The organism is Fluoribacter gormanii, from assembly GCF_900156395.1.
Classification (GTDB): Bacteria; Pseudomonadota; Gammaproteobacteria; order Legionellales; family Legionellaceae; genus Legionella; species Legionella gormanii.
Window position 1 is genome coordinate 1 of sequence record NZ_FTNL01000019.1, and the last position, 92,219, is coordinate 92,219.

Below are 92,219 nucleotides of genomic sequence, written 5' to 3' on the forward strand. Positions count from 1 at the left end.
GGATTCACCAAAAAATACAACGTGGATCGATTGGTATACTATGAAGCTTGTGGGAGTATCATTGTAGCCATTGAACGAGAAAAACAAATCAAGGGTTGGTCACGACAAAAGAAGCATGATTTGATTAATGCATTGAACCCAGAGTGAAATGATTTGTATCAATCGATTCTTTAAAAATTGCTCCACCTGACAGGAGATCCCTCACCCTCGCTGCGCTCGGGTTCGGGATGACGTGGGGAGTTACCAAGAAAGTACTAACTTGAGCATCAGCTGGTAATTCCGCGATCTGTTCTTTCCAAAGCAGTTTGATTTCTTATTTAACCCTTTTATTTTTATTAATATTTAATCTTAGGGAAGTGCTCCAGAGTTGGCGATTGCTATTGCATATTTTGGTTAGAGCCATTATTTTTAGATAAGTTTGTTAAAATAATTACGAAAAGGATATTTAATGATTATAAGTAACATGAAGCGTGGTTCATTCGACGTGCCAAAATTTCCAAGATTAAGCCTGCTGAGCCTACTCTGTGTTACTTCGGTTTCTATCGCAGGAACATCTGGAATTAAGGAATTATCCTCTGCAAACTGGTCTGGTTTTTACGTGGGTATAAACGGAGGTTATTCCTGGTCAAATGCCCGTACTCAAGTGGTACCTCTTCCTGAGCCAGCCGAACTCCCACCCGGGGATGGTACTATTAAACCTTCATCTATGTCGTTATCCATGTCAGGTGGAACAGTAGGAGGACAAGTAGGGTATAACTTGCAATTACGTGCTTATCCACAAGTGTATCTTGGTTTAGAAACCGATATGAACTGGAACTCATTAAAAGGCTCATCCACGGAAAATGCAGTGGGCAATGCGGTGGAGCATTTAGAAGTATTTAATAATGCACTCTCAACCCAACATAAATTGACATGGTTTGGCACCTTACGTGGACGCATCGGTTATTCACCAACTGCCCAGGTATTACTATATGGGACCGGTGGATTGGCCTATGGTTCAGTAAAAGAACAGGCGAATGTTAATTTTATTTCTGGTGGATATGGTGATGAGCAATATCCTTTTTCTAAAACTTTAACACGAGCCGGGTGGACTGCGGGTGGAGGGGCTGAATGGGTTCTCAAGCAAAATTGGTCAATGAAATTAGAGTACTTATATTATGATCTTGGCTCAACATCCGGGATTGCCGATCCAATTATTCCTAATCCTCCATTCCAGATTAAATATATATGGACTAATCCAGCGCAAGTTATTCGCTTCGGTCTTAATTATCATTTTTCATGATCTTAAATTTTGCAAGCCAAAGAACAGTTTGAGTAGCCACCGTGTGTAAGGAAAGTAGATTGAGTCAGTATATAACCCAATCCACGTTGCTTGCTTATTCTAAAACAGATACTGCAGACCGAGCGCGAGAGTATAGTTTTTATTGGATAAACCAGCGGCGTTACGTTCATAGCCGTTTTCGCCGGTGTCATTGTCGATGATTTCAGTATCGGCGCGTCCATTAGAATAATGATTGTAGGAAGCCTCAACAAAAACTTTCGCATTGGGTGTAAAAAAATAGCCGGAGTTTATCGTTGCAGCATAATATCTGAAGTTATCTCCATGTTCTTCGAACGTTATGTTGCGGGCATAATGCTCGTCATGATCTTGAGCTGTCACCCAATTACTAAATTTTAAAAGCGCATTAAACTCAAAATTATGGATAAAATATTTCCCAGCTAAACCCACATAAGGAGTTCTAAATTTTTGTTGATAGCCAATTCCAGCTTCAGAGCTAGGAAAACAACCGATATCGCTTCCATTGTTGTATTGATAACAGCCGCCAGTCGCTCGCCAACTAAAAGAATCCCATTGATAACCCGCAGCCAAGCCGAGTTGATAATTTTGTTTTTGCATCAGCCAAGCTCTTAAACTCAAATCAAACTCATTGGCATAATTAAGATGTGTATTTTCATGGTGTGACCAATGAGTCCAAGATTCTTGATTTGGATTGAACCAATCATAATCATCCATAGCAGCCTTATTTTTTGCTACAGTTGACCAACCTCGCCCATTAATTCCCAGCCAGGATAAGAGTTCATAATTTAATTCGCCGTTTATTATTGCCGCATCTTTTATGCGCCAATCGAGCTGGCTTAGCTTAGTATTTGTTCGGGGATAATAAACATATTCGTGAGCCTTGCCAGAGAGAATTCCTACGGAAGTACTTAATGACAAGCCATCCAAACTGTAATCAGCAGCATAGGTATCGAGTGAATAGGTAAGAGATAAGGAGCTAAGAGCCAACATAACTATTTTGTTTTTCATATTTTTTCCTAGTTAGGGCCGGCAATCCGTGCAGCAAAGTGACCATCAAAAAATCAATCGAAATTATTGTGGCTCACAATGACCTTGTCAAGAACAGCATTGAAAAACATTACTCATTAGTAACCGGTAACCCAATAACTTGAATATGAAATAAGGCATCGGCATAGCCATATAGTTACTGAATGGGCATGCTTGGGTGAAGTAATAATGAACCTATTTTTCATTTGAAAATAATAAGTTACTGTGGGAGGATATCCGACGAAGCAGGTCGGATCATATTATAAAGAGGGTTATATGCAAGAACGATTTTTTAAGGAAGCCAGCTCTGACTTTTCAATTTCACTCCCATCTCTGAGTGTGGAAGATTTACACCATTTACAGACGTTATGTGATCAAGATGTTGATATAAATACACTGCTTATTCAAAAAATGCCTAAAACAGATTTGCATGTTCACGCTGAGGCTGGCTTTTTGATTAATATTGAATTAGCTAAAATTATAGCAGAGCGTAATAATATCCCTTTTCCATATGACTTGGTCGATGAACAAACCCAACAATGGAAATTTACTGGTTCAGATGATCTGGATCAATTTATCAAAGACTTTCGACGTATTTCGAATCTTTTGAAAACACCACAAGATATCGAAGATATCACTTATGCATTTTATAAATATTGTTATGAGCATCATGTCATCTTCGCTTTGCCAGGAATATCCTGGATTCAATGTAAAGAACACATCACTTTTGTTGAGTTTAACCAAGCCTATAATCGCGGCATCGCGCGAGGCATCAAAGAATTTGGTGATGTCACCACATTAAGATTACGTTATTATCAAGAGCGGCACATCGATCCAAAAGATTTTCAGAGCATATGGGCTAATATTCAACAATATCCCAATCCGATGGTAACAACCCTAGGCCTTGCAGGCGCTGAGGATGGGTTCCCTCTAGAGCGTTTTTTTAATTTTTTTGATGAGCTCAATCATTATAGGCAGCAAGAAGGTAATCCTTGGTATTTTATCACCGCCCATATTGAGCCAGAGGCACAGGAACATACCATGGAAATTGCAAAAAAATATCTTGACCGATTTGCCCATGGAAGAAATGTTGCCAATTATCCCGAACTCGAAAAAAAACTTAAATTTGACGGTATGACACTTGAGCTATGCCCTTTAAGTGATGTTGCATTTTTCCCAAAAACGATACCCAATTTACAAGCCCATACTCAATTTCAAACTTTATTTAAAGATGAAATGATCTCTTTAAACTCTGACGACCCCGCATTTTGTGGTGCAATTGATGAGGTATATCAGGCTGTTTTTAAAGAACTCAACTGCGATATGGCCCTTTTATTTCGATGCACTTATAACGGTTTATTTGCAGTAGCACCCAGTAAATTAGAAGCAATGCATCTTTTCGCACCCGAAACTTATCAGGCCCACATGTTGCTCCTCAAACACAACATGTTGAAGCTAAAATTTTTTGAACTATATTTTCATTTATTACAAGAGATTAGAACAATAAATGATGAATACCGCGAACTAAAAAAGCATATTTTGCAAATTAGCTTACACACACCCTTAAGTGAATTAAATCGTCTCGCATCACATCTTTTAGAAATTGGAAAAGAAACAAGTATCACATCGTTAATAGATATTAAACAGGAACTTATCAGAACGACTAAAGTATTAGAAACAGACACGCTGCAAGCCATAGAAAAATTTGAACACAATTATCCTCTCTCACAAGAGCAAAGCATCAACTGTCTTGAACTATAATGCAAGACAGCCTCGTAATATAACAATCAACCCTGTGGTTAGGGCTTCTCTTTCACCCAGGCTACACTAATAGCTTGAATTCAATGTAGCCTGGGTGCAGTCCAAAAAACGAACATAATATTGCTTAAAAAAACTCCTCATTTAATTATTTCTTAATTTTATTCCAATATAATGGTGAGTTATTATTACTCATTTTGATTATTTTTTATCAAGACAACCATGAAAAGAAAATATCCATTGAACGAGCATGAACAGCACTATTACAAAGAAGTTGGCAAAAAAATTGTTTGCGTAGAAGATGAAGAAGAACAAAGAAAAATCGATAAATTTATGGAGCGACACTCCACCACTCCTCCAGGTACATCGCGTGAATCAGGTTATTCATCCTATATGTTTCATGGAAGCAACGTTGAAGTAAATACTTCCATGGTAAAAAAACAAAAGATGGGTAAAGATCACTTCCTCATCTCAAGAGCTTCCAAGGCCCCCACCCTACCTGTTTCTTGTTTGGCTTCAACAGAGCATGTAATCGCCATGCAGGATAAAGTTGCAAACTTCAAATCAGAATCCGAACCAAAATCAAAAGAGAATGTGATGTATCTCATCGAATTATCTTGTAATGCAAAAAGAGTGAATGTTCGAGATGAAAAAAAGGCGATTTTAAGTCTCATTCAACAATATGATAATACTTTAAATAAGGATAATGTCACGATTACCTATAACAAGGCAAAGGCTGTTTTTACAATTAGAACGAGTACACAAGTTGCAGATATTCAATTGCTTGTTCGCGCCTTAACGAGCGAAAAAAAATATAAAATCGTTGATTGTGCTTTTGAAGATATCGGTTTAAATCAAGGAATCTGTCTGGTTAAGAGGGATGCATCCAATCCAATTCATGCCTTGGTTAATATTGCAGATTCTGACTTTGAAAAGGGATTTCTTGAACGAGATGCCGGCACAACATCAGGACGCCATACAGCCGCTTATCAAGATTGTAATTGGACATTTAATTTCTTTACCAGTTTGGAAGATATGCGCAGGAAAACGGAATATCCTGCCAGTGCCCTTGCTATAAAAATTATTAATGCAATCTAATCTGTTCTTTGCAATCTTCTTCAATGACACCAGCTCGTTCCAAGCGGGATTGGCTATTTTTCTGTTCTGTGCAGTAGCAGGATTAACGAAATGGAACGAGCCGTGCAAAAAAATCGTTAAATTCTTACTGTACTCAACTTCCATCACCAACAATCTGTATAATTTATAAACAATTAAACAAATTTACTATCATGAAATGACTCACTCAAAAACCGATAAATACCAAATAACTGAACAAAATGTTGCGGAAAATATAAGAAAAATAGCCAAGATAGCGCAGGTGGGCGTGGCTACCGTGAACAGCAGTGACGCCCCCATAGTTCAGAACTTTGGAGATAACCAGAGTATGTGTTTTGGAGCTGCATCGCTTAGTAAACCCGTCTTTGCTTATCTTGTCTTAAAGCTTGTTGAAGCTGGAACACTAACTCTCGATATGAGAGGGCTTAATGATATTTTGTCCTTTAAAGACTTTTGCGATCAACATGGTTTTAAATGGAAAAATGATATCAATGAAGAAGATATAGCACGCATTAATGCCTTCACCCCCGCCATGATCCTCTCTCATAAAACCGGATTTGATTTAAATAACTGGAGCAATGAGGTGAATCATCAATTTGAACCAGGCCAAGAGTATTATAGATATTCAGGGCTACCCTTGTTTTACTTACAAAAAGTGATTGAAAAACTTCATGAGCCCCAACTCGTTTTAATGCCAGACAACACTGTGTCTCTCGAACAGAATAAGCTGTATGTATCAATTATTCCTCCAAATCTAAGATATACAATCATTGATAGTAACGGGCTAGATGTATCCGGCATCATGGACTTAAAAACACTAAACTGTGAATTACAGATACTTACTGACATCCATGAACTTTACCCATACCAATCCAAAATAATCGAAGAAATCGCAAGACGAGGACATACTGCAAATCTTGAAATACTTGCTAAGAACTATGTGTTCAAACCATTAAATATGAACCAGAGCAGCTTTGGGGGCACGCCATGTGCAGCGAATAGTTTAAGTACCACTGCCGAAGATTATGCACGGTTCGTGCAAGCCTGGATGTGTGATGAAAAATTACAATATGCCTTTAAACCTCAGATTCGCATGACTCAGGATCCATGGGCAAAAGAGACAGTATCTGATGCAAAAGCGTTGAACTATGTGGCCGAATGTTTAGGATTTCAACTCGAAATCGATGACCAAGGTAAACCTCTAACAGCGTTCAAAACCGGTGATATGGGACCATGGCGAGGCTGGGTTGCTATTAATTTAAGTGATAATTTAAATGAGAGAAGAGCAACGGTTTATTTTGCAAAAGGCCCAGAACCTGATGGAAATGGACATATTCTTGCTGAAACATTAATTAAACCTTACTTTAAGTTAGAACACGGACTTAAGTGGTTTAAAGAGAAATATGGTTTTGCTACGGGTTTAGAAGAGGACTGGGGCGCCTTGCAAAAAGAGCGATGTAATCGAGGGATGCTCTATCAAAAGCAATCGCCTAAGCTGCCAAAGCCAGGAGAGGAAATCGCTGAGTCTCTTGATAGTACTCAAAAAATGTTCCAGCAATTGAATATTCATCACCTATCACCCAGAGCTGAATTAAAGCCGAGTAAATCTCAGGAGCAAGAGCCAGGATCGAAGCAACCTCTTCACGAAACTGAAGGAATACTGGTGGAAGAAGCACAAGAAGATCATATATTTAATCCAACACCATTTCCTCGTTCTTATGATCCTTAAAAAATAAGCAATGCGCTCAATGAATCAGGATTGAGCGAACAAGAAGTTTAATCTGAGGATTCCTAAGCCCCCACAAGTATCAATTGAATCCGTCGTACTAGCCGTTGATCCCGCACCTTCCAAAGGCGATGCAGGCAATTATCTGGGAATATGGTTGCCCAAAGAAAATGGGGAACTGCCTAATCCTTTTAACAATAAAGATTTGACGAAACCCGTATCACCACTGTGTGGTATTCTGGGTTCATGAGATAGTGGTGGTCCTGCATGGACACCAACAAAGAATGTTTGGGCCATCGCTGGAGTCAATTCAAATGGCAGTGGTAATGCAACCTATGGGGACTTTTCCTGGTTTCCTCGCGTGAGCCGGGTAACGAAATGGATTAAAGGTATAATGCCAACAGCACGTTTTATAAACTAATACCGGCTCATTCAAAGTACAATAGAACATGTTCCAATCATCGATGCCAGGTTGTGCCAGTTCGAACCTTACCGCAATTACCGTTAACACAGCCTTTATTAACGCTCGTATGATGGCAAGTACCTCCATAACATGCTGTATAACTTTTATGATATCCCCACGCCGCAAAAGAGCTGGATACGAAACCGCTCATAATGAAGATCATTAAAATCTTTTGAATATTTTTTGCTAGCATTTGTCACTCCTTCAGTTATATTCCCAATTATGGTCATTAAAAGCACATCTATGGAGTTAGTATAGTTTAGATTGGCACATTTTGATGATTGATGAATCTGTTACAGAAGTCGTATGTGATATCATTGTTAAAATTCCACTCACATTTTGAAATTTATGCGACATTTTTTTCAAGAAGTGCGCCAACTACCTGGCAAAGAAAAGCTTAATGTACATGCTTTGCTGATAACAAAACTTTCCCTCTATAAAGCAGAGGAACCACAAGATAAGCTCTTTATCCGCTCAATAATCCCTGAGTTAAAAAGTTTATTTCATAATCATACACAATCGTTTATAACCCTGGCCTTCACTTTAAAACACCATTTAAAGCAACACCCGAATATCTCAGAACCACTTAAATTTTTTATTAATCATGTGATTGAAATAACAAAAGATTCTGATTTTAAAAATTACTTTAAAAAAACAAAAATCAGTGCTGAGGATCTTGAATGTCGAATAGCTCGTATTTTTGAATCCAACATCGCAACAATAATGTTGCAAAATCCCAGCAAAACAACATGGGCTTGTATCGATAAAGTAAGTAACCACATCATTCAATTCATAGAATCAAACTATAATGAAAAAATCTTCGACACTTTTCTTGAAAATATAGGTCCCGATCCAATAGAACCACAGAACCCCAAACTTGCTTTGGCTTTCGGACGCTACGCAAAGACTCCAAGCCTAAAGGAAATTATTGAAACGCTTAAAGAGCGACGGAATTTTGCCAGAATCATGTTAATTCATTTTATGTTTATGCGTGATGTTTATTGCCATTTTGAACGCCCCTTAAAATCTCAAAATCACATCAAAAGCTTTGGATATGAAGGAAGTTTGAGACAATTTATTTTAGAAAACAAACAGGCGGATATTGGCACTTTTTTCTGGAGATACTCCTCATTTCCTTTATATCACGACAGAGGTAGAGGTGAATTTAAATTTTATGTTTCCCAAAGACTAGGCATCTGTATCGCCCCAGAGGATCGAAGAAAGTTCCCCTTATTTGAAACTACATGGAATCCTGATTGTATTTGTCAGGAAGCAGATCTTGATTCAAAGTACACGCAATCTCTTATTCATCGTGGCATTCCCTATGTTGCCGGCCCTTCCGGAATGACTTCATTGTTAAGTGCCAGTATGTTATTTATGGGACAATTTAAAAGCCTGGAAGAACATTACCATTATATTTTAGCGATTATGTCATTTATTGTAGGTGGAGGACTGCATAGTATTCATGAAACACTCGCTGTTATTCATGAACGCTTAGGCTTACTACCCTCCTATAAAGCGGATGGATGCCATGCAGGAAACTATAACGATTTCTTCAAATTATTTCGATACGATGAAGTAATATCTCAAAATATTAATCGTGCTTGGGGGGCTACAATTAGTTGGATGCTTGAAACATATCCCGAGCTTATACCCATTCAAGATTACCCGGAACCCAATGAAGCAAGCTTCTTAGAAAAATTAAACCCTTTATTCTTTTGTTGTTCCTAAATAAAGCACAAAGTCAAGAACAATAGGATTTCGCTTCTTACCGCCATCCAATATGGATTAGATTATTTTTTTAATAACGCGCACAATAACAAAAGGATGGCTATTGTTTAATAAACAAACAATATGCTGGGGATTGTATTATACTTATAAAAAAGCTGTTGATTACGCCAGGGAAACAACACCTATTATTTTATGATGACTATAAATAATAACAATTTGATTTAAAATTAATTTGGAGAATAATGTGTCAAAATGGGAAGAGTTACTTAAATCGTTATCCTTAAATCCTAAAAAGCTTGAGCCGCGCGATATAAGCAAAATAGAGCTATGGTATTTACAGAACGTTAGTAAACAGCCTCTTTATGAAAATTCTACTACAGCTGATAAAAAGTTAACTCCTCTAAAGCAAGAAATTTCGCATTTTCTTGATACAGTCGCTGACATTTCAGTCACTAAGTGTTCTGAGAAATTTGATCATTTAGGAGGTATGAATGCAATACAATACGCCAGTAAGAAAGGATATGACCTTTACCTGAATAAGATTTTAGAACAAGATAGGAATGCAGTTAATCTTGTAACAAGTGGCCAATTATCCCCTTTGCACCTTGCGGCACTTTATGGCCATCATTTTGCCGCAGAAGTTTTACTTGAGCACGGCGCCAAGTCTAACTCACTGACTCGATTACAACAAACTCCAGCTCATTTAGCTCTGACCATGCCTCCATCAACCTTAGCTAAAGATAGGCAATGTCTCATGGAAAGAAAGCAAGCCATTTTTTATGACCTCCTGGTTAATAACCCCAAAAATATCATTGCAACGGATGATAGTGATAATACATTAGCACATGTTGCGGCAGAGAATGGATTTACTACCATCGTTGAAGATTTGCTTGACTATCCAGGCCTGCTGAGGATGAAAAATACATCTACTCATACACCACTCCATTCAGCAATTTTAAATAACCAAAGCGGATGTATAGAAATTCTAAAGAAAGAAGAGGCGTTATTAGCTATACCTGATAAAAATGGACGCTTGCCCATCCATTACGCCGCCATGTATGGCCAAGCCTCTATGCTGGAACCGCTTGCGAAGGATCCTTATCTCAATTGTCAAGATCTTAATTTAAAAACCCCTTTAATGTTAGCCGCAGAACTAGGACATACTGATAAGGTTAAACTACTCATTCAAAAAGGTGCGAATGTAATATTGGAGGATCAGTATGGAAAAGACGTTCTTCATTATGCCTTGATGTCATTAAATACTGAGTTGGTTACGTGGCTCATTGCTAATGCTGAAGGACTCAATGTAAATCAACAAGATAAATCTGGACGAACAGCACTAATGAACCTGTTGCAGGAGACAGAACCTGATGATCCAAACCTTCATCTAGTTGAGATACTAGCTCATGTTCTAATTGATGCCGGTGCCCAATCAGAGCTAACGGATAAAATGGGTAAATCATTACAAGACTATCTTGATGGTAAATTTACTCGGTCTTCCATGAATACTCTCGCCTAATTTACCGTGTAGGTGCCCTATGATAAAGAAAGCCCAGTTGTTTAAAAAAGAATATGAGGATGAGACATATATAGATCATATTAATAGCGATATAGAAAAATTAAATCGTTTAATTGATATATATAACATAGCTCCCCATACCCAGAAAGCAGAGGCATTATTACAGGTGCGCCAACAATTACTCAAAATCGATGCGAATGTTGGAGGTGAGCTAGCTGTTGTAATAATAGCTACAAACTTTCCTTATACTAAATTTTATCAAGAGTTGACCAAGGAAATTCGGGATGAGCTGACTGTTTTAGGTTGTCCTGGTTTTAGTGCGAAGCAAATTAATCAATGGGACATAGAAAATTGTAAAAAAGGCGAAAGCATCCCTTCCGCAGTATTATTCGAGAAAGAAAACCAGCCAGACTTTTTAGCGCAAGTTTTTGGTGCGCAAACTTCAACAGCCATAGTCAAAACCACTCGTTTATTGAAAGAGATCGATCCGAGAATCGTTGCTGAAAATACAACGGAAAATTATTATCAACTTTCCAGATTAAAACAATCGATTCGCGAATTGATTGCCTCTGAAACCATTTCTACCACAGATAGAGCAACATTAATCGACCTAATTGCCAGGGTAAACAACCGGTTATCGAATATAGTAGAGAATAATCCTCAATTACGCTCTAAAGTTTACCCTCCACAAGATACGAATTTGGCACAAAATATCGACAATCTAACTTATGAGACAGCACAAAAAATTGCAACGATCCTCTCACATCCGGAAGAATTTGATGCCGATGCATTTCATCAAAAATTTGACCCTGTACTCCCTGGATTAGAAAAATATCAAATTAAATTTTTAGGTGGTGAGAATGCCCAAAATTATTTACTTACTGATAATGAAACAGGCCAGCGCCAAGTTTTAAAAATCACCCCCAACAAAGGAAATTACAGGAAAGCTTATGAGCGCCTTAAAGAAACTGCGGTAAGTGACGGTTTAGCAGAAGTATATGCATCTCAGCAAGCAATACAGAAGCGATCCGGTGGTTACATGTACAGTCTGGAGCTTACTGAATTCTGTGCTAAAGGTGATGTGTTATCTCACGGTATGAAAGTACAAGCAAAAATTGCACTCATTGAAAAGGATATTGCGGGTACCATTGAAGAAGCTGACCAGATAGAACTACAAAAATTATATGATGAGTTCACAGAAAATGATGAACTTTCAGTTGAACAGAAACAACAAATTCTAGCGCAGTTAAAAGAAACTCAGATTTTAAATACAGTCAATATTTATAGCCAGATGACTGATATTTTTTTAAATTTTCAAGCGAATAATAGTTTTTTCCCGGATGCAAAACCCACGAATTTTTTAGTTACTGAATTTGATCAAGTTCTTATCGCTGATACAAAATCGTTCTTAAATACTGAAAATGGAAACGTCGATCCGCGTAAAATACACCAAGAAGGCTATTTACAATATACATTGGGATTCCGCTCCCTACAATTTGAACATGGGGATCATGGAGAATTATTCTCAGCAGAGAAAGAACACTCCTATCTTATGGGTCTCAGTTTATATTGTTATATGACTGGCACGGATCTTAATCAAATTCCCAAAGAAGCCAAGGATCATCCTGATTTCCTAAACTTTGATGGCGAGGTATTTCAATCACCCAAAGGTCAAAAACTTAAAGCACTCATTCAAGGTTTAACTCATCATGATGCAGATCAACGCCTTAGTATGCAGCAGGCAAAAGATGCATTACACGCTATCGCACATGATATTAAAGTAGAAAAGTCTCCCTTTAAATCCAAAACTGAAGCCTACTTTTTTGCTTTGTACAACTTAATGGAACTTGCAAAAACATCAAACGATGAACATATCGAGCAAGCCATTAAAGAAATGAAAATTCTAATTGAAAATCATGAACAAGATCCCAGGAAGGCTGCAACTATTTTAACTTCTCTCGCATCACAACTTGAAGATGAGGGACAACAAACACTGCTTCGCGATATTGCTTCAACCATTCAAACTAGTGCCTATCAACAAACTCTACAAGAAAAATATGACAGCCCTTTGGCAAGGCGTTTTGAATCAGAAATGCAAATCGCCTTACTCAAGAGCCCGACAGATAAGATGATGGAATCCGTTGGCCATGTATCTCAAGCCTTACTAAACGTTTTTGAGCAAATGGAACAGCAGGGCTATAGAGATATACTGGAAGAATTTGCAGAACATTTAACAAGTGGGCAAGAACAGACCGGCTTTGGCTCCCAGCCAGAATCAATTTCACTTGATCAAGTGAGACAAATTTTACAAAGAAATGATCCTAATGAATTAAATCAAATCATGTTCATCCAATTTCTTTTTGCTCAAAAGTGGATGCGACAGCTACCTGAATCGATTCTACCTCCTAATAAAAATGAACCTACAGGAAAAATGCTTGAATTAGTTAAAGAATATAATAATGGAGAATATAGAGATAATCCCCAGGCATTTTTTAATGAATTTGATGGTATGAAATTGAAATTTATTTCTGATATACAAATGTATGGTTCCGAATTATTCACGGCTGATCCAACAAGAGGACGGCAAGGAAGTCTGCCCAGGACATTTTCGAGTCAAATGGGGCTAATGCGGCTTGGGCAGAATCAGGAAGGTTTGGACGTAGATCGCTCCAGTTGGACACCTGATGTAAAGTATCAGGAGGCCAATTTAGATTCTCCGTTTACTCGCGATTTGATTGAGAATGATGCGGTCTATGCAGCAGGACCATCAGGCATGACCAGTTTATTTATGGGCATTATGGAAAACTATGGGAATTTTACAAGTGTTGAAGCAAAGCAAAATTACTTGTCCGCTGTGTCTGCCTATATGGTAAGCGGAGGACTGCATAGTTTGCATGAAGTACTTGGGCCAGCCCAATATGCCCTGGATCTGATTCCAGGTTATCAGGTATCACCGCCAAGTAAAGACGAAGTTGCTAATCCACCTAATTTTCATCAGTTTTACCAACAACAAATGAATTTAGATCCTCAATTTGAAGAACGATACCAGCGAGGATGGGAAAAAATGATGGCGGCCTATGCGAAACAAAAAGATCAATTTGTCCATGCACCAGTCGCTAGTATGTCTGCGGTTGAACAAAGAGTGTTGACAAGTAAACCTTCAGAAAATCCCTATGCAAGTTTACCGGAAGATAAAATTCGCACGATGTTGCAAAAAAAACCAGAACTCAATCCTGTTCCTGTGCAACCGGACTTGGTAAATAAGGAAGAAGAGAAATATAAAGGAAGTAAAGAGAGTTATATTAAACAAAATTTAATGAAAATTAGCGTTCATTATATGAAAGGTGATGATCAAAAATTGGAAGAAGCAATTAATCTCTTGCTAAAAACTGTATGCAAAACAAGAACCAATATTCTTCAATCTTATTCTACATCAACCACCTCAGCTATAAATTTAGCTAATGAAATATGTAAAGATGAACAGTTGAGAAAAGTTTTTGGCATCCAAGGTGATAATCCGATTGATTGGAAAAAGGAACTAAACGCCAAGATGGAAGCAGCCTGCAATGACGAAACCATTGTTGTGCCCGACTTTTCAGAAAGCCTCAAAAGTAAAAACTTATAAGGTATTGAACTCTGTAGATTAAACACCTTTTAAATCTTCAGCCTACATCAGATATTTCGCTGCCCAAAAATCTAAAATTCACTGGAGATTATGGATTCAAAATACTCCTAACCGGTTTATATAGTGCAATTTAACACTCATTGAGCATCATCATGCTCGGTGATAAAATGCGCATGAAGATTAAAAAATGAATTTTAAAATCTAAGTTAAATTAAATAGTTAGGAAAACTCATGGGCAACTCCATAAAAAAATTCTTTAAAACAGTTAGTCAAAGAGCGCGAAATGAAAAAGAGCTAGAGAAACAATTAAAAGCTATAGAAAACCAGGCGCGGGAACTCCTTAAAAAGCACAAGACACTTGATCTATTCTATGAGTATTCTTATACGGCACATACTCCTCTCGAAGCCGCAATAAACTCAGCCTCTGTCGAGGTATTCCAATTACTAATAAGACTTGGAGCCAGCCCGTTTTTCAAACCGAAAGCGGATATGCCTTCTGCCCTGGAACTTCTCGCAAATGACTATTTTTCTGTATTTTCTATTAAGGAGAAGACACTCTTTGAATGGCTAATGCAAAATAAAAAGAGTCCTGTGTTCACCTGGGAAAAACTCTCTGAAAATAAAAAGCTGTTTGAAGAATTTAGAAAAACCAACTTAATTCCTAAAAAGCGGTATTTAAATGAACTCCCCATACATGTAGCAATTAAATCTGGGCGAATAGAATTGGTTCGGGATGTGCTAATCGCTGCGGGCGGCATTCAACAAGCAGGTGATATCAGCCGAATAAGTGTTCTTACCCCAGCCATCCAGGCAGTTCTTGATGGCAAAGAAAACTCTTTGGTTATATTAAAATACTTACTGAGTCAAGGAGCAAATCCGCAAATACCGGATACATACAATTTACCTGCAATCATGCAAGCAGTATCAGCTCAGGTTTTATATTGCCCTAATGCAAAAGAAGAAGCAGTATTAGAGATTGTAAAAGCACTGCTCGAATACGGCGCTACTCTTAATGTAACGAATCCGAATAATGGTCACGTCCCTTTAATGTCCGCGATGGGTATGGGTTATAAAACTCTATTTTATTTCTTATTAGACAAAGCAGATGCAACGACATTAAACCATCGGGCCAGTCTTTCACCCTATTATTTAATCTTTCAGTTATTTGATGATAACAAATTAAGACAAGTAGATATTTTAAAACTCTTATCCGACCTCAAAGAGAAAGGTTTGGAATTTAATAAAACCATTGATCGCGATTTATATGCTGATCCTTTCAGCAGCGTTTCATATAGCAGCAAAAGAGAGGTATCGGTAAAAGGGATGACCGTGTTGCATTTCTACATCGATCAAATGACTCGTTTAATGGACGACCCATTTCAATCAATAGATAAATATTTTGAAATAATTCACGCTTTAATTGCACATGGAGCAGATCCTCAGGCGAAAGCAACTTTTATTCTGACTGAAGAGGTAAGGGATGAGTCTGCTTACAATAAGACCAAAAAAGTCCAAACCAATCTCGAACTTACCGCCTCTGAGTATGCCAGGAAAATCGCACATAAAATAATAAGTCGGTATGATTCTGATATGGATGGTCATTTGATTAAGACCTATCAAGATGAGAATGAATTTTTACAGCATATTAGCTATTACTCCAAAGAAGAACAAACAAGACGACACAAAAAATTTCACAACTTTAGAAATCTGGAACGTGTTTTATCTGGAGAAAAACCGTTACCGTATGCAGGTCTACCTGATGTAGAAAAAATGAAAAAACCCAAGCCAGTAACAGATCGTCACTATGCTATGATGCCTTTGCTCGATATGCAGTTGGATGATGACTCTACAAAGACACTTGAACAAAAACTAATTGAGGCCAAAAAAGAACAAAATCAAGCGTATTGGAAGGTAATTAAACTATCTATTGTAGACTACGTCAAAGAAGCTGAATCTTTGCATGACTTTTTAACCAGGGTAGAACAATTTAAACAACCATTACAACTTCATTACAATATAACAACCAACAAAAACGGAGAAGTAATTAGCTATGGTTCAACGATGTATCGTTTCTTTCACTTTTTTGATCCCTATAAATTTCCAAACTCCTGGGAGACACTAAGAACATTTGGCAAAGATACCTACGGAGTTGATATCAATACCCAATACCAGCAAAGCCCTGCGTGTCAAATTTAATATGGAACAATACACAATGAATTATCAAATCGCTGAAAAATACCTCACTGTAATTAAAAAATCACTTACTGGTTCTTTAGACACCTCTCATCCAGACCACTGGCAGTTTAATATTGCTTCTGCCAAAGCCTTTAGAGCATTTATGACGAATGGCCAAGTTAGAACGCTCATTGGTCCTAAACGATTAGATAATATCGAGCAATCAATTAAACATATAACGAGCAACCATGTTGTTGGTGATATTGTTGAAGCCGGCTGCTGGCGTGGCGGTGCTTTATTGTATTTAAAAGCCTGTCTGACTGTTTATGGTGATCCCGATTCAATACCCAGAAATGTTTGGGGTGCTGATTTATTTCCCGAATCAAGCACACTCGTGACTTCTTATTCCAAATTAATTCGCCTAAAAATGTTATTAAAAATCAGGAGTCTATTACCTAAAAAAGCACAACAGCGTTTAGCGCATTCTGTGATGGAAGCCTTTCCTAATGAACATTATGACCAGGCTACTTTAAGTAAGATTTTTGCTCTCGCCAATTCATTGGCCTACATTAAAAGAGAGTCCTTAATTTCAACCTCTCATCATGATCTTCTTGAAGCGTTCAAACGATATGCTCTATATGATGATTCAATAAAATTAATGCCAGGCTGGTTTAAAGATACCTTGCCGCAAATGCAAGAGCAAATCGAACATATTGCCCTTTTGCGGATTGACGCTGATTTTTATCAATCAACGTTGGATGTACTTAATGCCTTATACCCAAAGCTATCACAAAATGGTATTTGCATTATTGATGATTACGGTGGCTTTACTGAATGTCAAAGGGCTGTAGATGAGTATCGTAAACAACATCAAATTACTGAGCCCCTGGAATCAGTTGACGGCACTTGTTATTACTGGATCGTGAAGAATCGCATCCAACAATGAAGTTAATACCTGGCCAGGTCCAAGCTCAACAAAGTCCAAATAGCCTAAAGCCAAACAATATTCTATGCTTTGATGCCAAAATACAGGGCTCACTAACTGTTGACTGAGTCGTTTAGACATCTCGGTGAAACAATCAACATGAGCCCGTGCCGTGGCATTTAATACGACGGGATAGCGCGGTTGATGCAACTTAAATTCCTTGAGAAAGGCATAAAAAGATTCAGCAGCCGCATGCATCAAGGGCGAATGAAATGCGCCACTCACCTTTAAGGGAATAAAGCGTCCTTCAGCAAAAAAACTCGAACTGGCAGCTATCGATTCCTTTGTTCCAGAAATCACGGTCTGCATTGGAGAATTATAATTAGCAATTACCAAATTCAGTCGGTTTTCTTTGATAATCTCCTCAACTTTAGCCGCACTTATTCCCACAATTGCCGCCATGCCCCCCTCTTTAGCATCATTCATCAATTCTGCACGCCGTTTAACGAGGTTTAATCCCGTAGCAAAATCAAAAACTCCAGCCACATACAGTGCTGCATATTCACCTAAACTATGTCCTAATACCATATCCACTTTTAAATTGTCTTTTCTTTCAAGCCAAGCCATGCTCGAAATACAATAAATGAGCGGTTGAGTGTATTGCGTTTGATTTATTACCTCACTGAATACTGCTTGTTCAATGTCATATCCGAGGATCTGATTCGCTTCAGCAACCATATCAGGAAACAATTTAAATAACTCTTTTCCCATTCCTTTAAATTGTGATCCTTGGCCTGGAAATAATAATACACTCATAACTCACCTAAAATTTAATAAACCTTTTGTTTTTCTAGTACGGAACTGAATAAAATCATTGCGCTCTTCAATATTTAGATAAATATTCATTTTTTTCACTTCCGCAAAACTTTGCCCCAGATCATGATGATAACGATGACCTGGATACACCAGCACTTCATTTGGAATCACTTTTTTAAGATAATTAAGGGAATCAAACATCATTCCGGCGTCCCCTCCTTTGCTATGGCAAAACCCACAACCCTCGTTAAACAAAGTATCACCTGTAAATAAAGCATTATCTATTTGATAGCAAAGACCGCCAAAAGTATGGCCTGGTGTTTGATGAATAATGATGCTGGGAATATGTTCGAGATTAAGGAGATTTTGAAAAGGGTAAATCGCTTTGAGGTTATGACACTGGAATCCATAATACTCTATTTCAGAACTACTCATATAAACAGGACATTGATAATATTTAGCAAAATAATTCGCCAAATGCGAGTGATCCAGATGATGATGGGTCAATAAAATAGCAATCACCCTCAACTCATTGCGTGTTACAAAATCCTGAAATGTTCTTTTTTCCCATGAGGGATCGATAAAAATACAGGTTTTATTCTCAGTATCGACAACAACTGGACAATAGTTTATAAATTTGAATCGCTGGGTTTTAATGACTTCGATGTACATCATGAACTCGTATAAAATTAAAATCAGGGTGATACCCCATTTGATAATGGTACTTATCAAAACAAATCATCTGATTTTTTTTGACTTCTAAAACAATAGGTTTTGCAGTAACGAACTGAGATACTACATCCTCCTCCGCGTGCAAGGTAAACACTGGGTTTTTATCAAAATAAAGAACAGGAGACACCAGCAGCTCACCGGTGATTTTATGTGATTCAAACAAACTAAAATAATACGATAGGTGTGCTTCATCTCTGAGTTTCTGTAAAACCATACGATTTCGCACACACCAAGATTCCAGTTGCTTTGTTCCCCCAAATAGTAGAAGCTCATCAGCAGACAATTTGAATTGAACCTTTAAAATAGGATTTTCCTGACAACGTTCAAGCAAGGCACCACTTTCCCATAACATAAAACGTGCATCTCTTTCCGCACAAAGCGTGACATACGAAGTTGCTGCATCGAGGTAGTCAACATAGTGCCCCTTAGTACCTTCCACTGCTTGCAAATCACCAACGATTATTTGCTTCTCCAAACACAATGCGGCTTCAAATGTTCTGAGCTCAAAATGAGTCTTTTCCAAAATCTTAATCATCACGAACCCCAATCGCCTTCTCCATATTTTGGCTACGCATCTGAATATTCCATATTCCACCGGTTACCATTTGATATTCATCTTTTAACAAGGGCTTAATTTTAAAATGTGCTTTTTCCAATTCATGCCAAGGCAATGCGGGGAAAAAATGATGCTCCACGTGATAACCAAAATTTAAAAATAAATAATGTTGTAGCCAGCGTGGAAACCAGGTGCTCCGCGTCGTTTGTGCGTGCTCTTTTAATGTAGGTCGATGTTGCGTCGGCTCCAAACCTAAATGCTGCGGAGTAGACAACGTTTCCCAGAGGACTCCATAAATCAAAATTGCAGGAGCGAGATTTTTAAAAGTTAAAAAGCTTGGGAAACACCATTTTAAAAGCACATAGGCAAAACACAAGAAGAGTACAGAGAACAAACATTGTCGGAACATCACTCGCGATAGCTTTTTTTGTTTTAGCAGTTTAAGCGGATAAGTCCAATAAACCAGATGTAAGAAAAATACATTTAAGGGAATAAACGTTCTCCAGCCTACATGAAAAATCCAGGGTAGTTTCTTACTTATTTTTGCCTGTTTCAATAATTCAAATACCGGATCTTTATCAATATGCCCAGTCCATTTATGGTGCTCTTCATGAATAATTTTCCATGGATAAAACGGCATACAACAAAAAATACTCATGTAATGACCAAGAGCCACATTGAACCAGGCTTTACTCGATAAGGTATTATGGCCGCACTCATGAAGTAAAATAAAATTATGCAGAAATAAAATCGCCAAGCACAGCTCTCCCAGGCAATAGAACAGCAAGCTGTTTTTTCCCAGCAAAATAACCGCAGCATAAAGCAACACGATATCAGCAATTAGAAAGCTGAGACTCTTGGTAAGTCGACGCTTAAAATTCAGTGATTTTCTCACTTCAGTGTATTCTTCATTACTTAACATAAAAGTTCTTCCTTTTTCTTTGCAACAGAATGAATGAGTTGTGATATAGAAACATTTTCAAGTAATACCGTGGGTGAAATGTTAATTTTTAACTCGCATTTAATTTGTTCGGCCAAATGGATTGCTGCCAATGAATCAAAACCATAATGAACCAGTGATTGATTTAAATCCAAGGATGTTGCTGCACAATGTACATGTCTTGCAAGTAGTGTCAATAACTCATCTGAATTTGCAGTTTGTGCTGGCATCAACTCCCTTTCTTTTTGAGCGTCCACCGCTTTTTGTACCAAAGGATGAGGACGAGGTCGTTTTTTTAATTGTGCCACAAAAATCGATTGATCGACTTCAGTTGGCGTCGCAGACACATCCACTGCAAAACCGATATCTTGCAGTAGTTTTTGCCAGGTTTCTGGATTGAGTAATGCGCTGGCAGGAATACGATATTCATCTTTATTGGTATGCCATTGCTTAAATAAGCCAAAGGTAAATGCCAGAAATAAACTATTTGCAGTGGCCTCATTAATAATCAATACTCCATCATCACGAAGCAATGGCATAATATTCAGTAAGCATTGACGAATATCATCTGCTGTATGCAATACATTACTTGCAATAATGAGATCAAATTGTTTACTCATCACAGGCTTGTTAATATCTAAAATGCAGGTGTCCACCGCAGCATACTGAGCGAAGTTTTCTTTAGCCCGCACGACAAATTGAGGATTAATATCACTAAAGGTGTAATGAATCTTATCGGCACATTGGGTGAGTATTGCTTCAGTTGTAGCCCCAGTACCGCCTCCCAATTCAAGAATATCAACTCGGGAGGGAGAGGCAGCACTCATGTCCTTAACTAAGGACGCAATGGTTTGATTGTAATAATGGGCCAAAAGATTCTTTTGATAAATAGCACGCACTAAATCATCTCGCCCAAAAGGAAACATCACCTGCTGAATGGTTTTTTGCCCTGTAACTACCTCAGTAAAATGCCTTGCACACACCTGCAGTAATTGAACAAACGATTTGATTTGCGGGTACTTTCTTATTAATTCCAGTTGATCGCGCAGCAATTCAGCATGCGATTTAATTTGGTATGGATTCTGAGGCAGATAGTTTCGTTCAAAATCTTTTAACATATTAATTAATGCTAAATAGTACTGTTCATAATCTTTATGTACTCCCGCCCCTAAATTATTCTGACTCCAAGCTACCCCTTGAGTTAGCAAGTAATGTTTCATTAAATGAAAGCAAAAATACTCTAACTCAGATAATCCTTGATTAAAAAGAAGCAAATCTTCGGTTGCTTGAGTTGGTGAATCCGTACAAATGGGCATCATTGTTTTTACTGATTCTGAGACATTGAAAAAACTCAGATTAGGCTGGGGCAAACAAGCTGCTAATTGCAAGGAATAATGACCTTGTTCTGCAGTAATCGGAGCAATACCCGACGCGATCATCAATTGATTTGCGGCCTCATCCTCTTGCTGCCAAAATCCCCAGTGAACCAGTTTCGTTTTCTCGGACTGCAAGGCTTGAATTAAGGCATCAGCATAATAACAGGTTGCAGAGTAAGCCCCTCTGTTTTTATTTTGCGTATAAACCTGCACAGAAGAGGTAATGATAACTTGTTTCACCTCACTGCGATGACATGCCTTGATTAAATGATAAGTACCCAATACCTTTACACTCATCTGCGACACATAGTCTTCATAGCTTAATGACGTTACCGGAGATTCAGCATAACAAGCGCCTAAATGATAAAGACAATCGATTGTTCCAAAGCGTTGAATCACATCTGCAAGCAAAGTTTCCACTTCATCCGCAACAGTACAATCCATTGTCCGCCAATGGATTATTCCTTCCGTCCGTGATTGGGTAGAACGACTGGCAATAATGAGTGCGCGGGGATTACGTTCAGTAAACTTAGGTACTAAATGCCTGCCTACTTGCCCATCACCACCAATAAGCACAATGACTTCATCAGTAGATCCGGAATCATTTAAAGAACCATTCACTGCTTTAAGCTGGCGGTGCCATACCCCATCATGCGCTAAAACCAAAGGATAAGCCTGACCTTGATTTGACAGAGTAAGAGCCTGAGCACTAATCCTAGTGTTCGCAAGATCAATGCATTCAATCAACCAAAATGGATGTTCCTTTTTTAACGATTGGGCTAAACCATGCAGGCTTGCTGCATAGGGATTGATCGTCGATTGATTTAATCCATACGCATTATTGCTGAACACATAAAGCGCTAGCGATTTTTCGCGATAAGCCAGTTCTTCCAGTTTTTTAACTAAATGTAAAAAGCCAGCCATCCCCATGCGTTGGGAGTTGACCAGAGTCGCCGCATTTATCGGTTCATCACACATCCCGGCAAAATAATAAATCAACTCACAAGAGTGTTCTTGCAGCCATTGCATACCGTAGGCTACGGAATCATGCTCCTCGACAAAGATAAAGCAAACCATCCCTTGATAGGATGTTTGCTGTAATGCGTTTTTTACTGATTGTTCCTGCGTTCGCATCAAAAAAATAGCCAGGTACTGATATCGGTTCAAATCAAAAAATTCGACACTTCTTTTCCGCCAAATTTGCTCGTAACCTTCAATCTCTTTATTGATCGGTTTGAATTTCGCTGGCTCAGCAAACCAACAATAATGCGTTGCAAAAGGATAAACAGGTAATACCAGTGGAGTGGCATCGATTCCCTCATAAATATGTTGCCAATCAATAAGTTTCCCGTCCTGATAGGCAAGAGCAAGCCTACTTAAATACTCCTTCAATTGATGAGGGATATGCTGCAAATCAAGGAGCTTCTGTTCACCTGCGAAATTATTTTGTAACGAATTAGATGATTTAGCATCCTGTTTTAATTGCTCGCGCAAATCATCAAGGTCTTCCACAATGAATAGCTTGCGGCACGCAAAATCAGCACGTCCTACATTTAAGGAATAACTTAATTGGGTCATGCACAAGCTATTGGGTACAGAACTTAAATAATCCAGCAGTTGCTCTGAGATTCTTACCAGTGCCTCATTGGTCTTGGCTGATAATTTAATCGGCGCATAAGGTAATTTCGGTAATTGATACGAGAACGTCTCATGACGCGTCAAAATACAATGACCATTACTGCCACCAAAACCAAAACTATTAATCGCAATCGTTGCTAATCTTGCAGGCTCAGCTTGTTTTGCAATATGAAATGGGCTTTCTGCAAGTCGAATGAACGGATTGACTTCCTGAAAATTGGCCTGCGGTGGAATTATTTGATGTTTTAACATCAACAAGCCTTTAATCACCCCCGCAAGTCCTGCAACAGGCTCGGTATGACCTATATTACTTTTTACCGACCCGATATAAAGCGGTTTTAAACGTTGTGCAAATAACTCGTGCAAGACCGAGAATTCAATGGGATCCCCTAACCGGGTTGCGGTCGCATGTGCTTCAAAATAATCGATTTCCTCAACTGATATCCCATTCTTATACACTTGCGATAACAATTGTTTTTGGGCCACTGGATTCGGAGCAGTTAATGATTGTGATTGGCCTCCATGATTGACTTGAATCGCTTTTATGATCGCTTCAATACGTAACTTTTGAGCTGCAGCCAAAGTATCTCCAACCAACCACAGTCCCGCTAAACCTTCGCCTTTAACATAGCCATCCGCTTGAGCATCAAAAGGACGGCAACAATTCGTTGGCGAGAGAACATTTAATTGCGTCGTCAATTCAAGTGTTTTTATATCGCAAAGCAAACTCACACCCAGGACCAGTGCGGACTCACACTCACCTTGCTTAATGGCAGCAACGGCGCGATTCAAGGCGGTAAAACTACTCGAACAGGCAGTATCAACGGTTTCACTGGGGCCATGGAAATCAAAAAAATGTGAAATTCGGTTTGCAGCAAAAGTCTTGGCACACCCGGTAATTTGGTAAAGGCTGTTTATCGGACTTCGATCCAATAGACGTGCATAATCATCAAATTGAATCGCAACAAATACCCCGATATTTTTTCCTTTCAATGTGGATGGTGAAACGCCTGCATGCTCGAATATATGCCAGGAAAGCTCTAACAGCTTGCGCTGCTGGGGATCCATATATTTTGCTTGTTCCAAACCCAGCTCAAAGAAGGCATAATCAAAATCCGCATGATGGTCAATAAATCCCATCTTACGTGATTCATCGCCCTCATTTTTAAAACGCATCTTTAAAGGCATCTGAGTACAATCGTGACCTGCCAATAAAGCCTGCCAGTATTCCTCTGGGGTAGGACATTGAGGAAAAGAACAATAATAACCACAAATAGCTACATCTGCTGAGCTCGAATCCAAATGCTTGGATAAAGAATCAGGAATACTCTTGTTATTTTCCTGCAAATATTCGTGTAGTTTTATTACAGTATGAAATTCAAAAAATTGATTGGGAGTAATGTGTATTTGATAATGTGTGACGATTGCTTCGGCTAATTCACTCAGTGTTAATGAATTAAATCCCAATTGATAAAAAGTGTTCTCTTCTTTAATTTGCGGAGCAGGAACTCCTATGATGGATTCGATTAATTCATATAAGGAATACTCTTTATTAAACGTCTTGCGTTCAGGCAATTTCTTAAGCGGAACATTAAAGCATTCCTGAGTTAAGTACTTATGAAATTGTTTAGGATCCCCCTGAAATGGAATATACTCGCCTGCTGCTACAGTAAGTAACTGGCGGCAAATACCCCTCAAGTCATCGGCCTTTAACGGCTCTAAACCCTGAGTGTTTTTACTCCATGTTAACCAATTTAATTGATCCGGGGATTGCGATACTTCCGTCATCACAAAAGGCAAGTAGACACACACATGTTCCTGACAATAATCAGTACATGCAATCAAAGACGCATTATAAACCGCATAATCATCTTGGGTACTAAATCCAGCTAACGCAGATAAAGAAGAAATGCTGATTAATTTTTGGGGATGGTTTTGTTGAATAAATTGGCTCAAGTGATGGTGTAATTTATTCCGTTGCGCCGCTTCATTTTTGCTTTTTCCAGGCATCACTCCTAAACAATTAATGATGACATCATAAGAAAAAGAAGAAGGATACTGATTAGAAAAATCATGTTGGATGTACTGAATTTCGCCTTTTAACGCAGCAAGCATCTGCTGCCGTTTCGCATCAAGAGTACTGCGTCCAATAACATCAAATCGATAAATTCCAGCAGCAATTAATGTGAGACAAAATTGGTATCCGATAGCGCCCAAACCACCCAATACGACAACACGAAGTTCAGGATGGAGTCGTCGCGATTGAATCGGTGTGGTTACTAAATTTAAACTAATGGCTTGGCGCGTCGTATCATAAGCCACCAGGCGATGATCGAGCTGTTGCACTTCGTTACTTACGATGTTCACGACCTCAGAGGCAGACAAACTGGATAAATGAGGAATCAAAATATTCTTCTGATAATGTTTTACTTGATTCGGCAAAGACATCATCAATGCATGCGACTTCATCCATTGAGTCCGACTTTGATGGATCAATATAAATTGCACCTCAGGATTCACTGCAATACATTGGGTTAACAAGGCAATAAACTGCTCTGAAGGATTGCTTGCTTGCGCAAAAACAATTGCTGCTTTTTTTAATCGTGTTTCCGCGGTAGCTCGTTTGAAATATATTTGTTGAGCGCCATTATCCAGTTGATAGAGTTCTTCAAAAATTGAAACGGGCTCCAAGGTACAGGGTACCATGTCCATTCGATAACAATGATGCGTCGCTATTTCTGAGTGCGACAACCAATAATTTTGTTTGTTGTATTGGGTTTTTGGCCGTGCACATAAATTGTGTGACCAGTTTTGTAAAATTAAATGCGCATTACTGCCACCTGCACCAAAACTACTAAGTCCAGCAAAATGAAGTGTTTGTTGTGGCAGATAATGCGTAATTATTTCAATTGGTACCTCATCAATATTTAATCCTGGGTTTAATGGCAATGCATTGATCGAAGGCGCTAATGCCTGCGCTTGAAATTGGGCAACCAATTTCACAATACCGGCCATGCCGGCAGCCGCTTCCAAATGCCCAAAATTACTTTTTATCGAACCCACATACAATGGCTTTTGCAGTGAACGTGAACCAAATACCTCCTTTAATGCAGCAAGTTCAATAGGATCACCTAAAGAAGTTCCTGTCCCATGTGCCTCGATGTAATCGATTTGCCCCGGTTCAAGCCGCGCTTTGGTTAAGGCGTCTTGTATCACTTTTGCTTGGGCCGTGGTATTAGGAACAGTAAATCCACTACCCATCCCCCCATGATTTAATGCCAAACCCTTAATCAGTGCATAGATCGAATCACCGTCAGCAAGCGCTTTTTTTGCCTTCTTCAAAAGGAGAACTACAACGCCCTCGCCAGGAACATAGCCATCCGCGTGTTCATGAAATGGAGCGCTTTTGCCTGTAGGTGATAAGAATTTATTTTGTACCAAGGACGCTAATTTATAAGGATGTGAACAGAGGTTCACCCCCCCGACCAACATCGCATCCACTTCATCATTTGTTAAATAACGACAAGCTAATTCAATGGCAGTAAGCGAGGAGGAACACATGGAATCTAGTGAAAAACTAGGCCCCGTCAAATTCAACGCATAGGAAACACGATTTGCAATACTGGCTCCTGAAGATTGTGGACATTTAACTTCAGCATCCTGTTGATATTGCTCCACCCCATAGTTTTGATACAGATGAAACATGGAGGCCGCAACCACGCCAAAATTTTTCTCTTGTGGCTGAGCATAACCTGCGTCTTCCAAACAATGCCAGGCATTCGCTAAAAACAATCGCTCTTGAGGATCAATTAATGCTGCATCACGAGGCGAGATATTAAAAAATAAAGGATCAAAACCGGTAATATCGTCTAAATACCCGCCCCAGAGATAGGGAGTATAATGCCAATTTCGCTGTATCGCTTTAATGGAATTTTTGCCAGCAGCTAAATTATTCCAAAGTTCCTCCAGATTGGTTGCGTCGGGTAATTGAAATGAAATTCCAATAATCGCAATGTCTTGTTCGTTAACGTCAGGTACCTCAAGCTGGGTATGAAATTTATCGAGTGGGAATTCTTGTGATTTTAATAACCGATCTTTGAGCAACGAGGGATTAGCAATGACAACATGGGGTACATTTGCAGCAAATGCACGCTCCAACAATGCAAAAGCATGTGATGCTTCTAAAGGCAAGGTTCCATATTCCTCTTGCAGTTTTTGTAATTGATATGGATTGATTCCCATCCCGCCTTCTGACCAATAAGGCCAGCTGATGCTAATGAATCGAGAAGTATGCGTTCCTGCAAGGCGTAATTGTTCTTGTTCGCAAGCATAAGCATTTAAAGCGGCATTGGCTGCAGCATAGATGCTTTGTCCAAGATTACCAATCTCGGCGGATAAAGAAGAATAAATACAATAAAAATCAAGCGATTTATGTTGTAGCGCCTGATGAATTGCCGTTAAACCACCTAATTTGGAACGTAGCGTTTTTTCAATATCATCGGGGCTAATATTCATCAACAACCGATCATGCTTTTCACCAGCCAAATAAAACAAACCATCAATAGGGAAATCATGTGTCGCGAAAAAATGAGTTACTGCATCCGCATCGCATACATCCAAGGGATAATAGGTTACATTCTCATCGGATACGATCTTTTTGCTTCGCCCAACGACATGGATCTTGGCTTGATATTGCGTGCGTAGATAACTGGTGAGCAAACGGCCTAATCCTCCATGACCACCAACAATCAAATAGTTGCCTCCTGTTTTAAAACTTGAACAAGGCATCGATTGATTCAATTTTAATTTGATGTAACTTGCGGCATAAAACGTATCTTGATGCAGGTAAACACATCCTTCTCTGCTCGGCAAACTTTTAGCATTCTCGTTAACACATTCATCACTTATAAAAATCGAGAATTGATGCTGAGGATACTCTTTAGCAAGACACGAAAAAAAAGCAGAGATAGAATGAATTAAACGTGTTTGTTTCGGTGACAAACCAATAACAATGGGAGGTAATTGACCTTGTACTCCACGTAAAAGCTTAGCAAATGTATTTACTAAACGATGCAAAACCGTGTACAAATCAAGTGTCGTTTGATGATAACTACCATCGTAAATAATCCAATCTTTGGCTTGCTCTTGATAAAGCCCCAAGACTTGGTCATATTTTGAGTCATTAATTATCAATATCTGCTTATTATCTAAACCATCTTTTATTTTGGTTTTTGTAGGAATATAAAGTGCATAATCAGCATTTTTTAATTGTTTCGGTTCCTGTTCGAGAGGCCCTACTGCGCCAATTTCGCGAGGCAAAGAACTATGCGAATTAAGATATGCCGTTAATTTTTCCAGCGTATTTTGTTCAAACAATAAAGTCGGATACAGTTCTAAATCAAATTGTTGCTCCAGTACATCAACTAAAGCGATTAAGCTACTGGAATCAAAACCTAAATCAAAAAAAGAAACATGCGGCTCTAAAAAATCAGGAGCATCCTGTAAATGATTTCTAATCAAGGCTTCAATTTTTTTCTGAGTATCACCATGAACGGTTGGTAACACATTCACCGATTGCGCCACTTCCTGCTGCCCAAATTGCTGACGCTGAAATCGCTTATTTGTTAATCCTTCAAGAGACACGGCTAAATCGCCTGCGGGTGTAAATAATTGAATACGGCACTTGATTAACGACTCATGATGCGTTGGCATTACTTCCGCCTTGACCATCAATGTTGCAGTCGTTACCCGCGCAAAGACACTCACCTTATCAATTCCCAAAGGTAAATAACCTATGTCGGGGCCTGCATGCGCTACTTCATCAAAATGCAATGCAGCTATGGCAAAAGTAGCCCCATCCAATAAAGCAGGATGTAAATAAAAAGACGATAAATAAGCTTGTGCTTTGCTGCCTAAAGATAACTCCATGGCGATTTGGGGGGCATTGATGCCTGTAGTGCCGCTAACCTGCATAAATTCACCATGCTCAATAAATGAAGCACGTGCCAGACTATATATGGTGCGCATTGAATGGATTTGTTCGTTTTCTTTGGGCAGGTGAATCAATTTGGGTACATCGGGTCTTTTGAATTCTACGATGGATTTGAAATGGACGATTCTCTTATCCTGTTCCTGATGATAGATTTCTATGGTATGACGTAGAGGATCATAAGCAACAATCAAAACAATCGTCTCACCCGCTTGTACTTTAGCAGCATGAGGATAAGTCACTTGGGTGAGTTCAAAAAATTCGGACTGCAAACAGCGCGCAATGAGATCCAAATAGGCAATACCCGGTAGTACACGTATCCCATCAATTCGGTGATCCGCAACCAGATAATTATCCGCATTTAATTTAATTTTAAATTCGTTCAACATCAAAAAATTCATCCATTATTCCGGAATACATTTCTTCCCGCGGTAAAACGGCAAGCTTTATTGATTGTGGCTCTGGCATCCTACTTGAAAGAATGACATGCGCATTTGTTCCCCCAAAACCAAAAGCACTCACACCAAAATAATGAGTACGAGCCGCATCTAGGAATTTTGGTTCATCGAGCAAACACAAGGGAGAACTAACAAAATCATAACGAGGATTTGGCGTTATTTTTTCAGGCTGCGGTAACAAACAATGATGGTAACTGCATAAAGCGGTCTTAATAAAACCGGCCATGCCTGCGGCACTTAAAGTGTGACCAATATTTGCTTTCACACCACCAACAACACATTTTTTATTGGATGAATGTCCAAAAACATGAGTTAATGCCTGTAACTCCATAGGATCACCCAATTCTGTGCCGGTAGCGTGCATTTCGACATAGCCCAAATGTTCTGCTGTCAAACAAGCATTGTTTAATGCTTTTTGAATCACTTTTTGCTGAGCTTTAGGATTTGGAGTCGTATATCCCATAGTATTTCCATCATTATTGACCGCGATGCCTTCAATAACACAATAGATCTTATTTCCATCAGCGATTGCGTGTTCCAAAGGTTTTAAAACCACAAAACCACCGCCTTCACTGAGGACAATGCCATTAGCACGAACATCAAAAGGACGGCACTTAAAATCAGGTGATAATGCTTTTGCCGCATCCATCAAGGCAAAAGGTCGAGTATTGACTAATCCATCAATACCACCGACCAAGGCCAGTTCAATATCCCCTGCTCTCAGCGCAGCAACTGCATGATGCAAAGCAACCAAGGAGGAAGAGCAGGCCGTATCAACAACTTCTGCCGTACCACTTAAATCAAAAAAATGATTGATATGGGCCGCAATAAAATTTTGCCCCTGACCAATAATGGTAAACTGGTTAATCTCTTGTTGCGCACTAAAATCCGCACGAGTGCCGACGAATACCCCCGCATTCATCCCTTTAATTGTTTCCTTGGTAAAACCGGCATCAAAAATTGCCTGCTGACTTAATGCCAGTGCACGCATAACCAATGGATTAATTTGCTGTTGATGCTTGTCAGAAAACCCAAAATCAAACGTCGTTGCAAATGCATGCTCATCAATAAATCCGCCCTGAAAAGCAGCATATTCAATTCGGTCGACGCGCTCTTTAGGAATGGGGGTAATCGAAATTTTAGCGTGCAGCAAATTATCCCAAAATTGCTGCACATTATTGGCACCAGGGAACTGGCATCCAATACCAATCACTGCAATTTTTTTTGTATTGTTTGGTTGTTCTGAGACCATAACCGGTTTGCTCAATGTCTCTGGTACGAATCCATTGATTTGCTGGATATGAGACGCTAAGCGAGCAAGCGTATTGTGTTCAAAAACCACTTCAGCAGCAAGCATTAAGCCCATTACTGCTTCGATCCTTTTTAATAAAGCCATTAATAGAACCGAATCAACCCCATATTCGGCAAAACCCCTATCCAAATTGATCTCATCTTCAGTGACACCGACCACCTCCATAAGGATCCGCTTTAACGTGTCCAATGCATTGCTTTGAATCGACTCACTCTGCTCTGGCAAAAGGGTATTTACAGAAAGCTCATTTTTACTTGGCATAATGACTGAAGAAGTCGTTGCACCAGCTAATATCGTTGCCAGTAAAGCCAGTGCCTCATTGGTTTTATAGCTTCCAAGTTGGCTTCGTTGATAGCTGCTACTTTGCTCCGCATTTTTACTAAACTCACTCCATGCAGGCCATGCAATACTCAATACTTTTCCAGGATGAACTTCGGCAAAGGCGTTTAAATAATGATTACTTAAAGCATAACCCACTACCCCCATCGCAAGCTCGGGGAGAACAGCAGATACCGAAGAAAAAAGAACTAATCGTTCGAATCCATAAGAGTTAACTATGGGCCATAACGCATCAAGCCCTGCTTTTTTAGGATGAAGCATTTGGGCGAACTCATTTTTGGTAAGCTCAGTGAGTGACTTGGTTTGTTTTGGGGTGACGCCTGCACAATGGAAAACCCAACCCAACCGATCTTGTCCATTTATGACAATCTTTAAAAAAGCAGCAAATAATTCCTCTTGAGCTAAATCACCAATATAGTAATAAACCGCACAACCTTGTTTTTTTAATTGATGAATCAATTGAATGGTTTTTCCTGCTTTACAAGGTGAATGCAGATAATGCGCCCATAAAGTTTCTTGGGGTAATGGGGTGATGCCCGTTAAAATTAATTTACGTACGCCACGCGCAACGAGCCACTTTGCAACCTCTGCACCGATACCACTGGTGCCGCCAGTAATTAAGTAGACTTTTTCCGCTGCAATTGAAACTGAAGTTGATTTTTTACACTCACGCTCTTGGAGTACTTGGGTTAATCGTTTTCCTTGTGTATAACGAATCTTATGATACTCAGGATTTAATTGACTTAACTCGTGTTGAATGAGTTCGTAAGTAAGCAACTGTGGCTCCATTTCTAATGTAGCCGTTTTTAAACCTATAGTTTGTCCATTCATGCACCGTAGAAAATAAGCGACCACATCCAAATTAGGTGATTGTCTTTCATTAATCTGAAGTAGGGTTCCTTTTTTGGCGACAAGAGCAACGTGTTGTAAAAAATTCAAATGCTCAATTAGCTCTAACTCATCATTGCAACAATCAAGCAGTATAAAATCATCATGCAACAACTCAACGATTTGTTGTGGCGTTACTGAGCTTCCCTCTTGGGCTAAGTTCCATCCGTTTTGTGATGTATAAATGATGTGAATTGCATTTTGAGGCAGAAGTTTTTTTATCTCTTTCTCATTACATTTAGTGCTTAATACTATCCATTGATAGGATGCGGGCGGCATATGAAGTGTATTATCCATGGATAGTTCTTGTTGCTGCCATACATACTCATAGAACCGTTCTGAAACGATGCGTTCCTCAACATCATGAGCATAGCGCCTGTTTTGAAATACAGTTCGCGGCAATGGGTTAACTTGTGGTTTAATAACATGTTCAAAACTTTGTAATATCACATGCGCATTACTACCACCCGCACCAAAGCTTGACACACCAGCATAATAACAATGGTCTTTTGGATGCACAGACCAACTCGCTTGGGTTTGACATAAAATTAATGATTTTGGCAATTGAATATTAGGATTCAAAGTGCTTGCATGCAGACTTGCATAAAGCTTTTTTTGTTGCATTTGTGCAATTACTTTGACAACACCCGCAAGCCCTGCTGCAGCCTCCATATGTCCATAATTTGATTTCAATGAACCAATAAAACAAGGCGTATCAGGTTCGGAAAATACTTTATTTAAACCATTAATTTCAATCGGATCCCCTAATTGGGTTCCAGTACCATGACACTCCACATAACTGATGTCTTCGGGTTTTAATCCTGCGTTTGCGATTGCCTTTTTAATGACTTCTGCTTGGGCATTTGCGTTAGGAACGGTATAACCTGAACTGGTACCATTATGAGCGATGCTACTGCCCTTAATCACGGCGTGAATACGGTCCCCATCCTTTATTGCTGCGTGTAAGGGTTTAATTAAAATACTCACCACCCCTTCACTGGGAACATAGCCATCAGCGTGTTCTCCAAAACTGGCACAATGTCCCTGAAGCGATAACATGTTCCGATGTAAGAGTTCTTGATATTTATAATCATGACTAATGAGATTAACTCCTCCCACCAAAGCCATGGAGGCATCATTAGCGGCAATGGCTTGCATTGCCAAATGTAGGGCGGTTAATGACGAGGAACACATGCTGTCAAGCGTAAGACTCGGCCCCGTAAAATTAAGCACACTGGAAATTCGATTGGCAATACTCGCAGCAGTTGAATTTGCTAAAACTGTTTTTTGTTCTTTTAAACTTTTTTCAAAACCCGTTAATTGATGAAAATTATTCATGGCCCCTATGAACACAGCAACGGATTGAGATTGGGTACCAAGACGAATTCCCGCATCCTCGAAGCAATGCCAAGCGTTTTGCAACATCATTCGTTCTTGCGGACACATAATCAATGCATCATTTGGTGCAATATTAAAAAATAACGCATCAAAATCATTGGCATTTTCGAGCAAGGCACCAAAACCATAACTCCGATTATCAATGGCCTGGATGCAATTTTTGTCGTTCTCCAAGACCTCGATGAATGAGGGGAAATCCGAGGCCTGGGGGAAGTTCACTGCCATGCCAATAATTGCCATATCCGCTGCCGAAGAAATTGGGTGCAGCGCGCGTTCTGATTTTGGCTCTTCGACTCTTTGGGGAAGATGGTCGCTAAAATGTTCTATTAATTCATCAAACGTTGTATGTTCAAATAAAAGCGTTTTAGGTTGGCTGCCAAAATGAACTTCCAAATCAAAAATAATGTCCATAGCCAATAAAGAATCTAAGCCCAACTTACTGAATTGGCCCACATTCTTTAGTTCCTCAGCAGTCATATTTAAGCGATGGGAAAAAATAGAATAGATTAATTCTTGAGTCGATTCTTTTTTCGTATCAACTCTTGCATTATCTACATCAGTAGATAGACCACTGGGTGCAGGCGCTAGGTCTGCTGCTGTATATTGCATCTGCTCATTTACACCTACGTCCCGCGGCTTGTCCACGGGATCCAGGAATATCGCAGCATCGTTGGATCCCGCGGACAAGCCGCGGGACGTAGCATAAGAACAAGGACTCACAGTATATTTGACAACATGCGCCGTTAATTCTTCAATCACCACACACAACGCTCCATCTTCATCAAATATTTGAATATGAAAACTAAGCGAACCTACTTTTTGCGTACACACTAAAGCATGGTTTGTTATTTTTTTGAGAAGCCCAACTCTTTTAGCGCGCACCGGTAAAGAAAGGGGTTGTTGTTGATACAAGGTAAAATAGCCAACGGTTTGTAAGGCTGCATCGAGAAGGTAAGGATTAAACAAAAACTCGCTGAAATCCCCATCAAATTGAATATGCGCAAAAACTCGATCGTCAGTGGCAAACAGTTGCTTGATGTTTTTTAAATCAGGACCATATTGAATCCCTGCTTGTTCAAAACAGCGATAAAATTCAGTGCAGTCAATTGCATTGGAAATACGTTTAAATTCATGCAAATTAAAAGGAGCTAATTCCTTTTCAGGTTCTGCACATTCGGCTCTAAAAAACGAATCTCCATCATGAAGCAATTCAATAGCGCTGTGCGTTTTATTTATATTAATCTTCATTAATGGATTAAGAGCAGGCAACGCTTTGAGCCAATGCACATTCACACAATGAAACGGTAGGTCTTTAAGGAAATACTGAGCCAAAGCAAGACTCACTACTCCTGGTAAAATGGCCTTATGATTCACCTGATGCTGACTGAAATAAGTCTGCTCGGCTGATAATGTGTATTCTTGGGGGTTCTGCCAATAACAATGAATTTTTTTAAAAGGGTAGACTGGAAACTTTGGCCGATTCTGATTTTCATATTGTTGAATCACCACATGGGCATTGGTACCCGAAAATCCAAATGAACTGACTGCGGCAAGCGATTTATTTTTAGGCCATGGGCTTAATTTCTTGACCGGATAAAAGGAGGTGCTGGCAAAATCAATCTGCGGATTTTCACGTTCACAATGAAGTGTTGCTGGAATTTTTTTGAAATAACTGCATAAAACACTTTTGATAAAACCACAAATTCCCGCAGCATGGACTGTATGACCAATATTGGATTTGATGCTTCCTAAACCACAGGATTGTTCAGACCTCGCTTCCTGGGTTGCAAATAATCGCTGCAACGCATGTACTTCAATAGGGTCCCCCAGCTCTGTACCTGTTCCATGGGTTTCAATATAAGCAAGATCATTAGTGGATAAACCATATGAAGTATAGATCTGTTGCATCAGTTCTGTTTGAGCCAAACCATTAGGAGCAGTAATTCCATTTGATTGTCCATCTTGATTCACACCACTGGCTTTGATCACGGCATAAATTGGATCGTTATCTTTAAGTGCCTGCGCTAAAGGTTTTAAATAAACACAGCCCACCGCTTCGCCCGGGATAAACCCATTGGCTTTATCACTAAATGTTTGACATGCATGATCCGGAGAGAGCATTTTGGCATGATGTGCCTGCTGGAGGAAATTATCACTGCTCATAATGAATACGCCACCAGCCAGAGCACTCGTGCATTCGCCATTTTTAATCGCCTGGCAGGCTTGATGGATGGCAACCAAAGAAGAAGAGCACGCTGTATCCAGAGTAATTGCCGGTCCCGTTAAATTAAAGGTATAGGAAACGCGTCCAGCAATGACTGAGGGAGCATTTCCCCAAAAACTTTGAGCTATAGGTTTTTGTTGACTATGGGTCAAATAATTATTTTGGCTTGCCCCCACAAAAACCCCGCAAAATTTATCGGGAAGTTCCATTGGCGAGTAACCTGCATCCATTAAAGCAGCAGCAGCTGTTTGCAAAAATAATCGCTGTTGCGGATCCATCGCCTGTGCTTCAATTTTTGGTACGTGAAAGTAGTCAGGATCAAAAGCAAAAACATCAGCCAACCATCCAGCATAATTGGGTTCACGTACATAGTGTACTCCCCGCTTTTCCAAGGAGGTAATTGCATTAAATCCATCACATAAGGAATTCCATAACTCTTCCACTGTTTCCGCTTGTGGAAATTGCCCCCCCATACCGATTACAGCAATATCCAAAGGCTCTTTAAGCGATTTATTTTTTGTTGCTGTAGATTGTGTCAGCCCCACTCCTTCCATAATGATTTGCCAATTTCCCTGCGCATCAAAAATTGTAGCGTCTTGGTCTTTAGCATATAAAAAAGCACTGGGTTGATTCGACATATGAAATAAAACGCGTTTTATTGTCTTGGGTAGTCCGGGACGGGGATTTTGAGCAAAACAAGGGTCGTTAAGGTAAATCAAAGAATGCAACATACTGCCTAAAACCGCAGGATAACTGGCTTTTGGACTTAAGGTTGCAGAAAATGAATCCTCAATATCATTATATTGTGCGATCACTCGATAACAAGCACCCAAGTGGTGTAATGAATCGTCCTGATAAAAATTATTCTTTACTAAAGGATCAGGATTATTCCATATTCTGGCCATTTCATTGGGTGACTCGAATTGATAAGTAGTCTGTAATACCAATTCTTTAGTGCCATCATCATGTGCTTGCTCAATGAAACAGTAATGATTGTCTGGATCGATTTCCAGATACAAAGTAATTGCTTGTTCTTTTTCAGCAATTAATAATTTTTTTAATTCAACCTCGGTTAATTGCACGATTTGTGCTGAAGCTAAAGGCCTCAAGGCTGAGTAAATCATCATCAGCAAATTATCGAGCGGGAACACATAATGACCATCAATCTGATGTGCTAACCAGTACAGATTACTTTGAGGACTGTACGTATATTTACGCCGTTGCCTAATCATTAATTAATTCTCCTGCAAATAAATCTACAGGCAGGCTTTGAGTAACGATAGGCTCTTTCTCCTTTAACTGAGAATGAACAAAGTCCACCAAACGCTGCAAAGTAGGATAATCAAAAATGACTGCAGTGCGTAATGATAAATTAAATGCTTTATTAATATTGGTTACCAAACTAACACCGGTAATTGAATCAAGCCCAATTTCTGCCAAAGGGCGGTTCAATTCAAGAACCTGTTCTTTAGGTAAGTGAAGTGCTGCACGAATAAAATCAGCAACTTGCCGCCTAATCATCCCATCTCCCCCATGAGGAGATGGGACCCAAAGAGCGGATGAGGGGGAATCCTGAACCTCTTTACCAAGATGGTTCATGTCACAACAAAACACCTTTTGCGCTTTTTCTTGCTCCCGCAAATGCTGTTCTGATACTACAAAACCGGCTGCAGTTAATTTTTGCAACCAAAGATCCTGGCTTAGTAAAGGAGAAGCATTTAATCGCTCAGCACTACTCGCCTGCCACCAGCCATCAAATAAACCAAAAATAAAGTTCAAATACGCTTGTTCTTGCACTGCCTCATTAAGTAAAAATATCCCTTGCGGCTTAAGAATACGTTGCAATTCTTTAAGTGTATGCTCTAAATCATCTGCCAAGTGAACTACGTTCGACGCAAGCACTACATCAAAAGAATCATCAGCCAACTCTGCTAAATGATTCATATCTAAGTGTTCACAGTGCAGATTAAACCGTACCTGTTCTTGTAATTTTTTACCTTGATTCAGGAAAAACGAAGAAACATCCGTATAGTAATAATCGAGTTGCTCATAATCATTAAGTACATCCATCAGCGTTTCTGTTGTTGCACCTACTCCAGCGCCTAACTCCAGAATTTTTACGCGTTGTCTGCTGTTCTTCAGATATTCATCAGTATATTGCGCAATATGTTGGTTACACATTTTTGACTCAGGGCTTTGGGCATAAAGAGCGCGCAATAATTTAAGTCCCTCTTCTGAAAAAACGATTTCTGCGGGCGCCTTGCTTCCTCCGAGAATCAGCTCGTAGTGCAAATAACAAAGATAAGCCAAACGATAATACGCTTCATAAGCAGGATGTTGCTGGCAGCAGCGTTCATGCAAATGATGCAATGATTCGGCAGAGGCTGAAACTTCAGGTAATCCATTTAAATAGGTAACCAGTCGGGTGTACTTGGGTACTACGTTGTTGCGCAAAACGTGTTTGTTCCGCAAATCAGATACCAAGCAATAAATAAATTGGTTCACACCGTCTAATCCTGCTTTAATAGGTAAAACAGATTGTGTCTTCGAACTTTGTGGCACACTTTTATTTTGAATTGCAAACTGAGCATATTGGCTATTTAAACCAAGTTGCATCGCCTCCAATGCTTGTTGTGTCGTCAAAGGAATAAAACCTAAATCGCGCGCTCGTTCGAGGTAAAAAGAATCAGCTACAGCTCCAACCTCTTGCCAAATGCTCCAATTGATAATTTTAATTGGTAATGCGGTTTCCTGCTCCAAGCGCAGGCAATAGGCATCCAAGGCATTGCTCGCTGCGGCATAATTGGCTTGGCCTGCAAGACAGGCACTGCTTTGCATGGAAGAAAAAATTACTGCGGCGTTTATTTGTGTTTGTTGATGCAATTGATAAATAAAATAAGCACTGAATAATTTGGCCTGAATTACATGACTAAATTGTTGCCAAGTCATCGAATCAACCGTACTGTCTTGCAATTGCATGACCAGATTAAATACCGCATGAATGATAGGATGTTTCACGTGAAGGTATTTAATCAGCAAAGCGCATTCTGCGTCACGAGTCAGATCTGTTTGAATAAACTCAACCTGCTCGCCATAAGTATGTACAAATTGCCGACCTTCTTCAGTTAAAGGACTACGCCCCACAAGAATGACTTTAGCGTGATACGAGTCAATCAAAAACTGCGCCAAACGCCGGCCAATACCGCCCATACCCCCAAGAATCAAATATGTTCCTTGGGTTATGAGAAAATCGTTCTCTTCACAATCATGAGCTAACTCCTGAGAAGATAACCAGTACTGTTCTTTTCGATAGTGAATTGTTTGATGTGGCCCTGGATAAACCATTTCCAACATCGATCGCGCCAAAGGTGTATCAATAATAAAATGTTTCAGGTGCCAATGGGGCATTTCTTTAGCTAAGGAACCTAATAAACCGCAGATCATTGCCACCTGTGGATGATTGGCTTTAGCAGCATAAGAATACCAGTCAATTGTAATTTTTTTTGTAAACAAGTTGGAGCTTAACGTCGTTTTCAATACATCAAATAAAGGTTGAATTAGGCTGAGCAGATCCTGGTTAAAAAAATTAATCTCTAGATTAAAGTCAGGGTAGTGAGGATAAATAATAAAGTGATCTAGATTAGGATGTGCCGCTAAAAATAACTGGAACTCACCGGGATTAAAGTAACTCAAGTTATAACTTAAAACCTTATTATTTTTTTCGAGTTGTGAGCTAATCGGTTTTAGCGTTTCGATAAAACATTCGGCATGAATAATTACAATATTTTGGTTATGTAACGGTTGATGCGTCATTTCCGCATGCACCTCTTTTTTCACATACACCAATTGGTTTTCTTCGGTTTTAAACCAGATTTTTTTACGGAGAAATGGATAAGCCGGAGTATCATGTACTGGCATCATTTCACTCGGGTTTGCTGCAGGGCTAAATACAGCATCACCCGCGAGATAAGCCTGTACCATGGATTGGTAATCATCGCTAATTTGAGGCATCGCAGATGAGTCGAGCCAATTCTGCATCTGCTGGATTAATTGTTGCTGATTATGCCATTGAAACATCACCCGATAGCGATGATGAAGTCGTCTTTTTTGTAAGGTAAAACAAAAACTTTGTGGATCAAGATGAGTTGTTGCTTGCAACCAGTCAATATAATTCTTCACCAAGATACGCAGGCTCGCTTCATTCGCCGCAGAAAGAGGAATCAATGCCACAAAAGATCCTGAAGGGTGTTGCTGAATTATAGTACCTTGCTCTAAAACAACATGTGCATTAACCCCACCAAAACCAAAAGAGCTTACGGCCGCACAACGCGAAATTAATTCACCATTAATTTGCTTTTGTTGCCACGCGTGAGTTTCCTGGCTTATCGACAATCCCGATTGCTGCAATCCAAGGTATGGGTTGATTTCAGATAAATTCGCTTGCCCTGGTATCACTTGATGCTGAAACATCAGCAAAATTTTTATTAAACCGGCCAATCCTGAAGCAGGCTCCAGATGACCGATATTGCCTTTGACAGAACCTACTTGAATCGCTACATTTTTATCAGCCACAAAATTTTTCAAGCCCTCTAACTCAATAGGGTCGCCTAATGGCGTTCCTGTACCATGGGCTTCAATATAACTAATGCGCGCGATATCAATCGAACTATAAACATGTTCATACAATTTCTGCTGCGCTTTTGAACTAGGTGAGGTAAGTGTATTGGCTTTACCGGTATGATTTACTCCACTGCTAAGAATCTTGGCATAAATCGTATTATTTTGTGCCCATGCTCGCGCTTGGTTCTGGAGAATAATTACGATGATGCCTTCACCTCTAATGTATCCATCGGCATGTTTGTCAAATGGCTTGCAGATTTTCGTAGCAGACAACATTCCTGATTGAGTGAACGCATTAAAAAATTCATCATCAAGTAACAAATTAACGCCACATACAATTGCTTGCTCAATCTCCCCTTGCCTGATGGCTTTTACAGCGCGATCTAGAGCATATAAACTGCTGGAGCATGCAGTATCGACTGCTTCACTGGGTCCACTTAAATCAAAATAATGAGATATTCGATTTGCCAGTAAACTGTGTACTGTTGCAACTGGAATGTAGGGATTACTCACTTGGTATCGGGTTAATAACTTAGCATAATCAAACGTTGACGCCCCCACATATACACCTGTTGCAGATCCTTTCAAGTGTAATGGATTGATTCCTCCCATTTCCAAAGCATGCCATACCTCCTGCAATAACAGTCGTTGCTGGGGGTCCATGACTATAGCTTCAAACGGTGAAATATTAAAAAAAGCGGCGTCGAATGCATCAACACCGTCAATAAAGGTGCCAGGGTATTGTTGCATATAGTGCAAGCGATTCGCAGGAGTTTGGCTAAAAACATGGCGTTGATTCACTAACAATTGCCAAAAGTCATTTAAATTCTTACATCCTGGCAATAGCGCACTGTACCCAATAATAACCGGTATATCCTCGTCAATCGAATGATGCTGGGTTAATGGTTTTACCTCTTCAGATTGAACCTCTGTACCGCTATTAGGTTTGGTTTGTGGTTCATAATTGCCAATGAACTCAGCAATCGTTTTATAACCAAAAAAAGTAGCCGGGGTAATTGCCAAATCATAGGCATCATTCAAATGATTGGCCAACTCAGTAAATAAAATTGAGTTAAAACCTAGATCACCAAAAGAGGCTGTTAGCGCAAAATGCCCCTCAAGTTCCAATATTTTTTTAATCGTGTTGACTACAAAGAGTTTAAATTCCATATTCAATTCAGACCTGTATTTTTTTGTCGATTTCGAATGATTTAGTTGCTGAAGAATGACTTCTTGCTCTCCCTGATGCGCAATGATTTGCGGCCAGGATAAAGCGGATAATGTTTCTAAAATGCGGCAGCCGGTGGCATTGTTTATCGCCTGCATACCCCACTCTTTTTGCATACGCACTAATACTGAATCACTAACCTGCATGCCTCCTTGCTCCCAAAAAGGCAAATTAATACTGTACGTAAATCCAGAGCATTCTCCTTGGATACGCAACGATTCGCGTAACACCGCAAAACCATCTAAAAATCCATTAGCAGCTGCATAAATAGACTGCCCAATATTAGCGAGTATTGAAGAGTAGGAAGACAACAAAAGAAAATAATCCAGGCGATACACCCTCGTCGCTTTATCTAAATTCAAGGTACCTGTTACTTTTGCAGTCAAGGCCGTTTCAAATGCGGCCGCTGATTGATTGATAATGAGACTATCTTGCTGAACACCAGCGGCCTGAATACAGCCATTTAATACGCCCCCATGCTCTAAAACAAAGTGTGTGATGCAGGTCTGCAATGCTTCATAATCACTGACGTCAACTTGCTTGTAACTGATGTTACTTTGTTGTAACCAGTGAATGTGTTCTATGGATGGATTACGTCGCCCCAGAAGCAAAACTCGGGCTTGATATTGAGTCACCAGGTATTGGGCAATAATTTTGGAGATCGCACCAAGCCCCCCCGCGATAACGTATACCCCATTTTGTTTAAATAACAAACGAGCCTCTCTCTGATCTGGGGTAACCCCATGATAATATTGAGTATGAAAAACACCTTCCCGGTTTACTTTAACCCACGTAGGCAATTGGCTCTGGGCAACCCGTGGCAAGAGTTGGGAACTCAATTCCCAAGGCAACAAGACTACACTGTAACGCAACTCAGGAAACTCACATTGAGCTGTACGTAAATAGGCATGGACTGCCTGTGCATAAACAGGCGTTTCTCCCGAGTCATCAAAACACAAAATCAACTGTAATTTTTTTCTTGTTTGCAAAGCATGCTGAACATTCTGTAACAAGCTCATGAATTGCTGTGTATTTTGTAATTGATTCACGCATATCATAGAACATACCGAACTGGTGCCTGGGGTTTCTGTGGCCTGTAACCACTCCAGTGTTCTTCCAGTCACCTTATCACAATCTATGCGCTGCCAGAATGGCTTAAAATAATGGACTGGTTTTTGACTCGTGTTAACTTCCGAAGACTTGACCTCGGACTCAAGTAAAGCGGATCGATTTCTGGATTCCGCGGTTGAGCCAGCCGAGGATATTTCCGAAGACTCAGTGTTTTGTTGAATGATTTGTTGTTTGTGAATGGGAATCATGCAAAAACCAGCAATGTGACTTACCAAGCGATATTGTTCATCAAAAATGGAAATGTCATAGCGAGGAGAAAATGCGCGCAAGGATTTGTCTTCAACAACAATATAAATTTTAGTGGTCCACTCGTGAACTAAATTTAGTACCTCAATCTTCTGAGGAATATATACCTGATCTTCTGGCAATCCCTCTTGTAACACTGAAACACATTGCAAAACACTGTCAAATAAGCGCGGATCCAAGGTAGGTGCTTCATGAGGCGCTACGAGTGTTAATGCAGCAATCGCTTTATTTTTATCCGGATTAACCCGAATGGAATGTACGCATTGGAATGCTTCACCATGATACCAATTGTTTCGGCGAAATTGGGCATACATTGCCGCCGGCGACACATCGTGAACGCACTCAACAGCAAATGAAGCATATTCCTTGAATGCAGGAGTGTCATCTACAGCATGATAAGTACTGCTTGAATGCAATAATCCACCTGCTAATTCACAAAGAATATAAGTAGCTTCCGATTTAAAACGAATCATCAGTGCAAGAGCATCCCCTTCACAATCTGCATAAATGGGATTAAGCCACTTTATTTCACGAATGCTAATCGGTGACGTCTGTCCTCTATTGCGTATGTAGGCTTGATAACAAAAATAAATATGCGCCACTCCAGGCAATATTGGACGTTGATGCAATCGATGTTGCTCAAAATAATAGGCTTTTGTTTGCAAAACCAAGGGATGTTCTTGAGTTGCTGCAAAAGAACTACGAGGCACTATCCAATGGACTTGTTTTTTAAAAGAATAATGTTGCATGCGCGCTTCGGGGATAAGAGGATAATCTTGTAAAATAATATGTGCATTAGATCCACCCGCACCAAAAGAACTAAGCGCACTGTAACGAGCCCCCCTACTCTGTCCCCACGCCGTATTTTTTTCTGGGATAATCAACTGGGTCTTTTCAAAATGACAATGCTCATTCAACGGCCAAGCATTCACTCCCGCAAAAACTTGCTCATCTTGATATTGCAATAATATTCGTACTAAACCCGCTAAGCCTGCACATGCTTCACTGTGACCAATATTACTTTTAACCGACCCCAGAAACGCTTTATTTTGATACACCTCACTCAATGCTTTAATTTCTATAGGGTCACCTAAAACGGTACCTGTACCATGTGCTTCAATATAATTGATTTGCCAGGAATTAATTCCTGCTTTTTGCAAAGCAGAAAGAATAACCTGTTTTTGAGCTTCAGGATTTGGCACGGTATACCCGTGCATTTTGCCACCTGAATTAAGTGCACTTCCTTTGATGACCCCATAAATTTTATTACCTTCCGCAACAGCCACACCTAATTTTTTAATGCATAAAGCAACAACCCCTTCAGCATACACAAATCCATCTGCATTTTGCGAAAACGAGGCATTGATGTTTTGAGCTGAAAGCATATGCAAATCTGAAAGTTCTACCATTTGGCGTGGATGTACAATTAAATTGACTCCACCCACTACAGCCATGGTCGATTCATCGGCTAACACACTTTGACAAGCCAAATGCAATGCTGATAACGAAGATGAACAGGCAGTGTCCACCGCCATACTTGGACCATGCAAATTAAAACTATATGAAATTCGATTTGCTGCAGACCAATAAGCGCACGAAGAATTAGCGTGTTTTTGGGTCGTCCAATCTTCTTTGAGCCAAGAATAATAGGCACCACTTATCCCGACAAATACGGAGATTTTATTGTCCGATGCAATAGGAAAAGCATTTGCATCCGCAAGTGCGGAATAAGCATTCTGCAGCAGCAAACGTTCTTGAGGATCGATAAAAGCAGCTTCCCGTGGAGAGAGTTTAAAAAAAGCTTCATCAAAACAATCGATATCATTTAAAAAACTACCGCTACCCGCATAAGATTTGCCTTGCTTTCCCTTTTGCGCATCAAAAAATGAGTCATGAGCCCATCGTGATTTGGGAATAGGTGCAAATGCTGTTTTACCCTGCTGCAGCATAGAAATAAAATCATCGGAACCTGTGTGTGGAAGCTGATAGCTTAGCCCCACAATGGCGATATCTGTTTCCCGGTTATAATGGTTTAAATCAAAATGGACCTCATCAGGAGTTTCGGTGCATTCATTGTCAGTGAATCGTTTCACCAGTGCATCCACCGTATCGACTGCAAACAATTCAGCAATACCGAACTCAGGATATTTAGGTTTTAATTTTTGATATAAATCACTCAAACTTAATGAATCAAAACCAAGGTCAGACAATCGATCGTCTAATTGAATCGTTTTGCTATCCAAATAAAGTGTTTGCGCCAATTGCTCAACTATCCATTGTTGATTTTTTGTCGAATGAATTGGGGCTTGTTGTTTTTCACGGCCACATCCAACATCTCGCTCTTTGTCCCAAGGCTCCATGGATATTTTAGATAATGGCATCATCAATGCAGGCTGTTTTTTTATCTGAACTTGACGATTTATTTTAGCGTCAATAACAATTTGTTCTGCGAAAGAGAAGTTTAAACATGAACATTGATACTCAATATCGGTTAAATTCATCTCCTGTAATACCGAGATCCATTGTTCTGCACTCAATAAAGGGGAGTTCATTTGGCGTAGATGTTGGTCCTTCGCATTCCACCATCCATCAAATAAGCCAAAAATAGCCGTGGTATAATTTGTCTTTTCCACTAACTCATTCAATAATAAATGTCCGCTATCAATCAAGCATTCGCACAAACTATTTAGTGAATTTAATATATCACTCGTTGCATGAATGGCATTGGTAGCAATCACTACATCAAATGCTTGATAAAACTCATGCTGAGAATCCATTTGTTCCATATCAAATACTCGGAACTCCATTGAATGCTCATACTTAGAAAAATAGCACCTTGCTTTATTAACCAATGCAGAGGAAATATCGGTGAAATAATAGGTAAAGGATTGATCATGCAGCGCGTCTAGAATTGCTCGCGTTGAGGCACCACTGCCAGCACCTACTTCAAGAATCTTTATTTTTTTTGCAGATGACAGACAGTAATTTCGTAGTTTACTCGCCAGCATCTGATTGGCATGATCAGCAACCGCATGATGTTCATAAAAACCTTGTACTAATTCCGTATTACCCTGAGGGAAAATAATTTGATGAGGCAATAAAGTACCGGATAATAATTCAGGATATTGGTCACATACTGCAAGAAATAATTTAAGCCGAGATGAATAATTTTCTTCTTTTAACTCATCTTCATAACTGCTTTTTAGGGCTTCAAGTTGCTTTACCTCTTGGTCAATATAAATAAAATCTTCTTCCACGCGAATAAACTGCAGCTTTTGCCAAATATTAAATAACTCACGAACCAATAATTGAAAATGCTTTTGGAACGGTGCAAAAAACATCGCCACGTTAAGACCGTGCATGGGGAAGGATTGGTTGATCCGCAACAAAAGACTTAGTGCCACAAACTCTTCCAGGATTTTATTTTTATTAACCGTGGCAGTGGTTATAAACTCGTTTTGTTTCGTACGGCCAGTAATTAAAGCAAATGGAGTTTGGGTATCAATCTGCTGCTCAAAAAGTTCCATCAACTCAGTAAATGATAAAGGAGCCAAATCATTACTCGCCATATATCGCGAATAATCAGCGGATGTTGCCAAACCAATGCCTTCGATGACACCCAATGCGGTGATAAAACATGGAAGACTTTTTTGTTGTGCCAGTAAATAATTTTTTAATGCGGCTTCAAAACTGTAGATCGTAGCCCCTAAATTGGGATAATAAGCCTGGATGGATGTAAAAACATACAGATTTTTGGCGAACCGTGATAATTCTTCAGCGACTAGCCAACTGTTGCGTTGGCTCACTTGCTTTAAGGTAGTGGATAATGAATGTTCGCTTTGCTTAACCCACCACTCATCATGACAGGCAACAGCCAAATGAAAAATACCTGAAATTTTCTCTGCAGCAGCGATTTGCTCTAAACAGGTTAAAAGAGCATTATGTTCATCAGGATCACAGCAATAATAAATCATCTTGCTTTGCTGCAGTTGCCCCTGAACTTGCTCGCTCAATTGGTTATAGGGTTTGCGACCCACAACATAAATATATGCCTCATATTTTTCTTGGAGATAGGCACCAAGCTTTAAACCAATCCCACCAGCTCCGCCAACTAAAACATAGGTTCCGCGGTATTCAAATCCCTTACGATCTACCTTTGGAAATTGCAAAGTGACATGATTGTACTGATAAAATCTTCCCTTAAAATCAACTACATTAATGTGAAGAGGATTGATTTCTAAATTCACTGCATTAACAAAATGAGTGATTAACTCAACTTCTTGCGCGGAATAATTTTCATCCAATTTCAGGTGAATAATACGTTGTTTTTTCAGCTGATTACGGCATTTAACCGAAATTTGGCGAATGATTTCGATTACCCACTGAATTGGATCTTTTTCTGGATAATCGATCGTGACTGAGAGATCCTGCGCCAAAATATCATGCACAGAATACTCAGTCCAATGAATGGTTTTAAGATTGGAGAACTCATGGTGATTCATACATTTCAACGTAGTTTGCAACGTATCAAATCGCTTCTCTTTTTCTAAAGAATTCTTCTTTGCTTTTTTAAAATAAGATTTGCGTTCAAAAGGCATTGCTCCTAAATAACGCTCAAAATCAAAAGCAAAACCCTTAAGCCATAATTGCAAGACAAATTCATCACTTAAGGTCAGCACATCCTTGCCACTCACATGATCCAGATCGATACAAATGCTCTGCCCTGCTTTAAAATGAAAAATACAGTGATTGGTACTGCTGTTTTGTGAATCCGGAGCAAACGTCAAATGCGGTTTATAATAAGCATTTAATAAAGTAAACCCATTCACTTCAGAAATTGTGCTTATTCGCTCACTTAATCTGTTCTTGAAGAGCTCGATATATGCAGAATCAAGCGATAAGAGTAATTTGATCTCCTCGGGTAGAAGCAGTTGTTGTTCAAGCAACGCCATAATTTCAACAAAAGAAGGAGAAAAACGGCCAAGCAATTCTTTTTTAACCGTACTTAATTGCCATTTATTAATAACACATAGCCTCGCCCATAGAAGGATAACAATCAATTGATAGTGGATAAACTGCTTATCCTCATGCATTGACGTATTTTGAATTTGCTGCAGGTCATTTTGTTCAAACAAAACGAGTAATTCTGCGGGAAGCAGCGTTTGCAAAAATCCTTTAAAGGTATATTGATGCTGGTAAAGCGCCATACTTTCAACAATGAGTTGATTCACTTCGGATGGTTCAATTACCAAATCATGAACAAGTTTCAACACATAATCATCTAAATCAATTAATGCCGAATAGTGTTCGCCATTTAATATTAAATGAGTTTGCATTTTTTGATTGGCTTTAATCGCCAAAGAAACCGCACTGCCATAAGCTTCAATACAACGTATATCGGATAAAAAATCATGAATGAGATGAATCCAGTATTCCGGCAACCGTTCCGAAAAAGTAGACTGAAGATAGGGCCTTAATTGAACAAAGCTCGTTGGTGCACAATCCCCAGGAAGAACTAGAAAGCCATTATTCACGGACATCCAATCAATGTGCCGCTCATGCTCATTGAGCCATCCTGCTTGGCGAAACGGAACAAGATGTTCCTGGGTATAAATTGAGTTTAATGCCAAATGATACTTTTGCTCCGGCAGAACATGATCTTCCGAGAGTGCAACCAAGGACTCTAAATCTTCTCTAGTTCTTGCGCTTAGCAACACCGGTAATTTAAATGACTCATTTGTTTTAATTGGAACGCGCTCAGGGACTCTTTGCAAAATGGCATGTGCATTCGTACCTCCAAATCCAAAAGAACTTACTGCAATTTGCGAGTGATTATAATCGATGGACTCTGTATTGATGTTTAACGTTTCAGGTAATAAAACATTCGCGGTATCTGAAAGTACATGAGGAGGAATTTGCCGATTCTTTAAAATCAGCAAACACTTGGCCACACCTAATAACCCGGCCCCAGCCTCCATATGTCCTACATTTGCTTTAATCGAACCAATATAGCAACTCGGATAATTATGACTTAATGCTTCAAGTTCTATGGGATCACCAAGATTAGTTCCCGTGCCATGAGCTTCAATATATGCAACATCGAGATACGCACATTGTTTTTGGGCCAAACGAATCAGATTAGATTGTGCAGTAGCACTAGGAGCGGTCATTGTGCTGGTAGTTCCATTGTGATTGCAACTAATCCCGGTAACGGCCGCTAAAACCGGAAGATTTAATGAGTCCGCCTTTGCTTTTGAGGTAACCAGCAAAGTAACCATTCCCTCTAAAGGCAAATACCCATCGGCTTGCATAGAAAAAGTATGACACCAACCACTTCGAGAGAGCATACCCGCTTTTTTGAAGCTCTGATGCCGCAAAGCACTATCAATATAATTAACCCCCAGTACAAAAGCAAAATCATTTTGGCCTTGTCTGATGCTGTCACATGCGTCTTTTAAAGCAACCAATGAACTGGCGCAAGCAGCATTAATACTTTTACTTTCTCCAGTAAAGTTAAAACAGTACGAAACTCGATTGGCAACACTCGCTTCACAATTATTTAAAAACAAACGGCTGTCACTATTGCATGCACTCATTGCATAAGAATGCAGGTTATCCACCGTCATCACTCCGGCATAAACACCGGTTGTTGCCTGCTGCAACTCATAACGCGCCATACCTGCATTTTCCAGACACGTATGTACGCCATACAACGCTAATTTTTGTTGAGGATCAAGATGAGCAATGTCTTTGGCAGTCAGATTAAATAAGTCTGGATCAAAAAAACTCCAATCAGCAAACAAATTGGCATAGGTCGTTTCACCCTCAGTACGCCACTTTCTTGAAGGATCTACTGAATACCTTGATCTTTGGCCTGCAATTAAAAATTGCCACAAGGCTTCCTCAGTTTCTATCTGTGGAAGCCTTAAACTTAAACCGATGAGTACGGGGGTAGTATCCTCAAGAAGTGAGTTCTTTTGAGGTATTGGCAATAATTCCTGTTCCATTTGGTTCATCTAACCTTTCTGATGAATGTGCAAAAAAGGAGGGAATATAGTCCGTTTTAAACCCCTGCTGGTACGTTTTTAAATGAGTGGTGAATTGTTTGTCCTTAAGCAAATTCATAGCTGCTTTTACAAACATTAGAGCGATGTAATAGCGCCCTTCATTCGTATTTTTATCAATTTTTAATTGAGCGGGATTAAATTGATTAAAGGGAGGTAAAGATTTTAATACATCTGGATCAAGTTTTAATTCATAACATGTATTCAAGCCAAGTGAACAAATAGCGTATCGCAAATAAACGTAGGCTTTAGTTATTTGATAACTGGCTTCATCCAGTGCGGTAACTCGTCCTTTAGCATAAGCAATATGCAAAAATGTCTCTTCTATGGCATTCAAACGTAAGAAATTAGCAATGGTTGCCAAATCAAAAAGTGGATTTCCTATTCGTGCAAACTCCCAATCAATTAATGAAAATTGATTTCCTTCTGTTTGAAATAATATGTTCCAGGGATTCATGTCATAGTGACACAGACTGGTTTTTGGATTTAGATTAAGTAAGTGATCCAAGTCATTAAATAGAGACAAAACCAAAGAAAAATCATCAAATCTGGGATCTTTTTCAACAAGTTCCTTAACCCTGGATTTTAATTGCAAAAATTTATCGCTTTCCTTACTTTCGCACTTTGGAACTTTAATTCCATGCAATGCACTCACTACCGAACCCAGTGAGGCCAATCTATCCAGAGATTTATCCAATGGCCATCGCGGATCATTGGCAACGAACTCAAAAACAGCCACTTTTTGTTCTGCATTAAAATAAATCATTTTAGGACCAATACCAGTACGTGAAGCAGCTTGAGCCGCATATAATTCTACCCACCCCTGTGCACTGTCCTCCTCTAATATTTTTATTACATAGTTCTGATTGTAGGCTTCCACTATAAAATTCTGACAAAAGGGAGATAAACCACCGTTCAATGGTTTTAAAGATCCTGCTCTCCATGGCAGAAATGACTGTAATGTAGCCTTTAGACGCATTGCAATCGCTTTAGAATTACTCATTTCGTCTACTGCACTTTCAGAAATCAATCCTTTAGGTTTTACTACCTGATCATCTACAAATAATCGCCAGCTACTACATACTAATCGTAAAGCCAGAAGTTCATCCTTACGAAGATATTTTAAAATTCCTCCCATAATAAAATAAGGAATTTGGAGCGCCCCAAAACTAAAATCTTTAGCAGGCTTATTTACATTTCCTAATAGTTTGGTATTAAGTTGCTGCTTAAACTGATAATCATTAACGATTTGCATCGCTTGCTTAATCAGCATCACACTAATATAAAACTTACCAGCATCACTGCTTTTATCAATCGCTCCATCACTGGGTTGATATTCGTTAAACGCTGGTATTGATCCAATATCAATGTGATTTACACTCATGGGATCGCTAATATTTGCCGCAAAACTAATTGCAAATCGCAATAAAGCGATTTGTTGCATGTGCACATAATGCATCAGTTCTTCTGAAGATGGCTTACGTCCTAAATAATGCGTCAAAAGAGAATTTGCTGCAGCTGGCTTTAAGCGTAATGTGGCAACCACAATCGCTAAGTCGAGGAAGGGATCAAGCAACCCTGCGCATTCCCAATCAATAAAATAGAAATCTTCGGGTGTCGCCAACAGATTATTAGGATTCATATCATTATGACAATAATGTGTTTGTCTCACTAAACCCGTTAAACAATCAAGCTGCATCAGAGCATATTGTTGCAAGAAAAAAACCGGCGAGGCTTTAATGTAACTATTTAACGTGACTCGACGTTCAGCGATTAAGGTTGATTTTTCAATTTCCGAGCGTCTTTGTAAATGTGGTCCGGAATGAATCACTGCAAATTTCTTTGCAATAAGCTTTAGTTGTTCATCATCCAGTCGTGCTGTAATCGATGGGCTATTTTCAACATAACGCATGATGACAACACCTGCAGAAAAATCAAAATATTCTACTTCTGGTGCTATTTTTTTCTGGGCGAAAAAAATGGATGCAAATACTTCCCGAGTTCGCCCTTCGTTATGTCTTATATGCCGTAAAACAAAACGCTCGTCGCCAACTTGCACTAGATAGCTATTGGCCCAGGGAGAAAATCCGCCGGTTAATCGTTTTATGGTAATAGGAGACTTAGGTGTTACGGGTAAAATTGCTTGAATATGAGAAAGTAATTCAGAAATATCCGTTGAGTCCTTTGCTTCAATGCATAATTCATAACCCTCATTGGAAAATAAGTGTTTCCAACTTTTGTTGACAGCACTTAATCTTTTTTTCTCATCTAAAGATAAATTATTAACAATCTTTTGAACTACGCTTAAGGGTAGAGAACGATTAAAAAATTTCATGAACCAATTAAAAATTAATGTCAGTTGATGGGCATATTAATTAAATAAAAGACATAAATCAAACGATAACGAATCAGAGTTCCTGATAGGAAAATCTCTTTTTAATCTCTCCAAGGAGAGTGACGCGCGAAGACACGGAGCGGAAATTGGAAATTATTCATCAAAAACCGCTACGAAAACCTAAACCCCGTGGGTTGACGTGGTTTGTTGCGCATCTAATGCTGACATCAGATTATCATTATAAGCACCAACAAGACTTGATAGGCGTTGCATTTCTTCCTGTCCCATCTTTTGTGATATAGAACCATCGTTCAATTGACGTTCCACCAATTCGCGTTGTGCATTTAAATTTTGAATGACTCTCTGTAATTCTTGAGGTGTAACACTAGGATTTGTCGATTGTTTAAAAAACATAATAGCACCTTATTTTAGCTTAATTCACTCATTTTACCTTCAGTTTTTTTACTGTTCAATCCTTCTTTGCTCGATGTAAAATCATTCTGTCACTTTTGCATCCCATCGTGTTAATTAATTACTCTTTAGCGCCAATTACTGTTCAAGTAGAGTATTATATGATACAAATCGCGCTCACTAAATCACTTGAGATATATTTGAACATGGCAGAGCCCAAAATAATACCACCACAAACTGATACCCACTTTAAATTGCTTTATGAAAAGGCGGCCCAACAGATTATCGAAAATAATACTGCCTTCACGATGATATCTAATAAAATTAAGAATCAGTTTTTGAATTTCTATAGGTTGCATTCTAATGAACAACTTGAATTGATGAATGACTTATCAAAGATCTCGGGGTTACCCAAAGAGATACTCGAGATGATGAGTCAATTTCCCTATTTTGATGTAATTCCCCTTGATATTATTAAAGAAATTGGCTCCTATCTCAAGAAGAAGGAACCAAAAGAAGATAAGCATACCAGCGCATTAGTAGCAACCCAAAAAAGACTGCATGCTTTATTTCAGCCAGATAGGTTGAAGAATTTATTATCTCAGTTGTTATTATTTGTAGCGACAGGGAAACCGGATAAAGCACAAAAAATAGTCGATATGCATCCTGAATTACTATTGAAAACGGGGACAGTAACCGACTATTCGGGTAGAACGTTCAAAGACATCAGCGCATACGAGTACGCCTACTGGGCAAAGGACAGCCACATGTGCCGTATGCTGGAACAATATATGAATCCAGAGACAAAAGCGGAGATGCTTAAGCGCTGTGAGGCAATAGAGAAATATGGGTTGACTTACATACAACATGGGGTCGAGGTCAAGGGGTCAAAGCATTTTGATTTTACGCCACTCAAAAACGCATTAAAAAATTATACTGATGGGTATGATGGTTGGTTTGACGCAAGTAATTGGACGGCCATAGAGACAGCCTGGCTCAAAGTAGGTATCGCGCAGCGCGATGTTCCAGTTCATGTGGCTTATGAATATTGCCGGAAAGACCGTGCGTTTGCCCCGAAGCCAGAATTTAATGAAGATACATTACCGCGTGAGTTAACATTCCGCAATTATACTACAGGTACCAATGAGTCTTGGTTTCCATTGATTATTTCTGACGCAGGAGGCCTCGGAGTTACTTTTGCAATAACCCGCGATTCAGGAGATGCCAACGGAGCCGGGGCTCTAAGTGCGTGGCCAGGAGATGTTTTATTGGATTGGGTAGCCATAGACCAGCTCGATAAAGTAAGAACTAATGAGCTCGCACAGTTGCTCGAAAACCTGAAGTCAGTTGAACCTGCTCCTGATAATGGTTTCTCATATCCATAATGGCATGGTGAGGCACTCAACAGTGGGAGCCTCTGGTTTGACAGCGTAATAAACCACCCGCTTACCACGTTAATTGAAAACAAGTAAACTTTAGAAATCAATTAAACCAAAAGTTAATCTAAAATTTTTACAGATTGCTAGCAAAACCACTCAGTACAATTATCTATAAAGTGAGTAAACAATTATTACTTTGCTCGCCTCCTTAAAAAGGATAGAATGTGGCCTGTCTAAGTTTTCTGTACATGGATAATGACTTCTATACTTAAATCCGAAAATATTGCTCTTTCTGGTCAAGGATTGAGGCAAAATATTAGCATATTGTTTACTCTTTCAATTATTTTTGTTTCTTTAGCACTACGTGTTTTAAGTGTTGGCTCACATGATGTCTTCGTTGAAGAGGCTTATTATTGGAATTATTCGCAACATCTGGATTTTGGTTATCTGGACCATCCTCCTATGGTCGCATTGTTAATTAAACTCTCTACTATTATTTTTGGAACCAATGAGTTCAGCATCCGTATTCCAGCCTTGTTGTGTTGGGGAGGCGCTGCGTTTTTCAGTTACAAATTAACAGAATTAATTCATAGAGGCTCTGGTCTGAATGCTCTATTCTTATTATCCCTACTACCGTTTTATTTTATACAATCGACTCTAACTACGCCGGATCAACCCGTTCTGCTTTGTTGGGCCGCTGCACTCTATTATTTCTATCGCGTGTTTCTTTTCGATGAATCTAAATCATGGTACAAAGCAGGGGTGTGGCTTGGTCTAGGAATGTTATCCAAATATACCATTGTATTACTTGGCCCGGCGGTACTTCTTTATTTAATCATAGTGCCTTCAACACGATATTGGTTTACTCGCAAAGAACCCTATCTTTGTGCATTGATCGCAGCGCTTCTGTTTACTCCAGTAATTTATTGGAATTTTATGCATGAATGGGCTTCATTTGCATTTCAAAGCGTGCGTCGGTTTAAATCAGTTAATCATTTTTCATTCCATCATTTTATTGGATTAGTATTCTTATTTTTAATGCCCGCGGGGGTCATGGGTTTTTATCTTTTATGGGATAAAAAATCGACAAACATGACGAACATTGAAGCTAAGGCAATACGGTTTCTGCAAGTATTTACGCTGTTTCCCTTGATCTTTTTTGGAGTATATAGTCTTAATCATGCCATTAAATTAGATTGGATAGGTCCAGGACTTATATCGATTATTCCTTGGCTTGCAATACTCATTTCTAAAAGTAATAAGTTTTACAAATTATGGCATACGGGCGCAGTTTTTTTATTACTTTGCTATATTTGTGTCATCGTCATGATAACTTTTGGCCCCTCTCAAAAAGCATCACAACTATTCTTCCAAAAAATGATTTCGTGGGAAAATCTTACCGAACAAGTCCATGACGTAGCAAAAAATGTCAGCCATACACGAAATACTGAACCAATTCTAGTTCCATTAGATGCCTATAACATTGGAAGTGAGCTTGCATTTTATCAAGCAAAGCTTTTGGAACATGGAGCAATCCCAAACATTTATCCAATTGTAGGTAGACATATTTTTGATCTGGATAGTTTGATGTATCGATATTGGTCAAACTCGATTACGCTTTCTGGCAAGACATTAATTTTAATTTCTACGAACCCTAGAGATTTTAAATTACCGACTATTAATACTAAAGCAGTGGTTTTAGAGCCTCCCAAGAAGCTATGGTCCTATAGTCAAGGAAGCGAAAAACCTGTATCTCCTTATTATTATGAGCTGGTACAAATGAGGTAATTGTTTCCTAAGAGTAGCAAAGATCTCCTCGTTGGAGCACCAATCTGCCTCAGGAGATCCTTAGCTCTGCTCAGAATGACTCGTGTGACCAATCCAGGGACAACTTTACCCGCTTCAATCTGACTTTGGTAACTCATCAAATCGTTGCAAATCCGCTACCTTGTCCTCCCATGACGAACGACTTGCATAGAAAATATGAGCTGTTGGTTCTAAGAACGAATCATTATCTAAAGAACCAGCGGGTAAAACCACGTACCCTCTCTCGTCTTGCCGAGGAAGCGGGCTGCCACACGTCTTACAAAATATACGATCCTTTTGCGTGTTATGTAACTTGAAATAGCTAAGATTATTCTCACCCTTTTCCCACGATAATTGAGCCTTATCAAAGAAAACAGTTGCACCATGCATCGAACCAGTTTCTTTTCGACATCGACTACAATGACATAAATACATTACTTTTGGCTGTTGCCCCGTAATAACATATCGGCATGCACCACATAAGCATTCACCTGTATATCGATTCATCTAAAACCACCCCTTGTATTTTTGGCTTGAATAATTTGGGAACTGTTAGCAGTTGCTGAGCGTTTCTTCGCATACATTGAGAAACCATATTTGGAGGCCCGAAAAAGCTTCTGTTATGAAAGCGCCAACATCTTGAATTAGGTCACTTACATGGGACTACGTGAGCTGTCACGCATCCCAAGTGAAAAAACTAAGGTTTAAAATTAGAGGTATTCTCTTCAATTGCTCCTGCAGCATCATTGATGTCTTTTAAGAATTTAGCTTTACTTTGTACCACCATAATTTCCTCTGGCGTTACCGAGTATACTTCGTAGTCTTTCGCGGCTAACTCCTCTTTTAATTTTGACAGTTTTTCAGGATTATTTTCTTTTGAAGTGATTACACCGATTCTATCACCATCTTTTTCCATTAATTTAACTCGATACGCAGGCGTACTGTATGCTCGATTAGCTAAAGATGAGGATTGAAAAAAAGAGGAACCTCTCGCTGCAACTGGTCTAAACATGTACTTCATCATCATAGATAGATACTCTTTTTGAAATTACAAACGACTAAAAAAAATATTAAAAAGCATACTCATCTTAATTAAATTAGTTCACATTAGCAAATTTATTTACAACATCACATAGGTGATGAGTTTGGAAAGTATCCTATCATTTACAATTAGGTCTGAAATTTTGGCCTAGTGTCTTCCTCTTCGCCAACTTTACTTTCTTTTTCCTCTATGTTTTTTGCTTCTTCATCAGTAACTTCTTCTATTTTTACCGTGCTATCTTGTGCCTCCATTCCGTATTCTTTTTCCTCCTCCTCAACTTGAATATGAGTATAATGCACTATTTCGCTGTGCCCTCTCATTTCACGAAGAAATAGATGATATGCATCCATCTGTTCTGGAGTCATGTCCACGATTTCAACCATCGATTCAATATAAATATCGATTGCTTTTTTCTGTATTTGAGCCGCCTCTTCCATTGCAATATAGGGTTGACCAGGAACAGGTTTCCCTGTTCGTTGTATCGCGCTTGCTACAAGGAAACTTTGAATTGCTTGTTGTGCCACTGATCTTACTTCTTCAGGGAGCAATTTATTTTGCAGATCAATAAAATAAGGATTAGCAGAAAATACCAATTTCAATCCTTGCCTATGCAATCTTCCAGGCATAGCGATTAACGGCACATCTTGCACGGTTACCTCATGCTCGAAAGCGAATGTCTCCGGGCTACCTGATGCGTCATATCCTGGTGGTGTTTCACTCGCTCCCTGAATGTAGACATAATCATCCGGAATCGCTGTTGAATCAGCCAAAACTATACTCGTCTTTCCAGAGGCAAGAGAAAAGAAATGATAAATCGTCCATTGATGGGAAAAAGACAATGCAGATCCTTGAAAATGTTCACTACTCTGCTTATGATGACCAATAAAGGCGCGTTCTGTATTTTGCTCGTCTATGCGACCATCCTCCAGAAATTTCACTAATTGAGATGAACCATTCAATCCGCAAGGTACTTTTGATGTCCCCAAAAAAAGTGGAAAAACACGCTCGAATTCACTAAGCGCCATTGTTCTTGCCCAACATTTACCTGTTTCTAGTGTTCTTAATTTCCATAAAGCATTTTCTGCTGTTAATAGACTACCACCATAAGAAATGGGTAGGTAAATGGGTTGTTTCTTTTGACTGCTTAAGGTCGTCCACATATTAGAGTCAAGTTTAAAAAACCGTTCGACATTAGAACCTTTTTGACGCGTTGTAAAGATACTTCCCCCTTTGACCACATTGGATTTTTTCCACATGTCTATGCCCCAAAATATGTTAAATCTTAACTCAAATTATAGCAAATAAATTCATTAGGTTTTTTTTTAGAACAAGAAAGCATCATCCAACCGAGTCATGGGGTCTATTCTCAATCAAAATAAATACCTTTAGGAGCTTCAAAGCACCTAATTTTTGACTTGGATCTGAGCCAATCTGGCATTTTGCTTAATAATTCATTAATCAACGTGATGCTATAATATTCAACAAGTATAGATTTTGTGGGGAATGTTATGTTGTCAAAATTACTCTATATCAGGCAAATGCATAGACAAGCAAGTTCTGGTATTAAAAATGCTTTTAAGTTGAAAAAAGCAGCAGCCATCGTCATTGGTAGTGGTGTTGGTACGGGAGTAGTGCTATACACCCTGGATTCTGAAGATCAAAAACGATTCAAGGAAGCTGAGAAACTCTATGGAGCAGACAAAGATCACTTAATGAAAAATGTTGAGAGGCAATTTGAGACAACACAAGAGTTATTAGCTTATGCCGAACAGTTACCGACCGGAAAAATTCCTCATCCAGCAAAAGAAGCTTATACACCGAGCCGATCTCAAGAGTTAGTTGTACAAGGATTTACAGGAGGTCTCTTGACTTTGTTCATGTATCCCAAGAAACACAAAAGATTGGTTGATGCATGCGGTATTGCTTTAGAACATCATTTAGAATGTATCACGGATAAAGGTCGTAAATATTTCTCGGATATGGAGCTTACCGAAGTCGCTTTAAACTTGCCTGAAGAACAGCTCGAAGAACGAGCCAAAATGCAAGGAAAAACGGTTATAGAATATACCTCGATGTTACAAGAGAGGCATCAACATGCTCAAGAGGGGGTAGAAGCCTGCCAAGCATTCTATATTGATATGCGGCACCGGCTCAGCATACATAAACATCTCGCCAAACGATATCCCGAAGCGAGAGCAGCTCTTGAAAAAATGTTAAGCATTGATCCAAAAGAGCTATCCAAAATCACTCATCTATCTGAAAAGGAATGTCGTAAGATCCTTGAGTCTGGAATTGGTTCTGCAATGTATGGTCTTGGTTTAATTACAGGTCAAACTGTAGCTGGCTTAAATGGGCAAATAATCAAAGATCAGCATTTGGATTCGATTGTAGATATTGCTGAGAAATTGGGGACACATTGTATGCGTCTTATCGACCTTGCTGAGTCTCTAAAAAAAGAGGGTTTGACAAGAGTTGAACGCGCCCAAATAATACAAAAAATCAAAAAAGAATACAAAAATAATATTGATGCCATGCGAAACGATGAACTAGCCTTAGTAAAGCACTCATGCTATGACAGAGAATATTCACAGGCTTTAGCTCATACCATAGCCTATGCTCAAGGACCAGGAACTCTTTTTGCCAATATGAATAGAGCTCGTATAGTTGGTGGTGCAGTTCCGCTCTTCCCTGAAGATCTCCTTTCTTTACATCATCAATCACCACACTGTATTCATAAAAATCACGGGGAAGGACTAGCTATCGCAACGCACAAGACAAGAGAACTTCCTGGTATGCTACAGCGTATAAAAATTACCACTACGCAAGGGGATCAACCCTGGTTAGTCGAACCTGATAAAGGGTTTGATGGGAAAAAAGCGTTTATGAATGCTATGGATCGATGTTATACACCATGCGTCACAATGCCTCGTCCTGGTAGTAGTTCTGATGATGAATAAGGGGCTTTTTAATACAAAAAGGTCTAGCCAAACCATTTACACATTTCATTAAAAATGAGTAATGAAAATGAACGAAGATGAAATTAAGGAACGAAGTATCTCTAAGCCAACGGAAATGATGATTTTAAGGCCGCGCCAAGAGTTATGTGATCGCGTTATAGAGTACACTATAAAAATGTATGGACGTAATCTTCGTTCCCAAATCGAGGAATTGGCTGCAGCACCCAATCGTTGGCTCAGCATTGCCTATCCCATCAGCAAGGCTGATACCAACTCGCCTGAAGCGCGCGCTCGTATCATGGGTGGATTGGCAATAATTTGTTATTTAAATGATTTAAAAGCGGTGCTAAATACTGAAGTTTGCTTCGATTTTGGACAATTGCTTAAATCAATCGACGATTACTTTGAGGTGACCCAGTGTGTGCCTTATATAGAAGAGTTCCCTGATATCCTTAAGCATCAGCCAGTGTTCTACGAACCAGGAATGAATCGTGACGTGGTTATGTCACTAATCTATCCTAAAGAAGAACTGGTTAAACGCGTGGCAACGTTTACAGGGCTAACTATGGAAGAAAATGTATTAAAACACATTGCTCAACCAGTACTGATGGACGGAAAACAAGACCGAGTTACCATTGCGCAAAAATGCATGTATGATTATCAAAAACCAATCATCTATGAAATGATTGGTATAATGATTGCCTTAACCCTGATGAATTCAGAACAAAAATTGGAATTCCAATCCGCAGAAACGTATGCAAAATGGACCGATCAACTCATAGATATGGCCGCAGGCAGCCCTTCTGTGGATGTTGTGGTTAATGCATCGAACGGGGTATTTTGGTTGCCCGATCCCGCAGAGTTTCGATAACACCACTCTTGTCGTAAATACTATCCGCAGCGAGTAATCTATCTAAATCCAAACGTCATACTATCTGACGGCCCTTCAGCTGTTTTATCGTCAAACGCTTGGCTAAGAAGCTCACGCTGACATTTTTCGAATGTTTCAAAGTAATGTTGGTTATATTTGGTTTTAGTCTCAGGAATTAGATGATTTTCAAGGAACCAAAAACAGCGCTCTTTATGGTATTCATCAGATGCAGTATTCCGCATTTGCATGATTTTTTCTTGTTCATTAGCTGGAACAGCAAGCTTTTTTAAATTTTCTTGCAGCATTTTATTTTGCCTTGCGGCTATATCTTGTTCAAAAGTATTTTTTTTTGCTGGGCCAGTTTTACTAAACATATCCATTTACCTCATAGTTAATAAAGCAACGTTGCAAATTTTTAATTTTAGTGAAAATTATTTTCCAATTTGGATGTTTTTTGTATAATACACTTTATTGTTCGCTTTGAAAAGATTGAACATTCCATTGGGTCTGCTTATTTTCTCATAAGAGAAAAAGCAAATGAAGTAACTACTTTGACCGTTGCTCCATTTACTAAGCCTCAAAACGAATCAGGGCTGATTAATAATATTACCCTTCAATCATTTATCCATGAAGCATTTGAGATCGCGTGAATTAGGATGAATAAGGTACTAATCCAAATTGTTGATCAAAAGCTGTTTGAGACTCTGTTGATAAATGACGAACCTCAGTTAAAACTTCTTTGGGTAACCGCTTAAAAAAGCTTAGCCGTTTTTGAAAAAAATCTTGATTATGTACCTTAGCATCGTCATATAGACCTATTGTATACGTTTTAGCAGGAGTTTGAACTACTTTTTGCGGGGTACGCTGAGGAGTATCTTGCTTCAAAATAACGGAATCAGCCAATTCAGTTTCAGTTAATGCGATGGCGTAAGGTCCGACAAAAAACGAGTCGCCATGGATTACATTACTACCAATTGTCATCGTATATCCAAAAGGTATTTCAAAAGCAGCAAAATCAAATTCACCACCAGCCTTCTCTACTCCGAGTATCAATGCACCACTGCACTTAGGGGACAAAGGTGTAAAAACATGAGGAAATGGATGTGTTTCTACAAATAATCCACCACCACCTGTTCTTTTCATTACATAGTCTTGTATGTAATCTGCATCCCATTGATATTCAACCAGGTACAGGTTTTCTAATGATGGCTCATTTACAGCATCCAAAATAAATGATTGCTCCAAAGGAATTAACTCGGCACCGTATTTAGCTAAAAACCCCCTGGGCACAGCACGAGCATTCATTTTGGGTATATTCACTAATTGAACATCGGATGGAATAGCTAATACACCCAAGCCACCAAAAACATTCGCATCCCTACCACTTTGAGCGCATTCCTGATTTTTATTTTTCCATGTTGCCTTAATAGTTAATTCTTGAGGGGAAGTTATTTGAACGACACATCCTGGATCAGGGATATCGTATTTACTAATTCCAGTTGCTTCCAGCATATTTATTTCTGTGCCTGCTTTGAGAATAGCATGAGCTTCTACTGCTTTCATTAATGGTTTACTGCCGGGTTTATCTGGATTTCGTCGGTCAACCATAGTCGCTTGCAAGCTATGTAAATGCCTGCTCGCTACCTCAGTGGGTAATTTACTTTTCATACACATACTACAAGTACAAATATCAGCGTGCGTCATAGAAGTAGTTACATCAGATGCCAAAGTAGGTTTTTCAAAGAGCTCTCTCATAATTTTTATTTCTCATGTTGTGGCTTAAAATATCAAATTAAGTGCGCAATAATTGCGCACTTAGAGCATATTATTGCAAATCAGCCTTAACAAATTATTAAATTAGATGCAAACGGATCAGAAAATAACCATACAATGGGCGTAAAAGAAGAAGAGGTTAGTGCGCCAAAACATCCACCATAAAGCATCCATGATCACTCAAAATAAAGAGACTATGCACATCAATATATTGGTCAAATAATTATCAGCAAAGATGTGCAATATAGGAAAAGAATGCTCCTAAGTAGAAAAAACGGAGTAGATATGCTCTTGATGACTAATATTAATCTTGAAAACACAATTTTTGCCAATCTTGAAAAAAACATTTGCATTTAAGTCAATATTTAGATTAATCTGAAGGGGACTCATAAGGAAAAGGAGATCATCATGGGTAAAAAAGCTACAAATACGCGTATGGCAAATGGAAATAATAAAGCCCAAAAACCTTACTCAAATCAAGAAGCACAGCGTTTCTTTAATCAAAGGCCAATGCCCCCCTCCTCAGAAATACAAGAAACACAAAAAAACCAGGAAATACAGCAACCTATTCAAGAAATAAGCATACAGACTACTACTGAGATTTTGTTGGCTGCTATTTTACAAGAATTAAAAACTCAGAATATGATTGAGCTCATGAAATTAAAAGCACACCAAGAACAAGAGCAAGAAGAGTTGCAAGCAGCTGAAAAAATGCGCGCACATGATGAGGCTCGATTCGATGAAATTCGAGCATCAATGTATATTTGATTTAATAGTTACATTCTCTCTAACCAATTAATGGATTTTTAGTGGCTGGTAACAGCCACTAGTTAATTGTTTTTTTTCAATTTTTAAAAACAATTGGAAAGAAATCCCAAGGGATAGAACGATAAGGAACGATGCTGCGGTGATATGAATATCAACTAGCATCAGATTCGGCGCCTATAACGATGAAACAGATGTACACATAAACGCAATAGTGAAAAAACAAGTTTATAGTGGGTTACATGAATCAGAACAAATACGCCGTTGCCATCCAAACCAGCCCTTTCGATAAAATATTCCATGTATTGATTTTTTATTGTTCTTAACGACTCTTTCTCTGCTTTACTTAGGTTAACGACTTCTTCACTTCTACCCACTAAATGGTGGGGATTAATTAGATCAACATGATATTCTTCGGCCATTGCCCAAATAATATCCTTTACCCATTTCGGAACCTCAGTTCCGGGTTTGGGGTGTATATGAGCACAGGCTCGCGCAAGTTGATAATATGCGACCGGGGACATGATAAAATCAATAAAATAAAATTGAGTAAATGGGTGAAATAGTTTGAATTTAAATAGTTGCGAGAATCCTTGGACCATGGTCAAATTATTTTTTTTAAATTCGGGTTTTACTACAGCATAAAATTTACTGATATAACATGTTTTTGCATTTATTTTTTTCTTCATTATTTGATGGGCATTAAATCCTATATACCTATGATTTTCATCAATAAAAAGCGTAATCGCATTATGGGTTAATGAATTTTTAAAAAATAAATCCTCAGCAAACCGCTCTTTGCTCCACCCAATAATCCCCTCTGAAAAGATGGGGAAAAGCGCATCAACATATCGCTGAATGTCAACAGATGTCAGTTTTTTGATATTAATCGTTTTTCTATAAATCTTTTTTTTCAGTATACGAATATTTTTCAAAATTACAGCCTCTGAAATGATGCGTTGCAGACGTACACCGTCTAATTATAGGACATTTCAAGGGTAATGCACGTAGGAGAATAGTTTGGAGTAATGGAGTGCCCCCTGAGCACAGGGCTTTGCCTCCACCTCCAGGCTTATTTTTTGCTCTTTAGTTTGAAGAGAACTTCATCATTAACAGACCAGAAACGATCAAGGCAGCCGCAATAATTCTCATGGCATGTGCGGGTTCTCCCAAAAAAATGAGGCCCACCAGAAATGCACCAACTGTACCGATACCAGTCCAGATTGCATAAGCAGTTCCAAGTGGAAGCGTTTTCATAGAAATGGCTAACAATACAATACTTGCAATCATCGCCACAATGGTTACGAGGGAAGGATAAGGCTTAGAAAAACCATGAGACAATTTCATGGAAAAAGCCCACACCACTTCAAGTACACCAGCAAGTGCTAATAAAATCCAGGCCATATTGGCTCTCCTTTACATAATTCGGGCCGTCCCGGATGCAACCATTATGGGTGAGGTCGTCCTCACAATAAACATTCTAGGCTATCTGCTCGGCATCTGCTATGGAGCAATATAAAATACATGCGTTTCAAAGCAACATTCGATTGGGATAAACAACACATTTAAATTTCAACCCATCTCTTTTTATTTTGATTTTTTGCTGATAGATCATTGAAAAAATGTGCAATTTAGAAAAAAATACAGCCTTGCTGATCATCGATTAACATAGTGTGCACTATTTTTGCAAATATAAGCTCAATAAAATACCTATGCCAGCATCTTTTCACATCATTACACCCTCCAACATGGGTATAGAGAGTTCATTCAAATAAGGTCATAAAATGATAACTAATTCTACGCTAAAACTTGCAGCAGATAAGCAAACAATCAATTACGTCACAGCCTGGTCTATTGGTCAATCAACAAAATCAAGCGCCACGGTTACAGTAATTCAATATAAAGGTAAAATGTATTTAGTAACAAACGCACATGCAGTAGCGAATGCAACTTATTTGAAAGTTAAATTCAATCAAGGTTCTAGCGAATTACCCGTTGAACCGGTATGGGTTGATCCAATTATGGATGTTGCCATTCTAAAAGCGTCCTCTGAGGAGGCTGAGGCGTTAATCGCTAAAAAAGTTGAGCCATTAGAAATCAATCCTGAATTTCAACCGTCATCAACCGAAGTCAATGCTTATGGCTACCCTGCAGGAGGAAAAGGTCTTTCCTTCACTAAGGGGCATATTTCAAGAACTGAAATATCAATCATCGCTCATTCACGCCTGCCAGGTATTACCGTGCAAACCAGCGCTCCAATCAATCCTGGTAATAGTGGCGGTCCTATTACACGAGTGGTCGAAGGGAAAAAAGAAGAATGTATCGGCATAGTGAGCCAAGGCGCCTCCTCACTATCCAATGTAGGTTATTTTATTCCCGCTTGGATTGTTGTACAAACCATAGAAAACTATAACCGATTCGGTGCACTTAGAGCCAAAAGATTTATTGATTACGTTACGGTTCCCCATGTTAGTTTTGAGTGGCAAACCCTAAAGAATTCATTTCTTAGAGCCCAGTTAGGTATGAAACAAGACTCCTTGGAAAATGAACCCACAGGTATTCTTGTATCTTCGATACCCTCAAATTCCTGTGCCCAAAACCACTTGCAAGAAGGAGATATTATTCTTGAAATAGATGGGTATAAAATTCAGGCAGACGGTAATGTACAAGTCAAAGAGCTTGAGCATCCCATCTCGTATCTCTATCTTTTGCAGCGCAAAAAATATCTCGACAATTTAGATCTGGTAATTCAAAGGAAAGGCGATCAGGGCTTAAACACTCTAAATATAACATTTAGGTTAACAGAACAATTAGGTCGCAGCCTTGTTGGTCCCAGAAATAATAAATCAATCAAATACCACATCCAGCCGTCGGGAAAAAATGGAGGATATGTTTTCGTGCGTTGTACCCAGTCTCTCATGGATACTTTTAAATCAACTTACTCAACGCCACAAAAGAATATTGTCGATAATTCTAATGTTCCGAATATGTTCAATAATTTTTCCTCGCTTTCTGCTGGTCCAGATCTCCGTGAAATTGTCGTTTTACAGAATATTTTAGCTTCGGAAGAGACTGACGGTTATGAAAATTTTGCACTTAATCGAGGATATTTGTGCGAGAGTGATCGTGTTATTGAGGTAAATGAGAAACAAATCACTAACTTATGGGATTTAGTTTCCGCTTTATCAGCAAACCCTACAAATCCTTCTTTAATAAAATTTGCGAATGGGAAGCAATTAATTATTGCTCCCGAAGAAATAGGTACTCGAGAAGCACTAAAGTCTCGTTATCAAATTGCATTTTTTACCAGCCCTGAAGTTTCCCCAATCTCTAAAGCACCATTTTTAGCTGAAATTGAGGCATCTGGAGAGAATATTAAATCAAAACTCAGTCCTCCTAAGATGTAACAATTTATCTGTTCTGCCTAGGTGCCACGAAGAGATCGTCTCACGTAGGTAACTTAATAAAACAGTGAGTCCAAGACTAATTACCATTGAGTTAAGAAAAACTGTCGTTCCCGCGAAGGCGGGAACCCATTTTTTAGTAATTCATTGTACCAATTTGAGAATAGATTCCCCAAGAACAACAAAAAATCCTTGCTTAATGGCAGTGAGTTCAGGCTCGATTCATACTGGAGCTCATTATTGCGTTAAGCTGAACAACTTATCTCTTGAAACAAGATGTATGATTGAATCGTTATCTTCTTTTTTAACAAATTCAAGTTCATAGCCTGCAACAAATTTCGCAATAGCTGCTTTAAATAAAACCTCTGTAACAGCAAATGCTGGACAATTGCGTTGACCTACAGAAAAAGGGACAAATGGGAATTGGCCAAGAGTATGTTTATTTTTGTTACCACACTCCATCCCTTCTTTAACGTGCCGGTTAGGTTGTAAAAAGCGTTTAGGATCAAACTCATCAGGATGAGTCCAATATTGCTCGCCTTTGGCTAAAGCGTGTAAATCAAATATAATCATAGTATGAGGCGGGATGTTCATTGAATCGGATGAATACCCGCTTTGAGTATATCGAGGCACAGCAACAGGAGCATCAAACCGCACTGACTCCTTGTAAAAAGCATCCAATATGGGTAACGATTTAAGAGCTTTAATATCTAACTCCTCGAACGTCAAATGAGCGCCATCAATTTCATCACGAAGCATCTCAAATTTGCCAGGATCAGATGCAATTTGCTCGAGACACAAGACAATTGCATCAGTTAAATTGTCTGCAGCTTTAAGGATCATCGGTAACGATTGAACTATGGGATTTTCAAAATATCGTCTAATCTCATGGACAGGCAATGATTTTAAAGCGTCTGAAAGTTCATTCTCTGGCAGAGTTGGGTTTTCATCTTTAAATAAACTCACTATAGAAGCCGCAATTAAATTAGCATTTCCGGGATGCTCTTCTGTATGAAGCACTGAAACAACTTTTTCGAATTCTTGCTCTAAAATGCCTCTCGAAAAAGCCCGGTACGCATCTCGTTTTTTTCTTAAACTTGGCATAAAATTAAGCAACTCAGGAAAAGGAAACGCCCCCCAACGTTTTACATCATTGCGATAAGATTCCATCACATCATAAGTATTATTTGGTAATTGCTTGATACCCAGCATATTTTCTACCATAACTACGCGGACAATGCCGCAGACTGCATGTCGAATTTTAATCTCTGCATCAGGAGTTACCGTTTTCTCTATTTCTGCACTCAGAGGATTAGCAAGTCGGGACGGCGTAAGAAAACGAGACAGATTTTTTCTCGATGCCAGCGCATCATGGCCAATATCTGAAATAATAAAGAAATCATTGCCCGAAAAAAACTTAAAAGAAGCGTGTCCCTTTCGGCTTGAATGTTCTTTATCAAATTCATTGATTAATTCAACAAGCTGAGATTGAGACTTTGGCGTAATAACGGCGTAGTTTCCTCCCAAATATCCCAAACTGACAACGCTATATCCCGCCTCACTACTTCGGGCTGCAGACGTTAAAGCGTGAAGCATCTTTTTCGGATCACGAATAAAATCTATGGTATGTCCAATTCCAAATTGTTCTGCTTGGTGCAAAATACCTGCTACAACTTTATACGCTTGGTTTGAATAATATCGAATACTTAATGCTATTGAACTTTCAAATAACTCACCAAACATAAACAACTCCAATCAAAATTCAGTCAAATTGATCCATCTTAATTCACGTGAAAAATATTGCAAACATTATTATCGATTTTAACTCAGCCATTAAAATAATTTCTTGCGAACCTCGATCTTATATTAATGTGCTGCATCAAAAGAAGTCGATATTTTAGTTATATGAAATAAACATATCAGCAGGACTTTCAGATTTTGATTCTTGCAGTTGCTTTTTATAATTTTGCGTCATGGTGGTAGTTGATAGAGATGATGGCAAGAACATGGTTAGTTCTTGATGGAGCATTATTTTTTTATCCTGTATGTTTTTTCGATCGATAATGGCTGTTTTTGCATCGTGAACCCGTTTTGCATCATCCTTATTTTCCGGCAAGATCACCGGGAGCTTACTTACCGTATCTAAATAGCCTTTAAGTGCTTTTGGTGGCTGTCCATGGTTAACATATTCATCAGCAATGAGAGCATATGCCCAAAAACAGCGCAAATCAAAATTAAGCAGCTCCTTATTGGCCTCAAGTATTTTACCCACTTGTTCAAAATCGCCATGTCGTGCATAAGCAAGCATCCGTTCAGGAAGGGATAATCGTTGCGCTATCGTGAATAAATCCTTTGAGTCGATCATCACATCACGAATAACAGGTTCTAAACCAAGTCTCATTGCACATACATTAACTGCCCTAATGTTCGCTGGTGAAAAATAGGCATGAGTAAAATTAACAAAAGAATTCAAATCAACTTCTTTTTCAGCATGTAGTGCATTGAACAACTCATTCGTATATTTTCCAGTATCGTGTTTGATTACACTGCCAATTTTAAATTGCCAATCATCATGTTCATCTTTAAAGAAGAGGATGTTTTCAAATCCCATAGCATCCATAATAATATTAGTCTTTTGATAAAAATCACGATAATGATTTAGAAACTCAATCATGATATCCCTGAGTTTGGGATCGCTATCCAAACGGTTTAAAATCGCGCCAATACGCTCATCAACACTCGCATAATCATTAAAATCAAAACTGGATTCAGAATGATCGTTCTGAATAAGCGCTTTATTGACCTTATCGCACAACTCTTTGTTGTGTTCCATTAAGTAAGGGTCAAGTTCTGCCGGCTCTATTTTAAAATCAAATTTCACTTTAGACTTGAAGCATTTTTCATACGGAACGATTGATAAAGCTGCATTTTGGGGTTCTTTCCCAGGAAGTAGCACTTGCCGGGTGCTATGTTGTTCCCGAATGCATCGTTGTTTATTATCTCGGTCAAAACAATCGTATAAAACAGCATATTTTTTCTCTAGCTCTTCAAGCTCTTTAGGGTTGGGATTCTGTTTCATTAACTTAATAACAAAAGGGGCATCTGGAAATCGATAAAGCACATGCGTTCCGCCTTCGGCAAAACGCTCAGCTTTAGTTAAATCAATAGCTCCCGATTCAGTCTTTGGCGCGAAGTCAAGCCAACTCTGCTGCAAAGTAGTCAATTCTGAGGAAACATCATCAATTACCACTTCAACAATACCGTCACGTTCTCCAGTTACATCAAATTCAATCGACTCTTGCATCTTAATTTTTTATTTAATCATGGTAAGTTCATATTATATTGGAGTGAAATAAAGGGTTTGTTAATTGTGTTTCAAATTTACATATTATTTTCAGTTCAGGTTTATCAATATTATGGATCTGAACTACCCAAGATCAGGGCCTTTCTTGATTTTTATACGCCAAATCCAGCACCAAATATTTGGGAAACGTAAGACTATCCCATGTGCATGAATTACATTTCTTAATAATTTTTCTAGACAGTAGGAAACATTTTGTATTCTAATGATTCACCGATTTAGGAAAGGAAAAGGAATATGGCTTTTACAAGGATCTTCTTGTTAATTGTATTATTTAGTATTTATGGAATCCAGGAAACTCAAGCTGAAGAAACAGATCAATTTACGCTCCCACCCGGTGAATTACAAGACATCGGCCCAGCAGCAAGCTACCGACTTTATGAAGTGCTCGAAAAAGCCATCGCGAGAACCAATACAGAAATTCAAATGCTTCTGCCAAGAGCTCAGAAGAGTCGTTATTCAGCATCACGATTAGCAGCTTGCCGTAAAGGTGTCTACATCGCTGATTTAGTATATAAAAATACCGGTCCGGGTTTTCCACGTTGGTTGCGGCGTTTACCCAAAGACTCCAATCCCATGCTCTATAAAGAAGTGTGGCCCTGGAGAACTGTTTATTGGCTCGTTTTTTCGCAGTCGCCATTATTTGTCATTGGACTTGCACCAACAATTAACATGTATGGTTATTATTTTGGTACAGACAAACTCGGTCATTTTTTCATGATGGGGCATACCTATTACAAAATTTATAGCTATTTCCTGAATCATGGAAAATCAGCAGAACAAGCCCATGCCGCGATTGTAACATACGGTCAAATACTTGAGCAGACCTATTTAGGTACATTAATTAATGGGGTGTATTCCAATGGGGATTTAGCTGCAAATTATGCTGGATGGAAGTTTTATATGAATCTTACCCATAGCGTGAAAATTGGAAAACAAACCCTGCCTCCAATCCTGGTTTTGAATGGAGATAAATGGGAATTTTCCAAACACGTCACTAAGTATAACTTACTGAAACCCTATATTTCAGATAATCTAAACGAAGCGTTCAATCCGTGTCGCTACTCTTTTATGCGAGACCAAATTCGTAGACAGATAAAAAAACGTTGTACTGAGTGGATTAAACGCAAGAAAATCACAAAACAAATCGTCCAAGCGAAGCTTGAAGAAACCAGTCGCTGGCATGGAGAAGCTTACGGTCACTGGCTCCCTGCAAGCAATGCAATCACCCTTGATACCTGCTTCGGAGGTAAGTAGGTCTTTATTACCAGCAAGCGCAGGAATTACAAAAACAACCTATATTAACTCGGAATAATATAGGTTCTGCTTGCTGATGTTGACCTGTTGCAATATTTAAGCGTTCATTTCTAAATCATCACTGACATGATACGAATACATCGCGCTTGCCATTTCTTATCATCACAATTTCTGTATCGTTACGGCGATACAGAAAAGCGCGGTACGAGAAGACCGACCTGTTCCACGGTGTTGGAACAATGATAAGTAGACAGCGTTATAAAGAGGCCGGCATCGCAAGGTGGTAGGCTGAGTGTATTAGAGAACAGGTAATATGCGTGTTTTTGTTTGGTGGGTTCTGGGTGGCAGAGCAACAACTATTGGTCATCCACGACCGATGGGAGCAACGGGGTCAACGTGAACCTGAACAATGGCAACGCGAACAGCAACAATCCTAGCAATCCGAACTATGTGGCTTGTGTGGCGGGTGTTCTCACTGCTCATGCTGCTGCGCAATCCAGTTTTGTAAACACCATTTTTTGATGTGGATGGCACTGTAGTCTGCATCAGAGGGAAGAAAATAGCGTTTGAGTAAACCAAAGTGTTTTTGATAGAGTTTTTTGCGTAAACGATAGTGCTGGGTGTTTTTCATAAGACGCAAGTAGCTGTTGATGAGCGCCTGCATGCGCTGCAACAAGAGATAATCTGGCGTAACAGGCTGGGTTTGAAGGACATTTAGCCATTCAACAGCATCAGGTATCCAAAAGCGATGCGGAGGTGGATTACCTAAGCATGCATTGAAAAAACGCAGCCAAGCAAAAAATTTATCGATGCTGCGTTGTCGCAGATGAAGATAGTGAGGATAGACTTTATAACCCAGGTAATCTGCACCTTGTTTACTGGTTTGAATAATCTGCTTGGTTGGATGCAGGTTCAGACGCAGCTTTTCTTGAAGAAAGCGTTTAATTTCTGTTCTGTATTCCGATAATTGAGCAGAAGAGTTTCCCAATAACAGCAGATCATCCATATAACGAATATAACCTTTAATTCGTAATGTGTGTTTTATAAAGTGGTCCAATGGATTGAGATAGAGGTTCGCAAAGAGCTAGCTCGCGGCGGAGCCTAAAGGCAGTCCGCGATTAACTCCTGCGGCTTCCAAAGTTTTGGAGGATAAGACAAATAAAGCAGATCTTTTAACGTGATATAAATTTATGGCTCTAAAACAGTCGGCAATTTTTGCAGTTACTTAATGGTTCTGGGTGTGATTTGCATGATAATTTATTAAAACTGAAATTGAGAAAGTATAGAGCCGTCAATTTTTTAACCAATTTTGATTTTCAAGATGAACGTATTCCTACTGTGCAAGACTGTGGGTTAGAAATCTCATTAACAATGAGACTTGATATCTCTTGATCTTCTTGTGTCGTTAAATAAGGAACCGCTTCACGAGTAAATTGATCAACGTCTCCAGAGCTTGTCACTTTTACAAAGTAATATTCTGGATCAAAATTTCCATCATAAGGAAAAAAATAAGGAACTATTGGATTTCCTAAAGCATCCTGAAATGTACCAATAGAACTTAAAATCAATGGATTATCAGTAAGTGGCACATAAGTATAATTTGGATAAGCACCCGTAATTTGATAAACAGGTTTAGGAATATTTCTTTGCTTATCTTGCATGAAATAAACTTTTCCACCATCCAATGGCGCGCCAGTATTTTTATCCAAAATAATTTCTTCAATCGAAAAAGCGGGTATGTAGTGTTGATCTAATGCCATAGCAAATCCTTTTGCTTGATTTTTACTTTCCAACTCCTGTAATATGATCACGAATTAATCAGGAGGACAAAATGTTATCATTTCTATTGGGTATCGTAGTTTATTGTTTGTTTATGTCATTTATTGACTATTTATTTCCAACCTAGAACTTAATTTTTTTAGCAATCTCGTTACCTGCTAAATACCCTACTACATATTTTCCATACTTTTTAAGAAGATGATTCTTATCGGCAATATGTTTTTTATGTGCATCAAGTTCTTTTTTTAATCTTTCATATTCTGCACTTTTTGCATCAACTTTTGCCATTTGTTTTTCAATTTTTGGTATAGCATTTTTATGAAATTCAATTTGTTGTTGAAGTGATTTAGCTTCAGCAAGAGGATAAGACAAATAAAGCAGATCTTTTAACGTGATATAAATTTATGGCTCTAAAACAGTCGGCAATTTTTGCTACTTAATGGTTCTGGGTGTGATTTGCATGATAATTTATTAAAACTGAAATTGAGAAAGTATAGAGCCGTCAATTTTTTAACCAATTTTGATTTTCAAGATGAACGTATTCCTACTGTGCAAGACTGTATTCAAAATAATTAACCTGTTCTATTCGATGTTATTAGTGAAACAAGTTCCGGCGGTCCCCTAATAAATAAAGTCTTTAGGATCTCTCCTTGATTCCCACGCTTTTTATTTATATGAGCCAGAATTTTATCAATAACATTTTTGTCTTTGATACAAGCAATAATTCGAACATTACCCAGACAGTGCTGACAAATTGTAATATCCATATTAACGTTTTTTTTCTTCTACCCATTATGTATACAGAATCTTTGGATTTGCCAATGATCAGATTGCAAACCATATACGCTACCCAATTACAGAACATGATTTATTGCCCATGCCCAAGCCCATACGGGACAACTACCCGATGAATGCAGGTGAAATAAGAATGGGGAAGTCGTTTATAACCGCAGAGGAAGTCGCCTACAGTACCAATTCACATGTAAGACAACTCCCCATCACGATTCGCATATTGGGGTTCACATTATGGAATCCTGAGCATCACGTGACCGCACTGAATCATGAAGAACAGGTTCGATATGTACTCTAAGGTCTTTCAAAAACCACTGGATTAAGGCTCAATGGAGCGATTCCCTGACGCTTGTGCACAAAAGCCATATTGAGCCATGATAATGAATGGTGTTTACCAACTGATAGACGTTTAAAAGTTCTTGTCCATGGTTCCATGACCACAATAAGGATCACTCAACATATCATCAGCCAATTCGCTTAAGCTGCGCAAATCATACAGTTCATTTAATGGATCACATGATGGTTCTGAGACTTCAGAAAAAAAACTTAAATTCTGAGTTACAAAGGAATTTGAAAAAAATTTGGGAGAATCAGGAGCATCAGAAACTGAAGTTGAAGAAGTATTCATTTCGATACTCATACTGGGCAATTTAACATCAAAAACCAGCGGTATAACAGGAGTCTCTACTCGTTTCTGTTTTTTACAATAATAGGCGTTTTTAACCTGATTTGCGGAATGACCTAATTCACGGCCAATTTGAGCATATCCCGCACCGTCCCTTCTCCGTTTGAAAATAAAATCTATTTGCTCCTGGGTAAAGGGCTTACGTGAAACACAAGGATCCAAATACTCAACCCAGCGGTCACGACACTGTTTCCCATTTGGAAATGTCTTCAAACGTACATTAGGGCATTCTCTAAGGATATTGTTCTTGAGTAGCCTCGCGATTTCAGTCCAGGGTTGACTGGATCGCCCTTTAATGAGTTCAGTTAATAATCTGTCAAAAGTAGAATTCCATTTAAAATGACCTGTATTCTTTTTTTTTGGCATAAACATCTCACAAACTATGTGCTCTAATTTAGGGCACATAGTATGAGGCAAGATTAATTTTATTGCAATTAGCTCATTAAGAGCTGTAATTGAAATCATCTCAAGGAACAATTGAACAGAACCAGTACGAATAAAAACCACCAACTCAAGGCAAAAGGAAATTTGACTGGTAGTGTTTGGATAAACTAAATGAGTGAATTAAACATTCATTTTAACGAAGAATTTGCTCATTGTTCATAAGTCGTTTTTCTATACAAGACAGGTTTTTTTGTTATGCACAAAGAAGTCGTGATTAAAAATATTGATAAGAAAGCACTTATCTTGTACCTTACCTGCCACTGAATGAATACGTACTTTATCAGTTTAGGATTTCACTACAATAAAAGAAGGATGCTATATGAAAAAACTCGTTGCTTTATCCATGATATTCTTTGCATTAAATGGTTATGCGAATAAATTACACTCTTATGAGAAAATCAAAAAAGCCGTTGCAAATGGACAGTTAGTTCGCATATTTGTCGATTATGCTAAATGCTCTGGACCGACCCAAAATTATAAAATGGCCAACTATAATTCAGCGTACACCCCTAATGAGATTGCAATTAATAATGATGCAGGTTATATGGCTGCTTCAATGATGCACTTCACCGTAAATCACCCACAATTTCCGAATCAGGCAATTTATGAATTTAATCGGTACACGATTGCTAGTAACGGAGACGTTTCTATCAGTTTACTTCCTTTAAACGCGATAGATTACGCGCCATTATCCGAAAAAATTACTTTTAATTGTAAAATTAATGAATCAGCACAGTTCTTTATAGAAAATAAATAAGCTGAATTACATTTTAAATATCCTTTTTTATAGACCCCTTATTGATTTTTATGTATAAAATGCTTCTCTTCGAGGATAAGACAAATAAAGCAGATCTTTTAACGTGATATAAATTTATGGCTCTAAAACAGTCGGCAATTTTTGCAGTTACTTAATGGTTCTGGGTGTGATTTGCATGATAATTTATTAAAACTGAAATTGAGAAAGTATAGAGCCGTCAATTTTTTAACCAATTTTGATTTTCAAGATGAACGTATTCCTACTGTGCAAGACTGTATTCAAAATAATTAACCTGTTCTATTCGATGTTATTAGTGAAACAAGTTCCGGCGGTCCCCTAATAAATAAAGTCTTTAGGATCTCTCCTTAATTCCCACGCTTTTTATTTATATGAGCCAGAATTTTATCAATAACATTTTTGTCTTTGATACAAGCAATAATTCGAACATTACCCAGACAGTGCTGACAAATTGTAATATCCATATTAAATACTCGTTTTAACCGCTCGGCCAATGACATACGATAGCGTTGATTTGGGTTTATGGTTGTAGCCGATGATTCTTCAACACTTGATTTATCATAACCTGTTACAGCTTTTCGATATTTACTATTGGGTGCAAATACACCATGAAATCGAGTCAGATTCATCCAGGGTCTGGGGACTAATGCAGCAAGCCTGGCTATAAAATCTAAGGGTTCAAAGACAATATGGGTGGTGCCATTTTTATAAGGGTTCTTTAATTCATAAATCACTTTACCTGTTTCTGATAAACGTAATCGTTTTAATGAAACCGCCGGCCTTGTGATATAACGACATAATCGTTCAATCTTCTCTTTCTGGTAGGATTTTGCGCTGACACCTGCGTGAAGTGAAAATCCGCTTTCTTTAGCTAGCACTTTATTTTCTACCATGTCTTCCAATTGCGCTGGAATCGTTTGAAGCGTATAAACTTTTTTTCCTTTATTTTTGCCAACAGCCACACGATATGTAATGGAACTGCCGATTAAATCATTGATAACATCCTCATTATCGTAATCAAAAGTTAAATAGCTTTGCTCTGCATCTCGGCATAGTAAGCCTCGTTTTTCTAGCAATCGCCCTAGCCGTTCACAGATGCGATGCAATACTATTTGCATCTCCTCAAACGTGGGTTTGTTTATAGCATGAAATTCAACCAAGTCTCCATTCTCATCCAACCCATAAGCCCCATCTAAAAAAAGCATATGGAAATGAATGTTTAAATTCAGTGCACTACCAAATCGTTGAATTAAAGTCACCGCACCCGTTTTTCCTGTTTTGATAGTAAGCCCTGCTTTTTTAATCACATAGCTGCCAATAGCGCGATGAATCACTTTTAATACATCAGTTATCATTTCAGGATTATTCGCTAAAAGGAAACGTAAATCGTAAGGTAGACTTAATACCCATTGACGGATGGGTGCATCAGGGAATATTCCATCAACTAATAGTGCGGCGCTTTCTACCATCCTTTTTGTGCCACAGCTTGGACAAAACCCACGGTGCTTACAACTAAAGGCAACTAGCTTCTCATCAAAGCAGTCATCGCAGCGTACTCTTAAAAATCCATGTTTAAGCTGACCACACTTTAAATAATCTTCAAACTCTCTTTTGACATAAGAGGGCAAACCCTTCCCCACATCGGAGAGATACGTCAAAAAATCAGCGTAGTGCTTGGATATGACTTGATATAAAGTGGTATCTTCTGGGCGATGACGTTCATAAATACCAGGCGCTATAGAACGCGCCCTGGCATTAATAGAATGCGAGTGCTGCACGGTTGGACTTTTTCCTAAATTCTCCTAAGCATCAAGTTAACATGACAAATAATCTTTGTGAATCATATGATTGATTTTTATAGGATAATTCGTTAGTCTCCCCGCCTTTTTCTAAAACAGGGTTGTTAAATGACACCAGCAAAAGATTTACCGATGGTGACAGAAAAATCTCAAGAAGAGATTGAGAGAATTACTGAACTGGTAGGTGCTTCAAACCTGCCTGAGGACATAAAACCCTTTGTTATAGGCTGCATTAATCTTGCCTGCTGGATTCCAGGGGCACTGGTCGAGCATAAAATAACGGTATCAAACTCAGAGGACAAATCGGCTGATACCGCAGGACTATGAACTTCTACAAATTGAAATTCATTGCTCACTTCAGAGATGTTTTCTTTTATTTGCACATGGCTGATTTTTAAGGTGCTACATATCTTTGAGAGTGGGTAGGTGCCCAATAGTACTTTTACTTGCTCCCATAGATAATCAGGAATTTTACCTTGACTGGTTCTGGTTTTACGCCAGTGTTCGAATGCCTCTTTGACGGATTCAAGCTTATCAACTGCTTTATTCATAAAGATCGCCTCTTGAAAATTATCAAGGCTATAGCTTATCTAACATGGTTGGCCATAAGCACGCAGGCTTGCCGAAAGCTCAGCAATTTCTTGTATCAATACTGCAAAAAACCATTAGATTCAGTGCCCTGTATATAAGTACTCAATAAAAAAATTGTCACGAGAAACAAAAACACCTAATGCGTGTATGGCGAATTTGTCATTTTGCCCAAGGTGCATCTGACTTTTCTTCAGCGCATAAATCGCTTAATGAACCGATACATCAAGAATATGTTTTATTCTTTGGCTGTTTTCTCTAAAGAATCTGAAATCGTTTGATGCTCCGTATGCAAGGTTATTTGCCTTAAATCCAGTCTGGAAATAATTTTCATCATTGTAGTATTGTTGATTTTTCTTTCTTTTCTTAAAGTGCGCAACTCCAGATGAGCCCCTTCCAGAGCGGCATACCTTAGCTGTCGCTCAAAGGTTAAGGCCAACATACTTTCGAGTTTTTCATGTTCAGTACCATGATTTGATGCGATAAATTGATTAAAAGTTGCCATTAATTTATTGCCAACATCGATGCACAGCGACTTCTCTCGTTCATTAATTTCTTCACATAAATTTTTCATTTTTGTCTTAATTGCTTCAACTGCGGCTTTAGTCAATGCAAGAACGGCTTCATTTTCTTCATCTTGAGTGTGTTTATGAATCAAATTTTTCAATCCAGGCGTAATTAAAGGTAAGAGCAAACTGCTCATTAATAGAGAACAGAGAACAACGCCAATAACCAGGATAATTAAAAGCTTACGCGCAGGAAAAGGGGCTCCATCAATCATATGAGGCAGAGATAAGATCGCCGCCAGAGCAATTGCCCCACGCACCCCACCTAGTGAAAATGTGCTGATTATTTTTATGTTTGGAAAACGCCAGGAACTACGTTTTCGTCTGGATATTAATGCTTCAAAAGGCAACGTTAAATAAATCCATAATGTACGTAATAAAATTAGGGTCACCGTGATAAGCACAACAATTCCTGCATACTCAGATAAACTGTAGCCTGTGGTCGCGAGAAATTTAATCGAATGAGGTAAATACAATCCTAAAAGAATAAAGATAATTCCATTTAAAGTGAGATCGAGCACCCCCCAAACGAAATGACCTTCGATACGCATTTTAGCCATTGTCCTGTCTAAAAATCCGGCTCTGTCTACGGTAAAACCTGCCGCAACAGTTGCTAATACCCCTGAAAAACCAAGCTTTTCAGCAACAAGATAGACAGTAAACGGCAAAAGCAGCAACAAAAGATTTTCGGTAGTCGTCTCATGAGCGCTATGTTTGCTTAACTTTCCTAAAAGTGAAATAAAAACATAAGTAAGTATAAAGCCAACAGCAATTCCTCCCAGACTAATAAACAATAAACTCCACACTGCCCCTTTAAGCGAAAATACGCCCGTCACCATCGCAGCAACCGCTAATTTAAATGAAACCAAACCTGAGGCATCATTTAAAAGCGCCTCTCCTTGCAAGATATGCATAATTCGCTCGGGTATTCGAGTTCCAGTGGTCATGGATCTAAGGGATATAGCATCAGTTGGAGAAAGCGCGGCGGCTAATGCAAACGCAGCCGGTAACGGAATGACTGGAACTAACCAATGAACTAGATAACCAATCCCTGCCACAGTAAAAAAAACCAAACCAATCGAGAGCATAATAATGGGTCTGGTGTAGAGCAAAAACTCACGTTTAGGGAAATGCCAGCTGTCATTAAATAACAGAGGAGGAATAAACAACAACATAAAAAGTTCAGGATTAAATCCCACATCAAAGGCAGGAAATAGAACAGCCAGAAGTGTCCCTATAAAAATTTGTATCAATGGAGCTGGTAGAAAGGGAACAAATCGTGTAATCACCCCAGAGATCACCATTAAAAAAAGAAGAGTTAAACAAATTAATACACCTTCCATTGCACTTATTTCCCCCTGAGATTAATCAAAAATGTCTATACATTAAAAAAATGTAAAACAGAATCATGTGCTGCCATCGTATCATCAAAACCCAGTTTCATTAATTGACGAGTGAATGCTTTTTCAAATAAAAGAAAACTTAGTAAATCACCGGAATGACGTTTCGCACCCAGAAAATTAAGTAAAATACGTAATAAAATAGGTATATTATGGTATTGAGATTGAGCCATCGCAGCCACATCCGTACTGGGCCGTAAATGCAAGGTTTGAATCGGCCGCCAATGGGAATGCTCGTTTCCTGTTGGTACCATGCGCGCCATATGATTCATGTGACTAACCATCTCAAGATCGCGTTCAAGATTATCTAAAAACAACCCATTGACCATGCCTCCCAAAACACGTGAAAAATCAATGTCTCCGCCCTGTACTTTTTCGAGGTCATTTACATTGGGTAAGGTACGAGTACCAATAATTAAAATTTTATCAACTTGACAACGAATAGCTCCTCGTAGAGGCGCTGCTAATCCCACATGTCCATCACCATAATGAAGACCATTTATTTTTGCCGGTGGAAAGAATAAAGGTAACGAGGTAGATGCCAGAAAATATTCCATTTTCAGATTAACGCGTTGGCTACTATGAAGCGGATCGTTCCAATCTTCAAACTCCTCGGCATGATGTTGATAAAAGGAAATGGTTTTTTGTGCTTCATAGCAGTTGCTGATGACTTCCATCATTTCCAAGTGTTTATTCCTGATAACACCTTCCAAAGTCTCAAAATCAATGATGTTATTAATGAACTGACGCAAAGGCGACGTATCCAGAATATGTCCTAACAAGCGTTGCCTGGTAAGCATACTGCTCATATTCCGCATGGCCGATACACTGAGCGCGTAATTGCTGGATTTAAAAATGTGCTGACAGGTAATGTTGCTCCATAATTCATTGAGCTTGTTCGTACCTGCAGAAAAATCCAGGGCGTTTTCAGCAATTACTGCTGCATTGATACTGCCAACACTGACACCACTGATCATGCTGAAAGGAATTTTCCTTGCACCAAGAATAGTGCTGATCGCTTTGAGCGCCCCTGCCTGATAGGCTCCACGGGCGCCACCCCCAGCTAAGTAAAGTGCGATTTTGGTCATTTCTTACTGTTTTAGGAGAGAAAAAAAAAATATAGCCCCATTGCTCCCCGCTGGCAAGTCATAACCTATGTAGCTACGATTGATAGCGCTCTAATTACAAAAATGTTCTATAGATTTATCAATCCCCAAGACTCAACTTATAATCCAAGATCTTGACATAATTATCATCAAGCTGTATATTTGTACATTAATAGTACAATTAATTTTGTGAAAATTTAATGTCCCATTCTACTGTACACCACAAGTTAAATGATAAAGCAGGTTTACCACAAACCTTTGCTTGCTTTTTTTATTTTAGCTTTTTTAGCCCGCAGCTGGGTGGACGGTAGAATTAACTAACACTCCAACCCCCAGCATAGTCTGGGGGTTTTGGCACCCGAATTCCCAGACCACAAAATGCATGGGAGTTGGGGAGAACCTAAAGAGGAGTGTATATCATGCACCATCAATCGCGATCCCATCGCCCCGCCAATCGTTTCGCAGTTCTTACTGATTGCAGGAGGGTATGATGAGCTACTCAGTCTTAAAAAAACTACCTCCTGTAGAATCAATCCTTCAAGAAATTCCTTTGTCCCTTTCTGCCCATCAGCAAATTACTCGCGATAGAAGAGAAGTAAAAGCTATTTTAGAAGGTCGTGATGATCGTCTCTTAATGATTGTTGGACCTTGCTCTGCCTGGCCGAAACAGGCCGTTCTGGAATATGCCAACCGTTTAGTGCAATTGAATGAGAAAGTAAAAAATGAATTAAAATTAATCATGAGGGTCTATATTCAAAAACCTCGTACAACTAAGGGATGGACAGGCCCCGTAAACCAACCCGATTTATTTTCTGAGCCGGATATTGCTGCAGGAATAAAATACACCCGAGACATGATGATTAAAGTCATCGAAATGGGACTTCCAATTGCCGATGAAGCACTATTTACGCATAACGCCAAAGGATTCCTTGAGCTTCTCTCATGGGTAGCGATTGGCGCTCGCAGCTCAGAGGATCAAGAACATCGAATTTTTGCGTCGGCTTTAGACTGTGCAGTCGGATTAAAAAATCCCACCCATGGTTCATTGGCAATTGGTGTCAATAGTATTATTGCCTCACAACACTCTCATGTTGCTGTATTTGATGGTTATGAAGTACAAACGCATGGCAATCATCATGCTCACATGGTCTTACGTGGCTCAAACAATGCCCCAAATTATTCCATTGCGCATCTTAAAGAAGTAAAAGATTACATGGATATGCATCAAATCGTTAACCCATCGGTCATCGTTGATGTCAGCCACGATAATTGTCTGATAGAAGGCAAAAAAAATCATCAATTACAACCTTCTATTGCTTTAAGTGTTTTGGAAAGCATTAAAAAATATCCTGAGTTGAATCAATTGGTCAAAGGATTCATGGTTGAAAGCTTTATCAAAGAAGGGAATCAAAAAGTTGATTCGGTACACCCTGAGGACCTTGATTTAGGCGGCTTATCGATTACTGATCCTTGTTTGAGTTGGGAGCAAACCGAAAACTTTCTGTTGGAATTAGCTGAGTTGCGATCATTGGAGAAAACAGAATTACCCAAGGAGGCACTCGCATGATTACTTTATTTGGTATTTCTGGTGATGCGGGCTCGTTTTCTGAAGAAGCGGCCCTGATCTATGCCAAGCAAAAAGGAATTGCCCCAGCCCTTGTTCACTTACTGGATATGGAAGGTGTTCTTGATGCGATTGAAAATGAAACCATCGATTTGGGTATATTACCTGTGGTTAATCTTTTAGGAGGCTTGGTAAGACCCGCATTTCTGGCCATGGGAAAGCATCTATTTACCCCCATTGATGAATTATGGCATGAGATTAATCAATGTTTGCTTGTTAGACCTGGCGTTCGATTCCACCAAATTACCCACATCGTGTCACACCCTCAAGGACTCGCTCAATGTCGCCGTTTTCTGCAAAAAAAATTTAAAGATACCGAACAAATAGAGTGGATTGATACTGCAAAAGCAGCAAAAGATTTGGCAGAAGGAACATTACCAGCCCATGCGGCAGTTATTGCACCGGCACGTTGTGCACAATTGTATGGTTTAGAAATAAAAGCGGCCGATATTCAAGACAGCAAACCGAATCGAACAGCGTTTATCCTGGTAAAAAAGCATACTGATAACGCGACTCTTCTCAAGTAAGGAGAACATCATGAATACGCTCGAAGAATTGAGAAAACAAATTGAACAGACAGATGCAGACCTCATTGAAATACTAGCAAAACGTCAAGAGTTGTCGAAGCAAATTGGCGTCTTAAAATCGCAAGAAGGGAAAAAGATCACGGATCGTTCGCGCGAAAAACAATTGTTTGAGTACTATGAACATTTATCCAAACAGTACCACTTGCAAGAAGAATTTATTAATCGTGTATTCAAAATCATCATCGCTAATTCTAGAAAGGTACAAAAATAATGAATTACTTTAGCAAAAAACATGTACCTGAGAATTCTGCAACTGTTGTAATTAATTCATTGGCTCAGCAAAAAATAAATGCGGGGATTAAAATTTATAACCTAAGTGTAGGTGAGCCCAAACTTCTACCTCATCCGTCAATTGTCGCTGCCACCACCCACGCTCTAGAAGAAGGAAATACCCTCTATCCACCTGTATCTGGAATTCCAGAACTTCGGCATCTTGCAAGTGAATGGATGAATGAATCGTATGGCTGTTCCTTCAAAAAAGAAAATTGCCTTGTGGTTAACGGTGGCAAACTGGGAATCTATTTGCTGATGCAATTATTGGTGGAAGAGAATGATGAAGTCATTATTCCCGCCCCCTATTGGGTCTCTTATCCAGCCATAACTAAATTATTTGGCGGTATACCCATTATCGTTGAAACTAAAGAAGCCGAAGGTTGGAAGTTGACACCCCAGTCACTAAAAGATGCATGCAGTACTAAAAGCAAAATTTTGATTTTGAATAATGCAACGAACCCAACAGGTGCCTTGTACACTGAATCTGAGCTTGGCGAATTGTTGCAAATTGCTCGCGATCAGAATCTGTTAATTATTGCAGATGAAGTATATAGTGCCCTCACCTATGATGAGCAGGCTTATATATCGTGTGGCTCCTTCCTTCAACATCAGGATCGCGTCATTATTATTCAAAGTTGTTCAAAAAATTTTGCCATGACTGGTTGGCGAATCGGCTTTGTGTTTGCCCCCCAGTTCATTATCCAACCATTAACTGCATTAGTAAGCCAAAGTACAAGTGGAGTAACCAGCTTAAGTCAATGGGCAGCTATTGCGGCATTAAATGAAATAAATCAGGTAAGCGCCTGGGTACAACAATGCATGCAAAAAAGAAGAGATATTCTCATTAAGGCTTTGCACCAGTCCTTGGGCTTAACAATAAAACCACCTTGTTCATCACTTTATGTTTTTCTTTCCATAGAAAGTCTAGGTTTTAAAAAATTGAACTCCGAAGAGTTTTGTAAACAAGCTTTAGAAAAAGCACATGTAGCCCTTGTGCCAGGCGTTGCATTTGGCAAAGAAGGTTATGTACGCTTGTCATTTGGAGGAAGTGTAGAGGATTTAAAAGCAGGAATTCACGCATTAGCACAATGGATACATTCATAAAACTATCTAACAATGAACGTCTAATAGTGCATTTGAGCATTCTCATTTAATGAGCATGCCTATTTGAAATGGTTATATGTTTTTTTCATAACCGTAAGGAAGAGTTCTGAACTTAAAAAGAACTGTAACCACCCAAGAAGATTTTTATATTCGCTTTGTTCAAACCATAGTTGATCAACCATATAAAATTGTCTGACAAATGGAAACAATGCTACATCAGTAATGCTGATATGGTTCGATAAAAGAAAACGGTTTTCCATTAATAATAGATTTAATTTATTAAGATATTCTTTAGCTTCCTCCCTGTAATACAGAGGATCTTTTTTCGCTGATTTTTGGGGGTATTTATAATTATCGAGAATAGGCTTAAATTTTATATCATTAATGTGAATCAATTCCTGGCATTTTTCTTTTAGATCAATAGGTAACCAATCATCCGGATCAGATTGTGTTAATGCCCAAATCATAATATCAATACTTTCATCAATTACGCGACCGTCCCTTAAGACTAACACCGGCACCGTGCCTTTTGGAGAAACCAGAAGCAGTTCCTGAGGTTTGTTTTTAAGCTCAACCTCACGTTGTTCTACTGTAATTTTGGAGTATGAGAGTGCCATTCTTGCTCTAATCGCATAAGGGCAGCGCCTAAAAGTATAGAGTATCGGATAATCCACGAGATTTAGACCATTCTTCATTTTTAGGCATGTGATTTTCTTTAAAATTCAGTCGGATGATAAACAATAAGGGCATCCGTGACAACTCAAAATAAAATAACCACTTGCTTTGCTACTAACTAGTTCACAATCAAAAGGAATCGCAATCAACCACATTGGTCTTATTTTTTTCACAAAAACCGTATATTATGTATAATTAGAATTCAATTTGTAAAGGAACAATATCATGAAGACGATAACTGTAACTAAAGATAGAGATGAAATAGTTCTGTTGGATATAGGAAATATCAGGCTTCATGAAATGTCAAAATATTACACAACACTTTCGCAATATAATAAGCTTGATGAGGCTATAGAATTATTGTCAAATCTTGATGAAAAAGAATATTGGCGTGCCGCTATATTATTGAAAAACCTAAATAGAAAAAAGGAAGATGAGAAAGAACCGGAAGTTAACTATCTCATAGAACAATGCAAGGATTTTTCACTCTTATTTGAACCCAATTCGGATCAACTTACGAGCATGAAAGGACTGAGTTGTTATCGAGTAGGAGCCGATGCAGGTGCCGGTTTTAAAGAAGGCGATTTAGATGTCTTGGGTACAGAAGGTATTTTAGACTGTACTGGGGTTTTAGTTGTCACCGAAGATGAAAAAGGAACTCCTTGTTATTATATGGCTCACATTTTTGGCGATCGAACTACTAAAGTATCAGTTCAGGAAGAATTAGATCGCATTCTTTCCGACATACAAGAGCTTACAAGTAGGGAGCTTTTATGGTCAGACTTAACTGGGCAAGTTACTTTGGTAGGAACAGGAAGTAACACCGATGCCCCCAGTTTATGCTATAAGCAAACATTCAAAATATTAACTCAAGAAGGAGCTAAGCCTACTCCATTATTTGGCAGCAATGTCGCTTTTAACTTAACAGGGAAAGGCGATTTAATCATATTAGACCCTACAGGGCAATTACATCAGGGCATTCAATCCAGCCATCCCAAAGTGGGTCATGGAGTCTATTCTCCTGTCAATAATATAAATGAGTTAGAGTCAAACCAAACAATCAACGAACAAATTGATCATGATTTCTCGTATACAAATAAATCGCTTATCAGCAAACTATAATTTTAATTCATTATTGAGTGTAAAAAATGATGCGCTCCCTTACTCAGTTTTTATGAGTCACAACAGCAGGCATTGAAGTGATTTGCGGCAAACTCTATAATTCGGCTTCATCAAAATTACAGGATAAAACATGACAATAGATGAAAGCACCCGACCTGCTGAAGCCTTAACCAATGAAGACTACTCCAAAGCGATGAATTTTATAGGGCAAAACTTATTGACCTCTTTGGTTCAATCCGTGGAAAAACTACCACCTCATTTGCGGAGTAACAATGTAATATCTCAGGCCCTATCTGCATTTATCGCCAATATTATCTATAAACAATCTCCGGGAAATCCTGAGTCATGCCAGCAAATGCTTGATGCAATTACAAAACTGGTCAAAATGCAATTGGAGAACCTACCCCAACTTGCAAAATAAATATGACCTGGGCGCAGGACCGAAGGCCCCATAACCCGGGTCCTGCCGCATTTGCCCAGGCTACAAATTTTTCGTTATTCACAAACAAGGTTTAAACCCCCTCAATCCAGTTCGTCTTGCTATAATGAACATAGAAACGATGCATTTCAACGGGAGTTATCATGGACGCTAAAAACGATTACGGAATGCTTAGGATTGTCCTGGTTATTTTGGGTCTGGCTTTTATCTTCGCTCTATATCCTTTAACCTTTTTATGGCCATCTGGATGGGCCTGGCACCACTCCGGACAAAACGTCTATTTGCAAATGATATTAGGTGTTTATGCAACATTAGGGGTGTTCTTACTTCTGGCAGCAAAAAATCCGCTGCAAAATTTAAGCTTAATCTGGTTTACCGTTTGGTCAAGTGTTGTGCATGGTGGTATTATGGCCCTCCAATCATTTTATTACCCACAGCATTTCGCCCATTTGTATGGAGACGTCCCTGCGTTATTCATTATCGCGATTGTCTTGGCTTTTTTAACACCTCGTCGCAGTACGATAAATCAGAAAACATAACGCTTTTGAATCAATAGTTGGGAGGTAAAGCACTTTTTACTATGCTGGCATAATAAAAAGTGCATCCTTTAAACCCAGGAATTTTTGTTTACAAATTGGACGTGGATATGATTATTTCATCTATTGCTGATTATCGGGAAGCCGCTCGACGAAAATTACCTCGGTTTCTTTTTGATTATATTGAAGGTGGCGCGTTTACAGAACAAACACTCAAAGCAAATATCGAAGACCTTGCTAAGGTAACATTACGCCAACGTGTTTTAAGAAATGTTAGGCACCCTAATTTTGAAACAGTTCTCTTAGGACAAAAACTGGCAATGCCAATCATCTTAAGCCCTGTGGGCCTTACAGGAATGTATGCTCGACGTGGCGAGGTACAAGTAGCCAAAGCAGCGGCCCAAAAAGGCATACCCTATGCACTATCTACAGTTTCTCTATGTTCGTTAGAAGAAGTATCTAGCCAAAGCACCCAACCCATCTGGTTTCAACTTTATATACTGAAAGATCGGGGCTTTATGCAGAATGTGCTTGAGCGAGCCCAAGCCTGTGGTGTGACCCATCTCATCTTCACTGTAGATATGTCGACACCAAGCGCTCGCTATCGAGACCTCCACTCAGGCATGTCAGGTCCATTTGCTCACGAGCGTCGTTTCTTACAAGCGATGTTGAAACCCTCATGGGCTTATGATGTTGGTATTATGGGACGTCCGCATGATTTGGGAAATATATCAGCCTACTTGCACAAAAGGATTGGTTTAGAAAATTATATCGGGTGGTTAAATAACAATTTTGATCCCTCGCTTAGTTGGTCGGATCTGGAATGGATACGTAATTTTTGGCAAGGACCTGTGCTCATTAAAGGAATACTTGATCCAGAAGATGCAAAAGACGCCGTAACGTTCGGTGCGAATGGAATTATCGTCTCGAATCACGGAGGACGGCAACTAGATGGTGTATTATCTACAGTCAAAGCCCTTCCCATGATTGCAGATAAAGTAAGTTCTGACCTCACAATTCTGGTTGACTCAGGAATTCGCTCAGGGCTTGATGTGATTCGCATGCTCGCTCTGGGGGCTCAAGCTGTGCTCATAGGAAGGCCTACTGTATATGCTTTAGCAGCAAGAGGACAGGCAGGAGTCGAACATATGATCGAGCTGATTCGCAACGAAATGAGTATAGCCATGACATTGATGGGGATCAGCTCATCTACTGACATTAATCAATCCCACCTTTGTGCCTCGTATGAGAGATAATGAACGCTGTATTGACAATCTATTTTATATTGTTATAAATGAGCCTTTAAAGTAATTATTGCTCATATTGGATAATTAATTACTACATCTAATATTTTATAATCAAACAATTACAATATAACCCGGCGAACAAACAAATTTAAATGCGCTAGACTAAATAAGAGAGGAAGGAACTACCATGTGTCTTTATTACTTACACAAAAGGGACACCCAAATTATGGAACATAAGTTTATTAAAAACGAACCGTCGAATAAACAATTACAAATTGAAAAACCTAAAACAAGCGCTAATCCTACTGGAGAATATTCTTTTTTTACGGTTCAGCATAAAAAAAATTTTACACCTCTTTATCCCAAGAAACTATCTATTTCTCATGTTGCTCAAGGTGCTCGTAGTGGCGATTGTTATCTTCTTTCAGTAATTAATGCCATCATTGCTTTGCCCAATGGAGAACAATATATTCGTGGAACAATGATTGAGCAAAAGAATAAAGTCCATGTTCGTTTTTTTAGGGATGATGAACCACAATGGCTTATCCTTGAAAAATCACTCCCTACTTCCTGGGGTATTTTGAGTTCAGGGGCCAACTGGGTACGTTTCCTGGAAAAGGCTTATGTTACGTTTATGGGGGGTAATTACAATAAAACCCTATCAAGCGGTGATAGTCGAAATGCTTTAAAAGCGTTTCTTGGTGGTTTTAATGATTCCATCGCAACTTCAAAACAAGCAGAGTGTTCTCTTGCAGAATTATATAAGAAAGTAATTTATGGCTGTAATGGTAAAGACATTTATTCTTTAATTTTTCTTTTGCGGCCACATGATAAATTAGCCAGTATTCCCAATATGTGCCAATATGTTTTTGCTAATCAACCTGAATTATTGGAAGCATGGTGGAATTGGGTCAAGTTGCATCAAAAGCACTTCGAGCAATTACTCAAAAATCATCTCTTTTTAACGAAGGAGGTCTTTATCGCCTGTATGAAGGAACGAATGAGTCACAGCATTAGTCCCCCCGCTAAAGCAATCGCCGCTGTAGAACAATGGCTGCATCAACATGCAGTTTTACCAGAAGAAAACAAGTACAGTTATGATGAAGAACGATTGTTTCTTTCATTAAAGAGTGCTCATGAAGAACAAAAACCCATTGTCTGTAGTCCGAAAGAAGATCCGCCCGAAGGAATTACAATGCAGCATACCTATGCACTGATTGGCATCAAAGAAAGTAAAATATCTCATCGAAAATTTGTAATTCTTCGCAATCCCCATCATGAAAACCGCAATTGGTTTTCTCATTATTTCTTTTATGGGGGACGACATTCTATAGAACGGCAAGAAAACGGAATAGCAAAGCTCACCATCTCACCAGTGGAACAGTCCACTTTTACCATGGAACTCAGAGATTTTGCTCATGCATTTGCCTATATCGATTGTGGTCGCTCTTTACTGGCCAAACAACTCCACAAACGCTGCGAAGAGACGCTTACTCCCATGTAAATAGCTCACCAAACGAATCACTAATTCACGAGCTGATTACAGCCATTTCTTCTTTTTGAAAAGAAGATATAGAAATATGGCACAGATAAATATTAAACCAAGCGCAACAAAATATCCGTATTGCCAATGTAATTCAGGAATCCAGACAAAATTCATTCCGTAAATTCCAGTAATTAAATTTAACGGCAAAAAAATAGCAGCAAATGCCGTGAGTATGGCCATAGTTTCACTCATTTTTTGCATCAGCTCATTATCGATTTGTCCCAATAAGCTATTGAATAACTCACGAATTGAATCCACTTCATTAATGATAAGGTGACTATGATTCGATAAATTATATAAGGAAGAACGACACCGCTCTGAGATGACAAGGATATTGCGATTGGTAATTCGCATTAAAATTTCTCTTATTGCAATCATATAACGTTTGATAAGCAGCGTTTGATGCTTTACCTCTGCGACATTTTTATAAATATTCTCGTGAGCAGTTTGTAATAAAGAATCGAACTGTTCTGCTATTTCTTCGTAAGAAAAAAGAACCTTAGCATAATCATTGATAATTCCCTCAATAAATAAAAATAATATAAAACCAGGCGTTTTAGCATAATGAACGGATTTTGAGCAGCTACTAAAGAATTCGAATAAAACAGGCAGCGGCTCATGCGACGCAGTAAAACAGTAATTTGAGGTAAGATGAATGACCAAGTTACCTAAACTGATTTCGTTATTATCATTTAACTCAAGCGAAGCCAAACATTTAATTTTTAAGGTGAGTGCATTATCATTATCAACGAGATTGGATAAATTTTTTTCCTCAGAGCATAATTGAATTACCTCGGTGGGTAATCTTAGTTTTTCTAGTAATTGCTTAAACGCATCCTCTTGATTTAAGTTACTATGAATCCAATAAAGTTTGTTTTTCTCTTGGGCATTAACTCTCAATTCATCAAGAGCAACTTGTTTGACACTGTGATGAGTTAAATCAAATTCGATTGCAATTGTATCAAAAGCGATCATTGTGCACTTCCATTTTGTCTGGTGTGAAGACTCCATCATGATTATGAACCAAGATTGCTAAGCATCATTGTTCATTTCATTTATACAAATTTAGCACAAATACAAACGATAGATTAATAAATACCTGTTGCCTCAATGAAAGGTGTTGCCGAAGGACAAAAAATATACTGAGTCGTTGCCTCAAAATAGGTGTTGCTTTTGAGAGATTTTGTTGCAGTTAATAAATAGTTGCTATTGAGCCTGGTGGATATGTGGACGAGAAGCCTGTGAGTGTGAGCAATAGCTGTGGGTAACGTCTTTTTGTTATCCATGGCTTTGTTCACACGTCCCATAGGGCACAGGCAGGTCCGAAGGACTCGTCCATCATATCCACAGGCTTTATCTCCAAACAGGTCTAATGCAATGTTTAATCTTTTCATTAAATAGCCTTTCTCTGTTTTGTATTCTGAACCTGAACCAATCTAAATACTAATTTTA

58 protein-coding genes and 1 pseudogene are annotated in these 92,219 nt (G+C 38.9%); 27 read left to right on the forward strand and 32 right to left on the reverse strand.

Annotated elements, in window-relative coordinates:
* Nucleotides 1-448 precede the first annotated feature (448 nt).
* Entirely contained in the window at nt 449-1,282 is an 834-nt protein-coding gene (locus tag BW930_RS12105) for an outer membrane protein (protein ID WP_058468186.1), read from the forward strand.
* 99 nt (nt 1,283-1,381) lie between these two features.
* On the opposite strand, the gene BW930_RS12110 is transcribed toward BW930_RS12105, so the two are convergent.
* Nucleotides 1,382-2,308 (reverse strand): omptin family outer membrane protease, encoded by a 927-nt coding sequence (locus BW930_RS12110; RefSeq protein WP_058468187.1) that lies wholly within the window; start codon nt 2,306-2,308, stop codon nt 1,382-1,384.
* A gap of 294 nt (nt 2,309-2,602) precedes the next feature.
* On the opposite strand from BW930_RS12110, the gene BW930_RS12115 reads away from it, so the two are divergent.
* The 3 genes from BW930_RS12115 (at nt 2,603) to BW930_RS12125 (ending at nt 6,929) form a co-directional block, all read left to right on the forward strand.
* On the forward strand, nt 2,603-4,087 hold the full coding sequence (locus BW930_RS12115; RefSeq protein WP_058468188.1) for an amidohydrolase family protein: 1,485 nt from the start codon (nt 2,603-2,605) through the stop codon (nt 4,085-4,087).
* 219 nt (nt 4,088-4,306) lie between these two features.
* Complete coding sequence (locus BW930_RS12120; protein ID WP_058468189.1) at nt 4,307-5,182, forward strand: hypothetical protein; 876 nt, start codon at nt 4,307-4,309, stop codon at nt 5,180-5,182.
* A gap of 196 nt (nt 5,183-5,378) precedes the next feature.
* Complete coding sequence (locus BW930_RS12125) at nt 5,379-6,929, forward strand: serine hydrolase domain-containing protein (RefSeq protein WP_064276667.1); 1,551 nt, start codon at nt 5,379-5,381, stop codon at nt 6,927-6,929.
* Between the two features lie 138 nt (nt 6,930-7,067).
* Here BW930_RS12125 and BW930_RS17185 read toward each other — a convergent pair whose 3' ends face one another.
* Both BW930_RS17185 and BW930_RS12130 read right to left on the reverse strand, forming a co-directional pair.
* Complete coding sequence (locus BW930_RS17185; RefSeq protein ID WP_154668517.1) at nt 7,068-7,223, reverse strand: hypothetical protein; 156 nt, start codon at nt 7,221-7,223, stop codon at nt 7,068-7,070.
* A gap of 161 nt (nt 7,224-7,384) precedes the next feature.
* Entirely contained in the window at nt 7,385-7,582 is a 198-nt protein-coding gene (locus tag BW930_RS12130; RefSeq protein ID WP_058468191.1) for a hypothetical protein, read from the reverse strand.
* Between the two features lie 155 nt (nt 7,583-7,737).
* Here BW930_RS12130 and BW930_RS12135 point away from each other — a divergent pair, with 155 nt between their 5' ends.
* The 5 genes from BW930_RS12135 to BW930_RS12155 all read left to right on the forward strand — a co-directional run bounded on the left by BW930_RS12135 (nt 7,738) and on the right by BW930_RS12155 (nt 17,385).
* A complete protein-coding gene (locus BW930_RS12135) occupies nt 7,738-9,120 on the forward strand; it encodes a hypothetical protein (protein ID WP_058468192.1) in 1,383 nt (460 codons plus the stop codon).
* Between the two features lie 244 nt (nt 9,121-9,364).
* Nucleotides 9,365-10,639, forward strand: coding sequence for an ankyrin repeat domain-containing protein (locus BW930_RS12140; protein WP_058468193.1), 1,275 nt, complete (start codon nt 9,365-9,367; stop codon nt 10,637-10,639).
* Between the two features lie 19 nt (nt 10,640-10,658).
* Nucleotides 10,659-14,264 carry a hypothetical protein gene (locus tag BW930_RS12145; protein WP_058468194.1) on the forward strand — a complete coding sequence of 1,202 codons (3,606 nt, stop codon included), beginning with the start codon at nt 10,659-10,661 and terminating at the stop codon, nt 14,262-14,264.
* Between the two features lie 231 nt (nt 14,265-14,495).
* Complete coding sequence (locus tag BW930_RS12150) at nt 14,496-16,460, forward strand: ankyrin repeat domain-containing protein (protein WP_058468195.1); 1,965 nt, start codon at nt 14,496-14,498, stop codon at nt 16,458-16,460.
* Nucleotides 16,461-16,476: 16 nt separating this feature from the next.
* Nucleotides 16,477-17,385: a TylF/MycF/NovP-related O-methyltransferase gene (locus BW930_RS12155; protein WP_058468196.1), complete on the forward strand. Its 909-nt coding sequence runs from the start codon at nt 16,477-16,479 to the stop codon at nt 17,383-17,385.
* Here BW930_RS12155 and fabD read toward each other — a convergent pair.
* From fabD to BW930_RS12200, 9 genes are all read right to left on the reverse strand, one after another.
* Nucleotides 17,332-18,180, reverse strand: coding sequence for an ACP S-malonyltransferase (gene fabD, locus BW930_RS12160; RefSeq protein ID WP_058468197.1), 849 nt, complete (start codon nt 18,178-18,180; stop codon nt 17,332-17,334). The genes BW930_RS12155 and fabD overlap by 54 nt on opposite strands.
* 3 nt (nt 18,181-18,183) lie before the next feature.
* Nucleotides 18,184-18,855 (reverse strand): MBL fold metallo-hydrolase, encoded by a 672-nt coding sequence (locus BW930_RS12165; protein ID WP_238587866.1) that lies wholly within the window; start codon nt 18,853-18,855, stop codon nt 18,184-18,186.
* The gene (locus BW930_RS12170) at nt 18,833-19,447 is read right to left on the reverse strand and encodes a hypothetical protein (protein WP_058468199.1); all 615 of its coding nucleotides are present in this window, start codon (nt 19,445-19,447) and stop codon (nt 18,833-18,835) included. The genes BW930_RS12165 and BW930_RS12170 overlap by 23 nt, the downstream gene beginning before the upstream one ends.
* Entirely contained in the window at nt 19,440-20,390 is a 951-nt protein-coding gene (locus BW930_RS12175; protein ID WP_058468200.1) for a fatty acid desaturase family protein, read from the reverse strand. The genes BW930_RS12170 and BW930_RS12175 overlap by 8 nt, the downstream gene beginning before the upstream one ends.
* A complete protein-coding gene (locus tag BW930_RS12180) occupies nt 20,384-29,812 on the reverse strand; it encodes an SDR family NAD(P)-dependent oxidoreductase (protein ID WP_058468201.1) in 9,429 nt (3,142 codons plus the stop codon). Before BW930_RS12180 ends, BW930_RS12175 begins: the two co-directional genes overlap by 7 nt.
* Nucleotides 29,784-37,262 carry a beta-ketoacyl synthase N-terminal-like domain-containing protein gene (locus BW930_RS12185; RefSeq protein ID WP_064276669.1) on the reverse strand — a complete coding sequence of 2,493 codons (7,479 nt, stop codon included), beginning with the start codon at nt 37,260-37,262 and terminating at the stop codon, nt 29,784-29,786. The genes BW930_RS12180 and BW930_RS12185 overlap by 29 nt, the downstream gene beginning before the upstream one ends.
* Nucleotides 37,255-50,271: an SDR family NAD(P)-dependent oxidoreductase gene (locus BW930_RS16965; RefSeq protein WP_115266144.1), complete on the reverse strand. Its 13,017-nt coding sequence runs from the start codon at nt 50,269-50,271 to the stop codon at nt 37,255-37,257. Before BW930_RS16965 ends, BW930_RS12185 begins: the two co-directional genes overlap by 8 nt.
* Nucleotides 50,216-52,654 carry a phosphotransferase gene (locus tag BW930_RS12195; protein WP_058468203.1) on the reverse strand — a complete coding sequence of 813 codons (2,439 nt, stop codon included), beginning with the start codon at nt 52,652-52,654 and terminating at the stop codon, nt 50,216-50,218. The genes BW930_RS16965 and BW930_RS12195 overlap by 56 nt, the downstream gene beginning before the upstream one ends.
* A 180-nt stretch (nt 52,655-52,834) precedes the next feature.
* Nucleotides 52,835-53,068 carry a hypothetical protein gene (locus BW930_RS12200; RefSeq protein WP_058468204.1) on the reverse strand — a complete coding sequence of 78 codons (234 nt, stop codon included), beginning with the start codon at nt 53,066-53,068 and terminating at the stop codon, nt 52,835-52,837.
* A 158-nt stretch (nt 53,069-53,226) separates the two neighbouring features.
* On the opposite strand from BW930_RS12200, the gene BW930_RS12205 reads away from it, so the two are divergent.
* The gene (locus BW930_RS12205) at nt 53,227-54,450 is read left to right on the forward strand and encodes a restriction endonuclease subunit S domain-containing protein (protein WP_058468205.1); all 1,224 of its coding nucleotides are present in this window, start codon (nt 53,227-53,229) and stop codon (nt 54,448-54,450) included.
* 249 nt (nt 54,451-54,699) lie between these two features.
* Nucleotides 54,700-56,232 carry a glycosyltransferase family 39 protein gene (locus tag BW930_RS12210; protein WP_058468206.1) on the forward strand — a complete coding sequence of 511 codons (1,533 nt, stop codon included), beginning with the start codon at nt 54,700-54,702 and terminating at the stop codon, nt 56,230-56,232.
* A 114-nt stretch (nt 56,233-56,346) separates the two neighbouring features.
* Here the strand turns inward: BW930_RS12210 and BW930_RS12215 are convergent, their stop codons facing one another.
* The 3 genes from BW930_RS12215 to BW930_RS12225 all read right to left on the reverse strand — a co-directional run bounded on the left by BW930_RS12215 (nt 56,347) and on the right by BW930_RS12225 (nt 58,548).
* Nucleotides 56,347-56,757, reverse strand: a complete 411-nt coding sequence (locus BW930_RS12215; protein WP_058468207.1) for a GFA family protein — start codon at nt 56,755-56,757, stop codon at nt 56,347-56,349.
* A 190-nt stretch (nt 56,758-56,947) separates the two neighbouring features.
* The gene (locus BW930_RS12220) at nt 56,948-57,277 is read right to left on the reverse strand and encodes a hypothetical protein (protein ID WP_058468208.1); all 330 of its coding nucleotides are present in this window, start codon (nt 57,275-57,277) and stop codon (nt 56,948-56,950) included.
* Nucleotides 57,278-57,420: 143 nt separating this feature from the next.
* A complete protein-coding gene (locus BW930_RS12225; RefSeq protein ID WP_058468209.1) occupies nt 57,421-58,548 on the reverse strand; it encodes a hypothetical protein in 1,128 nt (375 codons plus the stop codon).
* 252 nt (nt 58,549-58,800) lie between these two features.
* Between BW930_RS12225 and BW930_RS12230 the strand changes: the two genes are divergently transcribed.
* Complete coding sequence (locus BW930_RS12230) at nt 58,801-60,249, forward strand: hypothetical protein (protein WP_058468210.1); 1,449 nt, start codon at nt 58,801-58,803, stop codon at nt 60,247-60,249.
* A 67-nt stretch (nt 60,250-60,316) separates the two neighbouring features.
* A complete protein-coding gene (locus tag BW930_RS12235) occupies nt 60,317-61,120 on the forward strand; it encodes a hypothetical protein (RefSeq protein ID WP_058468211.1) in 804 nt (267 codons plus the stop codon).
* A gap of 38 nt (nt 61,121-61,158) precedes the next feature.
* Here BW930_RS12235 and BW930_RS12240 read toward each other — a convergent pair whose 3' ends face one another.
* The gene (locus BW930_RS12240) at nt 61,159-61,494 is read right to left on the reverse strand and encodes a hypothetical protein (protein WP_131756872.1); all 336 of its coding nucleotides are present in this window, start codon (nt 61,492-61,494) and stop codon (nt 61,159-61,161) included.
* 277 nt (nt 61,495-61,771) lie between these two features.
* Nucleotides 61,772-62,875, reverse strand: a complete 1,104-nt coding sequence (locus tag BW930_RS12250) for a hypothetical protein (protein ID WP_058468214.1) — start codon at nt 62,873-62,875, stop codon at nt 61,772-61,774.
* A gap of 426 nt (nt 62,876-63,301) precedes the next feature.
* Between BW930_RS12250 and BW930_RS12255 the strand changes: the two genes are divergently transcribed.
* Complete coding sequence (locus BW930_RS12255; RefSeq protein WP_058468215.1) at nt 63,302-63,661, forward strand: hypothetical protein; 360 nt, start codon at nt 63,302-63,304, stop codon at nt 63,659-63,661.
* A 161-nt stretch (nt 63,662-63,822) separates the two neighbouring features.
* Here BW930_RS12255 and BW930_RS12260 read toward each other — a convergent pair whose 3' ends face one another.
* Together BW930_RS12260 and BW930_RS12265 are read right to left on the reverse strand one after the other, a co-directional pair.
* Nucleotides 63,823-64,593 carry a hypothetical protein gene (locus tag BW930_RS12260; RefSeq protein WP_058468216.1) on the reverse strand — a complete coding sequence of 257 codons (771 nt, stop codon included), beginning with the start codon at nt 64,591-64,593 and terminating at the stop codon, nt 63,823-63,825.
* 151 nt (nt 64,594-64,744) lie between these two features.
* Nucleotides 64,745-65,062 carry a DMT family transporter gene (locus BW930_RS12265; protein WP_058468217.1) on the reverse strand — a complete coding sequence of 106 codons (318 nt, stop codon included), beginning with the start codon at nt 65,060-65,062 and terminating at the stop codon, nt 64,745-64,747.
* A gap of 380 nt (nt 65,063-65,442) precedes the next feature.
* Between BW930_RS12265 and BW930_RS12270 the strand changes: the two genes are divergently transcribed.
* The gene (locus BW930_RS12270; RefSeq protein ID WP_058468218.1) at nt 65,443-67,065 is read left to right on the forward strand and encodes a S1C family serine protease; all 1,623 of its coding nucleotides are present in this window, start codon (nt 65,443-65,445) and stop codon (nt 67,063-67,065) included.
* Nucleotides 67,066-67,299: 234 nt separating this feature from the next.
* Here the strand turns inward: BW930_RS12270 and BW930_RS12275 are convergent, their stop codons facing one another.
* Both BW930_RS12275 and BW930_RS12280 read right to left on the reverse strand, forming a co-directional pair.
* On the reverse strand, nt 67,300-68,805 hold the full coding sequence (locus BW930_RS12275; RefSeq protein ID WP_058468219.1) for a cytochrome P450: 1,506 nt from the start codon (nt 68,803-68,805) through the stop codon (nt 67,300-67,302).
* Nucleotides 68,806-68,959: 154 nt separating this feature from the next.
* Entirely contained in the window at nt 68,960-70,366 is a 1,407-nt protein-coding gene (locus BW930_RS12280; RefSeq protein WP_058468220.1) for a hypothetical protein, read from the reverse strand.
* A 294-nt stretch (nt 70,367-70,660) separates the two neighbouring features.
* Here BW930_RS12280 and BW930_RS12285 point away from each other — a divergent pair, with 294 nt between their 5' ends.
* A complete protein-coding gene (locus BW930_RS12285; RefSeq protein WP_058468221.1) occupies nt 70,661-71,680 on the forward strand; it encodes a hypothetical protein in 1,020 nt (339 codons plus the stop codon).
* A gap of 472 nt (nt 71,681-72,152) precedes the next feature.
* Here the strand turns inward: BW930_RS12285 and BW930_RS12290 are convergent.
* The 3 genes and pseudogenes from BW930_RS12290 to BW930_RS12300 form a co-directional block, all read right to left on the reverse strand.
* Nucleotides 72,153-72,746: pseudogene (locus tag BW930_RS12290) on the reverse strand (RNA-directed DNA polymerase); the annotation flags it as partial.
* A gap of 250 nt (nt 72,747-72,996) precedes the next feature.
* Complete coding sequence (locus BW930_RS12295; RefSeq protein WP_115266143.1) at nt 72,997-73,473, reverse strand: hypothetical protein; 477 nt, start codon at nt 73,471-73,473, stop codon at nt 72,997-72,999.
* A gap of 109 nt (nt 73,474-73,582) precedes the next feature.
* Complete coding sequence (locus BW930_RS12300; RefSeq protein ID WP_058468223.1) at nt 73,583-73,831, reverse strand: hypothetical protein; 249 nt, start codon at nt 73,829-73,831, stop codon at nt 73,583-73,585.
* A 505-nt stretch (nt 73,832-74,336) separates the two neighbouring features.
* Here BW930_RS12300 and BW930_RS16970 point away from each other — a divergent pair.
* Nucleotides 74,337-74,549 carry a hypothetical protein gene (locus tag BW930_RS16970; protein WP_131756869.1) on the forward strand — a complete coding sequence of 71 codons (213 nt, stop codon included), beginning with the start codon at nt 74,337-74,339 and terminating at the stop codon, nt 74,547-74,549.
* 111 nt (nt 74,550-74,660) lie between these two features.
* Here the strand turns inward: BW930_RS16970 and BW930_RS12310 are convergent, their stop codons facing one another.
* Nucleotides 74,661-75,302, reverse strand: coding sequence for an SANT/Myb-like DNA-binding domain-containing protein (locus BW930_RS12310; RefSeq protein WP_162263003.1), 642 nt, complete (start codon nt 75,300-75,302; stop codon nt 74,661-74,663).
* A gap of 397 nt (nt 75,303-75,699) precedes the next feature.
* Between BW930_RS12310 and BW930_RS12315 the strand changes: the two genes are divergently transcribed.
* Nucleotides 75,700-76,137 (forward strand): VirK family protein, encoded by a 438-nt coding sequence (locus tag BW930_RS12315; protein WP_058468225.1) that lies wholly within the window; start codon nt 75,700-75,702, stop codon nt 76,135-76,137.
* Nucleotides 76,138-76,502: 365 nt separating this feature from the next.
* Here the strand turns inward: BW930_RS12315 and BW930_RS12320 are convergent, their stop codons facing one another.
* From BW930_RS12320 to BW930_RS12335, 4 genes are all read right to left on the reverse strand, one after another.
* Nucleotides 76,503-77,933, reverse strand: a complete 1,431-nt coding sequence (locus BW930_RS12320; protein WP_115266142.1) for a transposase — start codon at nt 77,931-77,933, stop codon at nt 76,503-76,505.
* A gap of 170 nt (nt 77,934-78,103) precedes the next feature.
* Nucleotides 78,104-78,505 carry a hypothetical protein gene (locus BW930_RS17190; RefSeq protein ID WP_064276700.1) on the reverse strand — a complete coding sequence of 134 codons (402 nt, stop codon included), beginning with the start codon at nt 78,503-78,505 and terminating at the stop codon, nt 78,104-78,106.
* Between the two features lie 275 nt (nt 78,506-78,780).
* Entirely contained in the window at nt 78,781-80,451 is a 1,671-nt protein-coding gene (locus BW930_RS12330) for a Na+/H+ antiporter (RefSeq protein WP_058468226.1), read from the reverse strand.
* Nucleotides 80,452-80,486: 35 nt separating this feature from the next.
* A complete protein-coding gene (locus BW930_RS12335) occupies nt 80,487-81,596 on the reverse strand; it encodes a patatin-like phospholipase family protein (RefSeq protein ID WP_058468227.1) in 1,110 nt (369 codons plus the stop codon).
* Nucleotides 81,597-82,104: 508 nt separating this feature from the next.
* Between BW930_RS12335 and BW930_RS12340 the strand changes: the two genes are divergently transcribed.
* The 4 genes from BW930_RS12340 to BW930_RS12355 are packed head-to-tail and all read left to right on the forward strand — an operon-like array spanning nt 82,105 to nt 85,202.
* Nucleotides 82,105-83,181 carry a 3-deoxy-7-phosphoheptulonate synthase gene (locus BW930_RS12340; RefSeq protein ID WP_058468228.1) on the forward strand — a complete coding sequence of 359 codons (1,077 nt, stop codon included), beginning with the start codon at nt 82,105-82,107 and terminating at the stop codon, nt 83,179-83,181.
* Nucleotides 83,178-83,765 carry a prephenate dehydratase domain-containing protein gene (locus BW930_RS12345; RefSeq protein WP_058468229.1) on the forward strand — a complete coding sequence of 196 codons (588 nt, stop codon included), beginning with the start codon at nt 83,178-83,180 and terminating at the stop codon, nt 83,763-83,765. Before BW930_RS12340 ends, BW930_RS12345 begins: the two co-directional genes overlap by 4 nt.
* 10 nt (nt 83,766-83,775) lie before the next feature.
* Entirely contained in the window at nt 83,776-84,036 is a 261-nt protein-coding gene (locus BW930_RS12350; protein WP_058468230.1) for a chorismate mutase, read from the forward strand.
* The gene (locus BW930_RS12355; RefSeq protein WP_058468231.1) at nt 84,036-85,202 is read left to right on the forward strand and encodes a pyridoxal phosphate-dependent aminotransferase; all 1,167 of its coding nucleotides are present in this window, start codon (nt 84,036-84,038) and stop codon (nt 85,200-85,202) included. Before BW930_RS12350 ends, BW930_RS12355 begins: the two co-directional genes overlap by 1 nt.
* A 59-nt stretch (nt 85,203-85,261) precedes the next feature.
* Here the strand turns inward: BW930_RS12355 and BW930_RS12360 are convergent, their stop codons facing one another.
* On the reverse strand, nt 85,262-85,897 hold the full coding sequence (locus BW930_RS12360) for a glutathione S-transferase (RefSeq protein WP_058468232.1): 636 nt from the start codon (nt 85,895-85,897) through the stop codon (nt 85,262-85,264).
* Between the two features lie 205 nt (nt 85,898-86,102).
* Between BW930_RS12360 and BW930_RS12365 the strand changes: the two genes are divergently transcribed.
* The 5 genes from BW930_RS12365 (at nt 86,103) to BW930_RS12385 (ending at nt 90,725) form a co-directional block, all read left to right on the forward strand.
* Nucleotides 86,103-86,999 carry a hypothetical protein gene (locus BW930_RS12365; protein WP_058468233.1) on the forward strand — a complete coding sequence of 299 codons (897 nt, stop codon included), beginning with the start codon at nt 86,103-86,105 and terminating at the stop codon, nt 86,997-86,999.
* A 130-nt stretch (nt 87,000-87,129) separates the two neighbouring features.
* Nucleotides 87,130-87,420 carry a hypothetical protein gene (locus tag BW930_RS12370; protein WP_058468234.1) on the forward strand — a complete coding sequence of 97 codons (291 nt, stop codon included), beginning with the start codon at nt 87,130-87,132 and terminating at the stop codon, nt 87,418-87,420.
* Between the two features lie 161 nt (nt 87,421-87,581).
* Entirely contained in the window at nt 87,582-87,977 is a 396-nt protein-coding gene (locus tag BW930_RS12375; protein ID WP_058468235.1) for a DUF6632 domain-containing protein, read from the forward strand.
* A 107-nt stretch (nt 87,978-88,084) separates the two neighbouring features.
* The gene (lldD, locus tag BW930_RS12380; RefSeq protein WP_058468355.1) at nt 88,085-89,230 is read left to right on the forward strand and encodes an FMN-dependent L-lactate dehydrogenase LldD; all 1,146 of its coding nucleotides are present in this window, start codon (nt 88,085-88,087) and stop codon (nt 89,228-89,230) included.
* 217 nt (nt 89,231-89,447) lie between these two features.
* On the forward strand, nt 89,448-90,725 hold the full coding sequence (locus BW930_RS12385) for a C2 family cysteine protease (protein WP_058468356.1): 1,278 nt from the start codon (nt 89,448-89,450) through the stop codon (nt 90,723-90,725).
* Between the two features lie 36 nt (nt 90,726-90,761).
* On the opposite strand, the gene BW930_RS12390 is transcribed toward BW930_RS12385, so the two are convergent.
* Nucleotides 90,762-91,742: a magnesium transporter CorA family protein gene (locus BW930_RS12390; RefSeq protein WP_058468236.1), complete on the reverse strand. Its 981-nt coding sequence runs from the start codon at nt 91,740-91,742 to the stop codon at nt 90,762-90,764.
* 113 nt (nt 91,743-91,855) lie between these two features.
* The gene (locus BW930_RS12395) at nt 91,856-92,161 is read right to left on the reverse strand and encodes a hypothetical protein (protein ID WP_076547538.1); all 306 of its coding nucleotides are present in this window, start codon (nt 92,159-92,161) and stop codon (nt 91,856-91,858) included.
* Between the last annotated feature and the right edge of the window lie 58 nt (nt 92,162-92,219).

Excerpts from the sequence above, each read along its gene's own strand:
- BW930_RS12315 (WP_058468225.1), top strand. The coding sequence starts at position 75,700 with ATGAAAAAACTCGTTGCTTTATCCATGATATTCTTTGCATTAAATGGT.
- BW930_RS12390 (WP_058468236.1), bottom strand. The coding sequence starts at position 91,742 with ATGATCGCTTTTGATACAATTGCAATCGAATTTGATTTAACTCATCAC.
- BW930_RS12220 (WP_058468208.1), bottom strand. The coding sequence starts at position 57,277 with ATGATGATGAAGTACATGTTTAGACCAGTTGCAGCGAGAGGTTCCTCT.
- BW930_RS12235 (WP_058468211.1), top strand. The coding sequence starts at position 60,317 with ATGAACGAAGATGAAATTAAGGAACGAAGTATCTCTAAGCCAACGGAA.
- BW930_RS12265 (WP_058468217.1), bottom strand. The coding sequence starts at position 65,062 with ATGGCCTGGATTTTATTAGCACTTGCTGGTGTACTTGAAGTGGTGTGG.
- BW930_RS12250 (WP_058468214.1), bottom strand. The coding sequence starts at position 62,875 with ATGAGAGAGCTCTTTGAAAAACCTACTTTGGCATCTGATGTAACTACT.
- BW930_RS12350 (WP_058468230.1), top strand. The coding sequence starts at position 83,776 with ATGAATACGCTCGAAGAATTGAGAAAACAAATTGAACAGACAGATGCA.
- fabD (WP_058468197.1), bottom strand. The coding sequence starts at position 18,180 with ATGAGTGTATTATTATTTCCAGGCCAAGGATCACAATTTAAAGGAATG.
- BW930_RS12270 (WP_058468218.1), top strand. The coding sequence starts at position 65,443 with ATGATAACTAATTCTACGCTAAAACTTGCAGCAGATAAGCAAACAATC.
- BW930_RS12200 (WP_058468204.1), bottom strand. The coding sequence starts at position 53,068 with ATGTTTTTTAAACAATCGACAAATCCTAGTGTTACACCTCAAGAATTA.
- BW930_RS12280 (WP_058468220.1), bottom strand. The coding sequence starts at position 70,366 with ATGCAAGAGTCGATTGAATTTGATGTAACTGGAGAACGTGACGGTATT.
- BW930_RS12155 (WP_058468196.1), top strand. The coding sequence starts at position 16,477 with ATGAATTATCAAATCGCTGAAAAATACCTCACTGTAATTAAAAAATCA.
- BW930_RS12210 (WP_058468206.1), top strand. The coding sequence starts at position 54,700 with ATGACTTCTATACTTAAATCCGAAAATATTGCTCTTTCTGGTCAAGGA.
- BW930_RS16970 (WP_131756869.1), top strand. The coding sequence starts at position 74,337 with ATGCCCAAGCCCATACGGGACAACTACCCGATGAATGCAGGTGAAATA.
- BW930_RS12145 (WP_058468194.1), top strand. The coding sequence starts at position 10,659 with ATGATAAAGAAAGCCCAGTTGTTTAAAAAAGAATATGAGGATGAGACA.
- BW930_RS12275 (WP_058468219.1), bottom strand. The coding sequence starts at position 68,805 with ATGTTTGGTGAGTTATTTGAAAGTTCAATAGCATTAAGTATTCGATAT.
- BW930_RS12120 (WP_058468189.1), top strand. The coding sequence starts at position 4,307 with ATGAAAAGAAAATATCCATTGAACGAGCATGAACAGCACTATTACAAA.
- BW930_RS17185 (WP_154668517.1), bottom strand. The coding sequence starts at position 7,223 with ATGGCCCAAACATTCTTTGTTGGTGTCCATGCAGGACCACCACTATCT.
- BW930_RS12195 (WP_058468203.1), bottom strand. The coding sequence starts at position 52,654 with ATGAAATTTTTTAATCGTTCTCTACCCTTAAGCGTAGTTCAAAAGATT.
- BW930_RS17190 (WP_064276700.1), bottom strand. The coding sequence starts at position 78,505 with ATGAATAAAGCAGTTGATAAGCTTGAATCCGTCAAAGAGGCATTCGAA.
- BW930_RS12175 (WP_058468200.1), bottom strand. The coding sequence starts at position 20,390 with ATGTTAAGTAATGAAGAATACACTGAAGTGAGAAAATCACTGAATTTT.
- BW930_RS12375 (WP_058468235.1), top strand. The coding sequence starts at position 87,582 with ATGGACGCTAAAAACGATTACGGAATGCTTAGGATTGTCCTGGTTATT.
- BW930_RS12205 (WP_058468205.1), top strand. The coding sequence starts at position 53,227 with ATGATACAAATCGCGCTCACTAAATCACTTGAGATATATTTGAACATG.
- BW930_RS12150 (WP_058468195.1), top strand. The coding sequence starts at position 14,496 with ATGGGCAACTCCATAAAAAAATTCTTTAAAACAGTTAGTCAAAGAGCG.
- BW930_RS12355 (WP_058468231.1), top strand. The coding sequence starts at position 84,036 with ATGAATTACTTTAGCAAAAAACATGTACCTGAGAATTCTGCAACTGTT.
- BW930_RS12345 (WP_058468229.1), top strand. The coding sequence starts at position 83,178 with ATGATTACTTTATTTGGTATTTCTGGTGATGCGGGCTCGTTTTCTGAA.
- BW930_RS12385 (WP_058468356.1), top strand. The coding sequence starts at position 89,448 with ATGGAACATAAGTTTATTAAAAACGAACCGTCGAATAAACAATTACAA.
- BW930_RS12170 (WP_058468199.1), bottom strand. The coding sequence starts at position 19,447 with ATGATTAAGATTTTGGAAAAGACTCATTTTGAGCTCAGAACATTTGAA.
- BW930_RS16965 (WP_115266144.1), bottom strand. The coding sequence starts at position 50,271 with ATGAACCAAATGGAACAGGAATTATTGCCAATACCTCAAAAGAACTCA.
- BW930_RS12335 (WP_058468227.1), bottom strand. The coding sequence starts at position 81,596 with ATGACCAAAATCGCACTTTACTTAGCTGGGGGTGGCGCCCGTGGAGCC.
- BW930_RS12130 (WP_058468191.1), bottom strand. The coding sequence starts at position 7,582 with ATGCTAGCAAAAAATATTCAAAAGATTTTAATGATCTTCATTATGAGC.
- BW930_RS12180 (WP_058468201.1), bottom strand. The coding sequence starts at position 29,812 with ATGAATTTTTTGATGTTGAACGAATTTAAAATTAAATTAAATGCGGAT.
- BW930_RS12215 (WP_058468207.1), bottom strand. The coding sequence starts at position 56,757 with ATGAATCGATATACAGGTGAATGCTTATGTGGTGCATGCCGATATGTT.
- BW930_RS12165 (WP_238587866.1), bottom strand. The coding sequence starts at position 18,855 with ATGATGTACATCGAAGTCATTAAAACCCAGCGATTCAAATTTATAAAC.
- BW930_RS12255 (WP_058468215.1), top strand. The coding sequence starts at position 63,302 with ATGGGTAAAAAAGCTACAAATACGCGTATGGCAAATGGAAATAATAAA.
- BW930_RS12360 (WP_058468232.1), bottom strand. The coding sequence starts at position 85,897 with ATGAAGAATGGTCTAAATCTCGTGGATTATCCGATACTCTATACTTTT.
- BW930_RS12230 (WP_058468210.1), top strand. The coding sequence starts at position 58,801 with ATGTTGTCAAAATTACTCTATATCAGGCAAATGCATAGACAAGCAAGT.
- lldD (WP_058468355.1), top strand. The coding sequence starts at position 88,085 with ATGATTATTTCATCTATTGCTGATTATCGGGAAGCCGCTCGACGAAAA.
- BW930_RS12125 (WP_064276667.1), top strand. The coding sequence starts at position 5,379 with ATGACTCACTCAAAAACCGATAAATACCAAATAACTGAACAAAATGTT.
- BW930_RS12115 (WP_058468188.1), top strand. The coding sequence starts at position 2,603 with ATGCAAGAACGATTTTTTAAGGAAGCCAGCTCTGACTTTTCAATTTCA.
- BW930_RS12110 (WP_058468187.1), bottom strand. The coding sequence starts at position 2,308 with ATGAAAAACAAAATAGTTATGTTGGCTCTTAGCTCCTTATCTCTTACC.
- BW930_RS12285 (WP_058468221.1), top strand. The coding sequence starts at position 70,661 with ATGGCTTTTACAAGGATCTTCTTGTTAATTGTATTATTTAGTATTTAT.
- BW930_RS12365 (WP_058468233.1), top strand. The coding sequence starts at position 86,103 with ATGAAGACGATAACTGTAACTAAAGATAGAGATGAAATAGTTCTGTTG.
- BW930_RS12395 (WP_076547538.1), bottom strand. The coding sequence starts at position 92,161 with ATGAAAAGATTAAACATTGCATTAGACCTGTTTGGAGATAAAGCCTGT.
- BW930_RS12105 (WP_058468186.1), top strand. The coding sequence starts at position 449 with ATGATTATAAGTAACATGAAGCGTGGTTCATTCGACGTGCCAAAATTT.
- BW930_RS12310 (WP_162263003.1), bottom strand. The coding sequence starts at position 75,302 with ATGCCAAAAAAAAAGAATACAGGTCATTTTAAATGGAATTCTACTTTT.
- BW930_RS12370 (WP_058468234.1), top strand. The coding sequence starts at position 87,130 with ATGACAATAGATGAAAGCACCCGACCTGCTGAAGCCTTAACCAATGAA.
- BW930_RS12340 (WP_058468228.1), top strand. The coding sequence starts at position 82,105 with ATGAGCTACTCAGTCTTAAAAAAACTACCTCCTGTAGAATCAATCCTT.
- BW930_RS12135 (WP_058468192.1), top strand. The coding sequence starts at position 7,738 with ATGCGACATTTTTTTCAAGAAGTGCGCCAACTACCTGGCAAAGAAAAG.
- BW930_RS12330 (WP_058468226.1), bottom strand. The coding sequence starts at position 80,451 with ATGGAAGGTGTATTAATTTGTTTAACTCTTCTTTTTTTAATGGTGATC.
- BW930_RS12185 (WP_064276669.1), bottom strand. The coding sequence starts at position 37,262 with ATGATTAGGCAACGGCGTAAATATACGTACAGTCCTCAAAGTAATCTG.
- BW930_RS12225 (WP_058468209.1), bottom strand. The coding sequence starts at position 58,548 with ATGTGGAAAAAATCCAATGTGGTCAAAGGGGGAAGTATCTTTACAACG.
- BW930_RS12240 (WP_131756872.1), bottom strand. The coding sequence starts at position 61,494 with ATGTTTAGTAAAACTGGCCCAGCAAAAAAAAATACTTTTGAACAAGAT.